Source organism: Saccharothrix sp. DSM 118769 (assembly GCF_052936295.1).
On record NZ_CP193627.1, the window covers coordinates 5,601,709 to 5,717,051 of the forward strand.

Genomic DNA, 115,343 nt, shown 5'->3' on the forward strand with positions numbered 1-115,343 from the left:
GCACCTCGTTCGACCAGGTGGACGGCAGGCCGGTGCAGGTCGTGCACGACGACGCGGAGCTGGAGGTCGTCGCCACGGACGACCTGCGCGCCGTGCTGGACGAGCCGTTCGACCTGCGACGGGGGCCGCTGTTCCGAGCGGCGCTCATGTCCGGGCCGGCCGACGTGCACGTGCTGCTGCTGACCTCGCACCACATCGTGGTGGACGGCTGGTCGCTCGGCGTGCTGGCCGACGAGCTGGGCGCGCTGTACCGGGGCGAGGAGCTGGCCCCGCTGCCGCTCCAGTACGCGGACTACGCCGTCTGGCAGCAGGACCGCCCGGTGGACGTGGGGTTCTGGCGCTCGGCGCTGGCCGGCGTCGCGCCGGTGGAGCTGCCCGCGGACCGGCCGCGACCGGCCGAGCGGACCTCGGCGGGCGCGTCGCACGAGTTCGCCGTGCCGGCCGACCTGGCGGCGGCGGTGCGCGACCTGGCGCGCCGCAACGACACCACGCTGTTCACCGCCCTGACGGCCGCCTGCCAGCTGCTGCTGGCCCGGTACGCGGGGCAGGACGACATCGCGGTGGGCACGGTGACCAGCGGTCGGGGCCGGCCCGAGCTGGCGAACGTGGTCGGCTTCTTCGTCGGCACCGTCGTACTCCGGTCCACTGTGGACATGTCGTGGTCGTTCACCGAGTTCCTGGGCCGGGTCGACCGGACCGCGCTGGACGCGTTCGCGCACGACGACGTGCCGTTCGACCGGGTGGTGGAGGCCGTGGGCGCGCCGCGCGACCCGAGCCGCACGCCGCTGTTCGACGTCATGGTGGTGCTCCAGAACGCCGGTCGCGCGCTGCCCGAGCTGCCCGGCCTGCGGGTCGAGGAGCACCCGCTGACCCGCGAGCACGCGAACTTCGACCTGAGCATCGACTTCACCGAGACCCCCGACGGGCTGCACGGCCTGGTGGAGTACAGCACCGAGCTGTTCGACGCCGCGACCGTGGACCGGATGGCGCGCCACCTGCTCGCCCTGCTGACCGGCGTCACCGCGCACCCCGACCGGCCGATGGCGGAGGTGTCGCTGCTGCTGGGCGACGAGCCCGACGGCCGCGGCCGGGCGCTGGACGTGCCGGAGCTGACCTACCCCGCGCTGTTCGAGGCCCAGGTCGCCCGCACGCCCGACGCGACCGCCCTGGTGTGCGGCGACGACCGGCTCACCTTCGCCGAGGTCGAGGGGCGCGCCAACCGGCTCGCCCACCACCTGCTGGCCGCGGGCGTGCGCCCGGAGCAGGTGGTCGCGCTGTCGCTGCCGCGCGGCGTGGACGCGGTGATCGGCATCCTCGGCGTGCTCAAGGCCGGCGCGGTGCACCTGCCGGTGGACCCGTCCCTGCCCGAGGCGCGGCGGCGGCACGTGCTGGAGGACTCCGGCGCGGTGCTGGTGCTGGACGCCCTGCCGGACACCGCCGACCTGCCCGCCACCCGGCCCGAGGTCGGGGTGCGGCCGGACAACGCCGCGTACGTGATCTACACGTCCGGGTCGACCGGCCTGCCCAAGGGCGTGGTGGTCGAGCACCGGCAGCTGGTCAACCTGCTGCACAACCACCGCGCCGACTTCGCCGGCGAGCACCTGCGCGTGGCCCTGTCGGCCGTGTTCTCCTTCGACACCTCGTGGGAGGGCCCGCTGCTCATGGCCGACGGCCACGAGCTGCACGTCCTGCCCGACGAGGTCAGGCTCGAACCGACCGCGCTGGTCGAGTACGTCCGCGCCCACCGCGTCGACTTCCTCGACCTCACCCCCTCCTACGTCCAGCAGCTCCTCCCGGCGGGCCTGCTCGACGGCGAGCACAGACCCCGCGTGCTGATGCTCGGCGGCGAGGCGCTGGGCACCGCGCTGTGGCAGGAGCTGGCGCGGACCCGGGGCACCACCGCCTACAACTTCTACGGCCCCACCGAGACGACCGTGGACGCGGTATCCACGCCCGTGGTGGGCGACCGCCCGGTGATCGGCCGGCCGCTGGCCAACCTGACCGCCCGCGTGCTGGACGAGGACCTGCGCCCGCTGCCCGTGGGCGTGCCCGGCGAGCTGTTCATCGCCGGGCCCCAGGTCGCGCGCGGCTACCTCAACCGACCCGGCCTGACCGCCGACCGGTTCCTCGCCGACCCGCACGGCGAGCCCGGCTCGCGGATGTACCGCACGGGCGACCGCGTCCGCTGGCTGGCCGACGGCACGCTGGAGTACCTGGGCCGCACCGACGACCAGGTCAAGATCCGCGGCTTCCGCATCGAGCCCGGCGAGGTCGAGGCCGCGATGCTCAGCCACCCGGACGTGCGCGAGGCGGCCGTCGTCGCCCGCACCGACCACGGCCACACCCGGCTGGTCGGCTACGTCGTGACGACCGGGCCGGTGAACCTGCGCGAGCACCTGCGCCGGTCGCTGCCCGAGTACCAGGTGCCGTCGGCGTTCGTGGAGCTGGACCGCATCCCGCTCACGCCCAACGGCAAGCTCGACAAGGCCGCCCTGCCCGCGCCGAAGGCGGTCGGCGACGGCGAGTTCGTCGCGCCCCGCACGCCCGTCGAGGCCGAGCTGGCCCGGATCTGGGCCGAGGTGCTGGGCGCGGAGCGGATCGGCGTCGAGGACAACTTCTTCGCGGTGGGCGGCGACTCGATCCTGTCCATCCAGCTGGTGTCCCGGGCGCGGCAGGCCGGTCTGCACCTGACCTCGCGGGACGTGTTCCGGCACCAGACCGTCGCGGAGCTGGCGCTGGTCGCGTCGGCGCCGGCCGAGGCGGAGCCGGCGCGCGTGTTCACCGGTCCCGCGCCGCTCACCCCGATCCAGCGGTGGTTCTTCGCCGAGCACGGCCCGCTGGACCACTTCACCATGTCGCTGCTGGTCGAGCTGGACCCGGCGGTGCAGGCCGAGGGCCTGCGGTCGGCGCTGCGGACCGTCGTCGCGCACCACGAGGCGCTGCGGCTGCGGTTCCGCGAGGTCGACGGCCGGTGGGTGCAGGAGGTCGCGGACGCCCAGGTCGACGTGTTCCGCGTCGGCCCGCACGCCGTGGTGGAGGCCGTGGCGCTCGGCGCGCAGCGGAGCCTCGACCTCGGTGACGGGCCGCTGCTGCGGGCGGTGCTGTTCCCCGGCGAGCGGCCGCAGCTGCTGCTGACCGTGCACCACCTGGCGATGGACGGCGTCTCCTGGCGCATCCTGCTCGACGACCTGGAGCGCGCCTACCGGGGCGCGTCGCCGGAGCCCGTGGGCACGCCGTTCACGCAGTGGGCGCACCGGCTGGACGAGCACGTCCGGTCCGGCGCGCTCGACGACGCCCGCGCGTACTGGGAGGCCGTGCCCGCGGCCCCGCCGCTGCCGCGCGACCACGACGGCGAGAACACCGCCGGGTCCGCGCGCACGGTGTCGGTGCGGCTGGACCGCGACACCACCGAGGCGCTGCTGACCGCGGTGCCGCCGGTGTACCGGACGCAGGTCAACGACGTGCTGCTGAGCGCGGTCGGCCGGGCGCTGGCCGAGTGGACCGGGCGCGACCGGGTCGCCGTCGCGCTGGAGGGCCACGGCCGCGAGGAGCTGCTCGACGGCGTGGACCTGTCCCGCACGGTCGGCTGGTTCACCACGCAGTTCCCGGTGGTGCTGCCCGTGCACGACGGGTGGGACCGCACGCTCAAGGCGGTCAAGGAAGCCCTGCGGGCCGTGCCGCACCGCGGCCTGAGCTACGAGGCCCTGGGCTACCGGGCGCTGCCCGAGGTGTCGTTCAACTACCACGGCCGCTTCGACGTGGCCGACGGCGGTTTCTACCGGGCGCGCGGCGGGTCGGTCGGCGAGGACGTGCCGACCACCGGGCGGCGCAGCCACCTGCTCGACGTGACCGGTTTGGTCGAGGACGGCGAGCTGGAGCTGACCTGGGAGTACTCCGAGCTGGTGCACGACGCGGCGACCGTGCGGCGGCTCGCCGACCGGGTCGTCGAGGCGCTGCGCGAGATCGTGGCGCACTGCGCCGAGCCCGGCGCGGGCGGGCGCACGCCGTCCGACTTCCCGCTGGCCCGCCTCACCCAGGACCAGGTGGACGCGCTGGCCGGGCCCGACGTCGAGGACGTCTACCCGCTGACCCCGCTCCAGGCGGGCATGGTGTTCCACAGCCTGGTCGAGCCCGGCGCGTACGTGGACCGCATGCGGATCGTGCTCGACGGCGTGACCGACCCGGCCGCGCTGCGCGAGGCGTGGCAGCGGGTCGTGGACCGCACGCCCGTGCTGCGCACCAGCGTGGTGTGGGAGGGCGTGGACGAGCCCGTGCAGGTGGTGCACCGCGACGTCGAGCTGGCCGTGGGCGGCGCCGACGAGCTGTCCGACCGGTTCGACCCGGCGGAGCTGGACCTCTCGACCGCGCCGTTGATGCGGGTGGGGATCACCCCGCTGGCCGAGGACCGCGTGGAGGTCGTGTGGGTCTCGCACCACGTCCTGCTGGACGGCTGGAGCACCGCCCAGGTGTTCGCCGAGGTGCTGGAGCACTACCGCGCGATCACCGGCGGTGACGCCCCCGCGCTGCCCCTGCGCAGGCCGTTCCGCGACTACCTGGGCTGGTTGGCCGAGCAGGACCCGGCCGAGGCCGAGTCGCACTGGCGGTCGCTGCTGTCCGGCGTGGAGGGCACGACGCCGCTGCCGTTCGACCGGGTGCCCGCCGAGGGGCACCACGACCGGCGCGACGCCGGTGCCCGCGACCGGACCGGCGTGGTCCGGCTGTCGCTGACCACCGCGGAGTCGACGGCGCTGCACGACACCGCGCGGCGCCACGGCCTGACCGTCAACACCGTGGTGCAGGGCCTGTGGGCGCTGCTGCTGTCCCGCCACTCGGGTGAGCGGGACGTCGTGTTCGGCAGCACGGTGTCCGGCAGGCCCGCCGAGCTGCCCGGCGTCGAGTCCATGATCGGCATGCTGATCAACACCGTGCCCACCAGGGTCGTCGTGGACGGCGACGCCCGCACGTCCGCCTGGCTGCGGGAGCTCCAGACCGCCCAGAGCGAGTCGCGGCGGTTCGACTTCGTGTCGCTGGCGCAGGTGCGGCAGTGGGCGGGCACGCGGCTGTTCGACAGCGCGGTGGTCTTCGAGAACTACCCGCTCAGCGAGGTCACCGAGGCCACCGGCGTGCGGGTGGGCGAGGTGACCGCCGAGGAGGGCGCCAACTTCGCCCTGACCCTCGTGGCGCACCTGACCGACCGCCTCGACGCCCGGCTGCTCTACGACCCCGCCCTGTTCGACGAGACCACCGCGCGCCGGCTCGCCACCCACCTCGGGGTGCTGCTGCGCGGGGTCGCCGAGGACGCCGACCGGCCGGTCCGGGCCCTGCCGATGGCCACCGGTGAGGAACTGCGCGCGGTCCTCGTCGACTGGAACGACACCGGCGCGGGCGGCCCGGTGACGAGCATCCCCGCCGCGTTCGCCGCGCGGGTCCGGAGCGCACCGCACGCCCCGGCGGTGGTGTGCGGGGACACGACCCTGGACTACGCCGAGCTGGACGCGCGGGCCAACCGGCTGGCGCACGCCCTGGTGCGGCTGGGCGTGCGCCCGGACGACCGGGTCGGCCTGCTCGCGAGCAGGTCGGTCGAGCTGGTCGTGGGCGTGCTCGCGGTCGCCAAGGCGGGTGGCGCCTGCGTGCCGCTGGACACCCGCGCGCCGCGCGACCGGCTCCGCCTGCTGCTGTCCGACACCTCGGCCTCGGTGCTGCTGGCGGACACCGGCTGGGCCGACGCGGCACGGGAGGTCCACGACGGGCCCGTGGTGCCGCTCGGCGGGACCCCGGACGAGCCGGACACCGACCCCGGCGTCGAGGTGCACCCGGAGAACCTCGCCTACGTCATGCACACGTCCGGCTCCACCGGCACGCCGAAGGGCGTGGCGGTGCGGCACCGCGACGTGGTCGGCCTGGCGTTCGACCGGGCCTTCGACCACGACCACGAGCGGGTCCTGCTGCACTCGCCGCAGGCGTTCGACGCCTCCACCTACGAGCTGTGGGTGCCGCTGCTGCGCGGCGGCGCGGTGGTGGTGGCCCCGCCCGGCGACCTCGACGCCGACGTGCTGCGCCGGGTCGTGGCCGACGGCGGTGTCACCTCCCTGTGGCTGACCGCCGGTCTGTTCCGCGCGGTGTCCCAGGAGGCGCCGGACTGCCTGGCGGGCCTGCGCCAGGTGTGGACCGGCGGTGACGTGGTGCCCGCCGCGGCGGTCCGGCGGGTGCTGGACGCCTGCCCGGGGATCACCGTGGTGGACGGCTACGGCCCCACCGAGACCACCACGTTCGCCTCCCGGCGGGTGCTCACCGCGGCCGGGCCGGTGCCGGAGCCGGTGCCGATCGGCACGCCGCTGGACGGCATGCGCGCCTACGTGCTCGACGAGGACCTGCGGCCCGTGCCGCCGGGCGTCGTCGGCGAGCTGTTCGTCGCGGGCACCGGCCTGGCCCGCGGCTACCTCGACCGGCCCGGGTTCACCGCGTCCCGGTTCGTCGCCGACCCGTTCGGCTCCCCGGCGGGCGGGCGCATGTACCGCACCGGCGACCTGGTGCGCTGGACCGCGCGGGGCGAGCTGGAGTTCGTCGGCCGCGCCGACGACCAGGTCAAGATCCGCGGCTTCCGCGTCGAGCTGGGCGAGGTCGAGGCGGTGCTGGCCGGGCACCCGGCGGTCGCCGAGGCCGTGGTGGTCCCCCGCCAGGACGAGCGGGGCGCCAAGCGGCTGGTCGCCTACGTCGTGCCGGCGACGGCGGGCGCCGGCGCGCCCGACGTGGCGGACCTGCGCGGGCTGGCGGGGCGCGAACTGCCCGACTACATGGTCCCGGCGGCGTTCGTGGTGCTCGACGAGCTGCCGCTGAGCCGCAACGGGAAGGTGGACCGCCGGGCGCTGCCCGACCACGAGCCGATCCGCGCGCGGGAGCACGTCGCGCCCCGCACCGACGCCGAGCGCGTCGTCGCCGGTGTCTGGGCCGACGTGCTCGGCGTGGACGGGGTCGGCGCGGAGGACGACTTCTTCACCCTCGGCGGCGACTCGATCCTCAGCATCCGCGTGACCTCCCGGTTGCGCGCCGCCTTCGGCGTGCAGCTGTCGCCGCGCGCCCTGTTCGAACACCCCACGGTTTCCGGGCTCGCCACCGCGATCTCCGGGACGACGGCGGTGGACGCCATCCCGGTGATCCCGCGCGGTGGCGTCCACCTCCAGTCCCCCGCCCAGCGGCGGCTGTGGTTCCTGGACCAGTTCGAGCCCGACAGCACCGAGTACCTCACCCCGATGGCGATGCGCCTGCACGGCCCGCTGGACGTCGACGCGCTGCGCCGCGCGCTGGACGGCCTGGTGGCCCGGCACGAGTCGCTGCGCACCACGTTCGACGACGGCGTGCAGGTCGTGCACGAGCCGCGCGGGGTGCCGCTGGACGTCGAGGGGGGCTCCTGGGAGGACGTGCTCCGCGAGGAGGTCGGCACCCCGTTCGACCTGCGGCGCGGCCCCCTGCTGCGGACGCGGCTGGTGCGCGTGTCGCCCGAGGAGCACGTGCTGGTGCTGACCCTGCACCACATCGTCACCGACGGCTGGTCCGGCGGCGTGCTGGCCCGCGACCTGGGCGCGCTGTACGCGGGCCGGGAACTGCCGCCGCTGCCCGTCCAGTACGTCGACTACGCGGCCTGGCACGAGGCGCCGCCGGTGGACTACTGGGCCGGGCGGCTGGCCGGGGTCCCGCCGCTGGAGCTGCCCACCGACCGGCCGCGACCGGCCGTCCGCAGCGGGGCGGGCGCGATGCACGCGTTCACCGTGCCCGCGCCGGTGGCCGAGGCGCTGCGGTCCCTGGCCGCGCGCCGCGGCGACACCCTGTTCACCGCGCTCGTGGCCGCCACGCAGGCGCTGCTGGCCCGCTACACCGGCCAGGACGACATCGCGGTCGGCACCGCGGTCTCCGGGCGCGGGCGGGCCGAGCTGGACGACGTGGTCGGCCTGTTCGTCAACACCGTCGTGCTGCGGTCCACCGTGGACCGGCGCCGGTCGTTCGACGAACTCCTGACCGGGGTGCGGGCCACCGTGCGCGACGGGTTCGCCCACCAGGACGTGCCGTTCGAGCGGGTGGTCGACGCCGTGCGGCCGGACCGCGACCCGAGCCGCAACGCCCTGTTCGACGCCATGGTGCTGCTCCAGAACACCGGCGGCGCGCTGCCCGAGCTGCCCGGCCTGCGGGCCGAGGAGGTGCCGCTGCCGCTGCTGACCGCGACGTGCGACCTGACGTTCGAGTTCGACGAGCACGACGGCGAGCTGCGCGGCGCGGTCGAGTACAGCACCGACCTGTTCGACGCCGACACGGTCGACCGGATGTCCCGGCACCTGCTGACCCTGCTGGCCGGGGTCACCGCCGAGCCGCACCGGCCCCTCACCGAGATCTCCCTGCTGCTCGGCGACGAGCCCGACGGCCGCGGTGGGCCGCTGGACGTCCCCGCCACCCCGTTCCCCGTGCTGTTCGAGGAGCAGGCGGCGCGCACCCCGGACGCCACCGCCCTGGTGTGCGGTCCGACCCGGCTCACCTTCGCCGAGGTGGACGCGCGGGCCAACCGGCTGGCGCACCACCTGGCCGCGCGGGGAGCCGGACCGGAGCGGGTGGTGGCGGTGTCGCTGCCGCGCTCCGCGGACTCCGTGGTGGCGATCCTGGCCGTGCACAAGGCGGGCGCGGTCTACCTGCCGGTCGACCGGGACCTGCCCCGCGACCGCGTCGACCACCTGCTGGGCGACGCCCGACCGGTGCTGGTGCTGGACACCTGGCCGGACCTCACCGGGCTGCCGGCCACCCGGCCGGACGTGGAGGTGCGCCCCGACCAGGCGGCGTACGTCATCTACACCTCCGGGTCGACCGGCCTGCCCAAGGGCGTGGTGGTCGAGCACCGGCAGCTGGCCAACCTGTTCCACAACAACAACGGCGCGTTCGGCGCGCACGGGCACCTGCGGGCCGCGCTGACCGCGGTGTTCTCGTTCGACACGTCCTGGGAAGGGCCGCTGCTCATGGCGGGCGGCCACGAGCTGCACGTCATCACCGACGACGTGCGGCTGGAGCCGGAGGCCCTGGTCGCCTACGTCCGCGAGCACCGGATCGACTTCCTCGACCTGACCCCGTCCTACGTCCAGCAGCTCATCCCCGCCGGGCTGCTCGCCGGCGAGCACGTGCCGGCGGTCCTGTCGCTCGGCGGCGAGGCGCTGCCGACCGCGCTGTGGCGCGAGCTGGCCGGGGCGCGCACGAACGCCTACAACTACTACGGCCCCACCGAGACCGCGGTCGACGCGGTGGCCACCCCGGTCACCGGCGACCGGGCGCTGATCGGCCGGCCGCTGCGCAACCTCGTCGCGCGCGTGCTGGACGAGGACCTGCGCCCGGTGCCGGTGGGCGTGCCCGGCGAGCTGTTCATCGCCGGGCCCCAGGTCGCGCGCGGCTACCTGAACCGACCCGGCCTGACCGCCGACCGGTTCCTCGCCGACCCGCACGGCGAGCCCGGCTCGCGGATGTACCGCACGGGCGACCGCGTCCGCTGGGTGCGCCCCGGCGGGGCCGGCGATCGGGCGGAGGCCGTGCTGGAGTACCTGGGCCGCAACGACGACCAGGTCAAGATCCGCGGCTTCCGCATCGAGCCGGCCGAGGTGGAGGCGGCGCTGCTGCACCACCCCGACGTCACCCAGGCCGCGGTGGTGGCGCACGAGCACAACGGCCACAAGCGGCTCGTCGCCTACACCACGGGCACCGCGACCGGCCTGGCCGGCTGGCTCAAGGACCGGCTGCCGGACTACCTGGTGCCGTCGGCGTTCGTGGCGCTGGACGCGCTGCCGACCTCGCCCAGCGGCAAGGTGGACCGGCGGGCGCTGCCCGCGCCGACGTTCACCGACGACGCCGGGTACGTGGCGCCGGAGCCGGGCGTGCCCGCGCGGCTCGCGGAGATCTGGGCCGAGGTGCTGGGGGTCGAGCGGGTCGGCGCGCGGGACAACTTCTTCGCGCTGGGCGGCGACTCGATCCTGAGCATGCAGGTGGTGTCCCGGGCGCGGCAGGCCGGGTTGAGGCTGACCTCCAAGGACATCTTCCTCCGGCAGACCGTCTCGGACCTGGCGCTCGCGGTCACCGACGACGCCGGCCGGACCCACGAGGTCGTCACCGGCCCCGTGCCGCTCACCCCGGTGCAGCGGTGGTTCTTCACCGAGCACGGCCCCCTGGCGCGGTTCACCATGTCGGTGGTCGTCGAGCTGGGCGACGTCGACCCGGACGCGGTGCGCGCCGCCGTGGGGGCGCTGGTCGCCCACCACGACGCGCTGCGCACCCGCTTCACCGCGGTGGACGGCGTGTGGCGGCAGCAGGTCGTCGAGGTCGAGACCGGCGAGGTGTTCCGGGTGGCGACGGACGACCTGGTGACCGAAGCCGAACGGGCGAAGACGAGCCTGGACCTGCGCACCGGCCCGCTGCTGCGCGCGGTGCTGTTCGACGACGGGCGGCTCTTCGTCACCGCGCACCACCTGGTGGTGGACTCCGTCTCGTGGCGCATCCTGCTGTCGGACCTGGAGACCCTGCTCGCCGGCGGTCGGTTGGCCCCGCGCACCACGGCGTTCGCCGAGTGGGCGCGCCGCCTCGACGAGCACGTGCGCGCCGGCCGTTTCGACGACGCCCTGCCGCACTGGGCGGCCGTCCCGACCGAGGAGCCGGTGCCCACGAGGGCGGACACCGCGCGCACCGTGTCGGTGCGGCTGGGCCGGGCGGAGACCGGTGCGCTGTTGACCGCCGTGCCCGAGGCGTACCGCACGCAGGTCAACGACCTGCTGCTGACCGCGCTGGCGTCGGCGTTCGGCGGTCGCGCGCTCGTGGCGCTGGAGGGCCACGGCCGCGAGGAGCTGTTCGACGGCGTGGACCTGTCCCGCACGGTGGGCTGGTTCACCGCGCAGTTCCCGGTGGCGCTGACCCTTCCCGTCGGTGCTCCGACCTCCTCCGGCCCGGACACCGTCGACTGGGCCTCCGTCGACTGGGGCACGGCGCTCAAGTCGGTCAAGGAGCAGCTGCGGGCGGTACCGGACAAGGGGCTGAGCTACGAGGCCCTGCGGTACGACGACCGCGGTCTGACCGGCGCGCTGCCGCGCGTGTGCTTCAACTACCTGGGCCAGTGGGACGGCGAGATCGCCGACGCCGAGCACGGCCGGGAGTGGCCCGCCGACCTGGTCCGCTCCCACCTGCTCGACATCACCGCCGCGGTGTCCGCGGGTGAACTGGTGGTGGAGTGGGACTACTCCACCGAAGCGCACGACGAAGCCGGCGTGCGCGCCCTGGCCGGCCGCATGCTCGACGCGCTGCGCGCCATCGCGGAGTTCTGCGCCCGACCGGGCGCGTGGGGCCGCACCCCGTCGGACTTCCCCCTGGCGCGGCTGACCCAGGACCAGGTCGACCGGATCGTCGACCAGGACGTGGAGGACGTCTACCCGCTCACCCCGCTCCAGGCCGGCATGCTCTTCCACGACCTCGTGGACGAGGGCACGGCGTACTTCAACCAGACGCGCGTGCGGCTGACCGGGGTGACCGACCCGCACCGGCTGGGCGAGGCGTGGCAGCGGGTGGTGGACCGCACCCCCGTGCTGCGGTCCGGTGTCGTCTGGGAAGGACTGGACGAGCCGGTGCAGGTCGTGCGGCGCGGCGTGCGGGTGCCGATCACCTACGCGGACGTGACGGACGAACTGGTCGCCGCCGATGCCGCGGCCGGTGTGGACCTGTCGGCGCCGACGTTGATGCGGCTGGTGATCGGGCGCGCGTCCGACACCGAGGTCGACCTGCTGTGGAGCTCCCACCACCTGGTCCTGGACGGCTGGAGCACCCCCCAGGTGTTCGGCGACGTGCTGGCCGAGTACGCGGGCGCCGAGCCCACCGCGCGCCGACCGTTCCGCGACTACCTGGCGTGGCTGGGTGAGCAGGACCAGACCGCCGCCGAGGAGCACTGGCGGCGCGTGCTGGCGGGTGTCGAGGCGCGCACGCCGCTGCCGTTCGACCGCGCGTCCGAGGAGGCGCACCGCGCCGAGTCGTCCGCCCGGGTGGTGCTGGACCTGCCCTCGGACCGGTTGGACGCGGTGGCGCGCGGGCACGGCCTGACGGTCAACACCCTGGTGCAGGGCGCGTGGGCGTTGACGCTGGCGCGCACCGCCGGGCAGCGGGACGTGGTGTTCGGCAGCACGGTGTCCGGCCGCCCGGCCGAACTGCCCGGCGTCGAGTCGATCGTGGGCATGTTCATCAACACGGTGCCCACGCGCGTGGTGGTGGAGCCCGACGCGGTCGCGGTGGACTGGTTGCGCCGCCTCCAGGAGGAGCAGACCGAGTCCCGCCGGTTCGACTTCGTCTCGCTGGCGCAGGTGCAGCAGTGGGCGGGCACGCGGCTGTTCGACAGCCTGCTCGCGTTCGAGAACTACCCGGTGGACTCCGACGTGCCGGACGGCTCGCCCGAGGTGCACCCGGTCGAGGCACTCGACACCACCACCTACCCGCTGACGGTGCGGGCGTACGCGGACGACTCGCTGCACGTGGAGCTGACCTACGACCCGCGGCTGTTCGACGAGGGCACCATCACCTCCCTCGGCGAGCGGTTGACCAGGGTGCTCGACGCGCTCGGCACGGACCCCCGGCAGCGCGTGCGCGAACTGCCGTGGCTGTCGCAGGACGAGGTGCGGCAGGTGCTGTTCGACTGGAACGGCACCATGGTCAGCGAGCCGGGCGCGACGATCCCCGGGTTGTTCGCCGCGCAGGCCGCCCGCACGCCCGAGGCGGTGGCGGTGACCTGCGAGGGCGCCGCGCTGACCTACCGCGAGCTGGACGAGCGGTCCAACCGGCTGGCGCACCACCTGGTGTCGCTGGGCGCGGCGCCGGAGCAGATGGTGGCGCTGCTGTTCCCCCGCTCCCTCGACCTCGTCGTCGCCGTGCTGGGCGTGCTCAAGTCCGGCGCCGCCTACCTGCCGCTCGACCCCGTCTACCCGCCCGAGCGGATCACCGCCACGATCGCCGACGCCCAGCCCGTGGCCACCCTGTCCGAGCTGCCCGACCTCACCGCCTATCCGGCCACCGCGCCGGAGGTCCCGCTGCGCCCGGACAACGCCGCCTACGTCATCTACACCTCCGGCTCGACCGGACGGCCCAAGGGCGTGGTGATCCCGCACGGCAACGTGGTACGCCTGTTCTCCGCCACCGACCACTGGTTCGGCCTCGGACCCGACGACGTCGTCAGCCTCTTCCACAGCTACGCCTTCGACGTCTCCGTCTTCGAACTGTGGGCCGCGCTGCTGCACGGCGGCCGGCTCGTCGTGGTGCCGCACGCCGTGTCGCGGTCGCCACGCGACTTCGCCAAGCTGCTCGCCGACGAGGGCGTCACCATCCTCAGCCAGACACCTTCGGCGTTCTACCAGCTCATCCCGGAGGAGACAGCGGGGTTGCGGCTCCGCTGCACCATCTTCGCCGGCGAGGCGCTCGACGTGCACAAGCTGGAGGGCTGGGACGGCCCCGGCGCGCTGATCAACATGTACGGCATCACCGAAACCACCGTCCACGTCACCTACACCGAAGCCGACGGCAGCATCGGCGTGGCGATGCCCGACCTGCGCATCTACGTCCTCGACGAAGACCTCAACCCCGTCCCGCCCAACGTGCCCGGCGAGATGTACGTCGCCGGCCCCGGCCTGGCCAGGGGCTACTTCCGACGCCCCGGCCTCACCGCGTCCCGCTTCGTCGCGAACCCGTTCGGCGCACCCGGCACCCGCATGTACCGCAGCGGCGACCTCGCCCGATGGGGCGACGGCGTCCTGCACTACCTCGGCCGAGCGGACCAACAGGTCAAGATCCGCGGCTTCCGCATCGAACTCGGCGAGATCGACGCCGTGCTGACCTCGCACCCCGCCGTGGCGCGGGTCGCGGTGGTCGTGCGGGAGGACCGGCTGGTCGCCTACTACGTGCCCGTCGAGGGCGCCGAGGTCGACGCCGCCGTCCTGCGGGGCCACGCGGCGCGGTCGCTGCCCGACTACATGGTGCCCGCCGCGTACGTGTCGCTGGAGGAGTTGCCGCTCAACAACAACGGCAAGCTGGACAGGGCCGCGCTGCCCGCGCCCGAGCGGGACGCCTCGGTGGCCGGCGGGTACGTCGCTCCGCGCACCGAGGCCGAGCGGCGGGTCGCGGACGTGTGGGCCGAGGTGCTGGGGCTCGACGCGGTGGGCGCGGAGGACAACTTCTTCGCCCTCGGCGGCGATTCCATCTCCAGCATCCGCGTGGTGTCGCGGCTGCGGTCGGCGTTCGACCTGTCACCGCGCGACCTGTTCGACCACCCGACGGTGGCCGCGCTCGCCGGCCGGCTGACCGCGCCGACCGGCACGGCCATCGGGCGGGCGGCGGGCGAGGTGCCGTTGTCCTTCGCGCAGCAGCGGCTGTGGTTCCTCGACCAGTTCGCGCCGGGCGGCACGGAGTACGCGACGCCGCTGGCGGTGCGGCTGCGGGGCGAGCTGGACGTGCCGAGGCTGGCGCGGGCGCTGACCGCGCTGGTCGAGCGGCACGAGGAGCTGCGCACGACGTTCCCGGCGGTGGACGGGCTGCCGGTGCGCGAGGTGCATCCGGCCGCGCCGGTCGAGCTGCCGGTGCTGGACGCGATGCCCGCGGTGGAGCCGTTCGACCTGGCGGCCGGCCCGCTGTTCCGGCCGGTGGTGGTGCGGCACGCGCCGGACGACCACGTGCTGGCGCTGACGATGCACCACATCGTGACCGACGGCTGGTCGGCGGGCGTGATGGTGTCCGACCTGGCGGCGCTCTACGCCGGTGAGGACCTGCCGCCGCTGCCCATCCGGTACGCCGACTTCGCCGCCTGGCAGCGCGAGCAGCCGCTGGACGCGCAGCTCGACTTCTGGCGGGACGAGCTGGCCGGGGTGCCCGCGCTGGAGCTGCCCACCGACCGGCCCCGGCCGCCGGTGCAGACGACGGCCGGCGCCCGGCTGGAGTTCGCGGTGCCCGCCGACGTGGCCCGGCGGTTGCGCGAGGTGGGCCGGTCGGCCGACGGGACGCTGTTCACGGCGCTCGTCGCGGCCTGCCAGGTGCTGTTCCACCGGTGGTCCGGGCAGGACGACTTCGCGATCGGCACGGTGGCCTCCGGCCGGGAGCGGCCGGAGACGCAGGACCTGGTCGGGTTCTTCGTCAACACCCTGGCGCTGCGGGCGCGGATCGACCCGGCGGAGGGCTTCCGCGACCTGCTGGTCCGCACCCTGCGGACCTCGCTGGACGCGTTCGAGCACCAGGACGTGCCCTTCGAGCGGGTGGTGGACGCGGTGCAGCCCGACCGGGACACCAGCCGCACGCCGCTGTTCCAGGCGGTGGTGGCGTTGCAGAACGCGCCGCGGGCGCAGGGCTTCGCCGACCTGGTCGCCGAGGACGTGGCCCAGGAGGTGACCAGCACCGGGTTCGACGTGACGGTGGAGTTCAGCGAGCTGCCCGACGGCGGGTTGGACGGGTCGGTCGAGTACAACACCGACCTGTTCGACCGGGGCACGGCGGCCCGCTTGGCCGAGCACCTGACCGTGCTGCTGGCCGGGATCGCCGAGGACGCGGACCGCCCGGTGTGGGCGCTGCCCGTGCTGCCCGACGCCGAGCGCGCGCTGCTCGACGCGTGGGGCGACGGCGGGCCCGCCCTGGACGGGCCGGGGCTGGTGGAGCTGGTCGAGGCGCAGGTGGCCCGGACGCCGGACGCCCTGGCGCTGACCGGCGCGGCGGACGTGACGTTCGCCGAGCTGAACGCGCGGGCCAACCGGCTGGCGCACCACCTGATCGGCCTGGGTGCCGGTCCGGAGCAGGTCGTCGCGCTGCGGATGCCGCGCTCGGTGGACCTGCTGGTGGCCGAGCTGGCGGTGCTCAAGTCCGGCGCCGCGTTCCTGCCGGTCGACCCGGACTACCCGGCGGAGCGGATCGCGTTCATGCTCGACGACGCCCGCCCGCTGGTGGTGCTGGACGGCCCGGTCGAGGTGACCGGACCGGACACGGACCCCGGTGTGGCGGTGCGGCCGGAGCACCCGGCGTACGTGATCTACACGTCCGGCTCGACCGGGCGGCCGAAGGGCGTCGTGGTGTCGCACGCGGGGCTGGCGACGTTCTCGGCGGCCGAGGTGGCGCACTTCGACGTGCGGCCGGGCGACCGGGTGCTGGAGTTCTCCTCCCCCAGCTTCGACGCCTCCGTGCTGGAGCTGTGCATGGCGTGGCCCGCGGGCGCGGCGATGGTCGTGCCGCCGCCCGGTCCGCTGCTGGGCGACCAGCTGGCGGACGTGGTGAACGGGTTCGGCGTGACGCACGCGCTGATCCCGCCGGTCGCGCTGGCCACCGTGCCGGACGTGGAGCTGCCGTCGTTCCGCACGGTCGTCGTGGGCGGCGACGCCAGCTCGGCCGAGCTGGTGCGCCGCTGGGCGCCCGGCCGCCGGTTGATCAACGCCTACGGGCCGACCGAGTCGACCGTGGTCACGTCGTGGAGCGGGCCGCTGGAGCCCGGTGACGACGCGCCGCCGATCGGGCGGCCGATCCCCGGCACGCGGGTGCGCGTCCTGGACGGCGCGCTGCAACCGGTGCCGGTCGGCGTGGCCGGTGAGCTGTACGTGTCCGGCGTCGGCCTGGCGCGCGGCTACCTGGACCGGCCGGGGCTGACGGCGGAGCGGTTCGTCGCCGACCCGTTCGGCGCGCCCGGATCGCGCATGTACCGCACGGGCGACGTGGTGCGCTGGAACGCCGACGGCGAGCTGGAGTACCTGGGCCGCGCCGACGAGCAGGTCAAGATCCGCGGGTTCCGGGTGGAGCTGGGCGAGATCGGCACGGCCCTGCTGCGGCACCCGGACGTCCGCGAGGCGGTCGTGGTGGCGCGGGCCGACGCGGGCGGTCACAAGCGGCTCGTGGCCTACGTGGTGGGCCGGGTGGAGGGGTTGCGGGAGTTCCTGGGCGAGTCGCTGCCCGACTACCTCGTGCCGTCGGCGTTCGTGCCGCTGGACGCGCTGCCGATGAGCGCGAACGGCAAGGTGGACCGGGCGAAGCTGCCCGAGCCGGACTTCGGGGCGGCCGTCGGCGTCGGGTACGTCGCGCCGACCGGTCCCGTCGAGGAGGCGCTGACGCGGGTGTGGGCGGACGTGCTGGGCGTGCCGAAGGTGGGCGTGGAGGACAACTTCTTCTCCCTGGGCGGCGACTCGATCCTGAGCATGCAGGTCGTGGCGCGGTCCCGGCAGGCCGGCTACCGGTTCGCCACCCGCGACCTGTTCGTGCACCAGACGGTGGCCTCGCTCGCGCCGCACGTGGAGGTGGAGGTCGCCTCCGACGCGGACCGCGCGCCGGTCGTCGGCGACGTGCCGCTGACGCCCATCCAGCACTGGTTCCTGCACTCGGGGCGGCGCAGCCCGCACCACTTCAACCAGTCGCACCTGGTGGAGCTGGACCCGGCGGTCGACGTGGAGGCGCTGCGCCGGGCGCTGCGGGTGCTCGTGGCGCACCACGACGCGCTGCGGCTGCGGTTCACCGTCGTGGACGGCGTGTGGCGGCAGCGCAACGAGGACCTGTCCGCGGTGACCGACGTGCTCACCGTCGTGGCGGGCGACGACCGGGCGGAGGAGGTCGCGGACGAGGTCCACGCCTCGTTCGACCTGGCGGCCGGTCCGCTGTTCCGGGCCGTGCTGTTCACCGGCGACCGGCCGCGGCTGCTGCTGGTCGCGCACCACCTGGTGGTGGACGGCGTGTCGTGGCGGGTGCTGCTGGACGACCTGGGGACCGCCTACGCGGGGGGCGACCTGGGCGCGAAGACCACGTCGTACCAGGAGTGGGCGCGACGGCTGGAGGCCCACGTCCTCGACGGCGGGCTGGACGGCGAGGTCGAGCACTGGAGCACGCCGTTCCCGGCCTCCCCGCCGCCCGCGGGCGGCACCGACTCGCTCAGCGTGGAGCTGTCCGAGGAGGACACCGACGCCCTGCTGCGCGGCGCGCCGGTCGCCTACCGGACCCGGATCAACGACGTGCTGCTCGCGGCGCTGACGCACGCGCTGGCCCGGTGGACGGGTTCGTCGCGGGTCGTGGTCGACATGGAGGGCCACGGGCGCGAGGACGTGCTCGACGTGGACCTGTCGCGCACGGTCGGCTGGTTCACCACGGTGTTCCCGGTGGCGCTGGACCTGCCGGACGGCAGCTGGCGCGACCGCGTGAAGGCGGTGCGGCGGCAGCTGCGGTCGGTGCCGGGCAACGGTCTGGGCTACGGCGCGCTGCGCCGGCACGGCCGGGTGCCGGACGCCGGGCGGCCCGCGGTGTCGTTCAACTACCTCGGGCAGTTCGACGGCGGGTCGGACGACGCGACCGGGCTGTACCGGTCGGTGCTGCCGTCGATCGGCCAGGAGCACGACCCGGCGGACGTCGGCGAGCACCTGGTGGACGTGGTCGGCGAGGCCGGGCGCACGCTGGGCTTCACCTTCTACTACCACCCGGAGGTGCACCCGGCGGAGGAGATCGGGGCGGTCGTGGCCGACTTCGCCGAGGCGCTGCGGGCCATCGCGGCGGACTGCCGGGGTGCGCTGTGACGACGTCGTTGGCGCGCAACCGGAACTTCACCCTGCTGTGGGGCGGTCAGGCGCTGGCCGAGGTCGGGTTCAGCGCCTCGATGATCGCGTTCCCCCTGCTGGTGCTCGCGGTCACCGGGTCGCCCGCCATGTCCGGCCTGGTCCTGGCCTCGGACGCCGCCGCGCAGCTCGTGGCCGGGCTGCCGGCGGGCGCGCTGGCGGACCGCTGGGACCGGCGGAGGATCATGCTGTGCTGCGAGGCGGCACGGGTGTTGGCGCTCGGCGGGCTCGTGGCGAGCGTGTGGACGGGCACGGTCACGGTGGCGCACATGGTCGCCGTGGCCGTGGTGCTCGGCGTGTGCCGGGCGCTGTTCGAACCCGCCGAGGACGCCAGCCTGACGCGGCTGGTGCCGGAGTCGCAGCTCGGGACCGCGATCGCGCTCAACACGGCGCGGTCCTCGCTCGGCCAGATGTCCGGCACCGCCCTGGGCGGCCTGCTGTTCGCGGTCACGCGGTGGCTGCCGTTCCTGGTGGACATGGTGACGCACGTGGTGGCGTTCGTGGCGCTGCTGTTCATGCGGGTGCCGCCGAGCGAGCGGGTCGCGGCGCGGCCGCACATGGTGCGGGAGATCGGTGAGGGCCTGCGGTGGGTGTGGTCGCGCGCCGAGATCCGGGTGACGGCGCTGTGCGCGGTGGTGCTGAACCTGTTCTTCACCGCGTTCTACCTGGTGGTGATCGTCCTGGTGCAGCGCGGTGGCGCGTCGTCGGCCGCGATCGGGGTGATGGCCGCGATGCTCGGCGTCGGGGGCGTGCTGGGCGCGCTGGCCGCGCCGTGGCTGCACCGGGCGCTCGGGCCGTTCCGGTCGATCGCCTCGGTGTTCTGGGTGCTGGCCCTGCTCACCCCGGTCGCCCTGCTGGTCGACTCGCCCTTCCTGCTGGGCGGCCTGTTCGCCCTGATGACGTTCCTGGCGCCCACCGCCAACACGACGATCGGCACGCACCAGCTGCTGCTCACCCCGGACGCGCTGCGCGGCCGGCTGAGCGGCGTGATGGCGGTCGTCATCGGGTTGGCGGGGACGCTGGGTCCCCTGGTCGGCGGCCTGCTGACCGAAGTCCTGTCCGCGCGCACCGCGGTCGCGGTGTGCGCGGTGGGCATCCTGTTGATCACCGTGGTCGTCACGGTCAACCCGACCCTGCGCGGGTACGGAGCGGTTCCAGTCACTGAGGAGAAGGACGCATGAGGGACGACATCAGCTACCAGGTGCTCGTGAACGACGAGGGCCAGTACTCGCTGTGGCCCGCGCACCACGACGTGCCCGCCGGGTGGCGCTTCGAGGGCAAGAAGGGCACCAAGGACGAGTGCTCGGCGCACGTCGACGAGGTGTGGACGGACATGCGCCCGGCCTCGCTGCGCGCCGCGATGGGCTGACCCGACCGGGACTGGTCCTCGCGGGCCGACCGGTGTGCTGGTCGCCGTCAGAGCACGGCGACCAGCACGCCGACCGCACCGGAGAGCAGCAGGGCGCTCACCACGCCGCGCTTGAGCGCGAGCAGCCACAGCAGGGCCGCGCCGAGCAGCGCGAACTGCCACGGCTGGTGCAGCGACCAGGCCAGCGGGAGGGTCGACCCGCCGATCGCGCCGATCGCGGCGGCGCCCGCGCCGGTCAGGAACGCCTGCGCGCGGGCGTTGTCGCGCAGGCGCTCCAGCCTCGGCCCGACCGCGACCACCATGGCGAACGACGGCGCGAACGCGACGAACGCGGCCAGCAGCCCGCCGCCGAGCCCGGCGGCGGCGTAGCCGACCACCGCGACGGTCTGCACGACCGGACCCGGGGTGATCTGGCCCAGCGCCACCGCGTTGAGGAACTGGGCGTCCGACATCCACCCGTAGGTGTGCACGGCGTCCTGGCGCATCATCGGGATGATCACGAACCCGCCGCCGTACGAGAGCGCGCCGACCTTCGCCGCCACCCAGGCCACCGCGCCGAGCCCGCCGCCGACCGCGGGCAGCGCGAGCACCGCGGGCCACGCCGCGCGCCGGCCCGGCGCGGTCCGCGCCCCGACCTCCACCGCGCCCGACACCAGGAGCACCAGCACCAGCCAGGGGCCGGTGAGCGCCGCGGCCACGCCGCCGGCGAGCAGGTGCAGCACCCAGCGCAGCCGGGCCGCCCGCGACGCGCCCGCCCGGTGCCGACTGCCCGGGACCAGGCCCCACGCCGCGTGCACCGCGACCGCGGGCACGGCCGCGCCCGCGCCGGCCGCCGCGCCGAGCACCCACGCCGGCGCGTCGTCGGCGAGGAACAGCGCGGCGAGCGCGAGGATCAGCACCAGGCCCGGCACGATGAAGCAGACGCCGCCGAGCACGGCGCCGGGCACGCCGCGCAACCGCCACGCGCACAGGATCGCCAGCTGCGTCGAGGCGGGGCCGGGCAGCAGGTTGGTGACCGCGACGCCGTCCTCGAACTCCCGCTCGGTGAGCCACCCGCGCCGGGTGACGCACAGGTCGCGCAGCATCGCGATGTGCGCGGGCGGCCCGCCGAAGCCGAGGCACCCGATGCGCCCCCACTCGCGGACGATCGTCCCCAGGCCGACCCGCGCCCGCCGTTCGTCCCCGCTCCGCCGCGTCGCCCCCGCCACCCGATCAGCCTATCCGGCGGCGCGCGGCGCGCTCGGGGGTGCCGGTGGCGCGTCCGGGGGGTGCCGGTGGCGCGTCCGGGGGTGCCGGTGGCGCGTCCGGGGGCGGCGGTGGCGCGTCCGGGGGTCAGGTGACCTCGACGATCCGGGCGTCGAGCAGCGCGCCGTCCTCGACGTGCAGCAGCCCGACCGTGCCGTGCGGTTGGCGGCGGCGGTCCGTGGGCGAACCGGGGTTGAACACGCGCACGCCGTCGCCGGTGACGTCCATCGGGATGTGCGAGTGCCCGAACACCACCAGGTCCGCGCGGGGGAACCGGCGGCGCATCCGCGCGGTGCGCCCGGTCGCCTGGCCGCTGTCGTGGACCATCGCCACCCGCAGCCCGGCCAGCTCCAGCTCGACCTCCTCGGGCGCGCCCCAGGCGGCCACGTCCGGGCCGTCGTTGTTGCCGCGCACGACGGTGAGCGGCGCGTACTGCGCCAACTCGTCCAGCACCGGGGCGACGCAGACGTCACCGGCGTGCAGGACCGCGTCCGCGCGGCGCAGGTGCGCCGCCACGGCGGGCGGGCACGACTTCCACCGGCGCGGCGCGTGCGTGTCCGAGAGCACCACCACCCGCATGGCCGTGAGGTACCCGCGACGCCGGAAGTTTCACCCGTCCACCCCTCCTGATTGCTTGTACGGTTCCGGGAAGGGTGCTGGACGAGGTTGAGACCACAGCCGGCCTGACACTCGTGTCGCAAGGCTGGAGGCTGACCCGTGAAGATCGCCGTGGTGTCCGCGCACGCCAACCCCCTGGCGGTGCTGTCCGACGCCGAAGCAGGTGGCCAGGACGTGCACGTGGCCGAACTGGCCGCGGCCTTGGCCAAGCGCGGCGACGAGGTGGTGGTGCACACCCGCCGCGATTCCGCGGAGCAGCCGGAAGTGGTGCGCACCGCGCACGGGTTCGCCGTGCACACCATCCCCGCCGGGCCGCCGGGACCGGTCGGGCAGGACGAGCTGCTGCCCCACCTGGAGGACTTCACCCGCGTGCTGCGCGGGTGGTGGCGGGCCGACCCGCCCGAGGTGGTGCACGCGCACTCCTGGACGTCGGGGCTGCCGTCCGTGCTCGCCGCGCGGCGCATCGACGTGCCGGTGGTGCAGAGCTTCTACGAACTGGGCGGTGTCGAGCGGCGCGGCGGACCGGCCGTGCCGTCCCAACGGGTGACGGCCGAACGGCTGATAGGGCGGGAGGCCAAGGCCGTGGTGGCCTCGTCGAGCGAGGAGGTGGCCGACCTGGTGGGCGCGGGCGTGCCCCGGCGGCGGATCACGCTGGTGCCGCCGGCCGTGGACGTGCGGCGGTTCACCCCGGACGGCCCGCGGCTCGCGCGGTCGCTGCCGCACCGGATCGTGGTGACCGCGGACGGCGCCGAGGAGCCGATCAGCGCGCTGCGCTCGGTGTGGGACGCGGAGCTCGTCGTCCTCGGCGGCGCCCCCGCCGAGGTGCACCGGTTGCGCGAGCACGCCCGCGAGGTGGACGTCGCCGACCGCGTGCGGCTCGTCGGCCGGGTGAGCAGGGCCGCGATGCCCTCGCTGCTGCGCTCCGCCGACCTGGCGCTGTGCACCACGTGGGACGGCACGGCCCGCACCCTGCCGCTGGAGGCGATGGCGTGCGGGCTGCCGGTCGTCGCCGCCTCGGTCGGCGGGTTGCGCGACGTGGTCGTGGACGGCGTCACCGGGGTCCTCGTGCCGCCCAACGACGCGACCGCCCTGGTCCGCACCCTGCGCCCGCTGCTGGCCGACCCGGCCCGCCGGGGCGCGCAGGGCTCGGCGGGCATCGACCGGGCCGGGTCGCGCTACGACGTGCACCGGATCGCCCACGCGACGGCGGGCGTGTACCGCCGGGTGACCGGGTCGGCGGAGGCCGGGGTCGACTCCCGGGGCCAGGACGGGTGGGGCGCCGGCGGTCAGGCCGGGTAGCCGCTCAACCTGACCAGCAGGTCGTCGTCCGCGCCCACCGTGCGCAACCGGATCGGGCGCGGGTCGCCGGGGTGCTCGCCCCGCAGGAGCGCGTCCACGAACTCGCGCACCTCGGCCGGTCGCGGCAGGACCTCGCCGCCGAGGTGGGCGAGCACGGCCAGGTCGTCGCCCGCCCGCGTCTCCACCGCCACCGCCCAGCCGCGCTCCTCGTCCCACACCAGCGCGATGTCGCGGCCGGGGAACGTCGGCGCGTGCCCCTCCACCGCCAGGTAGGCGCCGGCGGGCGGTCCGGGCTCCACGAAGGAGCACTCGCCGGTCACACCCATCGCCACCGCCACGGCCCGCACGTACCGCTGGAGGCCGAGCACGGGCGCGTCGTCGAAGTCGGATTCCTGTTCGCGCACGTCACCCACCTCCTCGCCCGGCCGACTACCCGTTCCCCTCCGCGCCAAACGCGGTTTCGGACCAACTCCCCCGGCAACCCGCGTGGCGGAGGTGGCGCCGTGCGGGTGAGGGTGGCCGGTGGGACGGACGCGGGTGGGCTGGACGTGGTGGCCGCGGTGCGGTCCCTGCGCGGCCGGGAGCTGAACTACGACCCGGCCGAGGTCGGGCCGGACGGGTGGGTGTTCGACGTGCACCGGCGCGTGCTCGGGCGCGAGGCGGCGGGCACGCCGGAGGACGGCGGGCTGTGGGCGCGGGCCCGCGAGGTGATCGAGGAGTACGGGTTCACGCCGCCGGAGGTGGTGCGCGGCCACTACCTGCGCGGCACGCCCCTGCTCGGGCGGGACGTGCTGCTGGAGGCCCGCCTGCCGGGGCTGCGGTTCCTGATGGGCGTGCGGATCACGGCCGTGCGCGACGACGCCGACGACGAGCGGACCACGTGGGGCTGGAGCTACGAGACGCTGCGCGGGCACCTGGAGCGCGGCCGCGTCGACTACGAGCTGGTCAAGCACCACCGGTCGGGTGAGGTGGAGTTCCTGGCGCGCAGCTACTCGCAGCTGCACCCCCGCGCGCCGTGGTGGGTGCGCACGGGCTGGCGGTGGCTGGGTCGGCGCACGCAGCTGCGGTTCTACCGGCGGGCCGGTGAGCACCTGACGCACCGGGCCGAGGTGGTCGAGGTCCCCTCGGGCGGTGGACGCCGGTGGGGCGTGGTCGTCCTCGATCCGGTGAGTTGAGCGTGCGCCCGGCCGGACGGGGTAGCCCGCCGACGTGAGGATCGTGATCACCGGGGCATCCGGCAACGTGGGAACGGGCGTGCTGCGCGCCCTGGCCGCCGAGGGAGGGCACGAGGTGGTGGGCCTGTGCAGGCGCCCGCCCGACCCCGTGCCGCCGTACGACAGCGCCGTGTGGCACCGGTGCGACCTGGCCGACAGCCGGTCGCGGGCGGTGCTCGACGAGGTGCTGCCGGGCGCGGACGCCGTCGTGCACCTGGCGTGGATGTTCCAGCCGCTGCGCGACGCCGGGCTGCTGCACCGCACCAACTACGCGGGCACGCTCGGGGTGCTCGACGCGGCGAGGCGGGCGGGCGTGCCGCACGTGGTGCACGCGTCGTCGATCGCCGTGTACGGCCCGGCGGGCGCGGAGCCGGTGGACGAGACGTGGCCCGCGACGGGCGTGCCCGGCTCGGTCTACGGCCAGGGCAAGGCCGAGGTGGAGGCGGAGCTGCGGCGGTTCGCCACCGAGAACCCGGAGATCGCGGTCGCCTCGGTGCGGCCCACGCTGGTCGCGCAGCGCGAGGCGTCGGCGAGCTTCCTCGCGCTGTTCTTCGACCCGGTCGTGCCGCAGTGGCTGCTCCGGCTGGTCGAGCGCGGCGCGCTGCCCGTGCTGCCGCTGCCCTCGGACCTGCGCGTGCAGTTCGTGCACGCCGACGACGTGGGCGACGCGGTGGTGCGGGTGCTGCGGGCGCGGGCGAGCGGCGCGTTCAACGTCGCCGCCGACCCGGTGTTCACCGCGGACGACCTGGCCGCCCTCTTCGGCGCACGCGCGCTGCCCGTGCCGACCGGCCTGGTGCGGGCGGCGGTGAGCGCCCTGTGGCGGCTGCGGGTGCTGCGCGCGTCGCCGGGCTGGTTCGACGTCGGCCTGAGGTCGCCGGTCGTGGACACCACCCGGGCCCGCGTCGAGCTGGGCTGGGAACCCCGGGTGAGCGGCGAGGACGCCGCCCTCGAACAGCTGCGCGGGATGGCCGACGGCGTGGAGGGCGGCGCACCCGCCCTGCGCCGGGGGCGGCTCGCCGGGACGCGCGGGCAGCGGCTCAGCTGACCGGGCGCGCGTCCACCCGCAGCGCCACGAGCACCGCCGCCGCGGTGAGCGCGCCGAACGCGACCGCCGCGCCGGTGAACCCGGCAACGCCGAGGCCGACGCCCCCGGCCGCCGCGCCCGCGAACGTGCCGACGCTCATGGCCGCGCCGTGCACGCCGAGGGCCGCGCCGCGCGACGCGCCCGCGCGCTCGACGAGGAGCGTGACGAGGCACGCGGCGGCGGTGGCGTGGCTCGCGCCGAGGACGGCGGTGAGCACCAGCGCGAACGCCAGGGCGTGCACGTGGAAGACGGCCACCACGGCGAGCAGGGCGCACACCAGCGCGCACAGCAGCACCGGCCTGGCCGCCGCGCGCCCCGCGCCGACGTACCGGCCCGACAGCAGGTTGCCGAGGAAGAACGACGTGCCGCTGAGCGTCCAGACCAGCGCGAACGGCCCCGGCGCCAGGTCGAACCGCTCGTCGTAGAACGCGGCCAGGTACGACAGGTAGCCCATGAACGCGGCGGTGCGCAGCAGGGCGACGGCGAGCAGCGGGCGCACGTGGGCCAGCGCGCGGAACGCGGCCAGGTAGCCGACCCGTTCGGCGGCGGGCGCGGGCGCGGCGGGCCGGCGGGCCAGGACGGCGGCGAGCACGACCGCGACCACCGCGATGGCCACCAGGTCGCCGCGCCAGCCCCACAGCACGGCGGGCAGCGCCACCACGGGCGCGGCGAGCATCGCGGTCAGCGACTGGGTGGCGGTGACCAGCGTCGCCGCGCGGCCGGCGGCGGGTCCGTCGAACCGGTCGGCCGCCGCCGCGCCGAGCGCGGGCCCGAGCACCGCCATGGCCGCCCCGACCACCAGGCAGAACACCACCACCGCGGCGAACTCGGCGACCGCGCCGACCAGCGAGCCGACCGCGAGCAGCACGAGACCCCCCGCCGCCGCCCGCAGCCGGGGCACCCGGTCCAGCAGCGGGGCCAGCGCGGCACCCACCAGCAGCGCGGCCAGCCCGCCGAGCCCGCGCAGCCCGCCGACCACCGCCACGCCGCCGCCGGTCGTGTCGGCGATGGGCACGAGGAACGTGCTGAACACGGTGAACGGCAGCAGCAGCACGGCGGACGCGACGAGGACGGGCCCGAGGGCACGGGCCATCCGCAGGTCGCCGGGTACCGCCATCGGGTCAGCGCTCACGCCGTTCCTCCACCGGGTCGCGCGGCGGCTCGGGGCGGGCGAGCCTGGTCCACCTGATCTTGGCGGACGGCCGGGGCGCGCGACACCCCGCGCCGGTCGGCCCTTCGCACCAACCGGCCCTCTCGCCTCAGCCCACCCCGCACCGACCGGCGCCCGCGCCAGTCGGCCTCGCGCCAGCCTGCCTCGCGTCAGCCCACCCCACGCCAGCCAGCTTTTGCCAGCCAGCTCTCGCCTCAGCCCACCCCACGCCAGTCAGCCCCGCGCCAGTCGGCGACCGCGCCGGTCGGTTCCTGGCGCCGGTCGGTGCGCGGCGTCAGTCGGCGCGCGGCGTCAGTCGGCGCGCGGCGGTTCGAAGCGGGCCAGCCACGTGGTCAGGATCTGCTCCAACCGGGCGGCCTCCTCCGCGTCCAGGGCGTCGAGCAACTGCCGCTCGTTGGCCATGTGCTCGGTGAACGCCCGGTCGATCACGCGGAGGCCCGCTTCGGTCAGCGCGACCACCCGACGCCTGCCGTCGTCCCGCGCCGGGCGGCGGGCGACCAGGCCGTCGCGCTCCAGGCGGTCGATGCGCTTGGTGATCGCGCCGGTGGTGACCATGGTGTGCTGCGCCAGCTCGCCCGGTGCCCGCTCGTAGGGCGCGCCCGCGCGGCGCAGCGCGGCGAGCACGTCGAACTCCCCCTCCCCCAGGCCGTGCCGCCGGTAGACGACGGTGAGCTGCTCGGTCAGCACGGCCGCCAGCCGGTGCAGCCGGCCGATGACGCCCTGCGGCGTGACGTCGACGTCGGGCCGCTCGCGCGCCCACTCGGCCTGGATGCGGGCGACGCGGTCGGGGTGTGCGCTCATGGGTGGACATAGTAGCTTCCCTGGAAGCTATAGTCCCTTCCGTGGAAGCTATCAAGTGGGGCCTGGTCACGGCCGTCGCGCCGATCGCGTGGGGGGCGACCTACTACGTCACCCACCACTTCCTGCCCGCCGGGCACCCGCTGTGGGGCTCGGTCCTGCGCGCCCTGCCCGCCGGGCTGCTGCTGCTCCTGGTGCGCCGCCGGCTGCCGCGCGGCCGGTGGTGGTGGCGGTCGCTCGTGCTCGGCACGCTGAACACGGGCGCGTTCTTCGCGCTCGTCTACCTGGCCGCGCAGCTGCTGCCGACGAGCCTGGCCTCCACGGTCATGGCCACGTCGCCGGTGGTGATGATCGCCCTGGCGTGGCCGCTGCTCGGCGAACGGCCGCGCGCCCGCGCGGTGCTGGGCGCGCTCGTCGGCATCGGCGGCGTCGTGCTCATGCTGGCGTCCGGCGTGGACCGGGTCGACCCGGTCGGCGTCGCGGTGTCGGTCGCGGCGATGGCGATGTCCGCGTTCGGCCACGTGCTGACCAAGCGGTGGGGCGCGGGGACGGACGTGCTGTCGGTGACCGCGTGGCAGCTCGTCGCGGGCGGCCTGGTGCTCGTGGTGCCGGCGGTCGTCGCGGAGGGCGCTCCCCCGGCGCTGACGCCGACCGCGCTGGCCGGTTTCGCGTTCGTGTCGGTGGTCGCGACCGCGGTGGCGTTCGCCGCCTGGTTCACCGGCCTGCGCCACCTGGAGGCGGGCACGGTCGGCCTGATCGGGCTGCTCAACCCGGTGACCGGCGTGCTGCTCGGCGCTTCCCTGGCCGGCGAGCCGCTCACCGCCCACCAGGGCGCGGGCCTGGGGTTCGTCCTGCTCGGCGTGGTGCTGGGCCAGACCACCCGGCCGAACGGCCCGCGCGACGCCCGGCGCGTCCGTTCGAGTGGTGCGGCTGGGCCGGACGTGTCTCCCTCGTCGGGTGGCCCGGACGCGGGGCGACCCGGGGACGTCCACTGTCACCGGGGCCGGGCGGCCACGCCCGGGTGGTAGTTCCGAACGAGGGGGTCCATTCAGCATGCGCAGAACACGAAGACGCGGTTCGGCCGTGGCGGTCGCCGCACTGCTCGGTCTGCTCGTCCCCGGCGTCGCCCAGGCGGCGCCGCCCGCGAACGACGACTTCGACCAGGCCACGCCGATCACCGCACTCCCGTTCAGCGCCGAGCAGTCCGTCACCGACGCGACCTTCGCGGCCGACGACCCGTACGGCTGCGGCTACGACGACACCGTCTGGTTCGCCTACACGCCGGCCGAGGACGGCCACGTCACCGCGTCGACGGCCGGCGACTACGACACGGTCCTCGGCGCCTACACCGGCACCAGGGGGTCGCTGAGCCAGGTCGCCTGCAACGACGACAGCGGCGGCACGACCCGGTCGGTGGTCAACCTGTCCGTCAGGGCCGGCACCACCTACCACTTCGCCGTCGCCTCGTACAGCTCCCACGACGGCACCGCGCTCACGTTCACCGTCGTCCCGGGCGAGGTGCCGGCGAACGACGACTTCGCCGACGCCACCCCGGTTCCCGCGCTGCCCTTCGAGGTGGCGGCCGACACGACGTTCGCCGGTCCGGAACCCGGCGAGCCCGGCGGTGGGTGCGGAACGCCGGGCAAGTCCGTCTGGTACCGCCTGGCGGTCGCCGAGACCGGCTCCGTCTCGATCTCCGGCACGAGCTACTACGGCACGCTGTCGGCGTTCACCGGGACCTCGCCGACCGACCTCGCCGAGGTCCGCTGCACGTACGGGAGCGGGCCGCTCACGTTCCGCGCCGCGGCGGGCACGACGTACCACGTGCGCCTCGGCGACGCCGGCCCGTCGCGCCTGCGGTTCGCCACCGCCCAGCCGGTGCGGGCGGACTTCGGGTACTCGCCGTCCGCGCCGTCCACCGCGTCGCACGTCAACTTCTACGACCAGAGCTCCGACCCGGCGAACGGCGGTCAGCTCACCCACCACTGGGACTTCGGCGACGGCACGACCCACTCCGGCTACTACGCGCAGCACCGCTACGCGGCGGACGGCGACTACACCGCGACGCTGACCGTGACCACCGCGGACGGTCGGACGGACTCGGAGTCGAAGGCGGTGGGGGTGCGCACGCACGACGTCTTCATCAGCCGGTTCACCACGCCCGGTTCGGGGGTGGTGGGCAGGGCGAAACCGATCACCGTGCAGGTGCGGAACGGCCGGTACGACGAGCAGGTCACCGTGGTGCTCGAACGCAGCACCCCGGACGGCTGGGTCGAGTTCGGCCGCGCCACGCAGTACGTCCCGGCCACCCGCGCCGCGGACTTCCCGTTCCACTACGCGTTCCAGCCCGGGGACGGCACGCTCGGCAAGGTGACCTTCCGGGCCGTCGCGAACCTCGGGGCGAACAGCGACGCGCTGCCGCTGGACAACGAGGCGATCAGCGCGGCGACCACCGTGCAACCGGCGGGCGCGACCGGTCGCGACCTCCGCTGACGCGTGCCGGGCGGCCGGTCCCGACCAGGGGCCGGCCGCCCGGCGCACGGCGCGGTGCCGCCCGGACCGGTCAGATCGGGTAGTGGCGCTCGCCGCTCTGCACGGTGATCCAGCGGAGTTCGGTGAACTCCTCCAGGGCCGCCCGGGAGCCGAAGCGGCCCCAGCCGCTGGCCCCGACGCCGCCGAAGGGCATCTGCGGCTCGTCGTGGACGGTGGCGCCGTTGACGTGGCAGATGCCCGAGCGGATCCGGCGCGCCACGTCCAGCGCCGCCGCCGCGTCCCGGCCGAACACCGCGGCCGAGAGGCCGTACTCGGTGTCGTTCGCGATCCGCACGGCGTCGTCGACGCCCGCCGCCTCGGTGATCGTCAGCAGCGGGCCGAAGGACTCCTCGCGGTAGACCCGCATGTCCGGGGTCACGCCGCGCAGGACGGTCGGCCGCACGAGGAGCCCGTCGGCCGTGCCCCCGGCCAGGACCTCGGCGCCGCGCTCGCGGGCGTCCTCGACCAGCGCGAGCACGTGGTCGCGGGCGCCCGCGTGCACGACGGGGCCGATCTGCGACGACGGGTCGTCGGCGGGACCCGCGACCAGGTCCGCCGCGCGGGCCGCCAACCGCCGCGACAACTCGTCGACGATCGAGCGGTCGGCGACGACCCGTTCCGTCGACATGCAGATCTGGCCCTGGTTCAGGAAGGCGCCGAACCCGGCGGCGGCCGTCGCGGCGTCGAGGTCGGCGTCGGCGAGGACCACGAAGGGCGCCTTGCCGCCCAGTTCCAGCACGGTGCGGGTGAGGTGCCGCCCGGCCGTCTCGGCGATGATCCGGCCGACCCGCGTCGACCCGGTGAAGTTGACCCGGGTGACCGCCGGGTGCGCGATGAGCGCCTCCACGACCTCGGCCGCGTCCTGCGGCGCGTTGCTGACGAGGTTGACCGCGCCCGCCGGGACCCCCGCCTCGTGCAGCACCTCGACGATGACCGCCTGCGTGCACGGCACCTGCTCCGACGTCTTGAGGACGGCGGTGTTGCCGTGCACCAGGGGCAGCGCGACCGCCCGCGCGGCGAGGATCAGCGGGGCGTTCCACGGCGCGATGCCGACCACCACGCCGCACGGCTGCCGCACGGCCAGCGCGGTCAGGCCGGGCACGTCGGAGGGGATGACCTCGCCGACCGCCGAGTACGCCTGCGCGGCGGCCTCCACCAGCATCCCCCGCGCGAGGTGCACGTTGAACCCGCACCACAGCCGGGTCGCGCCCATCTCCCTGCGCATCAGGTCGGCCAGCTCCGCGGCGCGGTCGCCCAGCAGCGCGGACGCCCGCTGCAAGACCTCGCGGCGGTGGGCGGGCGGCGTCGCGGCCCAGGCCGGGAAGGCCGCCGAGGCCGCGTCGGCGGCGGCCCGGGCGTCCGCGGCGGACGCGGCGGCGACCCTGGCGATCGGGCGTCCGGTCGCCGCCTCCACCGTCCGCACGTACCGACCGCCCTCGGCCGGGCGCCGTTCGCCGCCGATGAACAGGTCCGAGGTGATGATGTCGTCCGTTGACATGGCTCTCCTCAGCACGGTGGTGCACCAGCCGAGCGGATGGGACGACGGTACCGGCGCGGGGGCGGCGGGGGAACGGGGCAAGGCCGGGTACCGCGTCGGTACCCGCCGCGCGGGTCCGCCGGAGCCGCGCCGGGCGGTCGCCGGCCCCGGCGGGTCGGCCGCGCCTGAGCATCCCTTGTGGACGGTCAAGCAGCGCGGGGACCGGGTCGCTAGCCCTGCTGACCGGGGACGGCCTGCTCGCGGCGGATCGCGTACGCCCTCGGGTACTTGCGGCCCGGGATCGGCGTCGGCGAGCCGGTGAACGACACCGGGGTGCCGGTGGGCAGCACGGTGTGCCCGTCGGGCAGGTCGTCGCGGGAGACGAACCACGAGCCGCCGCGGGTGTCGGTGATGAACCCGTGCGGCTGGCCGGCGCGCCAGCCGGTCACGGTGCCCCGGCGGCGACCGCGCGGCAGGCCCGCGGCGGACGCCACGACCCCGCCGGAGCGCACGAACGGCTGCCGCAGCGGGTAGTCGGCGCGGTCGGCGGGCGCGAACAGCACGTCGAAGTCGGGGGTCGCGGTCGCCGCCGCGCGCAGCGGCGCGGCGGTGCGCGGGGTCCAGGCGGGCGGCGGCGCGGCGGCGGACACCGGCCAGGACGCGTCGACGACCGGCACGAGGACGCGGACGCCGCGGGCGGTCAGCCGGGTCGCCAGCGGCGCGAAGTCGGCGTCGCCGGTCACCAGGACGACCCACTGGAGCGGCACGGCGGTGGCCCGCTCCCACACCTCCAGTGCGAAGTGGACGTCCACCCCCTTCTCCTTGCCGCCGTGCAGCGGGAGGTCGTGGCGGACGATCCCGGCGGCGGCCAGCACGGCGTCGAAGGACGTGGCCGGCGTCTCGATGCGCCCGCGCACGTAGTGCGCCTCGCGCAGCCGGCAGTCGTCGAGGGCGCGCCCGGTCTCGGCGTGGACGTACCAGCGCACCGCGTCGTGGAAGCCGTCGAGGGCGATCCGCGCGGCGCGGGGGTGCACCGTGGCGTAGAAGTCGCTCAGGTACGCGAACCACGTACCGTCGTAGAAGACCCCGATGTCCGCCGCGCCCTGCCCCACGCCGACGACTTTACCCGTCGCGGTTCAGCCGCCGGACGCGCAGGTGACGTCCAGGCGCGGCGTGCCGGGGCCGTTCGCGGTGAAGCCGAACGCGGTGGAGCCGTCCACGGGCAGCTCGGCGTTGTGGTCGGCGTTGGCGACCGTCACCGAACCGGCGCCCGTGGTGAGCGTGCCGTTCCAGAGGTTGCTGATCGCGTGGCCCTCCGGTTGGGGCCAGGTCACGGTCCACCCGGCGAGCGCCCGCGCGCCGGCGTTGCGCACGGTCACCTGCGCCTGGTAGCCGCCCGGCCAGGAGTTGGTGACGTCCAGGCGGGCGGTGCAGTCGGGTGACGGAGGCGGCGGCGGTGGGGTCGTGGTCGTCGTGGTGGCGGCGGTCGTGGTGGTGCCCGGCGCGGGACCCGCCAGGTCGGCCGGGTCGGCCGGGTCGCCGGCGCCCAGGGAGACGCCGATCGCGACCCCGGCGGCGAGCAGCACGGCGGCACCCGCGACGGACGCGACCCTGCGCCAGGGCACGCGGACCGGCTCGCGAACCGGCTCGGCGGGCGGCGCGGGGAGCGGCCGGGTGTCGCTGACCGGGCGCGCACCGTCGCCCACCGGCCCGTCACCCACCGGCCCGTCGTCCGTCGGCTCGTCCAGCGGAAACCCGTCGTGCCGGGACTCGTCGTGCCGGGACTCGTCGTGCCAGGTCTCGTCAGCGGGGGGTCCGCCGGGCAGGGGTCGGCCCGACACGACGTCGTCCAGCAGGGCGTGCGTCTCGGCCATCGTCGGCCGTTCCGCCGGGTCGCGGCGCAGCACGCGGGCCAGCACCTCTCCCAGTGGGCCGGGGAAGCGCAGCGGCGGCACCTGCCCCTCCACCACCCTCCTGAGCAGCGCGTACGGGTTGTCCGTCGTCCCGACCGGCGGGTGCCCCTCCAGTGCCGCGTAGAGCGTCGCGCCGAGCGAGTACACGTCCGAGGCGAACACCGCCTCCTCCCCCGCCGCCACCTCCGGCGCGAGGAACGCGGGTGTGCCGACGACGAGCCGCGCGTCGGTCACCGTGCCCTCGCCGATGGCCCGCGCGACGCCGAAGTCGACGATCTTCGCGGTGCCGTCGTCGGTCAGCAGGACGTTGAACGTGGTGACGTCCCGGTGCACGATCCCCACCGCGTGCGCCGCCGCCAGCGCCGACGCGACCTGCCACCCGACGCCCGCCACCAGCTCCTCCGGCAGCGGTCCGCGCTCGTCGACCAGCTCGGCCAGGGTCCGCGCCGGCAGGTACTCCATCACCAGGCACGGCTTGCCGCCGTGCTCGACGACGTCGTGCACGGTGATCGCGTGCGGGTGCCTGAGCCGGGCGGCGACGCGCCCCTCCCGCACGATCCGCTCCACGGCCCCCGGTGCGTCGGGCGCGCCGAGGAACTTCACCGCGACGATCCGTCCCAGCCGCTCGTCACGAGCCCGCCAGACGACCCCGCTGGCCCCGCGCCCGGCCAACTCCACCAGCCGATACCGCCCGGCGACGACTTCGTCCCGTTCCGACACGTTTTCGACGCTACTGCTCCGACCAGCCCACCGGCTACCTCCACCTGGCCCGTGCGTACGGTCGGTGCTTCGTGGCGAGCCGCCGGCGGGGTGGCCGGCTGGTGTTCGCCGCCTGTTCGCCGAGGGGCGACCAACGGCGGGTTGACCGCGCCGACCCCCTGCCGGGAACCTCTGAGCCGGTCGGTGGCCTCCGCGACACCGGCCGGCAGCCGCCGCCACCCGCGCCACTCGACACCGGATGGAGGGCATGGTCGTCGTGACCGCCCAGATGACGGACCACAGCCGGAGCACGCCCCGCGGCGGGCGGACCGCCGCCAGACTCGCGGGTGCGCTGCTGGGCGCCACCCTGCTCGCGGTGCTCGTGCCGGGGGCGGCGTGGGCCGACCCGCCGCCCGCGCTGCCGGGCAACGCCGCCGAGGCCGACGCCAAGTGGCAGCCCGCGTTCGACTACGACACCGACGGCTGCTACCCGACCCCGGCCATCTCGCCGACCGGCGCCCTGGCCACCGGGCTGAAGAACTCCGGCGCCCTCAACGGCAACTGCCGCGACCGGTCCGACCTGGACAACACCAACTCGTACTCGCGCTCCAAGTGCAACAACGGCTGGTGCGCCTACCTCTACGACCTGTACTTCGAGAAGGACCAGGCCGTGCCGGGCATCGACTGCTGCGGCCACCGCCACGACATCGAGCACGTCGTCGTGTGGGTGAACAACGACCAGGCGCAGTACGTCTCGACCTCCGCGCACGGCAGGTACTCGACGTACCCGCGCTCGCAGGTCGCCTGGGAGGGCACGCACCCCAAGGTCGTCTACCACAAGGACGGCCTGGGCACGCACTGCTTCCGCCTCGCGAGCGCGAACGAGCCGCCGGAGAACCACTACGGCGCGTGGCAGTACCCGGACCTGGTCAGCTGGGACCGCTTCCCCGCCGGCATCCGCGACATCCTGGTGAACGCGAACTTCGGCAGCGCGAGCCTGGCCATCAAGGACGGCGCGTTCGCCCACAACCTGTCGCAGGCCAAGCCCGCCGGCATCCCGTTCGACCCGAACGCCTGACGGCCCGGGTGACCGGTGCGGGGGACGTCCCCCGCACCGGTCAGCTCGCCGCGCAGGTGGGCGCGGGACTGCCGTTGGCGGTGCGCGACGACCCGGTGAAGCCGAACGAGGTCCTCGCGCCGGCGGCGAGGACGCCGTTGTAGGCCGCGTTGCGCGCCGTGACGGAGGAGCCGGAGCTGGTGACGGCGGCGTTCCAGGCGTTGGTGACGGCCTGGCCGTCGGGGAACGTCCACGACACCATCCAACCCCTGGTCGCCGAGTTCCCCGCGGTGACCTCGACCTCGGCCTGGAAACCGCCCTGCCACTGGTTGACGACCCGGTAGGTCGCGGTGCAGGTCGGTCCGCCCGGCGGGGTCGTGGTGGTCGTCGTGGTGGTCGTCGTGGTGGTCGTGGTGGTCGTGGTCGGCTGGGTGCCGCCGTAGACGGCGGCCTCCCTGGCGGTGGCCTTGATGCCGTCGGCGCCGTTGAAGATGCGCTGACCCCAGGTGGTGAGCCGGGCGGGGTCGAAGTCGGTGGCCATGTCCAGGACCGGGTCGGTGTTGCCGCTCCACGACCAGGCCAGGTAGCCCAGCCCCCGCTCCCGCGCCTCGCTCAGGATCGTCTCGTGGTCCACCTCGTTCGCGGCGAACCTCCAGCCGAACTCGCCGATGACGAGCGGCCAGCCGTTGGCCCGGAAGCGGTCGAGGTAGTCGGTGATGCTGGAGGCGGTGTTGAACACCGAGTACATGTGGATCGACAGCACGGTGTTGCGCGCGGTGTCGGCGTCCAGGACGGTCTGCGCGTTGTCCCGCATGACGTACTGCCAGTCCTGGCCCCAGTTCGGGCCGTCGACCATCAGCAGGTGCTGGAACCCGTTGGCGCGCATCTTCCTGATCGCGTCGGCGGTCGCGGCGGTCCACTGGGCCGCGTTCACGTTGCCGATCGGCTCGTTGCCGATGTTGATCACGACGTGGTCCTCCTGGCCGACCAGGGCGGCCTTCTGGCCGATCCAGTAGTCGGCCGCCTCGTCCAGCGACGCCGCCGCGCCCTCCTCGCCGTAGCCGGTGGTGTCGTGCACCTCCAGCACGCAGATCAACCGGTTCTGCTTGCACAGCGCGATCACGGCGGCCGTGTCCGTGGACGGCCCCCACCGCTTGCCGCTGCCCAGCACCACCCGGACGGTGTTCGCGCCCAGCGCCTTGACGTCGGCGAACGAACTGGTCCGCCCGGTGTACCACACGTGCGGGTGGTTCACGCCGCGCATCACGAACGGCTGCCCACCGGCCTCGACGACCCGCGTCCCGCTGACGTGCAGCCCCACCGCGGCACCGGCCCGCGGCGGCTCGGCGACCCCGAAACCGGTCGTCCCGAAGCCCGCGACGACGAGCAGCGCCGCACCGATGGCGGCGAACCTGGTCCTCATGTCTCCCGGCACCCTTCGTCACGATCCCCGGTGGTCGTCCGGGTCGAGGATGGAGAGCGAAGGGGGGTTCGACAACTCCGTCGAAAGTTCGACTCGAACCCTCTAACGACCGGGACGAGCGACTAGGACGAATGGGCCAACCTCGGCCGAACGGCGACGTCGATCACGCCTACGCGCTTGTCTGGACGCTCGTACACCGAGGGGGAAGCACATGGACAAGCGCTTATCGGGCGTGCTGGCCGCGGGGGCGGCCGCCACGCTCCTGCTGGGCGGGCTGCCGGCCGCCGCGGCGGAACCGGGGGCGGTGCCGGTCGTCCGGACCGACCCGTTGCTGATGTTCCCGTCGGACCCCGCCGGGGCCGACCCGTTGGACGTCGCCCGCGACCGCGAGGCGAAGGCGCAGGTGCGGGCGGGTGCCCGCCGCGCCGCCGCACCGGCGCCCCTGCCGTACCGGGAGGCGGAACCGGTCGGCGCCAACGGCGCGAACGACACGCCCGCGACCGCCGAGCACATCGCCGGCTTCGGCACCGGCCGCCGCGCCAACCCGAAGGTCGCGCTCAGCGGTGACCTCAAGGTCGACGCGAGCATCCCGGTGCTGCCGCCGTTCGCCGAGACCGACGACGCGATCGGCCTCGCGGGCGACACCGGCATCGGCGGCGTCCGCGCGGCGCTGCGCACCACCGGCACGATCGGCGACGGCCCGTACGGCAGCGCCGGCGACGGCACGGGCGACGTCGACTTCCACCGGCTCGACGGAGGTGCGTCCGGGCTGGCGTTCGAGGCCCGGACGTCCACGCCGACCGGCGACCTCGACACGTTCCTCGTGGTGTACGACGCCGCGGGCGTCGCGGTCGCGGGCAACGGCGACACGGCCGGTTCGACCGACTCCGCCCTCGCCTTCGAGGTCCCGGCGGGCACGACCGCCTACCTCGCGGTGGGGTCGGACCCGTTCCTGCTGCCGCGCGACGCCACCACGCCCGGGACCGGCAACGGAGTGGGCACCGAAGGGCCGTACGAACTGCGGATCACCAGCGGACCCGGCGGCGACGCCGACCACTTCTCGTTCGACCTGCGCGCGGGCGACGTGCTCGGCGCGTCCGTGACGGGCGGCGGGACGCGGCTGGCGGTGCACGACCCGGCCGGCCGCGAGGTGTTCGGCTCCTCGCAGGACCTCACGTCCCTCTTCGCCGTCGACTCGCCGATGCCCGGCGGCGGCAACGCCGTCGTGGACTTCGTCGCCCCGCGCGACGGCCGGTACGCGCTCGGCGTGGTGGCGGGCGAGGGCGCGTACGAGGTCGACCTCGAAGTGTTCCGCCCCGGCACGGAGACCGCGCCGCGCGGCGACGTGCACACGATCTTCCTGGACTTCGACGGCGCCAGGGTGAACACGTCGATCTACGGCGGGGGCGGCGGCATCCGGGACCTGTCCCCGCTGTCGGCCTTCCTGCCGCGGTGGGGCCTCACCGCGGGTGACGAGCGCGCGCTGGCCGGCGTGATCACCGCGACCGTGCGCGAGAACCTGGAGCGCGACCTGATCGCCAGGGGCACCAACCCGAGGTTCGCGCTGCGCGTCCTCAACAGCCGCGAGCACGCCGACCCGTGGGGGCAGCCGAACGTCAGCCGGGTCGTCGTCGGCGGCACCGTCGCCGAGTCCGGCATCCAGACCGTCGGCATCGCGCAGTCCATCGACGCGGGCAACTTCGGCCGGGAGGAGACCTCGCTGGTGCTGCTCGACCGGATCAGCGACCCGGCCGGGCCGGCGGTGTCGCTGAACACGTACCTGCGCCCGGGCAGCGACCGGGTGGCGTTCGTCGGCCGCGCGGTCGGCAACATCACCAGCCACGAGGTCGGGCACATGTCGGGCAGCTGGCACACCAACGGGCGCAACGACGCGCACGGCCTGATGGACCCGGGCGGCAACCCGGCCGTGATGTTCGCGGTGGGGCCGGACGGCGTCGGCGGCACGGCGGACGACCCGGACCTCGACTTCATCGAGGAGGCGCTGAGCCCGCCGGAGGGCTTCACCGGGATCGAGGACACGGTGAACCGCAGCGCGTGGGCGTTCGTCCGCGGCACGGGCTGACCGGCCGCCGGCCGGAACGGGCGACCGGGACCGCCGACCGGGGCCACCGACCGCATCGCTGACCGGACCGGGCGGTCCGGAACGGGTGAGGTCGCCTGAACGATCAAGTCGGCCGGCAGCCGCCGTCCGGCGTCACCCATTCATGTGAAGCCCCTGTCCTGACGTGCGGATATCCGCACGTCAGGGCACCGGGTTCATGGATTTGCACGAGGGTCCGCGCCGGTCGGGCCGGGCACTCCTGTTCGCGAGGAAGTAAATCGAATGTCCGTTTCGGGACCCCGAAGCGGACGATCTCGCGAAGGAGTCCCGGATGACCACCGTTGCCGCGTACGCCGCCGCATCCAGCGGTTCGCCGCTGACCCGCACCACGATCGAGCGACGTGCGCCCGGCCCCCGCGACGTCACCGTCGAGATCCGCTACTCCGGCATCTGCCACTCCGACATCCACCAGGTCCGGGGCGACTGGGGCAAGGGCCTGTTCCCGATGGTCCCGGGGCACGAGATCGCCGGCGTCGTCACCGAGGTCGGCCCCGAGGTGACCCGCCACGCGGTCGGCGACCGGGTCGGCGTCGGCGTCATCGTCAACTCCTGCCGCGAGTGCCACAACTGCAAGAGCGAGCTGGAGCAGTACTGCACGGGCGCCGGCTCGGTCGAGACCTACTCCGACACCGACCGCTACCGGGGCGACGAGCCCACCCAGGGCGGTTACGCCACCCACATCGTCGTCGACGAGCACTTCGTCCACCGCATCCCGGAGCAGATCCCGCTGGCCGAGGCCGCGCCGCTGCTGTGCGCGGGCATCACCACGTACTCGCCGCTGAAGCGCTGGAAGGCGGGACCGGGCAAGAAGGTCGCCGTGCTCGGCCTGGGCGGGCTCGGCCACCTCGCGGTCAGGATGGCCGCCGCCATGGGCGCCGAGGTCACCGTCCTGTCCCAGTCCGCGGCCAAGCGTGACGACGGCCTGCGCCTGGGTGCCCGGCACCACCACGCCACCGGCGACCCAGCGACCTTCGAGCGCCTCGCGGGGACGTTCGACCTCATCCTCTGCACGGTGTCCGCGCCGCTGGACGTCGACGCCCACCTGTCCCTGCTGACCACCGACGGCACGATGGTCTACCTCGGCATCCCCGACCAGCCGCTGTCGGTGAGCGTCTTCTCCCTCCTGCCCGGGCGCAACGCGCTGGCCGGCTCGCAGATCGGCGGCATGGCCGAGACGCAGGAGATGCTGGACTTCTGCGCCGCCCACGGCATCGGCGCCGACGTGGAGGTCGTGGGCGCGGACCGCATCAACGAGGCGTTCGACCGCGTGCTGGACCGCGACGTGCGCTACCGCTTCGTCATCGACGCCGCCACCATCTGACCCCGGCGCGGGCGGCGGGGCGGTCTGTCACGTTCACCCCCCGGGCGACGATGACCAGGGTGCAGCCCGCAGGAAGGTCGCGGTCATGAGCAAGCCAGGTGCGGACGTGCACGCCACCGGCGACAGCGGTGCGCCGCCGCGGGTCGCCGACGTCGACCTGATCGCCGCGCACACCGATCCGGTCGTGCGCAACCTGCGGATCACCCACTGCTACCACGAGCTGTCGCGGGCGCTGTCCGCGCGCACCGGCGGGTCGGCGAACTGGTGCACGTTCGCGGTGTGGGCGTCCAAGCAGATCGGCCGCACCATCCGGCAGGAGGACCTGGCGCGGGCGCTGGAGCGGCAGCTCACGTCCTCCCCCGAGGTGTCCGCCGGTGTCGAGCTGGTGGTCCGCGGGCTGCGCCGGGCCTTCCCCAAGCACGCGCTGGACGACGTGGAGCAGCGGGTGCGCCGGGCGGTGGTGGCGACCGCGCGGCTCGACGCCGTCGGCGACGCCGGCGCGCGGGGGAACCTCAAGGTCTTCGAGGAGATCGCCCGCGAGTTCGCCCGCTTCCTGGCCGCGTTCGCCGACGGCGCGGAGCCCGACGAGGCCGCGATCGCGGAGTTCCGCGCCGCGCTGCGGCCCGGTGAGCCGCCCGACGGCCAGCGCTACCTCCGGCAGGCGTTCGACCGCTACCGCCTGGCGATGTCCACAGAGGACCCGAAGCAGCGGGCGGAGCTGCTGCTGCTGGCCAACGTGGAGATCGGCCTGCACGAGCAGACCCGGCTGCAACCGGAGATCACCGCCGCGATGGAGGGGCCCCTCGTCGACCCGCGCGAACTCGAACGCCGCCTCCTCGACCTGCTGCTGCCGGACAACCGGGTGCTCCGGTGGCTGCGCCTCGCGCTGCTGACCGCGCTCGGCAGGCGGACCCCGGTGCGCCTGGCCGCCGAGCAGGTGGCGGACCACGCCCGCGCGCCGGCCCGCCGCCTGGTCACCCGGCACCTGATGACGCTGGCGCTGCCCGGCGGCGAGCTGCTCGACCTGGGCGACGACCTCCCGGCGACGTTCCCCCCGCTGCTGGCGGAGCTGTCCCACCCCGAGCTGCTCGCGCTGCTCCGGCTCGTCGACCCGACCGCCGACAGCCTCCTCGACACCGCCGCCCGCGACTGGTCGGACCTGCCCGACCGCATGCACTACATCGCGGACATGTTCCGGTGCCACGCCCAGCGCGAGGACCTCCTCGACCCGCCGTTCACCGCGGAACAGGTCGCGGACATCGTCGCCGGCCGCCTGCCGACCGGCCGGCTCTGAACACCGCCGGGAAAGTCCGAACACCGCCGGAAAAGCACGGTACGCTGTGCCGATAATCGCCTCCTGACCGCCGCCACCTGCGACGATGCCGTTCAGATCGGCTCACCGCAGGTGGCGGTGGCATTCTTTCGCAATCTTGCGATAGTTCTTTCGCAAGCTTACGAGAATCGTTGACAACGCGTCGCACCCGGTCGAACACTGTCTGCACCGAAGGGTCTTCGCCGCCCGGTCCTTCGCCGGCCTCAACGAGGAGGAAAAGCGTGCACAAGGACGACAACGCCCCGGCCCACCCGATCAGCCGCAGACTGTTCCTCGGCGGCGCAGGAAGCACCCTGGCGCTGGCGACGTCCGCGTTGATCCTGCCCGGCACCGCCCACGCCCAGACCGTCAACACGAACCAGACCGGCACCCACAACGGCTACTACTACTCGTTCTGGACCGACAGCCAGGGCACGGTCTCCATGACCATGGGGTCCGGCGGGCAGTACAGCACGTCGTGGCGCAACACCGGCAACTTCGTCAGCGGCAAGGGCTGGAGCACGGGCAGCCGCAGGACGGTGCGGTACTCGGGCAGCTTCAACCCGTCGGGCAACGGCTACCTGTGCCTGTACGGGTGGACGTCGAACCCGCTGGTGGAGTACTACATCGTCGACAGCTGGGGGAACTACCGGCCGACGGGCACGCACCGGGGCACGGTGACCAGCGACGGCGGCACGTACGACATCTACCACACGATGCGCTACAACGCCCCGTCCGTCGAGGGCACCAAGACCTTCCCGCAGTTCTGGAGCGTCCGGCAGCAGAAGAAGGTCGGCGGCACCATCACCACCGGCAACCACTTCGACGCGTGGTCGCGCGCCGGGATGCAGCTGGGCGGCTTCCGGTACTACATGATCATGGCGACCGAGGGCTACCAGAGCAGCGGCAACTCCAACATCACGGTGAGCTGACCCCGGCCGGGGCACCGCTCGACGGACCGCGCGCGGCGCGGCGGCCTGGTGGTCGTCGCGCCGCCGTCACAGGGGGTCGGGCGGGGCGCTCACCGGACGCGCACGGTGGTGGGGCCGAAGGAACCGGACGCGCACCCGCCGCCGGGAGCCCGGTCGCAGGCGTAGCCCGAACCGGACACCCGGGCGCGGCCCGCGACGAACGGCCCGCCGACGCTGTCCACCGGCGCGGACCACACCTGCTCGGCGCCGTCGCACACCGCCGGGTACAGGTAGCCGTAGCCGGTCGTGGTCACGCCGTCGCGCTCCTGCACGACGGTCAGGTCCACCACCCCGTCGAAGTCGGGAGAGAACGGGCCGCACGCGTACCGGCCGGTCAGCACGACCCGCTGCCCGTCCGCCGCCGCCCGGGCCCCGGTCACCGACACCTCCAGCGTCGGCGCGGCGACCGCGACCGGCGCGGGACCGAGCACCGCGGCCACGACCGCCGCCACCACCGCGCCGCGCCGGAGCAGTTGCCGCACCATCGCGCGCCCCTCTCGTCGCGGCTACCGTCCCGCGCGCCCGGCGCGGCGGCAAGACCGCGTTCGGCGCAAAGACCGCGCCCGCACCCTGCTCTTTCAGGGCGCGGACGGTTCACCGGTGGGCGTGGCGGGTTCGGTCGTGGGGCCGGTCGACACCGGCTCCTCCTCCTCGACCACCCCGGTCAACGCCGTCGCGCCCGCGCCCGGGAGCACCAGGCTCGCCGAGTGGGAACCGGGTTCCCCGGCCACGAAGGACACCGTGAGCGAGCAGCCCTCCCCCACCGCGAGCACCTCCGGGCAGTCGGACCCGACCGTGAACGACGCCGCGCCCGCCCCCTCCAGCGACACGCGCCCGGCCGCCACGGCACCGGTGCACGGCGTGGCGGCGATCGACAGGGAGGCGGTGTCGCCGGGACCGGCGAACTCCCGGGTCGCGGGCAGGACCGGCGGGCACGGCACGTCCCGGGCCGGTGCGGCGGTGGGCGCGGCGGTCGGCCCGGGACCGGGCCCCGGTTCCGGCACGGTCGCGGGAACGGGCTCGGGGCCGGGGCCGGATGTGCTGGAGGTCGGCCCGGGACCGGCCGGCGCGGGGGCGGGCGTTCCCGGGTCGGACGTGCCGCGCGCGTTCAGCGCCACCCAGGCTATGCCGACCCCGAACAGCAGGAGCAGGACGAGCGGGGTCAGGACCTGCCACGACGGCCGCTCCCGCGCCCCGGCCAGGAGCCGGTCGCGCACGGCGATCTCGTGCCGGAAGTAGGCCAGTTCACGGGTGGCGGCCAGCCGGTCCGCGACGTCGGCGCCGAGGTGCAGCACCTGCCCCCACGCGCCGAGCCGCAGCACGCGGAGCAGCGCGGGCGCCGCGGTCCGCGCCAGGTCGAGGGCCGCCGGTGTCGCGCCCGCCGCGTGCAGCACGGCGACGACCACCGGTCCGGCCGCGACGACCTCGGGGCCGTCCGGTCCGCGCCGGAGCCAGTCGGCCAGCGCGGTGGCGACCGGCTCCGGCGCGGCGACCTCGTCGAACTCCACGGCGATCCGGTAGCCGTCGCCGGAGGCGGCGGTGAACCCGACCCGCTCCAGGTCCGCCAGCACCGGCCCGACCGCGGCGGGGTCGACCCCGGCGAGCAGGGCGGTCAGCGCGACCGGGCACGCCGCGCCGCCGAGCAGGGCGAGCACCCGCAGCACCCGCCCGCGCACGGGGTCGAGCGTGGCGGTGCCGATGCGTTGCAGGGCGGGCGGGCTGCCCCGGGCGGCCCGCACCCGCCACAGCTCGGCCGCGGTCGGTTCGCGGCCCAGGACGCGGCGCACCAGGGCGGTGCCCGCGTCCTCCGACAGCTCCCCGAGCCGCACGGCCCGGCCCGCCGCCCACAGCGTCCGCTCCACCGACCCGGCGAGCACGGTGCAGCCCGGCACGGCGTCGAGCACGAACTCGATGTCCTCCGGGTCGTCCGAGAGGTCGTCCAGCACCAGCAGCGCCCGCACCGGCCCCAGCAGTCGGCGCAGGTGCGCCGGTGACGGGCGGTAGGGCACCGGCGCCTCGTAGCACGCCTCGAACACGTCCTGCACGAGGTCGTCGACCGTCTTCCCGTTGGCGGACAGGCAGATCACGCCGTCGCCGGTCGGCCGGTCGCGGCTGACGTGCCGCAGCAGCAACGACTTCCCGCACCCCGGGGGCCCGTGGACCTGCACGTGCCGCCGCGCGTCGAGGTGGTCGTGCACCGCGCGCAGCTCGGCCTCCCGGCCGAGGGGCGCGTCCCGGGTCGCCCACAGCAGCGAGGGCGGCGGGGTGCGGCGGCGCGCGGTGGGCGGGCGCGTCGGGCTCGTCGTCGTGCCCCGGCGGTCGCACAGGACGTCGTGGTCGCCGATGACGACGGTGCCGACGTCCCCCTCGACGGCGAAGTGGTTCGGTCTGCCGTCCACGCCGTCGATGCAAGCACAGCGGTCCGGGCGCCACGGCGGGTGTGTCGGTGCGCCCCACGTTCGGGGTAACCGAATCACCCCTTCGAGAGGGGCCGATCGGTCAGGGCGGCGGCGAAGCGCGAGGCGACCGCCGCGACCGCCGCGCGGAGCTCCCGCCCGCCCTCGACGCGGAAGGCGAACGGCACGGTCGCCAGCCACTCCTGCGCGTACATGGCGGGGTTGCTCGTGCTGCCGATGAGCACGCAGCCGCTGCCCAGCGGTTCGAGCCGCCCCATGGGCGGGCGCACCCACGGCGCCACCTCGGCCCGCGGCGCGTGGAACACCACGCGCGTCGGGAAGTCCCACCCGACGCCCAGGTTCTCCTCCACGGCCGCCACCGGGTCGAGGCCCTCCGGCGGCTCGAACCCGCGCCCGGTCTCCCGGACCGCGCGGACCCGGTCGACCCGGTAGGTGCGGACCGCCTCCGCCCGGTGGCAGCGGCACAGGAGGTACCAGCGCCCGTGGCGGACGACGACCGCCCACGGGTCCACCTCGGCCTCCCACTCGTCGCCGGCCCCGCTCCGGTACGCGACCAGCACCCGGCGGCGGGCCGCGACGGCGGCGACGAGCGCGCCCGTGGTGCCGGGGTCGGGCCGGGCCGCCGACCGGTCGGGCGCGGCCGACGCGTGCTCCCGCAGGGTGGCGGCCTGCCGGCCCACGTTCTCGGGCAGCGCCCCGATGACCTTGTCCAGGGCGGTGCCGACGAGGTCGTCGGCGGCCGCGGCGGCCGGTCGGCCGTCGAGCACCGCCATCACCAGGCCCAGCGCCTCCGGCTCGGTGAAGACGATCGGGGGCAGCCGCGTGCGGCGGCCGAGCCGGTACCCGCCGTGCGGCCCCCTGGTCGACTCGACCGGGATGCCCGCCTCGCGGAGGATGCCGACGTACCGGCGCGCGGCGCGTTCCGTGACGCCGAGCCGGTCGGCCAGCTCGCCGGCCGTCACCCCGGGGCGGGTCCGCAGGATCTCGACGGCGCGCAGCGCCCGCGCGGTGGGGCTGGCGTCGCTCGGCACGCGAGGAGAGTAGTCCTCCCGGGACGAACCGGAAGCGGATCGTCCGGAACCGGTCGTAGCGTGGCGCCCATGACCGAACCGCACGACCGCACCCCCGCCGCACCGGGTCCGACCGCACCGGGTCCGGCCGCACCGGTTCCGGCAGCACCGCACGAGGGGAGCTGACCGTGGACGTCCTGCTCATCGCCGGTCTCTGGCTCGACGCGTCCGCCTGGGACGGCGTCGTGCCCGAGCTGGAGGCGCTCGGCCACTGCGCCGTGCCCGTCGCCCTGCCCGGACAGGGCGACGGGTCGACCTCCGCCACCCTGGACGACCAGGTCGCCGCGGTGCTGGCCGCCGTCGACTCGGCGTCCGGGAACCCCGTGGTGGTGGGGCACTCCGCCGCCTGCACGCTGGCCTGGCTCGCCGCCGACGCGCGACCGGACCGGGTGGCCGGGGTCGTCCTGGTGGGCGGCTTCCCGACCGGCGACGGGCGGCCCTACGCGGACTTCTTCGAACCGGTGGACGGCGTCGTGCCCTTCCCGGGCTGGGAGGTGTTCGAGGGACCGGACTCCGCCGACCTCGACGAGGCGGCCAGGGAGCGCTTCGCCGCCGCCGCCGTCCCGGTGCCCGAGGGCGTGAGCAAGGGCGTGGTGCGCCTGACCGACGAACGCCGGTACGGGGTGCCGGTCCTGGTCGTGTGCCCGGAGTTCTCGCCCGAGCAGGCCCGGGGGTGGGTCGCCGACGGCGACGTGCCCGAGCTGGCGGCGGCCGGGCACGTCGAGTTCGCCGACCTCGACTCGGGGCACTGGCCGATGATCACCAGGCCGGCCGAGCTGGCGGCGCTCCTCGCTCACCCGCCGGAGCAGCCGGGGCACAGGCCCCGGTAGACGACCTCGACCGCGTCGATCGTGAAGCCGAGGTCGTCGGCGGCGGTCAGGCAGGGGGCGACGCCGACGACCCGGTCCACGTCGGCGACGGCGCCGCAGGACCGGCACACGACGTGGTGGTGGTCGTCCCCGACCCGGGCCTCGTAGCGCGCGGCGGACCCCGGCGGTTCGACGCGCCGCAGCAGGCCGGCGGCGGTCAGCACGCGCAGCACGTCGTACACGGCCTGGTGGGACACCGCGCCGAGGCGCTCCCGGACCACGCCGGCGATCGTGTCGGTGTCCGCGTGCGGGTGGGCGTGCACCGCGGAGAGCACGGCCACCCGGGGTCCCGTCACCCGCAGGGACGCCTCGCGCAGCACGCGCCGGAAGTCGGAAGCCGTGGGCACGCCGGGCAGTCTCACCGAACCGCCGGCACGAATCAAGATCGGCATCCCGGGACTGCGCGCTCCCGCACCGCCTCCGGCGGGCATCGCGCGAACCGCGCCCGCCGGAGGCGACGGTGAAGAGCCGCGTCTCGCGGGTGCCGGTGGAGGTCAGAGGCGTTGCCAGGGGCCGAACGGGCTGTCGGCGGTGGCGGACTGCTGGGTGCGGAGGTGGACGGCGCCGTCCGTGCCGACGGCGGCGACGACCAGCGCGCCCCGCGCGTCCCGGACCGCGGTCGGGGAGTCGGCGACCACACCGCCCAGGTCGGTCCACGTCCCGTAGCCGGCGTTCGGCCCCTGCTGCCGCGCCGCGCTCACGCCCGTGCCGCCGTTGCGCTGGAGCACCACGACGCGGGCGTCCGCTCCCGGCGGCGCGGTCACCGCCGCGACCTGGCCCACGCCGCCGTGCCCGCCGAGCACCACCGGACCGGCCCAGCCGGCGGCCGTCCGCACGGTGAGCACGACCTCCTCCGTGCCGGCCCGCCGGTAGAGCACCTCGACGCGGCCGTCCTGCGCCAGGGTCGCCGACGGCGGACCGGCCGGGACGGCCGACGGCAGGGTCTCGTCTCGGGTGAAGGTGCCGTTGGGCTGGGCCTGGTACCAGCGCAGCAGGCGCGACCGGGTCGACGCGAACAGCTCGACGGTGCCGCCGGGCGTCGTCACCGCGGTCAGCCCGTCCTGCACGTCCGTGCCGAACAGGTCGACCCAGTCGCTCCACCCGGTCGCCGTGCGGTGCTTCGCGCTGACCCCGCCGCCGCCGTTCTTGACGAACACCTGGAGCCGCCCGTCCGCGTTGGCGGCCACCGCCGGCAGCCCCACCTGGTCGGCGTTGCCGAAGGCGGTGTTCGGGTTGCCGAGGTCCGTCCACGGCCCGCTCCACCCGCCGTTCGGCGCGGTCTGCCGCAGGGACAGCAGGTGGTGGTCGGTCTGCCGCCGCGCGAACAGCTCCAGCCGCCCGTCCGGGCCCAGGGCCACCGCCAGGCCCTGCGCGAGCGGCCCGCCGGGGTCCGGGAGGCCGCCCGGTCCGGCCCACGGGCCGGACGGCGTCTGCCAGTAGGTGTGCGGCACGCCGCCGCGCACCACGAACAGCTGCGGGCGCCCGTCGGCGTTGCGCCCGGACCACGCCGTGCCGCGCGGCCAGCGGTGGTTCATGCCCGCCAGGTAGCCGCGCAGGCCGGTGTTGCCGTCGTAGCGCAGGTACTGGTCGAAGATCGAGCTCTTGCGCGCCAGGGTGGACGCCGACAGGTTGTTCGGCACGCTGGTGTTGTTGTAGTCGCGGTAGTGGACCTGCGCCGGTTGCCCGCCGTGGGCGCGGACGGCGTCGTCGGCGAACCGCGCGGCGGCCACGTGGTCGGAGTGGTCGCCCGCGTACCGGGCGTCCGGCAGCGGGTCCTGCGCCCGCACGAGCGTCGGCCGGTAGGCGTCCATCAGGCCGGCGAGCGCCGCCACGACGCCCGCCCGGTCGTAGGAGTAGGAGGTCGTGACCAGTCCGCCGGCCGGGACCACGGTCAGGTCCACGGCCCCGCTGTCGCGCACCGCGCCGAGCCGGCCGTCGCGCAGGTTCAGGAACACCAGCTGCACATCGTCCCGGCCGGCCAGCACGTACCGCTCGGCCTGCCGCCCGGCCACGGGCACCAGCGCGCCGCGCCACTCCTCCTGCGCGCCCGGGTCGACGTCCGGCACGCCCGCCATCCGCGCGTAGGCGTCCTGGATGCCGCGCTGCCGGTTGCGGGCGCGCTCCTCGTCCGTGCCGCCCGCCCCGGTGATCTGCCCGGCGGTGACGAACACGGTCACCGTGGGCGTGCGGGTGCGGATGGTCTGGTCGAGGTCGGGGTTCATGAACAGCAGGTCGTCGTCCTCGTGCGCCACGACCTGCATGGTCAGGCCCGCCGCCACCGCCGCCGCCGGGGGCGTCCACCCGACCACCACCAGCACGACCACCAGTACAGCCGCCGACGCACGCCTCATGCCGCCCCCTCGCGAATCCCCGGACCGGGGACTCTCGGCGCGCCGGGCCGGTCACCACAAGCGGACCGGCCCCCCGTCACCCGGCCGGCCGCGTCCGGACGGTTCACCGGCGCGCGCCCGTGGTCGGCGGGCGGCACCGGGGTGGCGGCCCCGTGGTTAACGCCTGGCTAGCGCCCGGTGCGGAACCTGGTGCGGTGCCGCCAGGAGGCGTCACGACCGGCAAGACGGAGGCTCGGACATGACCATGCGCACCAGGTTGACCTCGCTCGCGGGTGCGGGCGCGTTGGTGTTGGGCGGCGGGCTGCTCGCGGCGAGCGGCACCGCCTCCGCCTCGGACGACCCCGTGCCGCCGCCCTGGGCCCAGGCGTGCGCGGGGCTCGCGCCCACGATCTTCGCCGTGCCCGGGGTGGTCACGTTCGGGACGAACCTGCCCGACGTGATCCTGGGGACGCCGTTCGACGACACGATCTACGGGCTCCAGGGCAACGACGTCGTCTGCGCGTTGGACGGCGACGACCTCGTGGTCGGCGGCGCGGGCGACGACCGGGTCTACGGCCAGGGGGGTGACGACGACATGTTCGGCGGCGACGGCGTGGACCTGCTCAACGGCGGCGGTCAGGTCGTGGGCGACTTCGCCGACGGCGGTCCGCTCAACGACGCCTGCCCCAACAGCGAGGTCATCGTCGCCTGCTGACGACGGCCCCGCGCTGCCCCCGGCCCCCGGTCGGGGGCAGCGCCTGGTCGAGCAGGAGGCCCGTCGCCGCGTCCGGTGGCGCGTCCAGCTCCCCGAGCACGGCGAGCACCTTCGTCCGGGCGGCGGCGACCTGGGCGGGGTCGCGGCTCTTGAGGGCGGCGGCGAGGAGCAGGCGGTGGGCGCGCGGCGCGAACGGGTCGAGGGCGAGGGCGCGCTCGGCGAGCGGGGCGGCTTCGGCCGCCTCACCCGCGACGAGGGCGAGTTCGCCGAGCCCGAGCAGGTTCCGCACGTGCCGCGCGCGCAGGCGCTCGGCCTCGACGACCGGTTCCGCGTCCACGACGTCGGCGAGGTCCGGCAGCGGGTCGCCGCGCCACAGCGCGACGGCCCTGCCCAGCAGGTCCGCGGCCCGCTCCAGGTCGCCGGCGGCCCTGGCCTCGCGCACCTCGCCGTCGAGCGCCTCGAAGGTCCACAGGTCGACGTCCAGCCGGTCCGAGCGGACCAGCCGGACGGTGTCGCCCCCGGTCCGCAGGTGGAAGCTGGCCTCGCCGCCGGACCGGTCGGGCTCCAGCAGGTGCCGCAGGTGGGTCAGGGTCACCCGCAGGTTGCGCGCCGCGCCGGCCGCGTCCAGGTCGGGCCACAGCAGCCCGAACACCTGCTCGCGGGTGAGCACGGGTCGCAGCACCAGCGCGCCGAGCAGTTGGCGGACGCGGGCCCGCCGCAGCTCCGGCGCGTCCACCGCGACCCCGTCGCGGGTCACCCGCATCGCGCCGAGCACCTCGACGCCGGTCCGCGATACCGGCGGCGCGGGCAGCGCGGCGAGCAACCGCGCCGCTCCCCCGCCGAACCCGCCCGCCCCGCCTGTCCCGACCGACCCGACCGACCCACCGGGCCCGCCGGAACGAGCGGCTGATCGGAACCGCCGGTGGACGACCGGACCGAGGGTGTCGGCCAGCCACCGGCCCAGGTCGAGGTCACCGCCGTCCGCCAGCCGCGCGGCCAGCTCCACCGACCACGGCAGCGGCAGGAAGCACAGCGCGTGCTCGGGTGGCAGCCGCGAGGCGGCGGCCGGGTCGCCCTCCCTGGCCCGCACCAGCGCCCGCGCCGCCGCCCGCGCCCTGGCGTGCGACGGCCCCAGCTCCACCCGGTCCCACACCGCCCGCAGCTCCTCGCTCAGCACGTAGCCGAGGGCCAGGAACCGCCGCAGGTGCCGTTCGTGGAACCGCCCGGTCACCGGCCACCGCGCCAGGTGGTCGGCGAACACCCGGCGCGCCTCGGTCTCGTCGCCCACGCCCACCGCCACCGCGGCCCGCGCGGCGCAGGCGAGCACGGCGTCGCGGGGGTTGTCGTGGCCGGCCGGGTCGCCGCACGGCAGCGGGTCCCAGGACGCGGCGTCGCCGCAGCACGAGGCGATGACGGCCAGGAACGCCGACGCGACGAAGGAGTCCCGCGCCGTACCACCGGGCGGCGACCCGCCGATCGGCGCGCCGCGCAACCGGGACAGGTCCGCCGGGTCGCCGTCGAACCAGCGCGCGACCGGGCCGTTGAGCCGCAGGTGCGGTTCGTCGGCCTCGCGCAGCGCCCGGTCGGCGAGGTCGGCCGCGTCGCCGGCGAACCCGCACATGTTGAGGCAGTGGTAGTGGAACCGCACGGTGGCCAGCGCCACCTGCGGCGGCACGTCCACGACGGGGGCGCGTGCGATCTCGGCCAGCGCGGCCTCCGGGTCGCCGCCGACCTCGGCGACCGTCGCCGCGACGCTGTGCCGCAGCACGAGCGCGATGGCGGTCGGCTCGCCGCGCAGCTCCCCGACCCGGCCCGCCAGCTCGGTCAGCCGCGCCAGGTCGGCCCGCGAGTGCGCGGTGATCACGGCCTGCCCGAGCACCGCGGTGTGCTTGAGCCCGTCCCACGCCCGGTCCAGCAGCGGGTCGATCCGCGGGTCGGCGAAATCGGTGGCGTGCAGCACGGCGGCGCGCAGCAGCAGGAACGCCGGCCGGTCCCGCGCCGCCGGCGGCGCGGAGCCGAGCCAGCGCTCCGCGACCAGGACGGGCAGCGCCGACAGCGTCGTGGTCACCAGCTCCACCGACGCCTCGGCGAGCAGCGCCCAGTCCCTGCCGCGGCACGCCAGCTCCCCCGCCCGCACCACGTCGCCGCGCGCGGTCAGCACGGCCGCCGCCCGGCGGTGCAGCCGCTGGAGGTCGTCGCAGGTCGTGGTGCGGTACAGCGCCTCCGTCCACAGCTCGTGCGCGCGGTAGCGGCCGTCGTCCAGCTCGCCGACCAGCGGCACCCGCCGGGCCAGCTCGTCGAGCGCGCCCGGCTCGCCGGTGACCGCGGCGACCTCCGCGCCGGTCGCCGCGCCCAGGGCGGCGAGGGCGGCCAGCTCGCGGCGGCGCGCGCCGGGCAGCCGGCCGAGGATCTCCTCGCGCGCGTAGCGCCACGGGGCCGCGGGGCCCGCCGCGAACGCCAGCCGCACCAGCGCGGGCCACCCCCGCAGCGACCGGGCCGGGGCCGGTTCCGCGCCGAGCCGGTGGGCCAGCGCCCGCACCTCGGTGTCGGTGAAGGACAGCTCGTCGGCGCCGATCCGCACCACCCCGCCCGCGGCCTCGCGCCGCGCCAGGGGCAGGTCCGGCAGCTCCCGGCCGCACAGCACCAGGTGCGCGGTCGCCGGCAGCCCGCGCACCAGCTCGGCGAGCAGCGCCGCGCCCGGCGACCCGGCGGGGATCTCGTGCACGTCGTCCAGCAGCAGGCACACCTCGACCGGCGCGCGGCGGACCAGCGCGTCCAGCACGGCCCGCGCCGTCCGCCGCGGGGTCCCGTCGGCCAGGGCGTCGAGCAGGGCGCCGGCCAGCGCGCCGGCCGCCTCGTGCGCGGGCGAGCAGTCCACCCACACGTCGACCCCGCGCGGTTCGAGCAGGTGCGCGCGCACGGCCTGCGCGAGCGCGGTGGTCTTGCCGAACCCGGCCCCGGCCACGACCGCCGTCACGGGGTGCTCCCAGCGCCGCGCGAGCCGGTCGACCAGCCGCAGGCGCGGCAGCTCCACGTCGAGCGGTCGCGGGAGGATCGTCGGTCCGGTCACCTGTGGCGGAGCGCCCGGGGGCGGCGCGGATACCCGCTCGGCCGGGGATCTGCCCGCCCGGCCGCCCCTCGGTGCAACCCCCGTTGCGGCAGGTGGACCCAGGGCGCGCGAAGCCGCCGATCGGCGCTGACCCGGCCCGAGCACGCCGTTACGGTCGAGCCACCGGACCCTGGAGGCCCCCGTGCTCAGACCTGGACGACACGGCCTCTGCGGCGTCGCCGCGCTGGTGCTGGGGCTGACCACCCCACTCACGGCCACCGCGACCGCCGGCCCGCTCGGCGCGGACGGCTCGCTCGGCGCGGACGGCTCACCCAGGTCCGGCGGCACGTCCGTCACGCTCATCACCGGCGACCGCGTCCTGGTCGACGGCCGGGACGTCGTCTCGATCACCGCCGCGCCGGGGCGGGAGCACGCCGCCTTCCGCACGTTCCACCGCGCCGGGCGGCTGCACGTGGTGCCCCTCGACGCCGCCGGGCCGCTCGCCGCCGGCCGGCTCGACCTCCGGCTGTTCGACGTCACCGGGCTCGTCGAGGCGGGCTACGACGACGCGCACCGCGACACCGTGCCGCTGGTCGTGGTGGGCGGCGGGAGCGTCGCGCCGGCGGCCGGCCCGCACGTCACCGCGGCCCTGCCCGGTGGGGCGCTCGCCGCGCGGGTGACCGGGTCCGACGCCGCGTTCCGGTCCCTGCTGGACGACCCGGCCGTCGGCAAGGTGTGGTTGGACGGCCTGCGCCGCACCGCCCTCGACCGCAGCACGGCCCAGGTCGGCGCGCCCGCCGCGTGGGCGGCCGGGCGGACGGGGACGGGCGTCCGGGTCGCGGTGCTGGACACCGGGATCGACGCGGCGCACCCCGACCTGGCCGGCCGGGTCGCCGCGGCGGCGGACTTCACCGGGGCGACCGGCCCCGCGGACGCCGTCGGCCACGGCACGCACGTCGCCGCGACCATCGCCTCCACCCACCCGGTGTACCGGGGCGTCGCACCGGACGCGCGGCTCCTCGACGGCCGGGTGTGCGGCCCGCGCGGCTGCCCCGAGTCGTCGATCCTGCGCGGTCTCCAGTGGGCCGTCGACCAGGGCGCGGACGTCGTCAACCTGAGCCTGGGCGGCTACGACACACCCGACGTGGACCCGCTCGAAGCGGCGATCGACCGGCTCTCCGCCGAGACCGGCGCGCTGTTCGTGGTCGCCGCGGGCAACTCCGCCGGGCCCGGCTCGGTCAACTCGCCCGCCACCGCCGACGCGGCGCTCGGCGTCGGCGCGGTCGACCGGACCGACGCGCTCGCCCCGTTCTCCAGCCGGGGGCCGCGCGCAGGCGACGGCGGCATCAAACCGGACCTGACCGCGCCCGGCGTGGACGTCGTCGCCGCCAAGGCGCGCGACGGGCGCGTCGGCACCCCCGTGGACGACACGCACGTCGCCCTCTCCGGCACGTCGACGGCCGCGCCGCACGTCGCGGGCGCCGCCGCGCTGCTCGCCCAGCAGCACCCGGACTGGACGGGCGCGCAGCTCAAGGCCGCCCTCGTGGCGTCCGCGCGGCCCACCCCGGCGGCGGGCGTGTTCGACCAGGGCGCGGGCCGGCTCGACATCGCCCGGGCGATCACCGCGACCACCACCACCGACCCGGTCAGCCTCGGGCTCGGCACCCAGCTCTGGCCGCACGACGACGACGCGCCCGTGGTGCGCCACCTGTCCTACCGCAACGCGGGCCCGACCCCCGTGGTGCTCGACCTGGCCGTCGAGGCCACCGGACCCGACGGCGGGCCCGCGCCGGCCGGCGTGTTCTCCGTGGTGCCGGCGCGGATCACCGTCCCGGCGGGCGGCAGCACGCGGGTCACCGTCACGGGCGACACCCGGACCGCCCCGTCGGACGGCGCCTACTCGGGCGCGGTCGTCGCGTCGGACGGCACGCGCACACCGCTGGCCCTCGAACGCGAGCCGGAGCGCTACGAGCTGACGCTCCGGTACACCGACGACCGCGGCGCGCCGGCCGACGAGGTGTCCGGTTCGGTCACCGGGCTCGACGACGACAGCTTCGTGTTCCCCGTGCCGGTGGGCGGCGTGGCGAAGCTCCGGCTGCCCAAGGGGGACTACGCCCTGGAGAACTACGTGGTGACGGACGGCGCGCGGTTGGCGTTCCTGCCCGTGCCGCTGCTGGGGTTCACCGGGGCCACGACCGTCGAGGTCGACGCCCGGCTGGCCCGGCCGGTGGCCGTGACGCCGCCGGAACCGGGCGCCGAGGAGCTGTTCGGCCAGGTCGTGCTGCACCGCCCGGCCCTCGACGGCCGGGGCGGCGGCGCCCTGATGCTGGTGGGCGGCTTCCGCGGCGTCGTGTCGCTCGCCCAACTGGGCCCGGCCCTGCCCCGCGACGAGCTGACCACGATCATCGGCGCGCAGCACGCCGGCGCGCCCCTCGGCGACACCCCGGTGAACTACCGGCTGGTGTACGTCGAGCGCGGCCCGGTGCCGACCGGTTTCGTCCGCTCCCCCGGCGTTCGGCAGCTGGCGAGGGTGACGCAGCGCATCGACACCGGCGGGCCCGACCGGACGCACCAGTACATCGGGGTGCCGCTCGCGGTCGGCGGCGGTTCCGGTGCCGGCGTCGGCCTGTGGTTCGGCCCGGGCGGCACGTACGTCGACCACCTCACCACGCGGGACGTGGCGTGGCGGTGGATGGTCGACCGGCTGGGCGGGGGCGCGTACCTGGGCAACCAGATCCACCCCCACCGCACCTACCGGCCGGGCACCGACCAGGTGCAGTGGTACTTCCGCCCCGTGCTGGGACCCGCGATCGGCACCGCGGGCCTGACCCGCACCGGCGACCGGGTGGACGTGTCCCTGGCCCTGTGGGGCGACCGCGACGGCAACCTCGGCGTGTTCCCCACGACGTCGTCCCGCACGACGCTGCACCGCGACGGCGTGCCGGTCGGCGAGGGCGACCAGCCGGGCAACGGGCGGTTCAGCGTGCCGCCCGGACCGGCCGACTTCCGGTTGGACGCCGAGGCGACCGTCGATCCCGCCGCGACGGACCTGAGCACCCGGGTCACCGGCAGCTGGACGTTCCGCTCGGGCACCACCGCCGCCACCACCGCCCTGCCGCTGACCGTCGTCCGGTTCACCCCTTCGCTGGACGACACGGGCAGCGCGCCCGCGCACCGCGTGCTGCCGGTGCCGCTGGACGTCCAGCGGCAGGGCGGCGGCCGGGTCGGGCGGCCGGTGGTGGAGGTGTCGTCCGACGACGGGGCGACGTGGTCCCGGGTCCCGGTGCTCGGCCGCACCGCGCTGGTCCGCAACGGCGGCCCGGGGTTCGCGTCGCTGAGGGTCTCCGGCGCCGACGAGGACGGGAACTCCTTCCGGCAGACGGTGATCCGCGCCTACCGGGTCGCGGGGTGACCGCCGCCGACCCGGGCCCGCGCGCAAGCGGGTGAAATCCTTCGAAGCCGTTCGTCGAACCCACTCGAAGCGGGACCGGTGCGTTGACCCGGTCCGGAGGGGGCTGGGAAAGTCCGAGCCGTTCCGCCGCCGGACGCCGACGTGGGCGACGACGCCCGGGAGGGGTGCCGACGATGACGAGAACGCGATGGGCCGCGGTGGCGGTCGTGCTCAGTGGCCTGCTGCTCGGGGGTCCGCTGCTCGGGGGTGCGGGGCCCGCGCACGCCGCGACGTGGTCCTCCACGGACAAGTGGGGGACCTGGTCCACCAACGGGTACACCGTGCGCAACAACGTCTGGGGCAGCGGCACCGGGCCGCAGGCGATCTGGGCGAACTCCCACTCGAACTGGGGCGTGTGGGCGAACCACCCGAACACCGGCGGCGTGAAGTCCTACCCGCACTCGGCGAGGATGGTCGACCGGAGGCTGAGTTCGCTCGGCCGGCTGTCCAGCTCGTTCGACGTGACCCGGCCCGGTGGCGGCGCGTACGCGACCGCGTACGACATCTGGGCCGACGACCACGCCTACGAGGTCATGATCTGGGTCAACGAGCAGGGCGCGGTCGGCCCCATCGGCGGGCGGGAGACCACGGTGTCGGTCGGCGGCCACACCTGGGACGTGCACCGCGGTTCCAACGGGTCGAACCAGGTGTTCTCGTTCGTGCGCACGTCCGACACCGACGCCGGGTCGGTGGACGTGCTCGCGGTGCTGCGCTGGATCGGCTCGCGCGGCTGGTGGGGCGACGTGACCGTGGGCGACGTGCAGTTCGGCTTCGAGATCACCTCGTCGTCCGGCGGCATGGACTTCCGCGCCAACAGCTTCTCCATCACCACCTGACGGCCGGGACGCCGGCGCGCGCATCAGCAGCACCGGCGACGGTTCGCGCGTCGGGTGGGCGAACGCCTGCGGCGCCGGCAGGTCGACCGCGTCCTCCCACGCGCCGGGCGCCACCTCGGCGGTGGCCGGGTTCTCCACGGCGGTGAGCCCGCGCTCCCGCCACCGCGCCGCCACCGCCGTGGCGGGACCGGACGGCACGAGCCCGACCAGGCCGTCGACCGGCCACTGCGCCGGCGCGGCGGTCGGCGCGCTCACCGCACCGGGCCAGGCCGCCCGCGTGCAGCACGCCCACCACCTCGGGGCGCACGTCGAGCCGGTAGCCGTGGCCGACGTGCGGAGCCGGTCGTGGCGCCCGCCGCGCCCCGCCGGCCGGTGCCGGTGGTCAGCGGTGGGCGAGGCCGTCGACGCGCAGCGTCGCGGAGGGGTCCCGGTGGTTCCCGGTACCGCCCACGTGCTTGTCCGCGATCCCGGTGCCGTTCTTGAGCACGTGGAACAGCGCCATCCCGTGCCCGCGCCCGAGGTCGTAGTCGTCCTTCAGCCAGCCGAGGACCACCCCCGCCTTGGTCGTGGCGTCGTAGCCGCGGTCACGGGCCTCGGCCAACAACTGGGCGGGGGTCTTGCCGGTCTTCTTCTCGATGTTGTCGAGGTACGCCTGGAAGGACATGGCCACTCCGTTCGTCGGGTGCGGCCAGCCTATGACAACTTTTCCTGTCCGGACAACTTTATTTTTCGGCCACGCGCCCGGCCTCACTGGCTGGGCACCGGCGGGTGCCCCTCCGACGCCTGCACGACGACGATCCCCTGACCGGTCAGCCCGAGCTGGTACGCCTCGCCCGAGCCGCGCCCGATGACCGCCGCGAGCTTCGCCGTCTTGCGGATCGAGGAGCGTAGCGACGTGGACCACAGGACGGCGGACTGCACGTCGACGTACGTCGGCACGTCCACGGTCAGCACGACCGGCGTCCCGAACGCCGTGACGGCCAGCGCGCCGGTCCCGGTGAACGTCGTGTTGAACAGGCCGCCGCTGAGCATCGACGCGCCCTCGACGCGGTTGATGTCCCAGGTGAGCATGCTCTCGAAGGCGAGCACGTTCGCGCCGTTGACGGTCACGCCCTCGTCCTCCAGGTGGAGCACGAACACCTCGTCGGCCTTCTCGGCCAGGAAGACGTCGCCGCTGCCCGACACCTTCATCAGGGACATGCCCTCGCCGGTGAACGCCTTCTTGAACAGCTTCCCGAGCCCGCCGCTGCCCTCGTACGCGAAGTCGACGTCGCCCTGGTAGGCGACCATCGACCCCTGCTTGGCGAAGAAGAACCCACCGCTGCCGGTGAGGTCCACCTTGAGCATCCGCTCGTTCTGGAGCTGGAAGCTGCCGGGCTCGACGGACCGCTCGGCGTGGTCGAAGAGTGAGCTGCGCATCCCGTGATCCTGCCGTGCTCGGCGGGCAGGCGCACCGTGGTCGGACGAACCGCTCATCGTCCTCCCGGAACGGCCGGCGCCGCCACCGACGCCGAGTCGTGCTTCGCGCGCAGCACCCGCCGGCGCACGGCCCCGCCCGTGATCCGGTGCAGGCGGTACGAACCGGGTTCGCGCCCCTCGCGGGCCAGGTGCCCGACGGTGCCCCGGCAGACGAACTCCTTGAGCTTCGCGACGGGGCCGCCGGCGAGGTGGAGCCACAGCGCGACGTCGTCCCGGTGGGCGAACTGGAGGACGCCGTCGCGGCGGCCCAGGCTGACGCACTGCCCGGCGAACGCCTGGTTGAGCGGTGCGGGCCGCTCGCCCGCGATCCGGCTGAACACCGTGTCGGCGGCCTGCGCGCCCAGCGGGATCGCGGCCTGGCAGCTCATCCGCAGCGGCAGGTCCGACGGGGCGGCCGAGTCGCCCGCCGCGACGACGCGCGCGTCGTCCACGCTGGTGAGGGTCTCGTCGGTGAGCAGGCGGCCGAGCGCGTCGGTGCGCAGCCCGCTGCGCGCGGCCAGGTCGGGCACGCCGAAGCCGGCGCTCCACGCGGTCACGTCGCCGGGCACCTCGCGGCCGTCGGCGAGCCGCACGGCGTCGCGCGTCACCCCGGTCGCGGTCGAGCCGGGGCCGTCGAGCACCCGCACCCCGAGCGCCGCCAACCGCTCGGCGACCGAGCGCCGCGCGCGCGGGTGCAGGTACGGGCCGAGCACGCCACCGCAGACCAGGGTCACGCGGCGGCCCGCCTCGGCCAGTTCGGCGGCGACCTCGATGCCGGTCGAGCCGCCCCCGACGACCGTCACGGCCGTCGCCGCCCCCACGAGCGGCCGCAGCCGCCGCGCGTCCTCCAGGGTGGCGACGGGGTGGGCGAACTCGGCCGCCCCGGGCACGGTCGGGTCGGCGCCGCCGCTGCCCACCGCGTAGACCAGGTAGTCGTAGCCGACCGCGTCGCCGGACGCCAGCTCCAGCCGCCGCCCGGCCGCGTCGATCCGCGTCGCGCTGTCCACGACCAGCCGGACGGCCGGGGCCAGCACGTCGCCGTAGTCCACGACCGCGTCGTTCGTCCCGCCCACGAGCTGGTGCAGGCGGATGCGCTCGACGAAGACCGGGCGCGGGTTGACCAGCGTCACGGCCACGTCGCCGTGCCGCGTCAGGCGGTTGGCCGCCATGACCCCGGCGTACCCGCCGCCGATCACGACCACCTCGGTGCGCGTGCTCATGGTGTCTCCCTCGTGGTGTCGGTGTACTGCACCCTGGACAGCGCACGGGGGTCCGCTGTGACAGCGGGGTGACGCAGGTCACCGACTCCGGGGAGGAGGCTCCGCCGGCGGAGCGGGGGTCACGGCGGTCGGGCGGGCGTCACGGGGCGTCGGTCCGGTCGGCGGCCGACCACACCGGGCCGTCCGGGTGGGCGAAGCGGCTGAGGGAGTCCGGGCGCATGGTGGAGCTGAACCCCGGCGCGGTCGGCGCGGCGTAGCGCCCGCCGGCGACCCGCACCGGGTCGACGAAGTGCTCGTGCAGGTGGTCGACGTACTCGATCACCCGGTCCTCCATGGACCCGGACACGGCCACGTAGTCGAACATCGCCAGGTGCTGCACCAGCTCGCACAGCCCGACCCCGCCCGCGTGGGGGCACACCGGCACGCCGAACTTCGCGGCCAGCAGCAGGATCGCGACGTTCTCGTTGACGCCCGCCACGCGCGCGGCGTCGAGCTGGAGGTAGGACAGGCCGCCCGCCTGGAGGAGCTGCTTGAACACCACGCGGTTCTGCACGTGCTCGCCGGTGGCGACCTTGACCGGCGCGATCGCCCTGGCGATGGCCGCGTGGCCGAGCACGTCGTCCGGGCTGGTCGGCTCCTCGACCCACCACGGGTCGAACTCGGCCAGTTCGCGCACCCACTCGATCGCGGTCCCGACGTCCCAGCGCTGGTTGGCGTCCACGGCGATGCGGATGTCCGGGCCGACCGCCTCGCGGGCGACGCGCAGCCGGCGGACGTCGTCGGCGAGGTCGGCCCCGACCTTGAGCTTGACCTGGGTGAACCCGTCCGCGACGGCCTCCCGGCACAGCCTGCGGAGCTTGGCGTCGTCGTAGCCGAGCCAGCCGGGCGAGGTGGTGTAGGCGGGGTAGCCGACCCGGCGCAGGTTCGCCCGCCGCCGCTCGCGGCCCGGTTCGGCGCGGACCAGCAGGTCGAGCGCCTCCTCGGGGGTCAGCGCGTCAGTGAGGTAGCGGAAGTCGACCAGGTCGACGAGTTCGGCCGGCCCCATCTCCGACAGCAGCACCCACAGCGGCGCGCCGGCGCGCTTGGCCTTGAGGTCCCACAGGGCGTTGACCACCGCGGAGATCGCCATGTGCACGACGCCCTTCTCCGGGCCCAGCCAGCGCAGCTGCGAGTCGTGCACCATCTCCCGCCACACCGCGCCCATGTCGCCGAGCACGGCCTCCAGGTCGCGGCCGACCACGTAGGGGGCCAGCGCGGCGATGGCCACGGCCTGCACGTCGTTGCCCCGGCCGATGGTGAACGCGAACCCGTGCCCCTCCAGGGCGTCGGGGGCGTCGGTGGTGATCACGACGTACGCGGTGGAGTAGTCGGGGTCCGGGTTCATGGCGTCGGAGCCGTCCAGTTCCCGCGAGGTCGGGAACCGCACGTCGTGGGTCGTCAGCCCGGTGATCGTCGGCCTCATGCCCGTTCGACCTCCTCTGGGAATACATCGGATCTATCGGGCTAGGTATACCGACGCTCTCGACCGGGATCAATGGTCACGGGACAGAGATCGGATGTGTACCCGATCGCGCGCCGCGTCCCGACCGCACGCCTGGGCTGTCGGGGGCAGTGCGGACGCGGCCGAACGGACGGCGCGCGGGCCGGGGTGCGTGGCAGGCTCGGACGGAGGACGGCCGAGGGGGGTTCTCGCATGGCGTCGGACGACTTGTCACGTCGTGACCTGCTGGTGCGCGGTGGTCAGGTGGCCGCCGCGCTCGGGGTCGCGGGCACGGCGGGCGCGGGCACGGCAGGCGCGGAGGGCGCGGAGGGCCCGGAAGGCGCGGGGGCCGAGCACCACCGGGGCCCGGTCGCCCGGCTGCGCGAGGGGACCAACACCTCGGTCGCGCGCTCCCCCGACGGCAGGTGGCTGGCGCTGGACGTGGCCGCCTCGATCTGGGTGCTGCCCGCCGACGGCGGCACGGCGCGCAGGCTCACCGGGCAGCTCCAGGACGCCACCCTGCCCGCGTGGTCGCCGGACGGCCGGTCGATCGCGTTCCAGTCGTACCGCGACGGGAACTTCCACGTCCACCTGGTCGACGTCGACGGCGGCGAGCCGCGCCGGCTGACCAGCGGCGCGTTCGACCACCGCGAGCCCGCGTTCTCACCGGACGGCGAGCGGATCGCCCTGACCAGCGACCGGGGCGGCAGCTACGGGCTGTGGCTGCTCGACCTCGCCTCGGGCGACCTCACCGCCCTGACCTCCCCGCCGGACGAGGTGGGCGCGCCGCGCTGGTCGGCGGACGGCCGGCGGATCGCGTTCACCGTCGACGACACCGCCGTGGACGTGCTCACCGTCGCCACCGGCGAGCGCGTCCGGGTGGCCACCGCCCCGGCGGGCGCCCGCGTCCTCGGCGCCGGGTTCGGGCCGGACGACCGCACGCCCTGCTACACGCTGCTGCGCCCGGACCGCGCGGACCTGGTGCTCGGCGACCGGCCGCTGACCGACGGCGAGGACGTCTTCGGGTTCGCCGCGACGTGGGTCGGCGAGTCGTTCCTCTACACCGCCGACGGCCGCGTCCGCCGCCGCGACCTCGCCGGCGGTGTGCGCGACATCCCGTTCGAGGCGGTCGTGCCGGTCACGCCGAGGACGCCACGCCGGCGCGCGCCCGGGTCCGCCGGCGACACCCCGACCCCGGTGCGCGGCATCGCGAGCCCCGTCGTGTCGCCGGACGGGAGGACCGTCGCGTTCCGCGCGCTCAACGCCGTCCACCTGGTCCCGATCACCGGCGGCACGCCGCGCAGGCTCACCGACGGCCACCACTTCGACTCCGACCCGGACTTCTCCCCCGACAGCCGCTCGATCGTGTACTCCAGCGACCGCGGGGGCGTCCCGGCGCTGTGGACGCGCGACCTGGCCACGGGCGAGGAGGCGGTGCTCGGCGGCGCGCCCGGCGCGCAGACGGTCCCGAGGTACTCCCCGGACGGCCGGCGGATCGCCTACGTCGACCAGGACGGCGCGGTGTGGGTGCTCGACGTGCCGTCCGGCGACCGGCGGCAGGTCACCCCGGCGCTGTTCATGCCCGGCCGGCCCACCTGGTCGGCGGACGGCGCGGTGCTCGCGCTGGCCGCGGTCAAGCCGTACTCCCGCCGCTTCCGCGAGGGCACCAGCCAGGTGCTGACCGTCGACCTGGTCGGCGGCGGGCTGCGCTACGCCGAACCGATGCCGTTCCGCTCCATCGCCACCCGCGGCGACGACGGCCCCGTGTGGTCGCCGGACGGCCGGCACCTGGCGTTCGTGGTGGAGAGCGTCGCCCACGTCGTCCGGGTCGACGCGGCGGGCCGGTTCCTGGGCGACCCGCGCCAGGTGACCCGCGAGGTGACGGACTCGCTGTCCTGGTGCGGCCCCGACGCGCTGGTGTACCTGTGCAACGGCAGGCTGCGCCGGGTCGGGCTGGGCGGCGGCCCGGCGCGGACGATCCGGCTCGACTTCACCTGGCGCCGGCCGAAGGCCCCGGAGCGCACCGTCGTCCACGCCGGCGCGGTGTGGACCGGCGAGGAGGACCGGCTGCGGCACGACGTGGACGTCGTCCTGGAGCACGGGCGGGTGCAGGAGGTCCGGCCGCACCGGGCGTCGCCGGGCGACCGCGTGGTCGACGCGCGGCACCTGGTCGCCATGCCGGGGCTGGTAGACGCGCACAACCACTGGCACCTGCGCGGCCGGCAGTGGGGCGCCCGGCAGGGCAGGCTGTGGCTGTCCTACGGCATCACCACCACCCGCTCCCCCGGCGACCCGGCGTACCAGATGGTCGAGACCCGCGAGGCGCTGGCGGCCGGTGCCCTGGTGGGGCCGCGCTTCTACGGCACGGGCGAGGCGATCGACGGCTCGCGCGTCTACTACAACTTCATGCGCCCCACGCGGTCCCGGGAGCAGCTGGACCTGGAGCTGAAGCGGGCCCTGGAGCTCGACTACGACATGGTCAAGACCTACGTGCGGCTGCCGGTGGAGCTCCAGCGGGCCGCCGCCGAGGCCGCGCACCGGGCGGGCGTCCCGCTGTCGTCGCACTACCTCTACCCGGCGGCGAGCTTCGGCATGGACGGCATGGAGCACGTCGGCGCGACCAACCGGCTGGGCTACTCGCACACGATCAGCCGGACCGGGCGCGGCTACCAGGACGCGGTCGAGCTGTTCCTGAAGTCCGGCATGTCCGTGACCCCGACCCTCTTCCACGCCCGCGCGCTGTACGCGGACGACAAGTCGCTGGTGACCGACGAGCGGACGCGCGTGCTGTTCCCGCCGTGGGAGTACGCGCAGTACGTCGCCGACGCGGACCTGGCGGGCACGCCCGCGTCCCCCTGGTCGCGGGAGGTGGCGGCCCGCTGGGTCGACCTGGTGCTGAGGGTGCACCGCGGCGGCGGGCTGGTGATCTGCGGGACGGACGCGCCGCTGGACGCGGTGGCGACCTCGACGCACCAGAACCTCCGGGCGATGGTCGAGTTCGGCTTCACCCCGTTCGAGGCGCTGACCACCGCGACCCGCAACCCGGCGACCTGGCTGGGCCTGTCCGGTCAGGTCGGCGTCCTGCGACCGGGTGCCCACGCCGACCTGTCCCTGGTGGCGGGCGACCCCCTGGCGGACGTGCGCGCGGCGGCGGCCGTGCGCGAGGTCTTCGTCGGCGGCGCGCGGCACCGCGTGGAGGACCTGCTGGCGCCGTTCCGCCAGTCGCCGCCCGCCCACCGCGCCGCCCTGCCGCCCGCACCCTCCGCCGCGCACGTGCACGAGCACTGGTGGCACGAGCCGGAGTGGTCGGTCCGCGCGTGCTGCGGCGAGTGACCCCGGCGGCCGGGAGCGACCGCCGGGGGTCGCGCGCGGCACCGGGTTGGTGAGCGTTCCTCGGTTGATTCTCCTTGTCGCACCACGCTGTTACGATGCCGCCCCTCACCACGATGATCATCGGGAAGGGGCTTTCATGCCCGGTACCAAGGAAAAAGCGAACGCACTGCGCGCGGCCCACGCGGAGGGGACGCTGGTGCTGCCCAACGCCTGGGACGCCGGCAGCGCCGTGCTGGTCGCCCGGGCCGGGGCGGCGGCGGTGGCCACCACCAGCGGCGGGGTGTCGTGGGCGCAGGGCAGACCCGACGGGCAGCAGCTGTCCCGGGACGAGATGGTCGAGCAGGTGCGCCTGATCGCCGCCGCGGTGGACGTGCCGGTCACCGCCGACGTCGAGGGCGGTTACGGCCCCTCGCCCGAGGACGTCGCCGCGACCGTGGAGGCCGTCGTCGGTGCGGGCGCGGTCGGCGTGAACGTCGAGGACTCCCGGGGCTTCGGGGTCCCGCTGTTCACCGCCGGGGAGCAGGCGGACCGGCTGCGCGCGGCGCGGGCCGCGGCGGAGCGGGCGGAGCTGCCGGAGCTGGTGCTCAACGCGCGCACCGACGTGTTCCTGTTCCAGGTCGGCGAGCCCGAGGGGCGGTTGGCCGACGTGCTGGCGCGTGCCGCGGCGTACGCGGAGGCCGGCGCGGACTGCCTGTTCGTGCCCGGCCTGGTCGACCTCGACGTGCTGGCGGAGCTGGTCGCGGCCTCGCCGCTGCCGGTCAACGCGATGGCGGGCCCCGGCGCGCCGACCGTGGCCGAACTGGCGTCGGCGGGCGTGCGGCGGGTCAGCGTCGGCACCGCGATCGCCCAGGCCGCGTACTCGGTCGCCCAGCGCGCCGCGGAGGAGCTGCTGGTCAAGGGTTCCTACGACGCGGTGGCCGACGCGCTCGACTACGGGTCGCTCAACAACGCCTTCGTCCGCTGAGGACGCCCGGCGGGGATTGATCGGCGGCTCAGATCAACCCTGTCGGACAACGCCCGGCTCGGGTGGACTGACCGGCGTCCACGGGCGTTCGGACGGCGACGGGGCGGGGAACCGCAGTGACCACGGGGGAAGCGCAGTGACCACCAAGGAAGCGGGCGCGCCGAGCGGCGTCCTGGCGAGCATCCGGGCCACACCGCGGCCGGTCCGCTACCTGCTGGGCGGTGTGCTCGTCAACCAGGTGGGCGCGTTCGCGCAGACGTTCCTGGTGCTGTACCTGACGGTGCGCGAGTTCTCCACCGGCCAGGCGGGCATCGCGCTCACCTGCTACAGCGCGGGCGCGGTGCTCGGCACGCTGCTCGGCGGCGAGCTGACCCACCGGCTCGGGCCGCGCACCACGATCGTCGGCGCCATGGTGGTGTCGGCGGCGGTGCTCTCGGTCGTGCCGGTGCTGGCCGAACCGGGCTCGTTCGCGGTGCTGCTGGTCGCGATCGGCGCGGCGGGCCTGGCCACCCAGTGCTACCGGCCCGCCGCGGCGGTGCTGCTCGGCGAGCTGATGCCGCCCGAGCAGCGGGTGATGGCGTTCTCCATGATGCGCACCGCCCTCAACGGCGGCGCGGCCCTCGCCCCGCTCCTCGCCGCCGGCCTGGTCCTCGTCGACTGGGACCTGCTGTTCTGGTTCGACGCCGCGTCGGCGCTCGCCTACGCGGTGGTGGCCCGGGCGACGCTGCCCGCCACGACCGCGCCGCGCGACGAGGACGGCGGCGCGGGCGGGCGGGCCCGGTCGGCGTACGCGGTGATGCTGCGGGACGCCCGGTACCTGGCGTTCCTCGTCTCGGTCCTGATCGGCACGCTCATCTACGTGCAGTACCTGGTGGCGCTGCCGCTGAAGATCGCCGCCGAGGGGCACCCGACCGTCCTGTACGGCGTCGTGCTCACCACCGGGTCCGTTCTCACGGTGCTGGCCGAGCTGAAGATCACCTCGTACGTCCGGCTGTGGGCGCCGTGGGCCGCGGCGGCCGGCGGCACCGTGGTGATGGGCCTGGGCGCGGTCGGGTACGGGATCGGCTCGCACGCGGCGCTGATCGTGGTCAGCACCGCGGTGTTCGTGCTCGGCGTGATGGTCAGCGGGCCGACGGTGTTCGCCTACCCGGCGAGGTTCCCCTCGGCGGTGCGGGCCCGCTACGTCGGGGCGCACCAGGCCGTGTTCGGCCTCGGCTCGACCCTCGGGCCGACGCTCGGCGTGCTGGCCTGGGGCGCCGTCGGCAACGGCGTGTGGCTGCTGTGCGGGGTGCTCGGCCTGGTCGGCGCCTGGTTCGCCCTCGTGGGCATGCGCGCGGGCGCGCCAGCCGCCTGACGATTTACCGAACAATCCTCCCGTTCACACTCCCCCGGTTCCCGAATTTGTTTCTCACGCACGAGGAGCACTCCGTCACGACCCGTTACCGGATACATCGCGCGACGTGATTTTTTCGACCGCGCATGGGCCCATTCGCGAATCCTATGCTCGCCCGATCGGCGGTAGCGGGACCTCCGTGCCCTATCCATGCTTGGCCCCGCACACCGAGAGAAAGGTACCCACTGGGGATGGGTAGACCGGAAAAGCCCGTCGACGCCTCGTCCGGAGCGGTGGCGGGTTTTGCGAGTGAATTGAGGCGATTACGCGCCCAGGCGGGTAATCCGACTTATCGGGACATGGGCAGGACGGCGCTGTACTCGTCGTCGGTGTTGTCCAGCGCGGCCAGCGGGCACCGGATGCCGACGCTGCCGGTGACGCTGGCGTTCGTGGCCGTGTGCGGTGGCGACCGCGAGGAGTGGCGGCGCAGGTGGCTGGCCGCGTCGAGCGGGCTGCGGCCCGAACCGGCCGCGCCGGGCCGCCCGGAGGGCTCCGGACCGGACCGGGTGGGACCCGACCGGGCAGGACTTGACCGGGCGGGACTCGATCGGGCAGGACCTGATCGGGCGGGACCTGATCGGGCCAGGTCGTGCGTGCCGCGCCCGGCGCAGCTGCCGATGAGGCCGCGCGGTTTCGTCGGGCGGCACGACGAGCTGCGCCGGCTGGCGGTGGACGCGGCCCGGCCCGTGGTGATCAGCGGTCCGGTGGGCGTCGGCAAGACCGCGCTGGCGCTGCACCACGCCCACCGGGTGGCCGCCGAGGCGGTGGACGGGCAGCTCTACGTCGACCTCGGGCCGCTGGAACCGGGTGAACGGGGCGCGCAGGCCGCGCTCGGCGGGTTCCTCCGCGCGCTGGGCGTGCCCGTGGACGAGCTGCCGGAGGCCGTGGACCAGCGCGCCGGGCTGTACCGGTCGCTGGTCGCCGAACGGCGGCTGGTCGTGCTGCTGGACAACGCCCGCGACGAGCGGCAGGTCCGGCCGCTGCTGGTGGAGACACCGCGCAGCACCACCGTCATCGTCAGCCGCGCGCCGCTGCTCGGCCTGCGCGACGTGCGCCGGCTGCGGTTGGACGTGCTGCCCCGGGCGGAGGCCGTCGCCGTGCTCGCGGGCGCGGCGGAGGTCGGGCCGGCCGACCGCGACCGGCTCGCCCGGCTGTGCGGCGACCTGCCGCAGGCGCTGGACATCGCCGCGCGCAAGCTCGCCGCCAGGCCCGACGTGCCGGTGGGCCGGGTGCTCGCCCGGCTCGCCGACCCGCGGTCGCTGCTGGACTGGCTGCGGGTCGGCGACCTGTCCCTGCGCGAGTCGTTCCAGTCCGCCTACCTCGGGCTGGGCGACGCGGCCAAGGCCGTCCTGCGCCGATCCGCCCACCGGCCCGCCAGGGAACCGGTGGCCTGCGGGCCGTTCACCGACGAGGAATCCGTGCACGAATTGGTCGACGCGGGGTTCCTCCGGCCCGCCGACCGGTCCGGCGCCTACCGGCTGGACCCGTTGACGTGGGCCTTCGCGCTCGAAACGCGCACCGCCCACCCGGTGTGCCGGCCGGCCGGCCGGGAATTGATCGTCACTACCGGCGGGAACTACCGATCAAATGTCCAGTCGGCTTGACTGGGTCGAGCCGGGCGGTTGCCCCGCGTTCGCCGGAACAATTCCGCGGACCCGGGCAGGACATTCGCCGGCGTCTCTTCCCGCGGAACACGACGATCGGGGTGGAATGTGACGGACCAGGAGGTTGACGTGCTGGCGATCGGCGCCGGCCCGGCAAACCTTGCACTCGCGGCGGCCATCGAGGAATCCGGCTCGCTCGGGCTCGCCGAGAACACGCTGCTGCTCGAACAGCACGCGGACATCAAGTGGCAGCGCAACCTGCTGCTGCCGTGGGCACGCAGCCAGGTCTCCTTCCTCAAGGACCTGGTGACGCTGCGCAACCCGCGCAGCCGGTTCTCCTTCCTGAACTTCCTGCACACCACCGGCCGGTTGGACGAGTTCGTCAACCTGAGCACGTTCAACCCGTACCGGTGGGAGCTGTCCGAGTACATGCAGTGGGTCGCGGACTCCCTGGAGCACGTGGGGGTCCGCTACGGCGCCCGCGGGGAGCGCGTGGACCCGTGGCGCGGCGACGACGGCTCGATCCGCGGCTGGGTGGTCACGCTGGCCGGCGGCGACACCGTGCGCACCCGGGACCTGGTCGTCGGCATCGGCCGCGACCCGCGCGTGCCGGAGGTGTTCGGCGAGCTGCCCGCGGACCGGGTCATCCACAGCACGCAGTACCTGAGCCGGGTCGCGCAGCTGCCCCGGGACCGGCCGGTGCGGGCGGTGGTGATCGGCGGCGCGCAGAGCGCGGCCGAGATGTTCATGGCGCTGCACCAGGACCTGCCGGGGTGCGAGCCGACGATCGTGCTGCGCTCGATCGGCTTCCAGCACTACCAGACGAGCAAGTTCGTCAACGAGCTGTTCTTCCCGTCCTTCGTGGACGAGTTCTACGACTGCGCGCCGGAGGTCCGCGCGCAGATCCTCGACGAGGTGCGCCTGACCAACTACGCCGGCCTCGCCCCGCCCTTCGCGGACGAGACCTACTCGATGCTCTACCAGCAGAAGATGCTGGGCAAGCCGCAGTCGTCCGTGCGCTCGCTGACGGAGGTCGTGCAGGCCCGCGTCCAGGGCGGCGAGGTGGTGCTGGACCTGCGCGACCGCAAGAGCGGCAAGGTCGAGCCGCTGCACTGCGACGTCGTGCTGCTGGGCACCGGCTACGAGCCGCGGATGCCCGCCCTGGTGCGGGACCTCGCGGCCAAGGTCGGGATCGAGGACGTCGCGGTCGGCCGCCGCTACCGGGTCGACCTCGGCGAGTCCGCGCGGGGCGCGCTGTACCTCCAGGGCGTCAACGAGGAGACGCACGGCATCGCGGACTCGCTCATCAGCGTGCTCGCGCACCGCTCCGGCGACATCGTGGGCGACCTGCTGGACCGCCGCGCGGTGGAGGTGGCGGGCGCGTGATCGAGATCCGCAGGCTGGACCGGGAGAACCTGACCCGGGCCTACGGCCTGGACTCCGAGCGGCTGCTGCCGTGGCCCGCGCTCAACGCCCCGTTCGAGGGCGCGTGGTGCGTGGTGCGGCCGGGCGACGTGTCCACCGCCCACTCCCACCACGAGTACGAGGTCTTCATCGCGGTGAAGGGCCGGGCCACGCTGGTGGTCGGGGACGAGCGCCGCGAGCTGGTGGAGGGCGACATCGCGCACCTCGTGCCGGGGTCGCACCACCAGGTGCTCAACGAGACCGACGCGGACTTCGAGTACTACGCGATCTGGTGGGACACCGCCATGTCCGCGGCGTTCGTCGACCGCCACGAGGGGAAGGGCCGGTGACCGGCCGCCTCGTCGTGGTGTCGCCGGCGCCCACCGCCAACGGCGACCTGCACCTCGGCCACGTCGCCGGCCCGTTCCTCGCCGCCGACGTGCACACCCGGTACGCCCGCGCGGTGGGCCGGGAGGTGCTGTTCGGCACCGGCGCGCAGGACACGTCGACGTACGTGGTGACCACGGCGCACCGGCTGGGCGTGCCGCCGCGCGAGCTGGCCGAGCGGTCGGCCGACGAGATCGCGGCGACCCTGGCGGCGCTGGGCGTCGCCGTCGACGGGTTCACCGGCTTCGACGACCGGTTCACCAAGTGGGTCGGCGTCTTCTTCGAGCAGCTGCACGCCACCGGGCGGCTGCGGCTGCGGCCGGTGGCGTTCCCGTACCTGGTGCGCACCGGCGAGTTCCTGGTGGACGGGTACGTGCGCGGCGGGTGCCCGCTGTGCCTGGCGGACGGCACCGCCGGGCTGTGCGAGAGCTGCGGCCACCCGGTCGCACCCGGCGACCTGCTGGACCCGCGCGCCGCCCTGCACCCCGGCGAGCCGGTCGGGGTGCGCGAGGTGGACGTCTTCGTGCTGCCGCTGGAGGAGTACCGGCCCCGGCTGCGGGAGCACTTCGCCCGGCACGCCGGCTCGCTGCGCCCGCACATGGCGCAGCTGGTCGAGGAGCTGCTGTCCCGGCCGCTGCCCGACTTCCCGGTGACCCACCCGGTGTCGTGGGGCATCCCCGCCCCGTTCCGCGAGACGCCGGGCCAGGTGGTCAACCCGAACGCGGAGACCCAGGCGTGGAGCATGCACTGCGCCGCGCTGTCCGCCGAGCGCCGGGGCATCCCGCTGGGCGCGGAGGACGAGCTGTGGACGGCCGGGGCGGCGTCCGAGGTGGTGTACTTCCTCGGCTTCGACAACGTCTTCCCGTTCGCCGTGGCGGGCCTGGCGATGCTGATGGCGCACGGCGACCGCTACGAGCTGCCGCACCGGTTCGTCACCAACGAGTTCTACGAGCTGGACAACGAGAAGTTCTCCACCAGCCGCGGGCACGTGGTGGGCAGCCGGGACCTGGCGGGCGTGCCGCGCGACCTGGTCCGCTTCCACCTGGCCACGACCAGTCCCGAGCACCAGCGCACGAACTTCTCGCGCGACGCGCTGACCGCCGTCACCGGGGCGCGGCTGGTGCGGCCGTGGAACGCGGTGGTGGACCGGGCCGAGCAGTGGGTCGGGCGCGGACCGCTGCCGGTGTCCGACCGGTCCCGGTCGGTCGCGGCACGGGTGGTGGCCCGCTTCGCCGCCGCCTACGAGCTGCGCCACCTCAGCCTCAACCGCGCGGCCGAGCTGGTCGCCGAGCAGCTGGGCCGGCTGTCCCGGTGGGAGGTCGTCGAGGCGGACGCGGGCGACTTCTGGCACGAGCTGGACGTGCTGCTGCGGTGCGCCGCGCCGATCCTGGTCGACCTCGCCGCCGCGGCCCTGCCGGACACGGCGATCCCGGTCGTGCCGTCGGCGACCGCGGTCACGCCCCGCGCGCTGCCCAGGCTGCCGTGACCCGGCACGTGGTCGTCGTGGGCGCGGGGATCACCGGGCTGCTCACCGCGGTCCGGTGCGCCCTCGCCGGGCTGCGCGTCACCGTGCTGGACCGGGGCCCGGTGCCGAACCCGGCGGCCACGTCGCACGACGAGCACCGGGCGATCCGCGCGCTCGACCCGGCGGACGCGGACGCGACCCGGGCGGCGGCCGGGCTGCACCGGCGCTGGCTGGAGCTGGAGGCGTTGCTGGGCGCGCGGTTCTACCGCCGCGTCGGCGTGGTCACCGGGTGGCCCGCCGACGCGGCGGGCGCGGCGCTCGACGTCGCCCGGCGGGGCGGGGTGCCCGCCTCGGTGGTGGAGCCGGAGAAGTACCCGCACGTGCGCTTCCCGGCCGGGTCCGTCGGCCTGCTGGAGCCCGAGGCGGGCGTGCTGCTCGCCGACCGCGTCCTGGCGGCGGCGGTGCGCTGGTTGCGGGGCCGGCCGCTGGTGACCCTGCGGGCGGGGTGCGCCGTGCGGGAGGTCGACGCCGACCGCGCCGCCGTGCGGCTGGCCGACGGGACGACCGTGCGCGGCGACGCGCTCCTGGTGGCCGCCGGGCCGTGGTCCGGCGAGCTGGTGGACGTGCCGGTGGTGCTGCACCGGCAGACCACCGTGCACCTGGCGCCGCCGGACGACCTGGCGCACTGGTGGGAGGACGCGCCCGGCGCGGGCCGCGTCGGGGACGACGGGCGGGCGTGGCTGCTCCCGCCCGGGGCCGGCACCCGGCTCAAGATCAGCTCCGCGACGCTGTGCCGCGAGGTCGCCTCGACGGCGGACGGGGGTGACGACGCGGCCCGGTGGGGCGACCTGCTGGCGCTGTCGTCGGTCCTGGCCGACCACGAGCGCTACACCGTGACCGCCGTCGCGACGTGCCACTACGCGGTCGACGCCGGTACCGGCGTCGGCCGCCTGGTCCGCATCGGACCGTCCGCCTGGGCGCGGGCGGCCAGTGGCGGCGACGGGTTCCGCACGGCGCCCGTCGCCGCCGAACAGATCGCAGAGGAGGTGGTGACCACGTGAACGGCACCGACGCCGTGCTGGTGATCGGCAGCGGCTTGAAGCTGTACCGCGAGTACCTGGTCAGCTCGATCGCCGCGCGGGCGCGGGCGGCCGGGGTGGAACTGGTGCTCGTCAACAACATCCGGCCCACCTGGCAGCGGGCGTACTTCGACGAGATCACCGTGGTCAACCTGTTCGACCACGAGCTGCTGGCCGCGACCGCGCGGGAGGTCGCCTTCCGGCGGCGGGTCGTCGGCGTGATGTGCTGGGACGAGCCGTTCGTCATGCCCGCCGCGCACCTCGCCGCCGAGTTCGGCGTGCCGGGGCTGAGCGTGCCGGGCGTGGACGGCTGCCGGGACAAGTACCACACCCGGGCCCGGCTCACCGCCGCCGGCCTGCCGCAGCCGGGCTGCGAGATGACCACGACGGTCGAGGAGGCCAGGGCCGCCGCGGCCCGCATCGGCTACCCGGTCGTGGTGAAGCCGCGGGCGCTGGGCGCGAGCATGGGCGTCGTCCTCGTCGAGGACGAGGGCGGGATCGACGAGGCGTACCGCGTCGCGTCGGGCGCGAGCCTGATCGGCGACGAGCCCTACCGCGGCGGCGCGATCGTCGAGGGCTACGCCGACGGCCCGGAGATCAGCGTGGACGGCGCCCTGCACAAGGGCGAGTACCAGCCGATGTTCCTGGCGCGCAAGCAGACCGGGGCGCCGCCGTACTTCGAGGAGGTCGGGCACGTCGTGGACGCGGCCGACCCGCTGCTGCGCGACGAGGTCCTGCTGGACGTGCTGGCCCGCGCGCACCGCGTGCTCGGCGTCGAGGACGGCATCACGCACGCCGAGGTCAGGCTCACCGAGCGCGGCCCGGTGGTGATCGAGGTCAACGGCAGGCTCGGCGGCGACCTGATCCCGTTCCTCGGCAAGACCGCGACCGGCGTCGACCCCGGCGAGGTGCTGTTCGACGTGGCCACCGGCCGGCGGCCCGACGTGACGGCCACCCGGAGCGCGGTGGCGGGCATCCGCTTCGGCTACCCCGACCACGACTGCGTCGTGCGGTCCGTGACCGTGCCCGCCGAGGCGCCCGGCCTGGTCACCGCCGCGCCGATGGTCGACCCCGGCGCGAGCCTGCGGCTGCCGCCCGGCGGCTACATCGCGCGCCACTCGTTCGTGGTGTGCACGGCGGACGACGCCGTCACCTGCGGCGAACGCCTGGACGCCGCGGCCTCGCTGGTCGGGCTGGACGCCGAGCGCATCGACCCGCTGCCGCCCGGCGCCACCCTGGAAATGCCCACCGGACTCCTGGACGTGGACGAATGACGATCAACTACGACGGGCGGCGGTTCCGCAAGGCCGGCGGCGGCGACGGGACCGAGGCCCGGTACCACCAGGACGGCGACCTGGTCTGGGCCGACTTCACCGGCGGCAGGGTGCGGCGCGGCACGGTGACCGGCACCTGCGACGAGGACGGCACGATCCGCCTGGCTTACACGATGGTGCTGGTCACCGGCGAGGTCATCGCGGGCAGCACGGTGAACGTGCCGCGGCACGAGCCCGACGGCCGGCTCGTCCTGTGCGAGCGCTGGGAGCGGTACGGCGAGCACGCCGCCACCGGCGTGTCCTACCTCGAAGAGGTGCGCTGACGTGGGCCGCTCGGTCGACTACGGCACGCTCGGCGGCCTCGTCGCCGGGCGCGTCCGGCTGCCCGGCGACCCCGGTTTCGACGCCGCGAGCCGCCCGTTCAACCAGCGGTACGCCCACGTGCGGCCGGCCGCCGTGCTGTCGGTGGCCACCGCGGAGGACGTGGGCAGGGCCGTCGTGTGGGCGCGGGAGAACGACGTGCCGGTGGTGGCCAGGGGCGGCGGGCACAGCTACGCCGGCAACTCGGTGAACACCGGCCTGGTGCTGGACCTGCGCCGGCTCGACGAGGTGCGGGTCGACCCGGCGAGCGAGCTGGTCACCGTGGGCGGCGGCACCCGGATGACCGCCCTCTACGCCGCGCTGGAGCCGCACGACCTGGCGTTCCCGGCGGGCAACGCGGACGACGTGGGCATCGGCGGCCTGGTGCTGGGCGGCGGGGTCGCGGCGGTGTCGCGGTCGTTCGGGCTGACCTGCGACTCGCTGGTGGAGACCGACGTCGTGCTGGCCGACGGCACCACGCTCACCTGCGACGAGACCACCAACGCCGACCTGTTCTGGGCGTGCCGGGGCGGCGGTGGCGGCAACTTCGGCGTCAACACCTCGTTCACCTTCCAGGCCCGCCCGGTGCTCGCCAGCTCGACGTGCCTGCTGCTGTGGCGCCGCGAGCACGCGCCGGAGGTGCTGGCCTGCGTGCAGGAGGTCATGGCGAAGGCCCCGGACGAGTTCGCGGCCCGCATCGGCGTCAGCCGCGCCGGCGACGGGGAGGCCGTCGTCTCGGTCGTCGGGTGGCACCTCGGGCCGGCCGAGGAGCTGCGCGAGCTGCTGCGCCCCGTCCTGGACGCGGCGGAGCCGTTCCGCGCCGACATCGACGACCGGACCTACTGGGAGGCCAAGGACTACCTGCACCACAACACCGAGGGCGGCGCGTTCGCCGTGCGCACCCGGTCCACCGCCGTGCCGCTGCCGGACGCGGGGATCGCCGCGGCCTTGAACGCGGTGGACTCGTGGCCGGGCAGCGGCAACGCCGACGGCGCGGGCTTCGCCCTGTTCACCTGGGGCGGCGCGATCAACCGGGTGCCGGTGACCGAGACCGCGTTCCCGCACCGCGACGTGCTGTTCCTGCTCTCGATGGACACCTCGTGGCACACCTCGGACGGTCCGGACGTGGTGCGCGACAACCTCCGGTGGCTCACCGACCTGCACGGGCGGATGGGCGACTTCGCCGCGGACGCGGCGTACGTCAACTTCACCGACCCCGACCTGGGCGACTGGCGGTCCGCGTACCACGGCCCGAACCACGCCCGCCTGGTCGAGGTCAAGCGCCGCTACGACCCCGACCGCGTGTTCCGCTTCCCCCAGGCGATCTAGGCCCGAGAGGACATCATGCCCGCACGACCCGTGATCATCGTCGGCTTCCTGGCGCCGCTGCCGACCCGCACCGAGTTCGAGGACGCGTCGATGGTCCTCGTGGACGAGCCGGACGTCATCCGCAAGCGCGGCGTCGCGGCCGCGATGGCGGGTGCCGCGTCGCTGCGGGAGCTGGTGCCGTGGGAGTACCAGCTCCCGGGCGCGGCGGACGAGTTCTACAACACCCACCCCGACCTCGACCCGGCCTACGTCGTGCCGCTGGTGGAGTACGCGACGCCGTTCGCCGCCCGGCTCGCCGAGCGCTACGGGCTGCCCGGCGCGACCGCCGGCGCGGCGCAGGTGCTGCGGGACAAGGAGCTGCTGCGCCGGGTCACCCGCGCGGCGGGCGTCGCCAACCCCGTCGCGGCGGCGGTCGACTCCCCCGACGACGTGCGGGCGTTCATGGCCGCCCACCCCGGGCCGGTGGTGCTCAAGCCGGCGAACCGGCAGGCGTCCCTGGGCACGAAGGTGCTGCGCGACCCGGCCGAGGTGGACGTGGCGTGGCAGGAGTGCGTGAGCGGGCAGGACGAGGGGATGCTCGTGCCGGACCGCGCCATCCCGCTGCGGATGCTGGTGGAGACCTTCGTCAGCGGCGCGGAGTACAGCGTGGAGATGCTGGTCCGCGACGGCGTGCCGCTGTTCACCAACATCACCGAGAAGACCCTGTTCCCCGGTCCCCGGCCGGTCGAGCTGGGCCACGTCGTGCCCGCGGACCTGCCCGCCGACGCGGCCGGGCTGCTCGCCGAGCGCACCGGGGCGGTGCTGCGCGCGGTCGGCTTCGGCACCGGCGTGGTGCACTGCGAGTGGATCGTCCAGGACGGCGTGCCGCACCTGGTGGAGTGCGCGGGCCGGTTCCCCGGCGACGGCATCACCGTGCTGATCGAGCAGGCGTACGGGATGGACCTGCCCGGCCACTACTACTCGATCATGCGCGGCGAGGAGCCGCCGGACCTGCCGACGGCGGCCGGGCGCGCGGCGGCGGTGCGGTTCCTCCAGGTCGAGCCGGGCGAGGTCGTCTCGGTGTCGGGCGTCGAGGAGGTCGAGGCCCTGCCGGGCGTGCTGCACGTCTCGGCACCGGGGCCCGGCGGGGTCGTGCGCGAGCTGCGCAGCTCGTGGGACCGGGCCGGGTCGGTGATGGTCGTGGCCGACACGCCGGGCGAGGCGGCGAAGCTCGGGGAGGCGGCGGCCGAGAAGATCGCGGTGGAGGTCCGCTCGGCGCGGTGACGCTCCCGGCGGGCGCGGCCCGGGGCGGCGCCGGGTCGCGCGCCCGGGGTCGCCCCGTCCGGGTGGCCGCGCCGCGCGGCGCGACCACCCGGACGTGCCGGACTACGGCGAGGCTCCGCGGCCGGCTTCCCAGCGCTCGATGACCTGCCTGGCCGCGGCACGGTCGATCGGCTCGAACGTGCCGTCGTAGCGCCCGCGCCGCCAGTCCTCGCGGACGTAGCTGTCCCGCCAGCCCGTGCCCGGCAGGTACCGCTGCTCCCGTTCGCCCCCGTGCTCGGTCGTCCACGTGCGGAGCACCCCACTGGGATCGTCCGCGGTGGCTCCGTCCAGCCAGGCGTCAACCGAAACGCGGACTAGCTGGTCGGGAAGTTGTCCGGCGTGGCGATCCGGCTCTTGATCAGCGCGCCGGACTCGGTCAGCACACCGCTGCCGGTGTAGGTGCCGCCGTTGCAGGTGCCCGGCCGGAGGGCGCCGCTGCTCTCGTTCGCGTCGGAGTACGTCCAGTTCGCGTAGCTGATCTTGAGCTGGTCGAGCAGGTCGAGCCAGGCCGTGGTGCTCGCCCGGTCGAACGCGCCGCCGCCGGTGGCGCTGACCGTGCCGAACTCCGTGACGAACAGCGGCAGGCGGGAGGCCGCCCGGCTGACCGCCGCGCGGTAGTTGTCCTTGTGGGACGCGGCGTAGAAGTGGAACGCGTACATGATGTTGGTCGCGTTGACCGGGTTGTTGATCACCTCGGTCTCGCTGGAGCCCTCGGAGACGCCCAGCGACGACCAGGCGCGCGTGCCCACGACGACGACGGCGTCCGGGTCGGCCGCGCGGATGACCGGGATGACCTGCTCCGCGTAGCTCTTGATGCCCTGCCAGCTCACGCCGTTGGGCTCGTTCGCGATCTCGTAGATCACGTTGCGCTTGGCGGCGTTGCGGGAGGCGACCGCGGCGAAGAACGTCTTGGCGCGCTCCAGGTTGTAGTTCGGGTCGCCCGGCGTGAGGGTGTGGAAGTCGATCAGCGCGTACATGCCGCGCGCCTCGGCCATGTCGACCAGGCTGTTGACCCGGTTGGTGAACCCGGTCGGGTTGGTCTCGTAGCCCTGCTCCTGCACGTACATCGCGATGCGGAACAGGTCGGCCTGCCAGTCGGTGGCCAGGGCGTCCAGCGAGGCGTTGTTGTAGCACTTGTCGAACCACTGGATGCCGTGCGTGCTCATGCCGCGCAGCTGGATCGGGCGGTTGTGCTGGTTGCACAGGTTCACGCCGCAGACCCGCAGCTGCCCGTTCGCCTCGACCGGCGTGCGCGAGACGGGCGGGTTCGTGGTGGTGGTCGTCGTGGTGGTCGTGGTGGTCGTCGTCGGCCCGGTGGAGCCCGTGCACGCCACGCCGTTGAGCGTGAACGAGGTGGGCGTCGGGTTGCTGCCCGACCACGAGCCGACGAACCCGAGGTCGGTGGACGCGCCGGTGGCGAGCGTGCGGTTCCACTCCGCCGGGGTGGCGGTGGCCGTGGCGCCGGACTGCGACCAGGTGGCGTTCCAGCCCTGGGTCACCCGCTGCGCGGTGCTCGGGAAGGCGATCCCGAACGTCCAGCCGGTGACCGGGTCGCCCAGGTTGGTGACCTTCACGGCGGCCTGGAACCCGCCCTGCCACTGGCTGGTGACGGTGTAGTCCACCCGGCACCCCTGGGCGGCGGCGGCGGCCTGCGGCAGCACCGTGGCCCCCGCGCCGAGCACCAGACCGATGGCCGCGACTGCGGCTGCGGTGGAGCGCTTCACTGAGCCCCTCCTCGTCTCACGAGGTCTGGGAGCGCTCCCAGACGCGCTGACCATAACACCGGGGTGGCATTTCGCGTAGATACAACTACTCAGGGTGAATGTCCGGGCGGACGCACCCGTGTTTGCTCCACTTCATACCTAGCTCTACTATGCATCGCACATCCAGGTAACAAGTGTGCGGAGGACGCGTGAAAGTCGCCAAGGACCTCGTGGCCGCTTCGGCCACGCCGATGGTGCTGGGCATCCTGGCCGAGGCGGACAGCTACGGCTACGCGATCCTCAAGCGGATCAACGAGCTGTCCGGCGGCGAGCTGGACTGGACCGAGGGCCTGCTCTACCCGCTGCTGCACCGGCTCGAACGGCTCGGGCACGTGGAGTCCGACTGGCGCGCGGTCGCCGGTGAGCGGCGGCGCAAGTACTACCGCGTCACCGACAGCGGCCTGGCCGAGCTGGCCGAGCAGCGCCGCCAGTGGGACACCGTCGTGGAGGCGCTCAAAGAGGTCTGGCGCGGCCCCGGCGACGCCCGGCCGTCGATCGCGTTCCCGACAGGAGGTCTCGCGTGACCGAGGAGCGGGAAGAGGAGCTGCGGGAAGAAGGGCCGCCCGGGGAAGGGCAACCGGGGGCGGGGTTGGAGGCCCAGTTCGCCCAGTGGCGCCGGTACGTGCGCCGCCGCCGGGAGCTGGGGCCGGCCGACGCGGACGAGCTGGAGGACCACCTCAGGGGTTCCGTCGACGAGCTGGTCGCCGTCGGCCTGCGCGCCGACGAGGCGTTCCTGGTCGCGGTCAAGCGCATGGGCAGCCTGGACGACCTGTCCCGCGAGTTCGCCCGGGAGCACTCGGAGCGGCTGTGGAAGCAGCTCGTGCTGACCGGCGGGGACGACGGCCCGGCGGCGGGCGGGCGGTCGCGGCGCGACCTGCTCGCGATGATCGCCTGCGCGGCGGGCGCGGCGGTCTCCGTCAAGGTGCCGGAGCTGTTCGGCGTGGACCCCGAGGCGGACGCCGCGTTCTACGCGCCCAACGCGGGCCTGCTCGTGCTGCCGTGGTTGGCGGCGTTCCTGGTGTGGCGGCGCCGGGCCGGCAAGGCGGTCGTCGGCGTCCTGCTGGCGCTGTTCGCGCTCGGCGCGGTGGCGGCCAACGCGTACCCGCTCGCCGAGGACTCGCAGTCGCTGGTCCTGACGAGCGCGCACCTGCCCATCGCCCTGTGGTTCGCGGTCGGCGTGGCCTACGTGGCCGACGACCTGCGCTCGCCGCGCCGGCGCATGGACTTCGTCCGCTTCACCGGCGAGCTGTTCGTCTACTACGTGCTCATCGCCCTCGGCGGCGGGGTGCTGGTCGCCCTCACGTTCGGCACCTTCGAGGCCATCGGGGTGTCCCCCGAGAACTTCGTGGCGCGCTGGCTGGTCCCCTGCGGCGCGGCGGCCGCGGTGGTCGTGGCCGCGTGGCTGGTCGAGGCCAAGCAGAGCGTCGTGGAGAACATCGCCCCGGTGCTCACGCGGTTGTTCACCCCGCTGTTCACGGTGGCGCTGCTGGCCTTCCTGGTCACCTTCGGCGTGGGCGGCGGCGGCATCGACGTGGAGCGGGAGGCGTTGATCCTGTTCGACCTCCTGCTGGTCGTGGTGCTGGGGCTGCTGCTCTACTCGGTCTCGGCGCGCGACCCGCTGGCGCCGCCCGGCCTGTTCGACGCGCTCCAGCTCGCCCTCGTGGTGAGCGCGCTGGCCATCGACGTGCTGGTGCTGCTGGAGATCACCGGGCGCATCACCGAGTACGGCACGACGCCCAACAAGGCGGCGGCGCTGGGCGAGAACGTCCTGCTGCTGGCCAACCTCGCCTGGTCGGCGTGGCTGGTGCTGGGCCTGGTCCGCCGGCGCGCGCCGTTCGCGGCGCTGGAGCGCTGGCAGACCGCGTACCTCCCGGTGTTCGCGGTGTGGGCCTGGGTGGTGGCCCTGCTCTTCCCGCCGGTGTTCGGCTACCTGTGAGCGGTCGGCCACCTGTGGGCGGTCGGCTCCCCGTGGGCGGTCGGCTACCCGTGCGCGGTCCGGTCGCGGAGCAGGTGGTCGTCCGGGAAACGGGACAGGCGCGGTGGCACGACGTCGACCGCCGTGGCGCCGAGGTGGTCCCGACCGGGGACCACCTCGACCCGCCACCCGAGGTCGCGCAGCTCGGCCTCGTGCCGGGCGACGGTGCCCCCGATGTCGGCGATCGGCTCGTCGCCCAGCGGCGGGAACCCGGTGATCGCCAGGGCGGCGATCTTCGTGAATAGCACGGTGAACCAGTCCGGTCGAGACTCCGTCCGTCGCAAAACCGGGCTGCGGCAGGCCAACTTACGCATGATGCAGACAAAAGGTCGGTCAGGATCGACGAAAGTTCTGGACTTGCCGACGCAAGGGTCCTAGCGTTCACCACGCTTCGCCATCCGGTGACCAGTCCTCCCTGCCTCATCCCGCGCCACCCGTGCGGGCCCTGCAACCGTGCGACGACGACGTCGGACACGCGTGGTCGTCCTTGCCCTCCCAGGAGCATGGATATGAGATGGACAGCGCGACGGACGCGCGTACCCGCCCTCGGCCTGCTGGCCGCGGCCCTGCTGATGAGCGGCTCCGGCCTGCCCGCGACCGCGGACCCGAAGACCGACGCCGTGCCGCCCCAGGAACCCGGCGTCACGCTGCGGGTCTTCGACGTGCAGGTCGCCCTGGACCGGCTCTGCACCCTGAAACCCGCCCAGACGCCCAACGTCGACAAGCTCATGCCGACGATCGACTGGTCGACCACCGACGTGTTCGGGTTCGCCGACCGCTTCGTGGCCGAGGTCAGCGGCAACATCAACGTCACCCAGGCGGGCAGCTACGCGTTCCGGCTGCTCAGCGACGACGGGTCGCGGCTGTCCGTCGACGGGCAGGTCGTCGTGGACCACGACGGCCTGCACGGCGCGGACCCCAAGGACGGCGCGGTCACCCTGTCCGCCGGGTACCACTCCCTGCGCATCGACCACTTCGAGCGCGACGGCGGCCAGCAGCTGACCCTCCAGTGGAGGCCGCCGGGCGCCACCGGCTTCTCGGTCGTGCCGAACTCGGCGCTCAGCACGGACGCCGGCGTCGTGCGGGTCACCGCGCCCGGCCGCAAGGACTGCGCGGCGGGCACCGACTCCCCCGGCGACGGCCTGCCGCTCAACGCCGTGCACCCCGACTACACCCTGACCAACCTGCGCCCCAACGGTTTCCAGCCGCGGGTCAGCGCGATGGACTGGTTCCCGGACGGCCGCCTGGTCATCGCCACGTGGGACGGCAAGAGCACCGACACCGGCGAGCTGTGGGTGCTCGGCAACGTCACCGGCGCCACCGCGCCCGACCGGGTCACCACCAAGCGGATCGCGGCGAACCTGCGCGAGCCGATGGGCGTGAAGGTGCTCGACGGCAGGATCTACGTGTCGCAGAAGCACCAGCTCACCGAGCTGACCGACACCAACGGCGACGACGTGGTCGACCAGTCCCGCGCGGTCGCGACGTGGCCGTACGGCGGCAACTTCCACGAGTTCGCGTTCGGCCTGCTCCACAAGGACAACGCGTTCTACCTCAGCCTCTCGGTCGCGATCAACGAGGGCGGCGCGACCACCAACCCGCAGCCCGCCGCCAACCGCGGCACGACGGTGCGGGTCGACCGCACCACCGGGCAGGTCAGCTACATCGCGGGTGGCCTGCGCACGCCCAACGGCATCGGCTGGGGCCCCGAGGGCGGCATGTTCGTCAACGACAACCAGGGCGGCTACCTGCCCGCGTCGAAGATGGTGCACGTCAAGCAGGGCCGGTTCTTCAACCACTACACCACCCCCGCCGGGCCGTTCGACTCGAACCCGGTCACCCCGCCCGTGCTGTGGCTGCCGCAGAACGAGATCGCGAACTCCCCCAGCACCCCGGTCCAGCTCACCCAGGGCACCTACGCCGGGCAGATGGTGTTCGGCGACGTCACCTACGGCGGCCTCCAGCGCGCGTTCCTGGAGAAGGTCAACGGCGAGTACCAGGGCGCGGTGTTCCGGATGACGCAGGGCCTCGAAGCGGGCGTCAACCGGATCACCCTCGGCCCGGACGGCGCGATCTACGTCGGCGGCATCGGTGACGGCGGCAACTGGGGCCAGGACGGCAAGCTGCTCTACGGCCTCCAGAAGCTCGCGCCCAACGGCGGCCGGACGTTCGACGTCCTCGCGATGCGGGCCGTCGCGGGCGGGTTCGAGGTCGAGTACACCCAGCCGCTGTCGGCGGAGACCGCGGCGGGGCTCGCCGGGCGCTACACGGCCAAGCAGTGGCGGTACGCGGCGGCGCCGTCGTACGGCGGTCCCAAGGTCGACCAGGAGAACCTCTCGGTCGCCTCGGCCACGCTGTCCGCCGACGGCCGCAAGGTGACGCTGAAGCTCAACGGGCTCAAGGCCGGCCGGGTCGTGCACCTGCGCTCGCCGCGCCCGTTCGCGTCGAGCACCGGCGTGCCGCTGTGGAACACCGAAGCCTGGTACACGCTCAACAACCTCGTCGGCACCGCGCCGTCGCCCACCCAGCTGCTGGAGGCGGAGAGCGCGGCCCTGTCCGGCGGCGCGGGCGTCAACACCGACCACACCGGCTACTCCGGTTCGGGCTTCGTCGACGGCTACGGCACGCAGGGCGCGACCACCAGGTTCGCCGTGAACGCGGCGGCGGCGGGCTCGCACACCGTGGGCCTGCGCTACAGCAACGGGCCGAACCCGTCCTCCGGGACGAAGACCCTCAGCGTCTACGTCAACGGCGCCAAGGTCAGGCAGGTCGCCCTGGCCGACACGGGCACCTGGGACACCTGGGCCACGCACAGCGAGCCGCTGACGCTCCGGGCGGGCGCGAACACCATCGCCTACCGGTTCGACAGCGGGGACGTCGGGCACGTCAACCTCGACCACCTGACCGTGACGCCGGCCCAGCGCGTCCAGCTCTACGGCGGCGGCGGCACGGAGAACTGGCGCAACGCCGACGGCAGCGCGCCGTCGTGGCCGGTCGCCAACGGGTCGATGGAGGCGCTCGGCGGCGACATCCGCAGCAGGCAGGCGTTCGGCGACTTCAAGCTGCACCTGGAGTTCTGGCTGCCGAACCTGCCGTCGAACGTCACCGGCCAGCAGCGCGCCAACAGCGGCGTGTACCTCCAGGACCGCTACGAGCTGCAGATCCTGGACAGCTTCGGCAAGAACCCGCTGGCCGCCGACGACGCGGGGAGCATCTACCTGAAGAGGGCCGCGTCGCCCAACGCGGCCACCGCGCCGCAGACGTGGCAGACCTACGACGTCACGTTCCGGGCGGCCCGCTTCAACGCCTCCGGCGTGAAGACCGAGAACGCCCGCGTCACCGTGGTGTGGAACGGCGTCACCGTCCACCAGGACTTCGCCATCGACGGGCCGACCGGCAACGGCGCGCCCGAGGGCCCGACCGCGGGCCCGTTCCGGCTCCAGGACCACGGCGACCCGGGCGAGAACGTCCGGTTCCGCAACATCTGGGTCGAACCGCTGGGGTAGTCCCGGTGCCGCGTGCCCCCGTCGGCTCCCCCTGCGGAGCGGGCGGGGGCACGCGCGCGTCCCGGTGTGGACGGTGGCCCGTCGGCACCGCCACCTCGTACCCCTTCGAACTGACCCTGCCCGGCCGGGTCGTCGTCCCGACCGCCGGGGTGTCCGCCGTCGGCGTCCTGCCCATGCACCGGCGTCGGGGCGTGCTCACCGCGCTGATGCGGCACCAGCTCACCGACCTGCGGGCGCGGGGCACGGCCCTCTCCGTGCTGCTGGCCACCGAGGCCGTGATCTACCGCAGGTTCGGCTACGGGCCGGCGACCGGCACGCGGCGGCTCACCGTGCCGCGCCACCAGGCCGCCCTCGCCGTCCCCCGGGCGCGCGGCGCGGCCGACGCCCCGGACACCGGCGCGGTCGAGGTGCTGCGGCGCGCCGGGTGCGGCGACCTGCTGGAGGAGGTCTACGACCGGTACCGCCGCGCGCAGCCCGGCGCGCTGTCCCGGCCGCACCGCTGGTGGGCGCTGGGCGCGGGGCAGCCGCCGGTCTCCACGACGCCGCGCCACGTCGCCGTCCACCGCGACGCGCGCGGCGTGCCGGACGGGTACGCCTCCTACTCGCTCGGCGAGCCCGGCACGCTGGTGGTCGACGAGACCGTCGCCGTGGACGACGCCGCCTCCACCGCCCTGGCCCGGTTCGCGCTCGGGCACGACCTGGTCACCCGGGTCGTGTTCAAGCACGTCCCGGCCGACGACCCGCTGCGCCGGCGGCTCGCGGACTTCCGCGCCGCCCAGGTGAGCGACGACACCGACTGGCTGTGGGTGCGGCTGCTGGACGTGCCGCGCGCGCTGACCTCGCGCGGCTGGTCCACCGACGGGGAACTCGTCCTCGACGTCGACGACCCGTTCCTCGGCGGGCGCGACCGCTACCTGCTCACCGTCCGGGGCGGCGAGGCCGCGTGCACCCCGACGGACCGGGAGCCCGACCTGTCCCTGGACGTGAGCGACCTGGGCTCGGTCTACCTCGGCGGCACCGCGCCGAGCGCCCCCCGCACTGCCTGCACTGGTTCTGAGCGCGCCCCGCCCCGCCGACGATCGGGGCGGGAGCAGGTCCGTTCGGCGGACGGACCGCTGCGCAGCGTCGGCGGGACGGGCGTCGCGGTGGGCTGAACGGGCCACCCGCGCTGCGCTTTTCGGTGCACGCCCCGGACCGCCGGACGCACCCGCCCTACGGTCCGGGGCATGTCGAAGCTGCTCAGCGCCGTCGGCGCCATCACCTCCGCACTGCTCACCGCCGCGTGCGCCGGAACGGGCACCACGGCGTCGGACGACCGACCGGTGGTGCTGACCACCTTCACCGTGCTGGCCGACATCGCCGCCAACGTCGCGGGCGACCACCTGCGGGTCGAGTCGATCACCAAGCCCGGCGCGGAGGTGCACGGCTACGAGCCGACGCCCGACGACGTCAAGCGGGCCGCCGCGGCCGACCTGGTCGTGGACAACGGGCTGAACCTGGAGGCGTGGTTCGCGCGGTTCGTCGCCGAGGTCGACGCGCCGCACGTGGTGGTCAGCGACGGCGTGGCGCCCGTGCCGATCGCCGAGGACGCCTACGCGGGCAAGCCGAACCCGCACGCCTGGATGTCGCCGCTGAACGTGCGGACCTACGTGGACAACCTGGTCACGGCGTTCAGCGGACTGGACCCGGGGCACGCCGCCGACTTCCGCGCCGCGGGCGAGCGCTACCGGGGCGAGCTGCAACGGGTGCACGACGAGCTGGTGACGGCGCTCGCGGTGCTGCCCGAGGGCGAACGGGCGCTGGTCACCTGCGAGGGCGCGTTCTCCTACCTGGCGCGCGACGCCGGCCTGACCGAGCGCTACCTGTGGGCGGTCAACGCCGAGCAGCAGGCGACCCCGCAGCAGGTCGCGGGGGTGATCGACTTCGTGCGCGCCAACGCCGTGCCCGCCGTGTTCTGCGAGTCCACGGTGTCCGACGCGCCGATGCGGCAGGTCGTCGCCGCCACCGGGGCCGCGTTCGGCGGCGTGCTCTACGTCGACTCGCTGTCCACGCCGGACGGTCCCGTGCCGACCTACCTGGACCTGGTCCGCCACGACGCGCGGACCATCGCGGACGCGCTGACCGGGGAGCGCGCGTGAACGCGGTCGACGTCGACGGCGTGACGGTCCGCTACGGCGACGTGCTCGCGCTCGACGGCGTCACGATGTCCCTGGCGCCCGGCCGGGTGTGCGGGCTGGTGGGCGTCAACGGGTCGGGCAAGTCCACGCTGTTCAAGGCGATCACCGGCCTGGTGCGGCCCGAGCGCGGCGCGGTGCGCGTGCGGGGCGGCCCACCGGGTCCGGCGCGGCGCTCCGGCCGGCTCGCGTACGTGCCGCAGAACGAGGCGGTGGACTGGGCGTTCCCGGTGTCGGTGCGGGACGTGGTCATGACCGGGCGGCACGGCGGGCTGGGGTTCACCCGTCGCCCGCGCCGGGCCGACCACGACGCCGTCGACCGGGCGCTGGACCGGGTCGGCCTGACCGACCTGGCGGACCGGCAGGTCGGCCGGCTGTCGGGCGGGCAGCGGAAGCGGGCGTTCGTCGCGCGCGGCATCGCGCAGGGGGCCTGCGTGCTGCTGCTCGACGAGCCGTTCGCGGGCGTGGACAAGCGGTCGGAGGCGACGATCACGCGGCTGCTGCGGGAACTCGCCGCGGACGGCGCGGCGGTGCTGGTGTCCACCCACGACCTGCACGCGCTGCCCGGCCTGGTCGACGAGGCGGTGCTGCTGATGCGCCGGGTCCTGGTGCACGGCCGGCCGGACGAGGTGCTGCGGCCGGACAACCTGGTGCGGGCGTTCGGCCTCGACGTGACCGCCCGCGAGGAGGAGCCGGCGTGACGACCGCCTACGACCTGCTCGTGGAACCCCTGGCCTACGGCTTCATGCTGCGGGCGCTGGCGGCCACGGTGATCGCCGCCGCCGTGTGCGCGGTGCTGTCGTGCTGGCTGGTGCTCATCGGCTGGTCGCTGATGGGCGACGCGGTGTCGCACGCCGTGCTGCCGGGCGTCGTGCTGGCCTACGTCCTGGGCGCGCCGTTCGCACTGGGCGCGGTGGTGTTCGGGTTCCTCGCGGTCGCGCTCATCGGCGTGCTCCGGGACACCAGCAGGGTCAAGGAGGACGCGGCCATCGGCATCGTGTTCACCACGCTGTTCGCGCTCGGGCTGGTGCTGATCTCGGTGACGCCGAGCCAGACCGACCTCAACCACATCGTGTTCGGCAACCTGCTCGGCGTCGGCCGCGCCGACCTGGCCCAGATCGCCGTGCTGGGCGCGGTCGCGCTCACCGCGCTGCTGCTCAAGCGCCGCGACTTCACCCTCTACGCCTTCGACCCGGTGCACGCCCACGCCATCGGGCTCGACCCGCGCCTGCTCGGCGCGGCCCTGCTCGGCCTGCTGGCGCTGACCTGCGTGGTGGCGCTCCAGGTCGTCGGCGTGGTGCTGGTGGTGGCGATGCTGATCATCCCCGGCTCGACCGCCCACCTGCTCACCGACCGGTTCGGGCGGATGCTGGTGATCGCGCCGGCGGTGTCGGTCGGCGCGGCGGTGGTGGGGCTGTACCTGAGCTACCACCTCGACACCGCGTCGGGCGCCATGGTGGTGCTGGTGCAGGGGGCGGTGTTCCTGCTGGCGTACCTGTTCGGCCCGAGGCACGGCGTCCTCGGCCGGCGGGTCGCGGCGAGCCGGCACCGGGCACGGGCGGCGCAGCGGGGCTCGGGGTGAGGCAGGACACCTCCCGGCGGGAGCGGTCGCGGGAACACCGGCACGCGGCGGACCGTTGTGCCCAGTGGTCGGTGCGGTCCGTGTCCCCGGGCCTCACCCAAGCCTTCGCGGAACACCGTTCGGCTGGAGCCGCGTCGTGCCACTCGCCGAGAGGCGACCGCCGCACCGACCCCCACACCCGCCCCCGGCCGCTGCCTCCCCCCAGCGTGGCCGGGGGCTGCCTCGCACCCGGCCGCCGCGCCCGGCCGCCGCGCCCGACCCGCCGCGCACGACCCGCCGCGCACGACCCGCCGCGCACGACCCGCCGCGCACGGACGCCGCGCCGCCGGGTGCAGGCGACGCGGCGTCCACGCACGGCGGACGACCACCCAGGAGGCGGCCGACCGCCCTGGTCCTAGGCGGCGGTCCCGGGCAGGCAGTCCTGGGCCGTGGTGCGGGTCAGGACGTCCACCACGTCCTCCAGCCGCCCGCGCCGCCCGAACGCCAGCCGCTGCCGCACGGCCCCGTTGCCGTCCCGGAGGACCTTGGTCAGCAGGGCGTTGACCGTGCGCAGCTCACCGGTCTCCCGCAGCGCCGGCCGGACGTGCCGCACCAACTGCCGGAGCAGCTGGACGGCCGGGACGCAGCGGCCGGTGAACAGGTCGACGCCGCTGCCCGTGACGCCGTCGCGCGCGGCGCGCCAGTAGGCCGCGCGCAAAGCCTCGCCGCAGACCGGCAGCCCCTTGTCCCCGGCCTGGACGGCGCGGACCGCGGTGGTCACCAGGGCGCGCACGAGGACGGCGAGCAGCACCGACTCGTCCACCGTGGCCGGTACGTCCGAGACCCGGACCTCGACGGTGGGCAGGTGGTCCGACGGCCGCACGTCCCAGTAGACCATCCCCCGGTCCAGCACGGCCCCGGTGTCGACCATCATGTCGATCACCGACTCGTAGTGCGCGAGCGAGGTGAAGTAGGGCGGGGCGCCCGAGCAGGCCCACCGGCCGGTCATCACCGAGCGCCAGCTCGCGTACCCGGTGTCCACGCCCTGGTGGATCGGCGAGTTCGCGGTCAGCGCCAGCAGCACCGGCAGCCACGGGCGCAGGTGGTTGCACACCTGCACGGCGGTCTCCCGGTCGGGCACGGCCACGTGCACGTGGCAGCCGCACACCCCGTGCTCGGCGGCCAGCATCCCGTAGTCCCGCCCGATCCGCTGGTAGCGGTCCCCGTCGCTGAACGGCTGCGCGGCGGGCCCGGCCGGCGACACGCCGACGGCGAGCAGCTGCCCCCCGACCCGCAGGGCCGCCGCGGCGGCCGTGGACCGCGCGCCGAGCAGGTGCCCGCGCACCTCCCTCATGCCGCGGCACACCGGGGTGTTGCTCTCCACCTGCGTCAGGGTCAGCTCCGGTTGCAGGTCGCCGCCGAAGCCGTTCGCCAGGCCGATGACCTCGTCGGCGACCGGCAGCGGGCGTCCGCTGACCGGGTCGACGACCAGGAACTCCTCCTCGACGCCCAGCGTGGGGGGTTCGGAGCCGGGGTCACCGCGGCGATCGTCGTTGATCATCATGTCCTCATCGATCGGTGAGCACGCGCGAGGTGGTCGGCCCGCTGTTCGACCGACCCGAAACGCCCCCCGGTGACCTCGTCCCGATCACCGGGGGCGCTGGAATACCACTTCCGGATGCGGACAAACTCACCCGACGACGCACGTCGGAGCGTGATCGGGCGGGCCGCGGGCCCGGATCGGACGAGCCCGGTGTTCAAACGGCACCACACTGGTTACTCCGTTCGCATGGACCAGAGCAGAGCACCGGTGCTGGAGGCGTTGCAGGCGTTCCACGAGCGCGGGTTCACCCCGTTCAACCCGCCGGGACACCGCCAGGGCCGCGCGGTCGACCCCCGGGTCCTGGAGGTCGTGGGCGAGGCCGTGTTCACCTCGGACGTGATCTCGGTCAACGGCCTGGACGACCGGCTGAACCGCGGGGGCGTGATCGAGCAGGCCCAGCAGCTGATGGCCGAGGCCGTGGACGCCGAGCACGCGTTCTTCTCCACCTGCGGCAGCTCGCTGTCGATCAAGAGCGCCATGCTGTCGGTCGCCGGGCCGCACGAGAAGCTGATCGTGCCCCGCCACGCCCACAAGTCGGTGATCTCCGCGCTGATCCTCAGCGGGGTGTCGCCGGTGTGGCTCTCGCCGCACTGGGACGCCGAGCGACACCTGTCGCACCCGCCGGGCCCGGACCGGGTGCGGGCGCTGTTCGAGGCCGAACCCGAGGTCAAGGGGATGCTGCTGGTCAGCCCGAACGACTACGGCACGTGCGCCGACATCGCCGCCGTCGCGGAGGTCTGCCACGAGTTCGGCAAGCCCCTGATCGTGGACGAGGCGTGGGGCGCGCACCTGCCCTTCCACCCGGACCTGCCCCAGTGGGGCATGGACGCGGGCGCGGACGTGGTGGTCACCAGCGTCCACAAGTCCGGCGCGGCCGTGGAGCAGAGCTCGGTGTTCCACCTGCGGGGCGACCTGGTCGACCCGTACGTGCTCAAGTCGCGGGAGGACCTGCTGGGCACCACCAGCCCCAGCTCCCTGGTGTACGCCACGCTGGACGGGTGGCGGCGGCAGATGGTGCAGCACGGCGAGGAGCTGCTCACCGCCGTGCTGGCCCTGGCCCGCTCCACCCGCGCCGCGATCGACGAGCTGCCCGGTCTGCGCGTGATGGGCGAGGCCGAGTTCACCGGCCCCGGCCTGGCCCACGCCCTCGACCCCCTCAAGATGGTCGTCGACCTGGAGGGGCTGGGCATCAGCGGCTACCAGGCCGCCGACTGGCTGCGCGAGCACCGGCGCGTCACCGTCGGCCTGTCCGACCACCGCCGGGTCGTCGCCCAGTTCACCCACGCCGACGACCACCGCACCGCCGGTGTCCTGCTCGACGCCCTGGGCGCCCTGGTCGAGGCCGCGCGGGACATGCCCGCGCCGAAGCCGGTCGACCTGCCCACGCCCGACGAGCTGCAGCTGGAGACCGCGATGCTGCCCCGCGACGCGTTCTTCGCCGAGGTCGAGCAGGTCGACGCCGACCGGGCCGTCGGCCGGATCAGCGCCGAGATGGTCACCCCCTACCCGCCGGGCGCGCCCGCCGTGCTGCCCGGCGAGGTGATCACCCGGGAGGTCGTGGAGTACGTGCGCAGCGGCCTGGCCGCCGGCATGCAGCTCCCCGACCCGGCCGACCCGGAGCTGGGCAGCTTCCGCGTGGTGGTCCGCGAGCGCTGACCGGCGGGGTGACCGGACCCGCCCGCGGCGACTACGGCAGCGTCGGCAGGTAGGCGGGCGGGCGGCGCACCGGCGCGGCCCGCTCGAACGCCGCCGCGAACCGCAGGACGTCCGCGTCGGCCCCCTGACCGGCCATGAAGGACACGCCGATCGGCAGGGGGCCGGCGAACCCGGCCGGGACCGTCGCGTTCGGGTAGCCCGCGACCGCCGCCGGCCTGGCCGTGTCCACCCCGGCCGGGTCGCCGGCGCGGTCGGTCCGCCACGCCGGGCCGTTGGTCGGGGCCACCACCACGTCCAGGCGGTGCGCCGCGAGCACCTCGTCGATCGACCTGCGCGCCAGCGCGGTCGCGGTGCGCCGCTGCGCGCGGTAGGTCGGGTCGCTGGTGGGCGGCGCCTTCTCCGCCTCGAAGAACAGCTCCTGGCCGAACGCGGCCGGCTCGCCCGGGTCGGCCTCGTTGAACGCGATCAGCTCCCGCACGGTCCGCGGCGCGCCCGGCCGGGTGGCGAGGTAGGCCTCCAGGTCGTGCTTGAACTCGGTGATCAGCGCGGGCAGCTCCGCCTCCCTGATCCGGGCCAGGTGGCGCAGCTCGACCTCGACCACCTCGGCGCCGTGCTCCCGCAGCACCGCCACCGCCGACTCCACGACCCGGTCGACCTCGGCGCTGAACCCGGCCCGGCGCCACACGCCCACCCGCGCGCCGCTCAACGCGCCCGGCGCGAGGGCGGTGGCGTGGTCCACGCCGCCACCGGCCAGGACGGACATCAGGATGGCGGCGTCCACGACGTGCCGGGCCATGGGGCCGGCGGTGTCCTGGCGCGTGGAGATGGGCACGATCCCGTCACCGCTGACCCGGCCGAGCGTGGGCTTGAACCCCACGACGCCGCAGTGCCCCGCCGGGCTCACGATCGACGCGTCGGTCTCGGTGCCCACGGCGACCTGCGCCAGCGACGCGGCCACCGCCGCGGCCGAGCCGGACGACGAGCCACACGGGTTGTGGTCGAGCACGTGCGGGTTCGCGGTCTGGCCGCCGACCCCCGACCACCCGGACGTGGCCCACGGGGAGCGGAAGTTCCCCCACTCCGACATGTTGGTCTTGCCCAGCACCACGGCCCCGGCGGCGCGCAGCCGCCGGACCAGCTCGGCGTCGTCGCGCGGCGGCACGAGCAGCGCCCGCGACCCCGCCGTGGCGCCCGATCGGGTGTCGATGTTGTCCTTGAGCAGCACCGGGATGCCGTCCAACGGGCCCCGGGCCTCGCCGCGGGCACGTCGCCGGTCGCTCTCGGCCGCCTGGTCGAGCGCGTCCGCCGCCACGGCCGTCACCGACCGCACCAGGGGGTCCACCGCGGCGATCCGCGCCAGGTAGGCGCCGGTCAGCTCGGTGGCCGTCAGGGCACCCGCCTCCATCAGGCCGACCAGGTGCGGGATGGTGGCCGCGTCCAGGTCGGGGTGCGGGCCGGTGCCGGCGTGGGCCGGCGGTGCGTCGAGCACGCACGGTGACGCGGCGGGCGACGGGTGCATGGGGTACATGGGAGGCCGGCGAACGGGCGCAGTCAACCCGCCGAAGGTCGTTGCGCGCGTGTTTCCCACCACGGGTGGACGGCCCCCTGTCATCGCAGCCCACCGTCACGATCACCCTCGGTGACCACGCCGTCCGGGCGCGTACTCCCGGACGGGGGAAGGCGGCGGGTCCGATCGGGTGCCGAGGTCACGGCGCTTGATCGCGTGTGATCGGGGTACACGGGTTCGACCAGCCCTGCCGATCGGATGAGCCGAGGTGGAACCATGTGCGGAATCGCCGGTGAGGTCGTGACCGACCACGCGGGTGTACCGGATGCCGGGGCCGTCGCCCGCATGACGGGGGCCATGCTCTCGCGCGGCCCCGACGGCGGCGGCCAGTGGTCGGCCGGGCGGGTCGCGCTCGGGCACCGCAGGCTGTCCATCATCGACCTGTCCGACAGGGGCGCGCAGCCCATGGTCGACGACGAACTCGGCCTGGCCATCGCGTTCAACGGGTGCGTCTACAACCACGAGGAGCTGCGGGCGCGGCTGTCCGACCGGTACCGGTTCACGTCCACCAGCGACACCGAGGTCGTCCTCAAGGCGTACCACCGCTGGGGCGACCGGTTCGTCGAGCACCTCGTCGGCATGTTCGCCTTCGCCCTGGTCGACCTGCGCCGCGACCGCGTGCTGCTGGTCCGCGACCGGCTCGGGGTCAAACCGCTCTACGTCGCCGAGGTCGCCGGCCGCACGCGCTTCGCGTCCACCCTGCCCGCGCTGCTGGCGGGCGGCGGGATCGACACCCGGCTCGACCCGGTCGGCCTGCACCACTACCTGACCTGGCACTCCATCGTGCCCGCGCCGCACACGGTGCTGCGCGGGGTGCGCAAACTGCCGCCCGCCACGATCCGGGTCCTCGAACCGGGCCGGGAGCCGCGCGACCACGTCTACTGGCAGCCGTCCTACACCCGGCGGCCGGAGCACTCGGGGTGGACCGCGCAGGACTGGCGGGACGCCGTGCGCGAGGCGCTGCGCACGGCGGTGCGGCGGCGCACGGTGTCCGACGTGGAGGTCGGCGTGCTGCTGTCCGGCGGGCTGGACTCCAGCCTCCTGGTCGCGCTGCTCGCCGAGGAGGGCCACCGGCCCCGCACGTTCAGCATCGGCTTCACCGACCGCGACGGCGTGGACGGCGACGAGTTCGCCTACTCCGACGCGGTGGCGCACAAGTTCGGCACCGACCACCACCAGCTCCGCGTCGGCGACGAGGAGCTGGCCCCCGCCGTGGGGCAGGCGGTGGCGGCGATGAGCGAGCCGATGGGCACCCACGACGTCACCGCGTTCCACCTCGTCTGCCGCGAGGTGTCGCAGCACGTCAAGGTCGTGCAGTCCGGCCAGGGCGCGGACGAGGTGTTCGCCGGCTACCGCTACCACCAACCCGCGGCCGGCGCGGCGCGCGACCGGGCCGCCGCCGTCCTGCGCGAGGCGTTCCACGACCACGACCACGACGAGCTGGCGGGCATCCTCGAACCGGGGTGGCTCGCCGGGCACGACGTCAGCGGCGACCTGCTCGCCCGGCACCTCGGCGCACCCGGCGCGGACACGGCGCTGGACGCCGTGCTGAGGACCGACACCCACCTGCTGATGCCCGACGACCCGGTCAAGCGGGTGGACAACATGGCGATGGCGTGGGGCGTGGAGGCCAGGGTGCCGTTCCTCGACCAGGACCTCGTCGAGCTGGTGGCGGCGTGCCCGCCGGAGCTGAAGTCCGGCCAGGGCGGCAAGGCGGTCCTCAAGGACATCGGGCGGGAGGTGCTGCCCCCGGAGGTGGTCGACCGGCCGAAGGGCTACTTCCCCGTGCCCGCCCTCACCCGCCTCGACGGCCCCGTCCTCGACATGGTGGGCAGCGCCCTGCGCTCCAGCGCGGCGCGGCAGCGCGGCCTCCTGCGCCCCGACTACGTCGACGCGCTCCTCCGCGACCCGAACGGGCACGCCACCAAGGTCGGCGGGAACGAGCTGTGGTACGTCGGCGTGCTGGAGCTGTGGCTCCAGCAGCACGGCATCTCCTGAACCCGGCAGGGGCGTGGCCGCACCCCGCGCGGGGTGCGGCCACGCCTCACGGGAGCATCGTGCCCCGGTCGGTCACGGGAGCATCGTGCCCCGGTCGGTCCAGCGGGCGAGCAGGAGGGCGCCGTCGTGCCCGAGCGCGGTGCCGAGGAGTTCCCGGACGGTCTCGGCCGGCGAGTGGCCCGAGGTCGTCTCGCGGCGGAGGAAATCTGCCAGCCGCGCGTGGTCGGCGGGGTCGGTGCGGGCGTCGCCGAACCCGCCTGGGCGCAGGACCAGCCAGTCCTCCGACCCCAGCACCGCCTGGCCGGTGGCCGGCTCCCCCGCGCCCTTGCCGAGGGGCGGCGCGTCACCGGAGGCGAGCGGTTCGACCGTGCCGTCCACGCGCACCACCACCGACCGGGCCGCCCCGGCGTCGAGGTGGCGCAGCCGCCCCGTGACCAGGTCGACCTCGACGAGGAGCGCCGAGGCGGACGCGCCCGCCCCGCAGTGCCCGCTGATCGCCTCGTCCATGGCGCGGGCCTGCCCGGCCAGGTCGCGGCCCGCGTAGCGGGCGCTGCGGTGGGCGGCCAGGGCGGTGGCCGCGACCAGGCCGCCGCGCTCGCCCTGCCCGGTCGCGTCCAGGACGAGCAGGGTGGCGGTGGTCTCCGACAGGGCGTAGTCGAAGACGCCGCCCGGGTCGGCGGGGTCGACGGCCCCGCTGACCACGAACCCGTTCACCCCGGCGGTCGACGGCGGCAGCAGCGACCACACCAGTTCGCCGGCGACGGTGCGCGGCGACGGCAGCCTGACCCGGTCCGCGGCGTCCCCGTACTGGTCGAGCAGGGTGATCAGGTGCCCGAGCAGCATGGCCAGCCACCGGCACCGGGAGCGCAGGCGGGGGTCGTCGAGGTCGACCGGGCCCTCGGCCTCGACGTCGAGGACGCCCAGTCGTTCCACGCCGTCCAGCAGCGGCACCCACAGCGCGGGGCGGTCCGGGGCCGGCACGATCCGCGTCTCCCGGAAGGCGGTGCCCGCCGGGGTGTCCAGTCCCAGGGGCGTGCGGTCGCCCGGGGCGGGGCCCCACGGGTGCAGGCGGCGCTGCGGGTAGTCGACCAGGTACGCGGTGATCCGCACGCCCAGCACCCTCCCGGCGGCCTCGACCAGCGCGGGCAGCCGGTCGGGCGGGGCCAGCTCGGCGCCTTCGAGCAGCGACACCAGCTCGTCCTGCACCGGTTCGCCCTCGACGGGCGCGGGCGGGACGCCGTCGACCAGGTTGCTGTAGGTGGCGCGGTCGGGCGGGACCAGCTCGTCCAGGCGCTCGTTGACCACGTGGGCGAGGACGTCCCGCTGGAGCCGCGGCAGCGTCCCCAGGCCGTGCAGGTAGGCGTCCACGTCGATGGGGCCCGCGTTGCCGCCCAGGGAGAAGTAGCGCAGCCACAGCGCCTCGACGGTCAGCTCGGCGTGGCGCAGGGCGGCGACGGTGCTCTGCCGCTGTCGTTCGGCGTGCTGATCGGTCATCGTGGTCAGTGCGCTCCCCGGGCGGTCGAGCGCACCAGCCGTTCGGCGGCCTGCCGCACCGTCGTGCGGTCCCGGCGGGCCGACTCGGCCAGGACGAGGAACGCGCCCTCCTCGTCCACGCCGTCGCGGGCCATGATGATGCCCTTGCCGAACGCGATCACCTCGCGTTCCCGCAGGGCCGCCCGGAGCCGGTCGCTGACGCGTCCGGCGTCCTCGGCGGTGCGCGCGTTGACCAGCAGGACGGCGGCCTGCGCGGCGAACATCCCCAACAACCGGGCCTCCCGGTCACCGTAGGCGCCGGGAGCCGACGCGTAGACCTTCATCGCGCCCAGCGCCTCGGAGCCGGCGACCAGCGGCGCGCTGAGCGTCGAGCGCAGACCGACCTCGGCCGCCGCGGGCGACCACCGCGGCCACCGGTCGTCCCGCGCCGTGTCGTCGACGCGCACGACGGTGCGCTCCGCCCAGGCGGTCAGGCACGGCCCCTCGCCCAGCTCGTACTGGAGCGCGTCGGCGCGCTCGACCACGGCGTCGGTCGCCGCGGCGGTCACGCGTTCACCCCGCGGCCCCGCCAGCGTGATGCCGGAACCGGCGGTGGGCGGGAACACCTCCACGGCCAACGAGGTGATCAACCCGAGCGCGGTCCCCACCGTGTCGGTCGACAGCAGCAGGCCCGAGACCCGGGCGAACACCGACGCCAACTCGTCGGCCGGTGACCCCTCAGCCGCCATCCACGTCCCCTGTCCTGATCGTCGCCGCACAGGTGCCTACCCGCCGGTGCGCGGCCCAAACCCGCCCACCGGGCGACCGGCCGGCGCAGGTCGGTCACCGGGGGGCGCGGATCGCGGCGGAACGGGTCAGCCCGCGAGCCGGCCGCGCCCCGGCGCGCCCGCGCCGTCGAGCAGTTGCCCGGCCTGCGCCGCGTACGCCGCGTCGACCAGGACGTCGTAGCTGTCGGCGCGCATCCCCGCCACCGAGGAGAAGTCCCGCCGACCGCCCGTCATCGCGTGCCCGATCATCCCGAGCACCGCGCCCAGGACCGCGCCGAAGACCGCCCCGTACAGGGCGAGCAGCAGGCCCGACACCAGCGGGTCCACCCAGTTGAACAGGCCGAACAGCCAGCCGAACAGGGCGCCGAGCACCGCACCGGACACGGCCGACTGCCCCGCCGCCCGCCCGGTGGTCAGCCGACCGGTGACCTGTTCGAAGCTGCTCAGCCCCCGTCCCACGATCGCGGTGCGCTCCACCGGGAAGCGCTGGTCCGAGAGGTGGTCCACCGCGCGCTCCGCGTCGGCGTAGGTGGGGTAGGAACCGACCACCACCTGCCCCGCCGCGTCCTGCGACCGCGCTGCTGCCTGCTCGTGCCACGACCTGGTCACCGTGCGCCTCCTGACCTCGACGGGACGTGCGTCCGCCGTAGGTCTTCCCGCCGCGTCCTGTTCTAACCGAGCCGCGTGGGGCGGGGTGCGCGGGTCGCGGGAGCCGCCGGGGACGTTTGACGTCACCCGGCGGTGGTACAGCCCGGTCCCGGAGCGAGAGGAGGCCCGACGTGGACGAGCGGACCACCTGTCACGTGTCCACCACCGACCTGGGTGGCGGCATCCCGCTGGTCGGCGTGACCGGCGCCCTGGACGCGACGACGTGCGGGCCGGTCGCGGCCGACCTGGACGCCGTCTTCGAGTCGCACCCCACCGCGGTGGTGCTGGACCTGCGCGCGGTGGACTTCATGGGGTCGGCCGGCATCGCGCTGCTGGTCAACGCCCACCACCGGGCGGGCAGGCTGGAGGTCCCCTTCGCCGTGGTCGCGGACACGCGCGGCGTGCTGCGCCCGCTGGGCATGAGCCAGGTCGACAGGACGCTCGCGCTGCACGCCACGGTGGACGAGGCGGTCGCGGCGCTGCGGCTGGCCTCGGCCTGACCCCGGGGCGCGTCAGCCGACCAGGCCCACCGCCCCGTAGCCGAGGTGGTGCGCCGGGCTGCCCGTGGGGACGTCGACACCGGGGCGGGCGCGCCACTCGGGCATCGGGACCACGCCGGGGTGGACCAGCGCCATCCCCTCCAGCAGCGCCTCGACCTCGACCCGGTCGCGCACGTAGAGCTGGTCGACGACGCCCTTGTACGCGTCGATCATGGCGTGGATCTGCACCTTCGCCTCGCCCTCGGCCCGTTCGTCGGTGAGGTGGGACAGCGCCGCGAAGCTGCCCGGCGCGACGCGGTCGCGGTAGCCCTTCACCATGCCCGACGGGTCCTCGTGGTCGCCCACGAACACCATCACGCCGGTCATCACGAGGCCCAGCGGCCGGTCGAGGTCGATCAGGGCGCGCACGCGCGGGTCGTCGAGCAGCTCGCCGGGGCGGCGGGCGTCGGCGCACACCATCGCCGCGTCCGGGTTGTCCGCCAGCAGGAGCTCGCCGTGGTGGCACGCGACCGGGTCGTGGTCGACGTAGACGACCCTGGCCCCGGGCGAACGGGCCTGCGCGACCTCGTGGGTGTTGCCGGCGGTGGGCAGGCCGGAGCCCAGGTCGAGGAACTGGGTGACGCCCTGGTCCAGCATGAACGCCACGGCCCGGCGCAGGAACCCCCGGTTGAACCGGGCGAGCATGTCCATGCTGGGCAGGGTGGACCTGATGCGGTCCGCGCGGGCGCGGTCGGCGGCCAGGTTGAACGTCCCGCCGAGGTAGTAGTCGTAGATGCGGGCGATGTTGGCGGTCTCGGGGTCGAACACGTCGTGCCTCCTCGGGGAACGGCGGACCGGCCGGCGGCGCCGTGCCGGCCGGTCCGCCGCCTGGTCACGCGGACGGTGCGAGCACGCCGGGCACGGGTTCGGGGGCCCGGTCGCGCCGCCGCAGGGCCGCGGCGAGGGCGCCGAGGAAGGCGAGGCCGCCGAGCACCTGGAGGCTGCCGAGGAACACGATCCCCGCGACCGGCGGGATCACGACGCCCATGCCGATCGGCGTGGGGAACATCAGGGCCGCGGTGGCGACCAGGACCAGCCACGAGGCGAGCACACCCGCCGCGTGGCCCGCGCCGCGCCGCTCCCGCGCCCACCACAGCCACGCGGCCAGGGCCGGCACGACCCAGACCCAGTGCTGCGGCCACGAGATCGGCGAGATGAGCAGCCCGGTGACCGCGCACGCCAGGGCGCCCGCCGCCTCCAGGCCCCGGCGGCTCGCCCACGCCGAGACCAGCAGGCCGGACGCGCCGACGACGAGCGCGAGGAGCAGCCACACCCACTGCGCGCTCAGGAAGCCGGGCAGCTGGGCCAGGACGCCGCGCATCGACTGGATGAACGGCGCGGCGCCGGGCGGCACCATCCGGTCGGTGTCCAGCACGTGCTCGGTCCAGAAGCTCACCGACGCGCCGGGCAGCGCGAGGAACCCGACCACCGCGGTCGCCGCGAACGTCACCGCGGTCACGACGGCGGCCCGGGTGCGGCGGGTGAGCAGGAAGTAGGCGACGAAGATCAGCGGGGTCAGCTTGATGCCCGCCGCGATGCCGATGGCGACGCCCTGGAAGCGACCCGGCCGCCGGGCCAGGTCGAGGAGGCACAGGAGCATCAGGAAGACGTTGACCTGGCCGAAGCCCAGCAGGTAGAGCACCGGCGTGGTGGGGATGGCGACGGCGGCGGCCAGCACGGCGAACCGGGCGCGCCGCGTCGTCGACGCGGGCGCGAGCAGGCCGAGCGCGAGCCACACCGAGGCGATCAGGGCGACCATCGTGGCGAACGTCCACAGCGCGAACCCGACCTCGACGCTCACCAGCCCCAGCGGGGCCAGGGTCAGCGCGGCGAACGGGGGGTAGAGGAACTGGTAGCCGTCGCCCGTGGCCACCTCGAACGGCGACGCGCCGTCCAGCACCGCCGCGCCGCCGATCCGGAACGCGGCGAAGTCGTTGGCCATGACCGGGAACGGGATGCTGTTCTCGAAGGCGTGCGCGACCACGACGAGCGCGGTCACGGCGAGCGAGAGCGCGACCGCGACGGCAGCCGTGCCGGAGGGGAACCGCGCGCGGGTCGCCCGCGCGGGCTCGGGTGGTGCCGCTGCTGTCGTGGTCATGCCGGGATCTCCTCGGGGTGCGGTGCGACGGGGACGGGTTCCGGGCGCGCCCGGAACACCCACGAGCTGAGCAGGACGAACCGCCCGAGGGTGCCGACGGCGGAGGAGCCGACCAGCACCGCCAGCTCCAGCCAGCGGGACGGGGACTCGACCGCGGAGTGCAGGACGAGCAGCGCGCCGGAGGTGAACCCGCAGTACAGGCCGAACACCACGAGCGCCTGCACGTGGACCCGCACCAGCGGGCCCGACCGGCTGTCGAAGGTGAACCGGCGGTTGGCCTCGGTGTTGAACAGCGTGCTCACGGTGACCGCGACGAGGTTGGCGACCAGCGGCGGCCACCACGTGCGGAACGCGGTGAACAGGCCCAGGGTCATCAGCGTGGCCACCGACCCGACCAGGCAGAACGACAGCAGGTTGCGCATGCGGGGCATCCCCTTCACGGACAGCACGGCATCGGGGTGGATCGGCTGGGGCGCGGGCCGGAACGGCAGGTCCGCGATGCGCGCCGCGCCGGTCGCCTTGGCCCTGGCCAGCCGGACCAGGCCGCGCAGGTTCGTCGCGGCGGTGCCGGTGACGTTCACCCGGCTGTCGACGTCCTCGACCCAGTCCACCGGCACCTCCAGCACGCGCAGGCCGTTGTGCTCGGCCAGCAGCAGCAGTTCGGTGTCGAAGAACCAGGTGTCGTCCTGGACCCGCGCCAGCAGCGGCCGGATCACGTCGGTGCGCGCGGCCTTGAAGCCGCACTGGGCGTCGCGGAAGCGGGTGCGGTGGGTCAGCCGCAGGAGTGCGTTGTAGACGCGGGAGATCAGCTCCCGCTTGGGGCCGCGGACCGTGCGCGCGCCCGGTGCGAGGCGGGAGCCGACGGCGATGTCCGAGTGGCCCGCGACCAGCGACGCCACCAGCGGCAGCAGCGCGTCCAGGCCGGTGGACAGGTCGACGTCCATGTAGACGACCACGTCGGCCCGGCTGCGCGCCCACGCCGTGCGCACCGCGCGGCCCTTGCCCCGGACGTCCAGGCTGAGCACCCGCACGCCGCGCCACCGCCGGGCGAGTCCTCTCGCGACGGCGGCCGTGCGGTCGGTGCTGGCGTTGTCCACGACGGTGATGACCCAGCCGAACGGCATCCGCTTGGTCAGGTGCTCGTGCAGCACCGCCACGCAGCCGGGCAGGGCCCGCTCCTCGTTGTGGACGGGGACGACGACCTCGACGGTCGCCGTGCCGCGGACCGCGCGGGGGCGCACCGCCCGCACGCGTCTGGAGTGGACCGCGCGCCTCGCCCGCGGGCGGGGCACGCTCCCCCCGGTGGTGTTCCCGTCGTCGGATCGAGGTTCACCAGCAAGCACCCGGCCGCCCATGCGCGCCCCCCTCGCCGCGTCGGAGACACAAGGAGGCTACGACCGCACACCGGCGGCGACCTTCTTCAAAAGTGCGGTTGACACCCCCCGCGGGCGGTGGTAGTTGCACTGCGAAACCACTACGGGGGTCCGCAGGTGGCGGCCGGCGCACCACCGATCGGCGCACCACCGGGCGGGCCGGCGCAGGTCGGGTCGGCGGGTGTCACCCGGTCGGGTGACGGGTCAGCCGGCCCGCTCCACGAGGGCGGCGGCGTAGGCGGCCTCGATGCGGGCCCGCACGGTCGGACCGCCCGGCGACGGCCGGTGCCGCGCCCCCGGGCCGAGGTGCTCCTCGCGCAGCTCGTCCATGAACTCCTCCCACAGCGGGGGGCCGCCGCTGTCGAGCACGCGCATCCGGGCGGCGTACTCGTCGGTCGCCGGCAGGTGCCGCAGCCCCCACGAGCCGAGCTGCACGATCAGCGGGACGAGCTGGATCGCCTGCTCGGTCAGCGAGTAGGTGATCTTCTGCTTGTGCGCGGGGTCGCCGGAGCGGACGAGCAGGCCGTGCTCGACGAGCGAGGTGAGCCGGTCGGACAGGATGTTCGAGGAGATCCGCTCGGGACCGGTCAGCAGCTCGCGGAAGTGCCGGGCGCCGACGAACACGACGTCGCGCAGCACGAGGAGCGTCCAGCGGTCGCCGAGGACCTCCAGCGACAGGTTGACCGGGCACCCCGATCGCACGTCCTTGCGCACGGCGCACTCCAACGCTGTTCCCGAACCGGGCACTCCGGTTGCACTCCTGAACCAGTCTCTCCTACGGTATGACCGATTGCAATACGAGAGCAGTTGGGAGACTCCGATGGGGCCCAGGGCGAACCTTCCCGAAGTGGTGTCGCGCGAGGAGTGGCTCGCCGCCCGCAAGGAGCTGCTGGACAAGGAGAAGGAGCTGACCCTGGCCCAGGACCGCGTCAACGCCGACCGCCGGCGGCTGCCGATGGTGCGCGTCGACAAGGACTACTCGTTCGTCGGACCCGGGGGGAAGGTCGGCCTGGCGGACCTGTTCGAGGGCCGCCCGCAGCTCGTGGTGCACCACCTGATGTGGACCTACCGGGTCGACGGGGACGGTGTCGAGCACCCCGGCGACATCGCCTGCTCCAGCTGCTCCACCATCGCCGACGGCATCCCGAAGCTCACCCAGCTGCACGTCCGCAGCACCACGCTGGTGGGTGTCTCGCGCGCGCCGCACGACAAGATCGAGGCGTTCCGCGAGCGGATGGGCTGGACGTTCCCCTGGTACTCCAGCTGGGGCGACGACTTCAACTACGACTTCCACGCGACCGTGGACGACCGGGTCGCGCCGGTGCTGCTCAACCACCGCACGGAGGAGGAGCTGGCCGAGGCCGGCAAACCGTGGGGCGAGAACATGCGCGGCGAGTGGCCCGGCGTCAGCACCTTCCTGAAGGTGGACGACGAGGTGTTCCACACGTACTCGACGTTCGGCCGCGGCATCGAGCAGTTCATCGGCGGCAACCAGTACCTCGACCTGACCGCGCTCGGCCGGCAGGAGGCGTGGGAGACCCCGAAGGGCCGCGCCGCGCCGCTGGGCCTCCAGGCCGGCGGGCCGGGGATGCGGCTGCCCGACGAGTACGACCTGTTCCGGGCGCGCCCGATCTGACCGGCGTTCGGCACGCCGGGAGAAGCGGGGCCGCCGCCGGACCCCGCACGCTGGTGGGATGCGCATCGCGGAGCTGAGCCGGCGGACGGGCGTGAGCGTGCCGACGATCAAGTTCTACCTGCGCGAGGGCCTGCTCGCGCCGGGCGCGTGCACCGCCCGCAACCAGGCGCGCTACGACGAGGCGCACGAGCGGCGGCTGCGCCTGGTGCGCGCCCTGGTCGAGGTGGGCGGCCTGTCGCTCGCCGCGGTCCGCGAGGTGCTGACCGCGGCGGACGACGGGGTGCCCGCCCTGCTGGGCCGCGTGCGGCGGCAGGCGGTGGCGACGGCGGCGGGAGCGGGCTCGGGCGCCGGCGGCGGGCGGGCGGACGCCGAGGTGGCCCGGCTGATCGCCCGGCGCGGCTGGTCGGTGGACGCCGCCCACCCGGCCGCGCGGGCGCTGGCGCGCGTGCTGGAGACGGCCGCGCTGCTGGGGCACGACGATTTCACCGCGCTGGTCGACCGCTGCGCGTCCGCGTGCGAGGAGCTGGCCGCCGCCGAGGTCGAGTCGCTGGCCGGGCGGTGGACCGGGGCCGACCCCGTCGCGGGCGTGGTGGTCGGCACGGTGCTCGGCGACGCGGCGGTCACCGCCCTGCGCAGGCTGGCCCAGGCCGACGCGTCCCGGCGCGTCTTCGGCGGGGCGGGCTGACCGCGCCCGCCCCGGCCGGGTGTCGCCGGCCGGGGCGGACCCGCGGGCTCAGAGGAACTGCGTGTTCGGCTCCAGCCCGCAGTTCACCCGGCCGAACAGCTCGAAGTTCGTGTCCGGGTGCATGATCGAGTGCAGGCTGGAGGTCTGCACGTCGCGCGCGATGCGCTGGATCGGCACCGTGTGGTGCACCGACGACCCGCCGCTGGCGTTGTTCAGGATGTCCACGGCCTCCTTGGCGCGCAGGCACGTGGCCCCCATGTCCAGGCGCACCTGCACGCGCTCTCGCACCGACCACGGCTCGCCCGGCGCCTTCCCGTCCACCAGGCCCGCCGCGCGGTGCAGGTGGAAACCGGCCTCGTCGACGCGCAGCGCGGCCTTGGCGACCTGCATGTGCGTCAGCGGGGCGTCGGCCTGGTGCTCGTAGTCCGTGTAGGTGATCTTGCGCGTGGGCAGCCGCTCCATGAAGGCCGCGTCGGCGGCGCGGGCCAGGCCGTAGGGCGTCGCGGCGACCACCGCGCACGCCCACGGCATGAACGGCACCTGCCACCGGCGCGACGCCGCGTTCAGCTCCGACAGGTGCCGCCCCTCGGTGAGCAGCGGGATCATCGGCAGGATGCGCGCTTGCGGCACGAACACGTCCTCCGCGACGGTGGACACGCTGCCCGTGCCGCGCATCCCGGAGGTGTGCCAGTCGTCGACGATCTCCAGGTCCTCCATCGGGATCATCACCATGATCGGCTGCGGCTCCTCGCCGTCGGCGGCCAGGACGGCGGCGTGCGCGTTCCAGGTCGCCTGCCGGGCCCCGGTGTTGAACACCCACCTGCCGTTGAGCACGATGCCGCCGTCCACGGGCACGCCGACCGCCGTGGGGCCGAACGTGCCGCTGATCCGGACGTCGCCGTCGCCGAACACCTCGTCCTGCGTGGCGTCCGGGAACAGGCCCGTCAACCAGGTGCTGATGTTCCACACCGTGGCCACCCAGCCGGTCGCGCCGTCGCCCTTGGCGATCTCCGCGAGCACGTCGACCAGGGTGGTCGTGTCGACCTCGTAGCCGCCGTAGCGGGCCGGGAGGGTCAGCCGCAGCAGGCCGGCGTCGCGCAGGGCGGAGACGGTGTCCTCGTGCAGGACGCGGTTCTCCTCCTGCCAGATCGCGTTCTTGCCGAACAGGGGCGCCAGATCCGCCGCCCGGCCGATGAGTTCCTCCCGCGAAGGTGCGGCACTGGTGTCCATGAGCGCTCCGTAACGTGTCCGCCCGACCGGGGCCGGGGCAGGGGGTGTGGGGCGGTCGACCGGGGCGTCGTGCGGTGGGCTGTCCGGTGGGCCGCAGACCGATCGTGGCACCGGGGTGCCGCGCGGCGCTTGTCCCAGCGTGCCCAGTCGCCCGGGTCCCCGGCGACCGTCCACAGCGGACCGGTCGTCAGGTCCCGACCGCGGTCCAGGTGGAGTCCTTCAGGGCCGACCGCTCGACGGCGTCGAGCACGAGCTGGACCTGGAGCGCGTCGGCGAACGACGGGGTCGGGTCCTCCCCCGCCGCCACGGCGGCGATGAAGTCGCGCAGCTCGTGGGTGAAGCTGTGCTCGTAGCCCAGGGCGCAGCCGGACGGCCACCACGCGGACATGTAGGCGTGCTCCGGCTCGGTGGCGAGGATGCGGCGGAAACCGCTCTCGGTCCGCTGCGCGGTGGCGTCGTGGAACTCCAGCTCGTTCAGCCGCTCCAGGTCGAACGCGAGCGAGCCGAGCGAGCCGTTGACCTCCACCCGCAGGGCGTTCTTGCGGCCGGTGGCGAACCGGGTGGCCTCGTAGGTGGCGACCGCGCCGCCGTTCAGCCGGGCCGTGAACAGCACGGCGTCGTCCACCGTGACCGGCCCGAACTCGGGCTTCTCCGGGGTGCTGGTGAGCAGCGGTCGCTCCTTGACGAACGTCTCGGTCAGCGCGCTGACCCCGGTGACCCGCTGACCGGTCACGTACTGGGTCAGGTCGACGATGTGCGCGCCGATGTCGCCGAGCGCGCCGGAGCCCGCCCGGTCCTTCTGCAGCCGCCACAGCAGCGGGACGCCCGGGTCGGCGACCCAGTCCTGGAGGTAGACCGCGCGCACGTGCCGGATCGTGCCGAGCCGGCCGTCGGCGACGAGCTGCCGCATGAGCGCGACGGCCGGGAACCTCCGGTAGTTGTAGCCGCACGCCGAGCGGACGCCCGCCGCGCCCGCCCGGACCGCCGCGTCGGTCATGGCGCGGGCCTCGTCGACGGTGTTGGCCAGCGGCTTCTCGCACAGCACGTGCTTGCCCGCGGCGAGCGCGGCGGTGGAGATCTCGGCGTGCAGGTCGCCGGGGGTGCACACGTCGACGACGTCGATGTCGTCGCGCGCGACCAGCTCGCGCCAGTCGGTCAGGTGCTCCTCCCAGCCCAGGCGGTCGGCCGCCGCGGCGACGTTGCCCTCGTCCCGGCCGCAGATCGCGACGGTGCGGGCGTGCAGCGGGAGGTCGAACACCCGGTTGACCGTCCGCCACGCCAGGGAGTGCGCGGTGCCCATGAACGCGTAGCCCACGAGGCCGATCCGCAGCTCTTTCTTGTCCACGACAGACCCTTTCCCGTGCGGAACCCGGGCGGTCGGTCCGCCCGGGCTCTCGTTGGTGGTGGAAGGGGCGGTGGTGGACGACCCCGGCGCCGCGCGACCCCGGCGGGGGTCGGTCAGCCGGCCGGTGCCGGTTCCGCCGCCCCGGTGGCCGCCGGCCGCTTCAGGCGACCGGTGACCCAGGCGATCGGGATGGTGACGACGCCGAGGGCGATGCCCGCGACCACCGCGCCGGAGGGGCCGGAGCCGCTCAGCGCCATGCCGCCGACGACCGAGCCGAGCGCGATGCCCGCGTTGGCCGCCGAGGCGGGCAACGACGAGGCGAGCTGGCTGCCCGGTCCCGCCAGCTCCAGCACGCGGTACTGGAACGCCGGCACCGCGCCGAGCGCGAACACGCCCCAGGCCAGCAGCGCGAGCACCACCACGAAGGCGATCGAGCCGCCCAGCAGCAGCAGGAGCATCGCGGCGGTCGCGCCGACGCAGCCGACCAGCATGGCGCGCGGCGCGCCGCTGTCGGCGAACCGGCCGCCGCCGAACGAGCCCACCGCGGTGGACACGCCGTAGGCGAGCAGGAACACGCTGAGCACCGCGCCGGAGACGCCGGTGACGCCCTCCAGGAACGGCACCACGTAGGTCAGCGCCGCGTACAGCGAGGCGAACATCAGGAAGCCGAGGCCGAGCACGGCCAGCACGCGCGGGGCGAAGGCGTGCCGCGCCTGGTCGCCCGCGCCGACCGCGTCGGTGGCGGGCAGCGGCGGCACGACCGCGGCGGTGGCCGCGCACGCGACGGCGCTCAGCACGACGATCGCGACGAACGACTCGCGCCACCCCAGCGCCTGGCCGACCAGGGTGCCCAGCGGCACGCCGGCCGCGGCGGACACCGCGAAACCGGAGAACACCACCGAGATGGCCCGGCCCGCGCGCTCCGGCGGCACGACCGCCATGGCCGCCAGGAAGGCGACCGCGACGAACAGGCCGTGCAGCGAGCCGGTGACCGCCCTGGCCACCACGAACGGCGCGAACCCGTCGGTCAGCACCGGGACCAGGTTGCCCAGGGCGAACAGCAGGACCGAGCCGACGAGGACGAGCCGCTTGTCGAACCTGATGGTGAGCGCGGTCAGCAGCGGACCGCCGAGGGCCACGCCCAGCGCGTACGCGGTGACGAGCGTGCCCGCCGCGGGGACGGAGACGCCCAGGTCGTCGGCGATGAGGTTGAGCACGCCGACCATGAGCAGTTCCGCCGAGCCCAGCACGAACGTCCCCAGGAACAGCGTCGCCAGCACGACGTTGCCCCTGCCGTTGCCCGTCACCGTCTGCCGGTCACCCATGTGCACCTTCCTTGACTGCCGTCGAGTCTGGGCGGCGACCCGCGGCGGGAGCACCTTCCACCGTGCTCAGCGGAATCCCGGGACAACCGCTTGCATTTCGCAACCAGTTGTACGGTAGCAGGGCGGTGGTAAACTGCAACCAGCTGGAGGTGGTCATGATCGACGAGCCGCGGTCGGGCTGCCCGGTCAACGCCGCCGTCGAGGTGCTGGGCGACCGGTGGACCCTCATCGTGCTGCGCGACATCATGTTCGCGGACCGCCGCCACTTCCGGGCCCTGCAACGGGAGTCCGAGGAGGGCATCGCCTCCAACATCCTCGCCTCCCGCCTGCGCAACCTGGTCGCGGCCGGCCTGCTCACCCACGACGACGCCGGCGCCGGGCGGCGCGCGACGTACAGCCTCACCGAGGCGGCCATCGAACTGGTGCCCGTGCTGGCCGAGCTGGGCTGGTGGGGCCTGCGGCACCGCCCCACGACGCCGGAGCTGCGGGTGCGGGCCGAGGCGCTGCACGAGGGCGGTCCCCCGATGTGGCGCGAGGTCATGGACGACCTGCGGGAACGCCACCTCGGCGTGGCCACCGCCGACTCCTGAGCCCTCCTCAGCGGGCGAGGTCCCGGTAGGACCCCTCCAGCACGTCCTCCAGCAGGCCGACCTCCCGCGTCGTCCAGCCGAAGACCTCCTCCGCCCGGGACGGGTCGAGCGTGATGGCGCGCTCCAGCACCCCCGCCAGCGGGCCGAACTCCGCCGCCGCCCGCTCCGGCGACAGCGGACCCGGGTCGGCCCCGGTCAGCGCGGCGACGGCCTCGGCCAGGTCCCGCACCCGCGGCAGCGCCCGGGAGGCCGCGTTGACCACCCCGCCGACCGGCCGCTCCAGCGCCGCCAGGTACAGCCGGGCCAGGTCGTCGACGTGCACCGGGGACCACGGGTTCTCCCCCGTGCCCACGTAGGGCGCGGAGCCGGACCGCTGCGCCGCGCCGATCATCGCCTGCACGAGCGCCGACCCGCCGCGGCCGTGCACGAGCCCGCCGCGCAGCACCGTCGCCGTCACGTCCGCGGCGGCGAGCACCTGGCGCTCGCCGTGCAGCTTGAACACCTGCGGCGAGCCCTCGTCGACGGCGTCGCCCTCGGCGGGCGGCCCGCCCACCGCGTCCGGGTAGACCAGGGCGGTGCTCGCGTAGACGAACCCGCGCCCGCCGTCCAGCGCGCCGAGCAGCGCGCCCAGGGCCGGTTCCTCCACGGCGCGCATCGCCGGTTCGGCGTAGTCGACCGCCGCGTGCACCACGGCGTCCGCGCCCGCCGCCGCGTCGCGCAGCACGTCGAGGTCGGCCAGCCCGCCGCGCACGACCTCCGCGCCCAGCGCGCCGACCCGCTCCGCCGCCCGGTCCGACCGGGCGAGCGCGGCGACGTGGTGACCGGCCGCGAGCAGGTGCTCGGCGACCACGCCGCCGACGTAACCGCTCGCCCCGGTGATGAAGACCTTCATGCCGTACTCCCCTTCGTCCTCGGTGCCGCCGCGCGGGAGGGGTGTCCGGACCTCGGCCCGGGCACCCCTCCCGCGGTGGGCTACACGTAGACCGTGTTGGGCTCCAGGCCGCACAGGACGCGGCCGTAGGTCTCGGTGTTGGTGTCCGGGTTGATCAGCGCGTGCAGGTTCACCGCGTTCATGTCGTTGACGATCCGGGGCAGCGGGGTGGCGCGCCCGAAGATGGCGCTGCCGCCGCTGGCCGAGAACAGGATGTCCACCGCCTCCTTCGCGAGCTTGGACGCCTGGCCCCAGTCGACGCGGACCTGCGTGCGCTCCTCCAGCTTCCACGGCTCGCCGTTGAGGCACTTCTCGTCCACCAGGGCGGCGCACCGCTCGGCGTGGAACCGGGCCGCGTCGATCTTCAGGCGCGCGGTGCCGACCTGGAGGTGGGTGATCGGCGCCTCGCTCTGCTTCTCGTAGAACGTGTAGGTGATCTTGCGGTCGGGCAGGCGCTCCAGGAACACCTCTAGCGCGGCCTCGGCCAGCCCGATCGGGGTGCCCGCGCCGGACGCCGCCGCGACCAGCGAGGTCGGCGTGCGGTACATGACCGAGTCCGCGTTCGCCCGGGACAGCGACTGCGGGATCATCGCCGCGGCCATCGGGATGACCCGGTGCTGCGGCACGAACACGTCCTTGGCCAGCGTGGTGATGCTGCCGGTGGCCTTCAGGCCGGAGGTGTGCCAGTCGTCCACCAGCTCCAGGTCGGACATCGGCACCAGGGCCATGATCGGCTCGGGCTCGGCGTCCGGGCGGATCAGGATCGCCGCCACCTCCTGCCAGTGGGCGTGCAGCGCGCCGCTGGCGAACTTCGACGGTCCGTTGAGGACGATGCCGCCGTCCACCGGCGCGGCCATGACGCTGGGCGTGCTGGACCCGCACACCCGGACGTCCTCGGTCGCGAACACCTCGTCCTGGGCCTCGTCGGGGAACATGCCGGTGATGTAGGTCGGGGTCCAGTACACGCTGATCGTCCAGGACAGGGACCCGTCGGCGCGCGCCAGCTGCGCGCCCACGTCCACCAGGGTGCTGGTGTCGACCTCGTACCCGCCGTAGCGCTTGGGGCGGCGCAGCTTGAACAGCCCGGCCTCGGCGAGCAGGTCGATCGCCTCGGGGTGCAGGCGCCGGTTCTCCTCCATCCAGGCCGCCTTCTCGCGGAGGGCGGGCACCAGCTCGGCCACGCGGTTCACCAGTTGCTCTCGCGTCGGACTTTCCACGGTCGGCACCATCGCTTTCGTCGCTCCCAGGACCTAGATGAGGTCGGTGTTGGGCTCCAGGCCGCAGCGGACGCGGCCGTAGAGCTCCAGGTTCGTGTTCGGGTGCAGGACCCCGTGCAGGTTGATGGCCAGGACGTCCCGCTCGATCCGCTGGATCGGCACGCCCGAGTAGATCGAGGACCCGCCGCTGGCGGTCTTGAGGACGTCCACGACCTCCTTGGCGAGCTGGGTGGCCGCGCCCATGTCCACCCGCGACAGGGCCCGCTCCTCCGTGCTCCACGCCTCGCCGGCCAGCACCTTGGTGTCCACCCGCTCGGCCGCGCGGCGCACGTGGAACGCGGCCTCGTCGAGCTTCATCGCCGCCTCCGCCACCTGGAGGTGGGTCAGCGGCGCCTCCTCCTGGCGCTCGTAGCGCGTGAAGGTGATCCTGCGGCCGGGCAGGCGCTCGAAGAACAGGTCCCACGCCGCCCGCGCCACGCCCAGCGCCGGCGCGCTGCCCACCGCGGAGGCCGCCGGCGAGAACGGCGCCCGCCACACCGGCGAGGGCGCGTTGAGCCGTGACCGGTGCTCGCCCGAGGTCAGCACCGGGACCATCCGGACCACCCGCGAGTCCGGGACGAACAGGTCCTCGGCGAGGGTGGTGACGCTGCCGGTGGCCCGCAGGCCCGCGGTGTGCCAGTCGTCGACGACGGTCAGCTCCGAGGCCCGGACGAGGACGGTGACCGGCTCCCGCGCGCCGTCGTCGTGCGCCAGCACGGCGGAGTGGGCGAACCAGCCGCCGTGCAGGACGCCCGAGCAGAACGCCCACTTGCCGTCGAGCCGCACGCCGCCCGCGGTCGGCACGGCCACGCCGGTCGGGCTGACGCTCAGGCCGATGCCCACCCCGCCCATGTCGGGGAAGATCTCGTCCTGCGCCTCGTCCGGGAGCAACCCGGCCAGCCAGCAGCCGTTCATCCACGCGTTGAACACCCAGCCGAGCGACCCGTCACCGCGCGACAGCTCGGCGATGACGTCGACCACGGTGGCCATGTCGGTCTCCAGGCCCCCGTAGCGCGCCGGGACCCGCAGCTTGAGCAGGCCGGCGCCGTCGACCGCCGCCAGCACCTCCGGGTGCAGGCGCCGGTTCTCCTCCATCCACGCGGCGTGCCCGCGGACGAGGCCCACCAGCTCCGCCGCCCGGCGGACGGTGTCCGGCCGCGCCGCCGACTCCGTGATCGTCATCTGCGCTCCTCGGTACGGTGAACTGCACCGACAACTCTGGCGCGGGCCGGTGCCGACCACATCTCCGAGGTTGCCCGACCACCCGGACGGCCCGGGAAGCCGTGCCGACAAAGGAAAAACCCACCGTCCGGAGGGGACGGTGGGCGGTGCCGCGCGTGGTCCGCTACGGCCGGGTGTAGCCGTGCTCCACGATGCCGCGCGCGACGTGGTCGTACTCGGCGGGGTCGTCCGGCACGACCGTGCCGAGGCCGTCGACGTACCGGTTGAACATGCAGAACGCGGCGGCGATGAGCACGGTGTCGTGGATCTCCAGGTCGGTCGCGCCCCGCGCCCGCGCGGCCTCGACGAGGTCGGCGGTCACCTCCTTGCCGGACTTCCGCACCGCGCCCGCGATGTCGAGCAGCGCGCGCAGCTTGCCGCCGATCGGCGCGGTGGCGGGATCGGCGCGCACCAGGCGCACCAGCTCCGCTCCCCCGTCGAGCTGCGCGGCGGCGAACGCCGAGTGCGAGTCGCGGCAGAACGAGCACTCGTTGAGGCCGGACACGTGCGCGGCCACCAGCTCCCGCTCGCCCCGCGACAGGGAACTCGGTCCCCGCAGGAGGACCTCGGCCAGCTCGTTGAGCGGCCCGGCGGTCTCCGGCCGGAACCGGAACAGGCCCGCGATGCCCGGGAACACCGCCTCGTCCACGTCCAGGTGGATGTGCGCCACGGCGCTCACACCCCCCGCACCGGGTCGCCGCTACCGGGCATGGCCGCGCAGCACGAGCAGCGTCGCGCCGGTCGACAGGCCGAAGAACACGTGGCCGAACAGGCTGACCCACTGGGCGTCGCCGACCACGAACACCAGGTCGCGCATCGCCGGGTCGGCCGTGACGCCCAGCCACAGCGGCATGACCAGCAGCGCGCCGACGACCCACCACGCCACCCCGTAGAGCAGGCTCAGCGCGTAGACGGGCACCACGGCGTCGGGCAGCTTCCCGCTCAGCACGCCGAACAGCGCGCCGGCGACCGCCGAGACCACCAGGTGCACGGCGAGGCCGACGACGGCGTTGTCGACGCCGACCAGCAGGCCGACCAGGGGCAGCGTCCCCAGCCCGGCCATCAGCAGCCCGAACACCAGGCCGCCGGCGAGCCCGGCGAGCGCGCCGTGGCGGACGCGCGAGGCCGGTGCGGCGCCCGGTGGCGCGGCGGTGGTCGTGGGCGCAGCGGTTGTCGCGGGCACGGTCGACTCCTTCGTCCGGGGGGCGTCAGTTGTAGGGCATGGTGGGGAACCAGCCGAAGCCGAACAGCGACGGCACGCGCAGGTCCCAGTAGACGAGCAGGAAGACGCCGAGGGCGATGAGCAGCCCGGCGCTGACCGCGGTCGTGCGGCGCGAACCGCCCGCCGACCAGCGCGGGAACCGGCCCCGGGTCACGAGGGCGAGCACGACGAGCACCAGGACGGCCAGCAGCACGTTGCCGACCGACTGGAGCACGAACGCGCCCGCGCCGTAGAGCGGGTTGCCCGACTCCACCGCCGAGCGGAACAGCTTGATGAACAACGGGTAGGGCCGTCCGATGAGGAACGCCCCGACCAGCACGCCGAGCACCACCACGCGGGCCGCGGGCCGGTCGCGGAACGGGTCGCGGACCACGCCGAGCGAGGCCAGGCCCAGCAGGGCCAGGGCCAGGCCGACCACGCCGAACACGACGGACGCCTGGAGCAGGCGCACCGGCACGGACCCTACGGTGGCGGACGACAGCTGCGGCAGCCCCGGCCCGACCAGCACGCCGACCGCGCCGTAGAGCGCCGACACGCCGACCATGCCCGCCGTGAACAGCCCCAGGGGCCGCAGCAGGGGCTTCACCGCGCCGGTCGTCGCGCCGGACGCCTGGCCCATCGGCCCGAGGGACGCGGCCATCGCGATGTTGCACGCGGTGAACGTGCCCGCCAGCCCGGAGACGAACGCGAACACCAGGCCCGAGGCGGTGCCGGCGATCGACACCGCGGCGGCGTCCTCGCCGAGCAGCGCGCCGGCGACGTTCGCGCCGATCACGTGGTCGACGAACTCGTAGGACCAGAGGACGGCGAGCAGCACCCCGGCGGCGGCGCTGCCCGCGATCAGCCGACCCCGCCGGACGGGGCGGTCGATGTCGACGTCGGTTCGGACGTGGGCCACGGCGTTCACCTCGCTGGTTCGGTCCGGTGGTCCCGGCGGACCCACTGTCCGCCGGGCCGCACGGGTGGTGCTACTCCCGGTGTGCTGTCCTGCGGCCGGCGCGCTCCCCCGCCTGCCGGGGCGTCACGGCCCCGGTCTCGGCGAGCCACCGCACGGTGTCCGCGACGGTGTCGGCGAACGGCCGGGGCGCGAGGCCGAGCGTGCTCGCCGCCGGGTCGACGCGGACCGCCGCGCCGACCGTGGCGATCGCCTCGTGCTCGGCCGGGACGTGCCACGGCCAGAGGGGTTGGACGAGGTCGGTGAGCCGGCCCACCGGCGCCATCAGCGCGGCGGGCAGGAACACCGCGGGCAGCGCGCGCCCCGAGGCCCGCCGGACCTCCGCCACGTACTGCCGGGTGGTCAGGTGGTGGCCGGGGCCGAAGTGCGCCCCGGTGACGCCCGGGTCGAGCAGCGCGACGTGCAGCGCCGCGGTGTCCCGCACGTCGCCGATCTGGAGGCCGCCCGCGGGCCACACCGGCATGATGCCGCGCAGGGTGTCGCGCAGCCGCCGCACCTGGTCGCCGAGCTTGGGGTCGTGCGGCCCGAGGAGGGCCGGCGGTCGGCTGACCACCACCGGCGCCCCCTCCCGCTGGTGCCGCCGCGCGATCTCCTCCGAGGCGGCCTTGCTCGCCGCGTACGGCTCGCGCGGTGCGCCCACCGGCGAGTCGTCGCCGATCACCCGCACGCCGGGGCCGAACAGGGCCGCCGTGCTGGACACGTGCACGACCCTGCCCGTCCCGGCGCGGCGGGCGGCGTCGAGCACCACCCCGGTGCCCCGGGCGTTGGTGCGCCGCACGGCGGCGCGCAGGCGGCGGTCGAACGAGTACACCGACGCCGCGTGCACCACCGCGTCCGCGCCGCGCACCGCCGCGGCGACCGACCGCTCGTCGGTCACGTCGCCCACCGCGGCGTCCACCGCGCCGGGCGGCACCCCCAGCGGCCGAAGAGCCGCGTCCACCGCGCCGGTCGCGCGGACCAGCAGGCGGACCCGGTGGCCGGCGCGCACCAGCGCCGCCACCGTGTGCGCCCCGACGAACCCGGTTCCCCCGGTGACGGTCACCAGCACGGTCCCGCTCCTCCCGCTCGACGTCAGACCCGGTGGAACGCGCTGCCGTAGAACAGCAGCGCCCCGCCGCCCGCGCCGCGGCGGCAGTCGAGCACCTCGCCGACGAAGATGGTGTGGTCGCCGCCCTCGTAGCGGTGCACGAGCCGGCACTCCAGCCAGGCCAGGGC

Annotated in this window: 84 protein-coding genes and 1 pseudogene (2 of these 85 only partly in view); 42 read left to right on the plus strand and 43 right to left on the minus strand. The window is 75.0% G+C overall.

The window, feature by feature from the left end; translation table 11 throughout:
- The 3 genes in view from ACRAKJ_RS23935 to ACRAKJ_RS23945 are tightly spaced (each overlapping or abutting the next) and all read left to right on the plus strand, a layout consistent with a single transcriptional unit that may run on beyond the window.
- Window positions 1-18,557 carry the 3' portion of a non-ribosomal peptide synthase/polyketide synthase gene (locus tag ACRAKJ_RS23935; RefSeq protein WP_438922075.1) on the plus strand. 295 nt of this gene lie to the left of the window's left edge, so the window shows 18,557 of its 18,852 coding nt (coding positions 296-18,852); the start codon falls outside the window, past its left edge; its stop codon occupies window positions 18,555-18,557.
- Window positions 18,554-19,777 (plus strand): MFS transporter, encoded by a 1,224-nt coding sequence (locus ACRAKJ_RS23940; protein ID WP_438922076.1) that lies wholly within the window; start codon window positions 18,554-18,556, stop codon window positions 19,775-19,777. Before ACRAKJ_RS23935 ends, ACRAKJ_RS23940 begins: the two co-directional genes overlap by 4 nt.
- Window positions 19,774-19,965: an MbtH family protein gene (locus ACRAKJ_RS23945; RefSeq protein ID WP_438922077.1), complete on the plus strand. Its 192-nt coding sequence runs from the start codon at window positions 19,774-19,776 to the stop codon at window positions 19,963-19,965. Before ACRAKJ_RS23940 ends, ACRAKJ_RS23945 begins: the two co-directional genes overlap by 4 nt.
- A 47-nt stretch (window positions 19,966-20,012) precedes the next feature.
- Here the strand turns inward: ACRAKJ_RS23945 and chrA are convergent, their stop codons facing one another.
- Both chrA and ACRAKJ_RS23955 read right to left on the minus strand, forming a co-directional pair.
- On the minus strand, window positions 20,013-21,173 hold the full coding sequence (chrA, locus tag ACRAKJ_RS23950; protein WP_438922078.1) for a chromate efflux transporter: 1,161 nt from the start codon (window positions 21,171-21,173) through the stop codon (window positions 20,013-20,015).
- Between the two features lie 124 nt (window positions 21,174-21,297).
- Window positions 21,298-21,789, minus strand: coding sequence for a YfcE family phosphodiesterase (locus ACRAKJ_RS23955; protein WP_438922079.1), 492 nt, complete (start codon window positions 21,787-21,789; stop codon window positions 21,298-21,300).
- Between the two features lie 138 nt (window positions 21,790-21,927).
- Here ACRAKJ_RS23955 and ACRAKJ_RS23960 point away from each other — a divergent pair, with 138 nt between their 5' ends.
- On the plus strand, window positions 21,928-23,127 hold the full coding sequence (locus ACRAKJ_RS23960) for a glycosyltransferase (RefSeq protein ID WP_438922080.1): 1,200 nt from the start codon (window positions 21,928-21,930) through the stop codon (window positions 23,125-23,127).
- Here the strand turns inward: ACRAKJ_RS23960 and ACRAKJ_RS23965 are convergent.
- Window positions 23,115-23,531: a DUF6292 family protein gene (locus ACRAKJ_RS23965; RefSeq protein ID WP_438922081.1), complete on the minus strand. Its 417-nt coding sequence runs from the start codon at window positions 23,529-23,531 to the stop codon at window positions 23,115-23,117. The genes ACRAKJ_RS23960 and ACRAKJ_RS23965 overlap by 13 nt on opposite strands.
- 99 nt (window positions 23,532-23,630) lie before the next feature.
- Here ACRAKJ_RS23965 and ACRAKJ_RS23970 point away from each other — a divergent pair, with 99 nt between their 5' ends.
- Together ACRAKJ_RS23970 and ACRAKJ_RS23975 are read left to right on the plus strand one after the other, a co-directional pair.
- Entirely contained in the window at window positions 23,631-24,302 is a 672-nt protein-coding gene (locus ACRAKJ_RS23970) for a DUF1990 family protein (RefSeq protein WP_438922082.1), read from the plus strand.
- A 34-nt stretch (window positions 24,303-24,336) separates the two neighbouring features.
- The gene (locus ACRAKJ_RS23975; RefSeq protein ID WP_438922083.1) at window positions 24,337-25,386 is read left to right on the plus strand and encodes an NAD-dependent epimerase/dehydratase family protein; all 1,050 of its coding nucleotides are present in this window, start codon (window positions 24,337-24,339) and stop codon (window positions 25,384-25,386) included.
- Here the strand turns inward: ACRAKJ_RS23975 and ACRAKJ_RS23980 are convergent.
- A complete protein-coding gene (locus ACRAKJ_RS23980; protein ID WP_438922084.1) occupies window positions 25,379-26,557 on the minus strand; it encodes an MFS transporter in 1,179 nt (392 codons plus the stop codon). The two genes, ACRAKJ_RS23975 and ACRAKJ_RS23980, sit on opposite strands and share 8 nt — an antisense overlap.
- 330 nt (window positions 26,558-26,887) lie before the next feature.
- On the minus strand, window positions 26,888-27,397 hold the full coding sequence (locus tag ACRAKJ_RS23985) for a MarR family transcriptional regulator (RefSeq protein ID WP_438922085.1): 510 nt from the start codon (window positions 27,395-27,397) through the stop codon (window positions 26,888-26,890).
- 41 nt (window positions 27,398-27,438) lie between these two features.
- Here ACRAKJ_RS23985 and ACRAKJ_RS23990 point away from each other — a divergent pair, with 41 nt between their 5' ends.
- The gene (locus tag ACRAKJ_RS23990) at window positions 27,439-28,422 is read left to right on the plus strand and encodes an EamA family transporter (RefSeq protein ID WP_438922086.1); all 984 of its coding nucleotides are present in this window, start codon (window positions 27,439-27,441) and stop codon (window positions 28,420-28,422) included.
- 55 nt (window positions 28,423-28,477) lie between these two features.
- Window positions 28,478-29,887: a PKD domain-containing protein gene (locus tag ACRAKJ_RS23995; protein ID WP_447008667.1), complete on the plus strand. Its 1,410-nt coding sequence runs from the start codon at window positions 28,478-28,480 to the stop codon at window positions 29,885-29,887.
- Window positions 29,888-29,957: 70 nt separating this feature from the next.
- On the opposite strand, the gene ACRAKJ_RS24000 is transcribed toward ACRAKJ_RS23995, so the two are convergent.
- From ACRAKJ_RS24000 to ACRAKJ_RS24010, 3 genes are all read right to left on the minus strand, one after another.
- Window positions 29,958-31,424, minus strand: a complete 1,467-nt coding sequence (locus ACRAKJ_RS24000) for an aldehyde dehydrogenase family protein (protein WP_438922088.1) — start codon at window positions 31,422-31,424, stop codon at window positions 29,958-29,960.
- A gap of 209 nt (window positions 31,425-31,633) precedes the next feature.
- Complete coding sequence (locus tag ACRAKJ_RS24005; RefSeq protein WP_447008668.1) at window positions 31,634-32,515, minus strand: NYN domain-containing protein; 882 nt, start codon at window positions 32,513-32,515, stop codon at window positions 31,634-31,636.
- A gap of 24 nt (window positions 32,516-32,539) precedes the next feature.
- Window positions 32,540-34,036: a protein kinase domain-containing protein gene (locus ACRAKJ_RS24010; protein ID WP_438926853.1), complete on the minus strand. Its 1,497-nt coding sequence runs from the start codon at window positions 34,034-34,036 to the stop codon at window positions 32,540-32,542.
- Between the two features lie 268 nt (window positions 34,037-34,304).
- Here ACRAKJ_RS24010 and ACRAKJ_RS24015 point away from each other — a divergent pair, with 268 nt between their 5' ends.
- Window positions 34,305-35,093 carry an NPP1 family protein gene (locus ACRAKJ_RS24015; protein WP_438926856.1) on the plus strand — a complete coding sequence of 263 codons (789 nt, stop codon included), beginning with the start codon at window positions 34,305-34,307 and terminating at the stop codon, window positions 35,091-35,093.
- A gap of 40 nt (window positions 35,094-35,133) precedes the next feature.
- On the opposite strand, the gene ACRAKJ_RS24020 is transcribed toward ACRAKJ_RS24015, so the two are convergent.
- Window positions 35,134-36,495, minus strand: coding sequence for a cellulase family glycosylhydrolase (locus ACRAKJ_RS24020; protein ID WP_438926854.1), 1,362 nt, complete (start codon window positions 36,493-36,495; stop codon window positions 35,134-35,136).
- Between the two features lie 211 nt (window positions 36,496-36,706).
- Between ACRAKJ_RS24020 and ACRAKJ_RS24025 the strand changes: the two genes are divergently transcribed.
- The 4 genes from ACRAKJ_RS24025 to ACRAKJ_RS24040 all read left to right on the plus strand — a co-directional run bounded on the left by ACRAKJ_RS24025 (window position 36,707) and on the right by ACRAKJ_RS24040 (window position 42,182).
- Window positions 36,707-38,578: a PPC domain-containing protein gene (locus ACRAKJ_RS24025; protein WP_438926855.1), complete on the plus strand. Its 1,872-nt coding sequence runs from the start codon at window positions 36,707-36,709 to the stop codon at window positions 38,576-38,578.
- Between the two features lie 310 nt (window positions 38,579-38,888).
- On the plus strand, window positions 38,889-39,938 hold the full coding sequence (locus ACRAKJ_RS24030; RefSeq protein WP_438926534.1) for an alcohol dehydrogenase catalytic domain-containing protein: 1,050 nt from the start codon (window positions 38,889-38,891) through the stop codon (window positions 39,936-39,938).
- 85 nt (window positions 39,939-40,023) lie between these two features.
- Window positions 40,024-41,232 (plus strand): hypothetical protein, encoded by a 1,209-nt coding sequence (locus ACRAKJ_RS24035; RefSeq protein ID WP_438926535.1) that lies wholly within the window; start codon window positions 40,024-40,026, stop codon window positions 41,230-41,232.
- Window positions 41,233-41,492: 260 nt separating this feature from the next.
- A complete protein-coding gene (locus ACRAKJ_RS24040) occupies window positions 41,493-42,182 on the plus strand; it encodes a glycoside hydrolase family 11 protein (protein WP_438926536.1) in 690 nt (229 codons plus the stop codon).
- Between the two features lie 89 nt (window positions 42,183-42,271).
- On the opposite strand, the gene ACRAKJ_RS24045 is transcribed toward ACRAKJ_RS24040, so the two are convergent.
- The 3 genes from ACRAKJ_RS24045 to ACRAKJ_RS24055 all read right to left on the minus strand — a co-directional run bounded on the left by ACRAKJ_RS24045 (window position 42,272) and on the right by ACRAKJ_RS24055 (window position 45,669).
- A complete protein-coding gene (locus ACRAKJ_RS24045) occupies window positions 42,272-42,706 on the minus strand; it encodes a hypothetical protein (protein WP_438926537.1) in 435 nt (144 codons plus the stop codon).
- Between the two features lie 93 nt (window positions 42,707-42,799).
- On the minus strand, window positions 42,800-44,620 hold the full coding sequence (locus ACRAKJ_RS24050) for an ATP-binding protein (protein WP_438926538.1): 1,821 nt from the start codon (window positions 44,618-44,620) through the stop codon (window positions 42,800-42,802).
- 74 nt (window positions 44,621-44,694) lie between these two features.
- The gene (locus ACRAKJ_RS24055; RefSeq protein WP_438926539.1) at window positions 44,695-45,669 is read right to left on the minus strand and encodes a WYL domain-containing protein; all 975 of its coding nucleotides are present in this window, start codon (window positions 45,667-45,669) and stop codon (window positions 44,695-44,697) included.
- Between the two features lie 167 nt (window positions 45,670-45,836).
- Between ACRAKJ_RS24055 and ACRAKJ_RS24060 the strand changes: the two genes are divergently transcribed.
- On the plus strand, window positions 45,837-46,538 hold the full coding sequence (locus ACRAKJ_RS24060) for an alpha/beta fold hydrolase (RefSeq protein WP_438926540.1): 702 nt from the start codon (window positions 45,837-45,839) through the stop codon (window positions 46,536-46,538).
- Here ACRAKJ_RS24060 and ACRAKJ_RS24065 read toward each other — a convergent pair.
- Both ACRAKJ_RS24065 and ACRAKJ_RS24070 read right to left on the minus strand, forming a co-directional pair.
- Entirely contained in the window at window positions 46,502-46,924 is a 423-nt protein-coding gene (locus ACRAKJ_RS24065) for a transcriptional repressor (RefSeq protein WP_438926541.1), read from the minus strand. The two genes, ACRAKJ_RS24060 and ACRAKJ_RS24065, sit on opposite strands and share 37 nt — an antisense overlap.
- A 147-nt stretch (window positions 46,925-47,071) precedes the next feature.
- Window positions 47,072-48,928, minus strand: coding sequence for a PIG-L family deacetylase (locus ACRAKJ_RS24070; RefSeq protein WP_438926542.1), 1,857 nt, complete (start codon window positions 48,926-48,928; stop codon window positions 47,072-47,074).
- A 238-nt stretch (window positions 48,929-49,166) separates the two neighbouring features.
- On the opposite strand from ACRAKJ_RS24070, the gene ACRAKJ_RS24075 reads away from it, so the two are divergent.
- Window positions 49,167-49,622: a hypothetical protein gene (locus ACRAKJ_RS24075; protein WP_447008669.1), complete on the plus strand. Its 456-nt coding sequence runs from the start codon at window positions 49,167-49,169 to the stop codon at window positions 49,620-49,622.
- Here the strand turns inward: ACRAKJ_RS24075 and ACRAKJ_RS24080 are convergent.
- The gene (locus ACRAKJ_RS24080) at window positions 49,606-52,692 is read right to left on the minus strand and encodes a BTAD domain-containing putative transcriptional regulator (RefSeq protein ID WP_447008670.1); all 3,087 of its coding nucleotides are present in this window, start codon (window positions 52,690-52,692) and stop codon (window positions 49,606-49,608) included. The genes ACRAKJ_RS24075 and ACRAKJ_RS24080 overlap by 17 nt on opposite strands.
- A 181-nt stretch (window positions 52,693-52,873) precedes the next feature.
- Here ACRAKJ_RS24080 and ACRAKJ_RS24085 point away from each other — a divergent pair, with 181 nt between their 5' ends.
- Together ACRAKJ_RS24085 and ACRAKJ_RS24090 are read left to right on the plus strand one after the other, a co-directional pair.
- On the plus strand, window positions 52,874-56,083 hold the full coding sequence (locus ACRAKJ_RS24085) for a S8 family serine peptidase (RefSeq protein ID WP_447008671.1): 3,210 nt from the start codon (window positions 52,874-52,876) through the stop codon (window positions 56,081-56,083).
- Between the two features lie 173 nt (window positions 56,084-56,256).
- Entirely contained in the window at window positions 56,257-56,958 is a 702-nt protein-coding gene (locus ACRAKJ_RS24090) for a GH12 family glycosyl hydrolase domain-containing protein (protein WP_438925425.1), read from the plus strand.
- A gap of 39 nt (window positions 56,959-56,997) precedes the next feature.
- Here ACRAKJ_RS24090 and ACRAKJ_RS24095 read toward each other — a convergent pair.
- From ACRAKJ_RS24095 to ACRAKJ_RS24115, 5 genes and pseudogenes are all read right to left on the minus strand, one after another.
- A pseudogene (locus tag ACRAKJ_RS24095) lies at window positions 56,998-57,213 on the minus strand (hypothetical protein); the annotation flags it as partial.
- A 127-nt stretch (window positions 57,214-57,340) separates the two neighbouring features.
- The gene (locus ACRAKJ_RS24100) at window positions 57,341-57,622 is read right to left on the minus strand and encodes a DUF4287 domain-containing protein (RefSeq protein ID WP_438925424.1); all 282 of its coding nucleotides are present in this window, start codon (window positions 57,620-57,622) and stop codon (window positions 57,341-57,343) included.
- 83 nt (window positions 57,623-57,705) lie between these two features.
- On the minus strand, window positions 57,706-58,377 hold the full coding sequence (locus tag ACRAKJ_RS24105; RefSeq protein ID WP_438925423.1) for an AIM24 family protein: 672 nt from the start codon (window positions 58,375-58,377) through the stop codon (window positions 57,706-57,708).
- A gap of 53 nt (window positions 58,378-58,430) precedes the next feature.
- Window positions 58,431-59,636: an FAD-dependent oxidoreductase gene (locus tag ACRAKJ_RS24110; RefSeq protein ID WP_438925422.1), complete on the minus strand. Its 1,206-nt coding sequence runs from the start codon at window positions 59,634-59,636 to the stop codon at window positions 58,431-58,433.
- 139 nt (window positions 59,637-59,775) lie between these two features.
- The gene (locus ACRAKJ_RS24115) at window positions 59,776-61,098 is read right to left on the minus strand and encodes an L-fuconate dehydratase (RefSeq protein WP_438925421.1); all 1,323 of its coding nucleotides are present in this window, start codon (window positions 61,096-61,098) and stop codon (window positions 59,776-59,778) included.
- 231 nt (window positions 61,099-61,329) lie between these two features.
- Here ACRAKJ_RS24115 and ACRAKJ_RS24120 point away from each other — a divergent pair, with 231 nt between their 5' ends.
- The 12 genes from ACRAKJ_RS24120 (at window position 61,330) to ACRAKJ_RS24175 (ending at window position 76,971) form a co-directional block, all read left to right on the plus strand.
- The gene (locus ACRAKJ_RS24120; protein ID WP_438925420.1) at window positions 61,330-64,449 is read left to right on the plus strand and encodes an amidohydrolase family protein; all 3,120 of its coding nucleotides are present in this window, start codon (window positions 61,330-61,332) and stop codon (window positions 64,447-64,449) included.
- Between the two features lie 136 nt (window positions 64,450-64,585).
- The gene (locus ACRAKJ_RS24125; RefSeq protein WP_438925419.1) at window positions 64,586-65,413 is read left to right on the plus strand and encodes an isocitrate lyase/phosphoenolpyruvate mutase family protein; all 828 of its coding nucleotides are present in this window, start codon (window positions 64,586-64,588) and stop codon (window positions 65,411-65,413) included.
- Between the two features lie 136 nt (window positions 65,414-65,549).
- Window positions 65,550-66,767 carry an MFS transporter gene (locus tag ACRAKJ_RS24130; RefSeq protein ID WP_438925418.1) on the plus strand — a complete coding sequence of 406 codons (1,218 nt, stop codon included), beginning with the start codon at window positions 65,550-65,552 and terminating at the stop codon, window positions 66,765-66,767.
- Between the two features lie 338 nt (window positions 66,768-67,105).
- Window positions 67,106-68,410, plus strand: coding sequence for an NB-ARC domain-containing protein (locus ACRAKJ_RS24135; RefSeq protein WP_438925417.1), 1,305 nt, complete (start codon window positions 67,106-67,108; stop codon window positions 68,408-68,410).
- 108 nt (window positions 68,411-68,518) lie between these two features.
- The gene (locus ACRAKJ_RS24140) at window positions 68,519-69,796 is read left to right on the plus strand and encodes a SidA/IucD/PvdA family monooxygenase (protein WP_438925416.1); all 1,278 of its coding nucleotides are present in this window, start codon (window positions 68,519-68,521) and stop codon (window positions 69,794-69,796) included.
- A complete protein-coding gene (locus ACRAKJ_RS24145; protein WP_438925415.1) occupies window positions 69,793-70,164 on the plus strand; it encodes a cupin domain-containing protein in 372 nt (123 codons plus the stop codon). The genes ACRAKJ_RS24140 and ACRAKJ_RS24145 overlap by 4 nt, the downstream gene beginning before the upstream one ends.
- A complete protein-coding gene (locus tag ACRAKJ_RS24150; RefSeq protein WP_438925414.1) occupies window positions 70,161-71,687 on the plus strand; it encodes a class I tRNA ligase family protein in 1,527 nt (508 codons plus the stop codon). Before ACRAKJ_RS24145 ends, ACRAKJ_RS24150 begins: the two co-directional genes overlap by 4 nt.
- Window positions 71,684-72,727, plus strand: coding sequence for an FAD-dependent oxidoreductase (locus ACRAKJ_RS24155; protein ID WP_438925413.1), 1,044 nt, complete (start codon window positions 71,684-71,686; stop codon window positions 72,725-72,727). The genes ACRAKJ_RS24150 and ACRAKJ_RS24155 overlap by 4 nt, the downstream gene beginning before the upstream one ends.
- Entirely contained in the window at window positions 72,724-74,019 is a 1,296-nt protein-coding gene (locus ACRAKJ_RS24160; protein ID WP_438925412.1) for an ATP-grasp domain-containing protein, read from the plus strand. The genes ACRAKJ_RS24155 and ACRAKJ_RS24160 overlap by 4 nt, the downstream gene beginning before the upstream one ends.
- Window positions 74,016-74,342 (plus strand): hypothetical protein, encoded by a 327-nt coding sequence (locus ACRAKJ_RS24165; protein ID WP_438925411.1) that lies wholly within the window; start codon window positions 74,016-74,018, stop codon window positions 74,340-74,342. The genes ACRAKJ_RS24160 and ACRAKJ_RS24165 overlap by 4 nt, the downstream gene beginning before the upstream one ends.
- Before the next feature lies 1 nt (window position 74,343).
- Window positions 74,344-75,708 (plus strand): FAD-binding protein, encoded by a 1,365-nt coding sequence (locus tag ACRAKJ_RS24170; protein WP_438925410.1) that lies wholly within the window; start codon window positions 74,344-74,346, stop codon window positions 75,706-75,708.
- 15 nt (window positions 75,709-75,723) lie between these two features.
- Window positions 75,724-76,971, plus strand: a complete 1,248-nt coding sequence (locus ACRAKJ_RS24175; protein WP_438925409.1) for an ATP-grasp domain-containing protein — start codon at window positions 75,724-75,726, stop codon at window positions 76,969-76,971.
- Window positions 76,972-77,073: 102 nt separating this feature from the next.
- Here ACRAKJ_RS24175 and ACRAKJ_RS24180 read toward each other — a convergent pair whose 3' ends face one another.
- Together ACRAKJ_RS24180 and ACRAKJ_RS24185 are read right to left on the minus strand one after the other, a co-directional pair.
- Window positions 77,074-77,268 (minus strand): hypothetical protein, encoded by a 195-nt coding sequence (locus tag ACRAKJ_RS24180; protein WP_438925887.1) that lies wholly within the window; start codon window positions 77,266-77,268, stop codon window positions 77,074-77,076.
- A gap of 56 nt (window positions 77,269-77,324) precedes the next feature.
- Window positions 77,325-78,734, minus strand: a complete 1,410-nt coding sequence (locus tag ACRAKJ_RS24185) for a cellulase family glycosylhydrolase (RefSeq protein WP_438925888.1) — start codon at window positions 78,732-78,734, stop codon at window positions 77,325-77,327.
- A gap of 188 nt (window positions 78,735-78,922) precedes the next feature.
- Here ACRAKJ_RS24185 and ACRAKJ_RS24190 point away from each other — a divergent pair, with 188 nt between their 5' ends.
- The gene (locus tag ACRAKJ_RS24190; RefSeq protein ID WP_438925889.1) at window positions 78,923-79,297 is read left to right on the plus strand and encodes a helix-turn-helix transcriptional regulator; all 375 of its coding nucleotides are present in this window, start codon (window positions 78,923-78,925) and stop codon (window positions 79,295-79,297) included.
- The gene (locus ACRAKJ_RS24195) at window positions 79,294-80,709 is read left to right on the plus strand and encodes a permease prefix domain 1-containing protein (RefSeq protein WP_438925890.1); all 1,416 of its coding nucleotides are present in this window, start codon (window positions 79,294-79,296) and stop codon (window positions 80,707-80,709) included. Before ACRAKJ_RS24190 ends, ACRAKJ_RS24195 begins: the two co-directional genes overlap by 4 nt.
- Window positions 80,710-80,753: 44 nt before the next feature.
- Here the strand turns inward: ACRAKJ_RS24195 and ACRAKJ_RS24200 are convergent, their stop codons facing one another.
- Window positions 80,754-80,996 carry a hypothetical protein gene (locus ACRAKJ_RS24200; RefSeq protein ID WP_438925891.1) on the minus strand — a complete coding sequence of 81 codons (243 nt, stop codon included), beginning with the start codon at window positions 80,994-80,996 and terminating at the stop codon, window positions 80,754-80,756.
- Between the two features lie 261 nt (window positions 80,997-81,257).
- Here ACRAKJ_RS24200 and ACRAKJ_RS24205 point away from each other — a divergent pair, with 261 nt between their 5' ends.
- The 5 genes from ACRAKJ_RS24205 (at window position 81,258) to ACRAKJ_RS24225 (ending at window position 88,010) form a co-directional block, all read left to right on the plus strand.
- The gene (locus ACRAKJ_RS24205; protein ID WP_438925892.1) at window positions 81,258-84,254 is read left to right on the plus strand and encodes a family 16 glycoside hydrolase; all 2,997 of its coding nucleotides are present in this window, start codon (window positions 81,258-81,260) and stop codon (window positions 84,252-84,254) included.
- Window positions 84,255-84,259: 5 nt separating this feature from the next.
- On the plus strand, window positions 84,260-85,408 hold the full coding sequence (locus ACRAKJ_RS24210) for a GNAT family N-acetyltransferase (protein WP_438925893.1): 1,149 nt from the start codon (window positions 84,260-84,262) through the stop codon (window positions 85,406-85,408).
- A 72-nt stretch (window positions 85,409-85,480) separates the two neighbouring features.
- Complete coding sequence (locus tag ACRAKJ_RS24215; protein ID WP_438925894.1) at window positions 85,481-86,392, plus strand: metal ABC transporter solute-binding protein, Zn/Mn family; 912 nt, start codon at window positions 85,481-85,483, stop codon at window positions 86,390-86,392.
- Window positions 86,389-87,129 (plus strand): ATP-binding cassette domain-containing protein, encoded by a 741-nt coding sequence (locus ACRAKJ_RS24220; protein ID WP_438925895.1) that lies wholly within the window; start codon window positions 86,389-86,391, stop codon window positions 87,127-87,129. Before ACRAKJ_RS24215 ends, ACRAKJ_RS24220 begins: the two co-directional genes overlap by 4 nt.
- Before the next feature lie 44 nt (window positions 87,130-87,173).
- The gene (locus ACRAKJ_RS24225) at window positions 87,174-88,010 is read left to right on the plus strand and encodes a metal ABC transporter permease (RefSeq protein ID WP_438925900.1); all 837 of its coding nucleotides are present in this window, start codon (window positions 87,174-87,176) and stop codon (window positions 88,008-88,010) included.
- 394 nt (window positions 88,011-88,404) lie between these two features.
- On the opposite strand, the gene ACRAKJ_RS24230 is transcribed toward ACRAKJ_RS24225, so the two are convergent.
- Window positions 88,405-89,550 (minus strand): glutamate--cysteine ligase, encoded by a 1,146-nt coding sequence (locus ACRAKJ_RS24230; protein ID WP_438925896.1) that lies wholly within the window; start codon window positions 89,548-89,550, stop codon window positions 88,405-88,407.
- 228 nt (window positions 89,551-89,778) lie between these two features.
- Between ACRAKJ_RS24230 and ACRAKJ_RS24235 the strand changes: the two genes are divergently transcribed.
- The gene (locus ACRAKJ_RS24235; protein WP_438925897.1) at window positions 89,779-91,248 is read left to right on the plus strand and encodes an Orn/Lys/Arg family decarboxylase; all 1,470 of its coding nucleotides are present in this window, start codon (window positions 89,779-89,781) and stop codon (window positions 91,246-91,248) included.
- A gap of 31 nt (window positions 91,249-91,279) precedes the next feature.
- Here the strand turns inward: ACRAKJ_RS24235 and ACRAKJ_RS24240 are convergent, their stop codons facing one another.
- Window positions 91,280-92,767: an amidase family protein gene (locus ACRAKJ_RS24240; protein ID WP_438925898.1), complete on the minus strand. Its 1,488-nt coding sequence runs from the start codon at window positions 92,765-92,767 to the stop codon at window positions 91,280-91,282.
- Window positions 92,768-93,031: 264 nt separating this feature from the next.
- On the opposite strand from ACRAKJ_RS24240, the gene ACRAKJ_RS24245 reads away from it, so the two are divergent.
- The gene (locus tag ACRAKJ_RS24245; RefSeq protein ID WP_447008672.1) at window positions 93,032-94,813 is read left to right on the plus strand and encodes an N-acetylglutaminylglutamine amidotransferase; all 1,782 of its coding nucleotides are present in this window, start codon (window positions 93,032-93,034) and stop codon (window positions 94,811-94,813) included.
- Window positions 94,814-94,885: 72 nt separating this feature from the next.
- Here the strand turns inward: ACRAKJ_RS24245 and ACRAKJ_RS24250 are convergent, their stop codons facing one another.
- From ACRAKJ_RS24250 to ACRAKJ_RS24260, 3 genes are all read right to left on the minus strand, one after another.
- Window positions 94,886-96,307 (minus strand): SpoIIE family protein phosphatase, encoded by a 1,422-nt coding sequence (locus ACRAKJ_RS24250; protein ID WP_438924235.1) that lies wholly within the window; start codon window positions 96,305-96,307, stop codon window positions 94,886-94,888.
- 5 nt (window positions 96,308-96,312) lie between these two features.
- Window positions 96,313-97,035 (minus strand): GAF domain-containing protein, encoded by a 723-nt coding sequence (locus ACRAKJ_RS24255; RefSeq protein WP_438924234.1) that lies wholly within the window; start codon window positions 97,033-97,035, stop codon window positions 96,313-96,315.
- 126 nt (window positions 97,036-97,161) lie between these two features.
- On the minus strand, window positions 97,162-97,683 hold the full coding sequence (locus tag ACRAKJ_RS24260) for a general stress protein (protein ID WP_438924233.1): 522 nt from the start codon (window positions 97,681-97,683) through the stop codon (window positions 97,162-97,164).
- Between the two features lie 170 nt (window positions 97,684-97,853).
- On the opposite strand from ACRAKJ_RS24260, the gene ACRAKJ_RS24265 reads away from it, so the two are divergent.
- On the plus strand, window positions 97,854-98,222 hold the full coding sequence (locus tag ACRAKJ_RS24265) for an anti-sigma factor antagonist (RefSeq protein WP_438924232.1): 369 nt from the start codon (window positions 97,854-97,856) through the stop codon (window positions 98,220-98,222).
- Window positions 98,223-98,234: 12 nt separating this feature from the next.
- On the opposite strand, the gene ACRAKJ_RS24270 is transcribed toward ACRAKJ_RS24265, so the two are convergent.
- The 4 genes from ACRAKJ_RS24270 to ACRAKJ_RS24285 form a co-directional block, all read right to left on the minus strand.
- Window positions 98,235-99,029, minus strand: coding sequence for an SAM-dependent methyltransferase (locus ACRAKJ_RS24270; protein WP_438924231.1), 795 nt, complete (start codon window positions 99,027-99,029; stop codon window positions 98,235-98,237).
- Between the two features lie 64 nt (window positions 99,030-99,093).
- A complete protein-coding gene (locus tag ACRAKJ_RS24275; RefSeq protein WP_438924230.1) occupies window positions 99,094-100,359 on the minus strand; it encodes a glycosyltransferase 87 family protein in 1,266 nt (421 codons plus the stop codon).
- A complete protein-coding gene (locus ACRAKJ_RS24280) occupies window positions 100,356-101,609 on the minus strand; it encodes a glycosyltransferase (protein WP_438924229.1) in 1,254 nt (417 codons plus the stop codon). The genes ACRAKJ_RS24275 and ACRAKJ_RS24280 overlap by 4 nt, the downstream gene beginning before the upstream one ends.
- 327 nt (window positions 101,610-101,936) lie before the next feature.
- Window positions 101,937-102,446 carry a winged helix-turn-helix transcriptional regulator gene (locus tag ACRAKJ_RS24285; RefSeq protein ID WP_438924228.1) on the minus strand — a complete coding sequence of 170 codons (510 nt, stop codon included), beginning with the start codon at window positions 102,444-102,446 and terminating at the stop codon, window positions 101,937-101,939.
- A 133-nt stretch (window positions 102,447-102,579) separates the two neighbouring features.
- Between ACRAKJ_RS24285 and ACRAKJ_RS24290 the strand changes: the two genes are divergently transcribed.
- On the plus strand, window positions 102,580-103,368 hold the full coding sequence (locus tag ACRAKJ_RS24290; protein WP_438924227.1) for a DUF899 family protein: 789 nt from the start codon (window positions 102,580-102,582) through the stop codon (window positions 103,366-103,368).
- Between the two features lie 58 nt (window positions 103,369-103,426).
- Window positions 103,427-104,053: a MerR family transcriptional regulator gene (locus ACRAKJ_RS24295; RefSeq protein WP_438924226.1), complete on the plus strand. Its 627-nt coding sequence runs from the start codon at window positions 103,427-103,429 to the stop codon at window positions 104,051-104,053.
- 48 nt (window positions 104,054-104,101) lie between these two features.
- Here ACRAKJ_RS24295 and ACRAKJ_RS24300 read toward each other — a convergent pair whose 3' ends face one another.
- From ACRAKJ_RS24300 to ACRAKJ_RS24310, 3 genes are all read right to left on the minus strand, one after another.
- On the minus strand, window positions 104,102-105,283 hold the full coding sequence (locus tag ACRAKJ_RS24300; protein ID WP_438924225.1) for an acyl-CoA dehydrogenase family protein: 1,182 nt from the start codon (window positions 105,281-105,283) through the stop codon (window positions 104,102-104,104).
- Window positions 105,284-105,470: 187 nt separating this feature from the next.
- Window positions 105,471-106,628, minus strand: coding sequence for a Gfo/Idh/MocA family protein (locus ACRAKJ_RS24305; protein WP_438924224.1), 1,158 nt, complete (start codon window positions 106,626-106,628; stop codon window positions 105,471-105,473).
- 113 nt (window positions 106,629-106,741) lie between these two features.
- On the minus strand, window positions 106,742-107,953 hold the full coding sequence (locus tag ACRAKJ_RS24310; RefSeq protein ID WP_438924223.1) for an MFS transporter: 1,212 nt from the start codon (window positions 107,951-107,953) through the stop codon (window positions 106,742-106,744).
- Between the two features lie 155 nt (window positions 107,954-108,108).
- On the opposite strand from ACRAKJ_RS24310, the gene ACRAKJ_RS24315 reads away from it, so the two are divergent.
- Window positions 108,109-108,543 (plus strand): winged helix-turn-helix transcriptional regulator, encoded by a 435-nt coding sequence (locus ACRAKJ_RS24315; protein ID WP_438924222.1) that lies wholly within the window; start codon window positions 108,109-108,111, stop codon window positions 108,541-108,543.
- A 7-nt stretch (window positions 108,544-108,550) separates the two neighbouring features.
- Here ACRAKJ_RS24315 and ACRAKJ_RS24320 read toward each other — a convergent pair whose 3' ends face one another.
- The 8 genes from ACRAKJ_RS24320 to ACRAKJ_RS24355 all read right to left on the minus strand — a co-directional run.
- Window positions 108,551-109,435 (minus strand): NAD-dependent epimerase/dehydratase family protein, encoded by an 885-nt coding sequence (locus ACRAKJ_RS24320; protein ID WP_438924221.1) that lies wholly within the window; start codon window positions 109,433-109,435, stop codon window positions 108,551-108,553.
- Between the two features lie 80 nt (window positions 109,436-109,515).
- Window positions 109,516-110,700, minus strand: a complete 1,185-nt coding sequence (locus tag ACRAKJ_RS24325; protein ID WP_438924220.1) for an acyl-CoA dehydrogenase family protein — start codon at window positions 110,698-110,700, stop codon at window positions 109,516-109,518.
- Window positions 110,701-110,724: 24 nt separating this feature from the next.
- Complete coding sequence (locus ACRAKJ_RS24330; protein ID WP_438924219.1) at window positions 110,725-111,912, minus strand: acyl-CoA dehydrogenase family protein; 1,188 nt, start codon at window positions 111,910-111,912, stop codon at window positions 110,725-110,727.
- A gap of 163 nt (window positions 111,913-112,075) precedes the next feature.
- Window positions 112,076-112,621 carry a carboxymuconolactone decarboxylase family protein gene (locus ACRAKJ_RS24335; protein WP_438924218.1) on the minus strand — a complete coding sequence of 182 codons (546 nt, stop codon included), beginning with the start codon at window positions 112,619-112,621 and terminating at the stop codon, window positions 112,076-112,078.
- Between the two features lie 30 nt (window positions 112,622-112,651).
- A complete protein-coding gene (locus ACRAKJ_RS24340) occupies window positions 112,652-113,134 on the minus strand; it encodes a hypothetical protein (protein ID WP_438924217.1) in 483 nt (160 codons plus the stop codon).
- A 25-nt stretch (window positions 113,135-113,159) separates the two neighbouring features.
- Window positions 113,160-114,071 (minus strand): hypothetical protein, encoded by a 912-nt coding sequence (locus tag ACRAKJ_RS24345; protein ID WP_438924216.1) that lies wholly within the window; start codon window positions 114,069-114,071, stop codon window positions 113,160-113,162.
- A 70-nt stretch (window positions 114,072-114,141) separates the two neighbouring features.
- The gene (locus ACRAKJ_RS24350) at window positions 114,142-115,176 is read right to left on the minus strand and encodes an SDR family NAD(P)-dependent oxidoreductase (protein ID WP_438924215.1); all 1,035 of its coding nucleotides are present in this window, start codon (window positions 115,174-115,176) and stop codon (window positions 114,142-114,144) included.
- A gap of 23 nt (window positions 115,177-115,199) precedes the next feature.
- Window positions 115,200-115,343 carry the 3' end of a flavin reductase gene (locus tag ACRAKJ_RS24355; protein ID WP_438924214.1) on the minus strand. 360 nt of this gene lie beyond the right edge of the window, so 144 of the gene's 504 nt are visible here — the last part of the coding sequence; its start codon lies off the right edge, out of view; its stop codon occupies window positions 115,200-115,202.

Coding starts and splice junctions, on each gene's coding strand:
- ACRAKJ_RS24330 (WP_438924219.1), bottom strand. CDS start 111,912: ATGACGATCACGGAGTCGGCGGCGCGGCCGGACACCGTCCGCCGGGCG.
- ACRAKJ_RS24245 (WP_447008672.1), top strand. CDS start 93,032: ATGTGCGGAATCGCCGGTGAGGTCGTGACCGACCACGCGGGTGTACCG.
- ACRAKJ_RS24165 (WP_438925411.1), top strand. CDS start 74,016: ATGACGATCAACTACGACGGGCGGCGGTTCCGCAAGGCCGGCGGCGGC.
- ACRAKJ_RS24000 (WP_438922088.1), bottom strand. CDS start 31,424: ATGTCAACGGACGACATCATCACCTCGGACCTGTTCATCGGCGGCGAA.
- ACRAKJ_RS24105 (WP_438925423.1), bottom strand. CDS start 58,377: ATGCGCAGCTCACTCTTCGACCACGCCGAGCGGTCCGTCGAGCCCGGC.
- ACRAKJ_RS24125 (WP_438925419.1), top strand. CDS start 64,586: ATGCCCGGTACCAAGGAAAAAGCGAACGCACTGCGCGCGGCCCACGCG.
- ACRAKJ_RS24295 (WP_438924226.1), top strand. CDS start 103,427: ATGCGCATCGCGGAGCTGAGCCGGCGGACGGGCGTGAGCGTGCCGACG.
- ACRAKJ_RS24135 (WP_438925417.1), top strand. CDS start 67,106: ATGGGCAGGACGGCGCTGTACTCGTCGTCGGTGTTGTCCAGCGCGGCC.
- ACRAKJ_RS24075 (WP_447008669.1), top strand. CDS start 49,167: ATGACCATGCGCACCAGGTTGACCTCGCTCGCGGGTGCGGGCGCGTTG.
- ACRAKJ_RS24230 (WP_438925896.1), bottom strand. CDS start 89,550: ATGATCAACGACGATCGCCGCGGTGACCCCGGCTCCGAACCCCCCACG.
- ACRAKJ_RS23985 (WP_438922085.1), bottom strand. CDS start 27,397: ATGAGCGCACACCCCGACCGCGTCGCCCGCATCCAGGCCGAGTGGGCG.
- ACRAKJ_RS24110 (WP_438925422.1), bottom strand. CDS start 59,636: ATGAGCACGCGCACCGAGGTGGTCGTGATCGGCGGCGGGTACGCCGGG.
- ACRAKJ_RS24035 (WP_438926535.1), top strand. CDS start 40,024: ATGAGCAAGCCAGGTGCGGACGTGCACGCCACCGGCGACAGCGGTGCG.
- ACRAKJ_RS24115 (WP_438925421.1), bottom strand. CDS start 61,098: ATGAGGCCGACGATCACCGGGCTGACGACCCACGACGTGCGGTTCCCG.
- ACRAKJ_RS24020 (WP_438926854.1), bottom strand. CDS start 36,495: ATGAGGACCAGGTTCGCCGCCATCGGTGCGGCGCTGCTCGTCGTCGCG.
- ACRAKJ_RS24315 (WP_438924222.1), top strand. CDS start 108,109: ATGATCGACGAGCCGCGGTCGGGCTGCCCGGTCAACGCCGCCGTCGAG.
- ACRAKJ_RS24045 (WP_438926537.1), bottom strand. CDS start 42,706: ATGGTGCGGCAACTGCTCCGGCGCGGCGCGGTGGTGGCGGCGGTCGTG.
- ACRAKJ_RS24090 (WP_438925425.1), top strand. CDS start 56,257: ATGACGAGAACGCGATGGGCCGCGGTGGCGGTCGTGCTCAGTGGCCTG.
- ACRAKJ_RS24310 (WP_438924223.1), bottom strand. CDS start 107,953: ATGGGTGACCGGCAGACGGTGACGGGCAACGGCAGGGGCAACGTCGTG.
- ACRAKJ_RS23955 (WP_438922079.1), bottom strand. CDS start 21,789: ATGCGGGTGGTGGTGCTCTCGGACACGCACGCGCCGCGCCGGTGGAAG.
- ACRAKJ_RS24030 (WP_438926534.1), top strand. CDS start 38,889: ATGACCACCGTTGCCGCGTACGCCGCCGCATCCAGCGGTTCGCCGCTG.
- ACRAKJ_RS24205 (WP_438925892.1), top strand. CDS start 81,258: ATGAGATGGACAGCGCGACGGACGCGCGTACCCGCCCTCGGCCTGCTG.
- ACRAKJ_RS24320 (WP_438924221.1), bottom strand. CDS start 109,435: ATGAAGGTCTTCATCACCGGGGCGAGCGGTTACGTCGGCGGCGTGGTC.
- ACRAKJ_RS24015 (WP_438926856.1), top strand. CDS start 34,305: ATGACGGACCACAGCCGGAGCACGCCCCGCGGCGGGCGGACCGCCGCC.
- ACRAKJ_RS24120 (WP_438925420.1), top strand. CDS start 61,330: ATGGCGTCGGACGACTTGTCACGTCGTGACCTGCTGGTGCGCGGTGGT.
- ACRAKJ_RS24235 (WP_438925897.1), top strand. CDS start 89,779: ATGGACCAGAGCAGAGCACCGGTGCTGGAGGCGTTGCAGGCGTTCCAC.
- ACRAKJ_RS24255 (WP_438924234.1), bottom strand. CDS start 97,035: ATGGCGGCTGAGGGGTCACCGGCCGACGAGTTGGCGTCGGTGTTCGCC.
- ACRAKJ_RS24300 (WP_438924225.1), bottom strand. CDS start 105,283: ATGGACACCAGTGCCGCACCTTCGCGGGAGGAACTCATCGGCCGGGCG.
- ACRAKJ_RS24100 (WP_438925424.1), bottom strand. CDS start 57,622: ATGTCCTTCCAGGCGTACCTCGACAACATCGAGAAGAAGACCGGCAAG.
- ACRAKJ_RS24175 (WP_438925409.1), top strand. CDS start 75,724: ATGCCCGCACGACCCGTGATCATCGTCGGCTTCCTGGCGCCGCTGCCG.
- ACRAKJ_RS24240 (WP_438925898.1), bottom strand. CDS start 92,767: ATGCACCCGTCGCCCGCCGCGTCACCGTGCGTGCTCGACGCACCGCCG.
- ACRAKJ_RS24250 (WP_438924235.1), bottom strand. CDS start 96,307: ATGACCGATCAGCACGCCGAACGACAGCGGCAGAGCACCGTCGCCGCC.
- ACRAKJ_RS23945 (WP_438922077.1), top strand. CDS start 19,774: ATGAGGGACGACATCAGCTACCAGGTGCTCGTGAACGACGAGGGCCAG.
- ACRAKJ_RS24070 (WP_438926542.1), bottom strand. CDS start 48,928: ATGAGGCGTGCGTCGGCGGCTGTACTGGTGGTCGTGCTGGTGGTGGTC.
- ACRAKJ_RS24275 (WP_438924230.1), bottom strand. CDS start 100,359: ATGACCACGACAGCAGCGGCACCACCCGAGCCCGCGCGGGCGACCCGC.
- ACRAKJ_RS24215 (WP_438925894.1), top strand. CDS start 85,481: ATGTCGAAGCTGCTCAGCGCCGTCGGCGCCATCACCTCCGCACTGCTC.
- ACRAKJ_RS24225 (WP_438925900.1), top strand. CDS start 87,174: ATGCTGCGGGCGCTGGCGGCCACGGTGATCGCCGCCGCCGTGTGCGCG.
- ACRAKJ_RS24025 (WP_438926855.1), top strand. CDS start 36,707: ATGGACAAGCGCTTATCGGGCGTGCTGGCCGCGGGGGCGGCCGCCACG.